The organism is Nocardiopsis sediminis (assembly GCF_042650565.1).
Classification (GTDB): domain Bacteria; phylum Actinomycetota; class Actinomycetes; order Streptosporangiales; family Streptosporangiaceae; genus Nocardiopsis_B; species Nocardiopsis_B sediminis.
The window spans coordinates 1-114,974 of record NZ_JBHSBH010000020.1; the positions used below are offsets into that span (position 1 = coordinate 1).

Consider the following 114,974-nt stretch of genomic DNA (forward strand, 5'->3'; position numbering starts at 1 on the left):
TCTGGCGCACCCCCCACAACCGCACCCACACCACCACCCGCGACCCCTACCCCGGCCCATGACCACCGCCAGCCGGGAAGGGGGGACCGGGGGAAGAGGACCGGGAAGGGACCGGGGAGGCCGGGGGAAGAGGGAGGAACCCCCGAGGGGCCCGAACCCCCCGAGAACCCGCAGGACCCGAAAGGCCAGAGGGACCCGGGAGGCCCCCGAATCCCGGGGGACCCGGGCACCGTAGGAAATAGGAAGTCGGGGGCACCGGGACCGGGACGACGACGGACCCGCCGCCCGATGGGAGAGATCCGGGGCGCTCCGGGGGGCGGGAGAGGCCGCCCAGAGCCCGGCGCCCCGCGGGACAGGCAGGACTCCCCCGAGCCCCGGACCCCGGCACCAGGCCCCACCACCGCAAACCCGGCACCCGACCACGAACCCCTCCCCCCACCACCGGCCGTCGTTGCCGGCCTGAACCTCACCCCCGCACGACGGAGGATCTGCACCCGACCCCAACCCTCACCGCCGTCGCTGCCCGCCGTAACCCCAGCCCCCGGCCCACCCGGATCGTCCGCGCCCCGCCCGGGCCTCACCCGCCGTCGCCGCCTGTCTGAACCTGACCGCCCGAGGAATCCACGCCCGACCCGGCCCTCACCCACCGTCGCCGCCTGCTCGAACCCCAGCCACCGCACCAGCCGGACCGTCACCGCCGTCCCGGGCCCCACCCGCCATCGCCGCCCGCCTGAACCGCAACCCTGCGACCACCCGAGGCATTCGCGCCTCGCCCAAGTCCCCGCTGCCATCGCTGCCCGTCTGAAGAGCAACCCACCGCCACCGCCCCAACGACTGCCCGACCTTCCCCACCACTGACCCTCGCTGCCCGCCGGAAGCTCAGCCCAGCACTCACCTAGACCGTTTGCGCCACCCCCGGCCCCACCCGCCATCGCCGCCTGCTTGAACCCCTGACCTCACGACCGCCCGAGGGAATCCTGCCCAGCCCGTCAGCAGAGCCCCTCATCGGACGGCGAGCTGTACGGAAAGTCGGCGGATTCCCATGACGTCCCGACGGCGGGGCGATTCTTCGTTGATCACGTGGCGGGACCCGCCGTGTCGTGCGCTGCTCCGGGGCTTCGGTCAGCCGTCGAGGGTGACCGGAGTCGCCGGGGTGTCGAGCCACGGGGTCTGGCCCTCCGGGGTGACCGTGAGGCCGAAGCGGTCGCGGCCGGGGCGGCCTGCCGTGGTCCACCATCGGTAGGCCTCCTCCACCTCGGTCCACAGGGCGCGGGGGCCGTGCTGGGAGACCCGGAAGGACCTGGCGCCGGGGGTGTGGTCGGCGGCGGCCCAGGAGCCGTTGGCGTCGAAGAGCCAGAGGGTGTACTCGCCCGATCCGTCGTCGGCGTGCTGTTCCACCTGGTACAGCTCGGGGACCAGGATGCCGATCGCGTAGCGTGCGTTGCCGTCGAGGCCGACCAGGTCCCCCAGATCCACCGTGGTGGTGGAGTCCTCGGTCTCGGCGGAGGCGGAGGTGTCCACGTAGCGGCGCCACCCGCCCAGCGGGGCGCGCTGGCAGCGCAGCAGCATGAACCCCGCGCGGCCCGACACCTGTCCCGCGGCGGTGCCGTCGTCGCCCACGGACAGCCGCAGCAGGCCCGCGCTCGAATACGGGGTGCCCCACGGCGTCACCACCAGCCCGCCCGGAACGGTCTGCTCCACCCAGGCGTAGGGGATCGTGTTCGCCGCGACCGTCGCCAGGACCCGGTCGTAGGGCGCGTTCGCCGGGACGCCGCGGGCGCCGTCGCCCGTCACCACGCGGGGGGCCCACCCGGCGGCGAGCAGGCGCGCGCGGGCATGCCCGGCCACCTGGGGATCGATCTCGACCGAGGTGACATTGTGCGAGCCCAGCCGCGCCGACAGCAGCGCCGCGTTGTACCCCGATCCCGTCCCGATCTCCAGCACGCGGGCGCCGTCGGCGAGGTCCGCTGCGTTGAGCATCGCCATGACCAGCGACGGCTGGCTCACCGAGCTGGTCACCGTCCGGCCGCGGCCGTGCCGGCCCGAAGGGCGGCCGTCGTCGACCTGGGTGGCCACGGCGACGTCGTCGTAGGCGCTGTCCATCCAGTACGGGTCGTCACGGCCGACGGGCACCATCCGCCCGGGGGCGCCCGCCTCCGGGGCCCAGATCTCATCGGGGAGGAAGGCGTGGCGGGGCACCCCCGCGAACGCCTGTTCCCAGGCGCCGGTGAGGATGCCCCGCTTGCGCAGCCGCCGCGCGAGCGTGGCCGAGCGCTCTTCAGGTGAGGTCACTTGCCGTCGTCCCTGCCGACCTTCTCACCGCCGCCCCCGTGGTCGGCGCCGGACTGGCCGTCCCATTCCGCCGGTGTCCCGGCACCCTGGTCTTCGCCCTTGTCCTGGTCGCCGTGTCGCCCCACGTCGCTGACCTCCTTCTCAAGAGGGGATGCTGCTGTCGTGATCATGGTCATTCCCCCGTCACGATCCGCAATCATCGATGGCCCGAACCGGTCAGCGGAGGCGGGGCGGGAGCGGGGGTTTGGGCAGGTCAGGCGCGGGAGCGGGTCCACCACGCGGTCGCGGCCGCCGTGGCCGAGGCGAGGACGACCGCGGCGGCCAGGGCGGTGAGCACGGCGCCGCTCGCCTCGGGGCTCGGCGCCTCCGCGACGCCGGTCACCGCCGCCTGCGCCGGCGAGCCGGAGGCCACCAGCGCGATGACGGCGACGATGCCGGTCGCCGGGATCGCGACGCCGGGGCGGCCCTCCAGCGGGGTGGTGCAGGCGGCGCCGATGGCCACGCCCACCAGGACGCACACCAGGCCGGTGACCGCGCCCGCAGCCAGCAGCCCGGTCCACTCCGCGGCCGATGCCAGCGACGGGTCGGCGAAGCGGATGGTGACCGCGGCCGAGCCGATGCCCAGGAGCGCCAGCCCAGCTCCGACGGCCACGGCCGCGACCAGCGCCCCCAGGTGGACCCGGACCGGTCCGCGCGCGGCGACCAGGATCGCCCGGGCCGCATCGGGCTCGGCGAGCAGCAGGACGCGGGCGATCCAGGCGCAGGAGGGCACCAGCGCCATGCAGTTGTAGGCGATCACCTCGGCGAGCGGCTGTCCCGGGACACTGCCGATCGCCACGATCGCCGCCCACAGCAGGAACGGCGGCAGCCAGCGTGCCGAGCGGAACAGCAGCCCCAGGCGGTAGGCGACGAGCGCGGTCATCGGGGGTCCCTGAGGTCGTGGGTGTTCATGGGGCGGGTGTGTACTGGCGGGTGCCGTGGGTCGAGGTGGTGGCGCGGGAGGGCGGCGGCCCGGGGGTGGTGGGCCGCGGGTGTGGTCATGCGGGCCGGTCCCCTTCGTTCGCGGAGCGGGTGTGCACCGGCGGGTGCCGTGGGTCGAGGTGGTGGCGCGGGAGGGCGGCGGCCCGGGGGTGGTGGGCCGCGGGTGTGGTCATGCGGGCCGGTCCCCTTCGTTCAGGGAGCGGATGTGCACGGGCGGATGCCGCAGGCCGAGCAGATGGCGCAGGAGGGCGTCGGAGTGGCGCTCGGCGACGGTGAGGCGCGTCCGGCCCGGGGCGACGGGCTCAGCCGAGGGCGCACCGGGCAGGCCGGACGGCAGCGCCGCCCCGTGGGGCGTGTCGACCTCGATGTGCACGCGCGGCCCGGGGTCCTCCGCGGCCGGGGGTTCCGCCGGCGCCAGGCTCCCGTCGACGATCCGGTGGACCGCCGTCACCCGGCCGGCCAGCCGCGCCGGGTCGTGGTCCACGAAGACCACCCGGCCCCCGCTGCGGGCCAGCTCCAGCACGGCGTCGTCCAGGCTCCCCCGGGCCGCCTGGTCCAAGCCGGTCCACGCCTCGTCCAGGACGAGTAGCCCCGGCTCCGCCATGAGCGCCTGGGCCACGGCCACCTTCTGCGAAGTGCCCTTGGACAGCCGCTTCAGCGGCACGCGGGCGTGCCCCGACAGCCCGAGGCGGTCGATCCACAGGGCGGAGCGGCGAGCGGACTCCCTGCGCGTCAGCCCGTGGATCCGGCCGACTCGGTGCAGGTAGCCGACCGTGTGGAACGGCAGGTCGGGCGGGAACCGCTCGGGCACGTAGGCGGTGGGCGGGCGGCCGGTGACCCGGCCCGCGGTGGGCCGGCTGATCCCGGCGAGCACCTTCAGCAGCGTCGATTTCCCGCGGCCGTTGGTCCCCTCGATCCGGACGACGGCGGCCTCGGGGACCGCGAGGGTGACATCGCTGATGATCCACGGGCCGTGCCGGTCGTAGCGCTTGCCGACCTTCTCCAGGAACATGGGCCCGATTGTCGCCGAAAAGCAGCCCGCTGTCTTGCCTCCCGACCAGAACCGAATATCGTTCGGTTCACAAGTTCGTTCGTTCCCGGCCCCTGGAGGACACCGTGGCTGAGGCATTCATCGTCGGTGCGGTACGCACCCCGGTCGGAACCAGGAAGGGCGCGCTGGCCGCCGTGCACCCCGCGGACCTCGGCGCCCACGTCATGAAGGAGGTCGTCGAACGGACGGGGGTGGACCCCGCCGCCGTCGAGGACGTCATCATGGGCTGCGTGAGCCAGGTCGGCCCGCAGGCCCTCGACCTCGCGCGCACCGCGTGGCTGTCGGCCGGGCTGCCCGAGACCACCCCCGGCGTCACCATCGACCGCCAGTGCGGCTCCTCCCAGCAGGCCGTGCACTTCGCCGCGCAGGGCGTCATGTCCGGCACCCAGGACCTCGTCCTGGCCTCCGGCGTGGAGAACATGGGCATGGTCCCGATGGGCGCCAATGCCCAGTTCGCCATCGACAACGGGCTCGCGCTGTTCGGCGACGGCTGGACGGAGCGCTACGGGACCCAGGAGATCTCCCAGTTCCGCGGCGCCCAGCTCATGGCCGAGAAGTGGGGCTACAGCCGCGAGGACCTGGAGCACTACGCCCTCACCAGCCACCAGCGGGCCGCCGCCGCACGCGACGCCGGGTACTTCGACAAGGAGATCGCCCCGATCGCGGGGGTCTCCCGGGACGAGGGCGTGCGCGCCGACACCACGCTCGAGAAGATGGCCGGGCTGGCGCCCCTGCGCGAGGGCTGGGCGCTCACCGCCGCGGTGGCGAGCCAGATCTCCATCGGCGCCGGAGCGGTCCTCATCGCCTCCGAGCGCGCGGTCCGCGAGCACGGGCTGACCCCGCTGGCCCGCATCGTCCAGCTGTCCCTCGTGGGCGACGACCCCGTCTACATGCTCACCGCGCCCATCCCGGCGACCCGCCTGGCGCTGAAGAAGGCCGGGCTCGGCATCGGCGACATCGACGTCACCGAGATCAACGAGGCGTTCGCGCCGGTCCCGCTCGCCTGGATCGAAGAACTGGGCGCGGATCCCGCCGCGACCAACCCCAACGGCGGCGCGATCGCGCTGGGCCACCCCCTGGGCGCCACCGGCGCCATCCTGATGACCAAGCTGGTCCACGAGCTGCACCGCAGCGGCGGCCGGTACGGGCTCCAGACGATGTGCGAGGGCGGCGGACAGGCCAACGTCACCATCATCGAGCGGGTCTGAGGGCCGGCCCCGTCCCGCCCCGCCACGGGCCGACAGGGCCGACAAGCCCGGCAGGGCTGATCGGGCCGACAGGGAAAGAGCGCTCCGGCACCCCCCACGGTGCCGGAACGCCCCCATCCAGTTCCGGGTGACCATCGCCCGTCGGCCGCACCGTCGACGGGCCCGTCCGGACGGCCACCCGGGGGCCGATCCGGAACGAATCTGCGGGGGGAGGTTCGCCGGCGGCCGAGGGCCACCGGTCCGCGGGGCCCTCGGCGGCGCCGCTCCCGCGCCGGCCGAGGACACCGCTGGACCCGCGCTCCGGACTCCCCTCGTCCGGTTCCGGCGTACGCCGGGTTTGCGCTGGTCCTGCGCTGGTTCCGGGGAAGAACGTACTTCGGGGCCGTCAACCCCCGCAACGACTTTCGGCTGTGGCCGAAAAACGCCGGACAGAGGGCGTGCCGGGGCCGCGGCGGTACCGGAGGGCAGGGCGCGGCCCGGCGCGGCGCCCGGATCTCACGGGAACGCGGTCAGAGCAGCACACCGGCGCCGGGGTGGGGGAGCCGTCGCTCGAGCCGTGTCGCCGTGCGGCGGGCGGTTGTGCCGGTCAGAGCAGCACCCCGCTGCGGTGCAGCAGGTGCCGCCCGAGCTGGGTCGCCGTGTGGTGCACGGTGTTGCGCGTCCGGTTGCTGTAGGTGAGCCCCGCGCTGCGCAGGACCGAGGCGTGCTCGCTGGCCGAGGCGTTGGAGATCCCCAGCCGCTCCGACAGCTCGCTGGTGGTGCAGCCCTCGGCGATGACCTCCAGCGCGGCGGCGCGCGTGCTGCCAAGGAGCTTCGCCAGGGCCTTGCGCGAACCGGGCTCGCGTTCCTTCAGATGGGGCGGCGTGTGCGGCGGGGTGATCGGGTACACGACGATCGGCGGGAGCCGTGGGTCTCGCAGAGCGATGGGGTGCCTCCTACAGAAGTACGAGGGGATCAGCCGCAGCTCGCGCCCGGAAAGGCGGATCTCGCGGTCGTAGGGGTAGGCGATCTCCAGGATCGACGTCCCGCGCCAGCGCGCCAGGTGGCGCAGGGCCGCGGGCAGGTCGGGCCGCGCCCCCGGCATGCTGCCCGGTGCGGGGCCGGAGAGCACCAGGCCGGCCTCGACGGCGGCGGTGGCGGTCTCCCACTCGGGGCGCAGCGCCACCTCGGCGTAGGAGCGCACGGCATCGGCCAGCGGGACCAGCCCGTCCTTGCCGCCCAGGGCGAGGTCGCGGATCGCGGGGGAGACCGCCTGCTGCCGCTGGACGATCGCCAGCTCGCCGCGCGCCCGCGCCGGCGGGGTCGACAGCACCGCGTCGAGCCCTTCGTCGAGGGAACCGGCGTTGGGCAGCGGCGTGAGGAAGTCGGGGGAGTAGCCCCAGGGCGGGGCGATCTCGGCCAGGAGGCGCATCTGCGGTGTCAGCAGGTCGCCGACCCGCCGGCGCCAGCCGTCGAGCCGGTCGGGGTGGGGGTCCTGGAGGAGGTGCAGGCTCAGCAGGACCTCCCACATCGCGTCGGGTTCGCGGGCGATATGGATCTTTTCCGGTGTCTGCCGAGTGAAATGAATTCTCAGCACGCTGATTCCCGTCGGTGACGGCGATGGGTCACAGGCATCGCGGAGTCGGCAGCGGGGGGATGGGAGCGGCGCTGCCTGGGACTGGGGGCGCGATCAAGCCTACTGGCGGGGTGCTTACAATCCGCTTCCACGCGGGAAGCGGTCCGTGCCGAGTCGTCGCTCTTCAGGACGTTCCGTGCGCGGGTCCGGTTTACCGGATGGACCGCCATGGACCGCTGGGAGAGGGGGCGCGTCCCTACGCGCGCTGCGTGTGGACCCCCGCCGGCAGCCCGAGCCATGCCGCCATGGCCCGCAGCTCCTCGCCGAGGGCCTCGAGGGTGTCGGGCGGCGCGGTGTCCTCCAGCGTGGTCCGCTGGACGAGCAGGCGCCCGGTGGAGCGGTCGGACTTCAGGTCCACCCGGGCGACGAGGCGGTCGCCGAGCAGGAACGGCAACACGTAGTACCCGTGCACGCGCTTCGGAGCGGGGACGTAGATCTCCAGCCGGTAACGGAACCCGAACAGCGCCTCGGTGCGGTCGCGTTCCCAGATCAGCGAATCGAACGGGCTCAGCAGGGCGCGCGCCTCGACGCGCCGCGGGACGCGGGCATCGTGGTGCAGGTAGGCGGGGCGCTCCCAGCCCTCGACGGTCACGGGCACCAGCTCGCCGCTGTCGACCAGCTCGCCGATGGCCTGCCGGGCGGGGGCGGCCCCGAGCCGGAAGTAGTCGCGCAGGCACTGCTCGGTGCCGACGCCGTGCGCGCGGGCCGAGATCGCGATGAGGTCGCGGTGGGCGTCGTCGGGGGTGGGGTCGGGTGCGTTGTGCACGTGCGGGGGCAGGACCCGTTCCACGAGGTCGTAGCGGCGCTCGAACTGCCGGTTGCGGCCGTCGGTCGTGACATCGCCGGCCCAGAACAGGAACTCCAGCGCCTGCTTGACCAGCGACCAGTTCCAGCCCCAGTGCTCCTTGGTGCGGGGGGCGTCGTGTTCGAGCGCGGCCTCGATCTCGCGCGCGGTGGCCGGGCCGCCCCGCTCGACCTCGGCGAGGACCGCGGCGACGAGGTCCGGGCGCTCCTCGGCGATCCGCCGCCGGTGCCCGCCGGTCTCGCTGCGGGCGCTCGCCATGCGCCAGCGCAGCAGCCGGTGGGTGCCGGGCGGGATCAGGCTGGCCTCGTGCGCCCAGTACTCCACCAGCCGCCCGCCGCGCCGGGTGGCGGCGCGGTCGAGCAGCGCGGTGTCGTAGGTGCCGAGGCGCGCGAAGACCGGCAGGTACTGGCTGCGGGAGAGGACGTTCACGCTGTCGATCTGGATGACCCCGACACGGTCGACGACCCGTTGCAGGTGGCGTGCCGTGGCCGGCCCCGAGGGGGCGCGGTCGGCGAACCCCTGCGCGGCCAGCGCGATCCGGCGCGCCTGCGCCGTGGAGAGCGTGGCGTCGCGCCGGGGATGGGGAGGCGGCGGCGCTGTTTCGTACATGAGTATGAATTTATCGCCGCCGGGCCGCATGCGCCAATCCTGCTGCGGGAGAGCGGGGGCGTCAGCCGCCCCCGTTCTCCCGCAGCCACTCCTCCCACGCCTCGCGGATCTGTTCCTCGGTGAACTCCTCGAAGGAGTCACCGGACCCGGGGGCGCCGTCCTCCGGGGCCTCGGGCTCGGCGGCGGGCGGTTCCGGGGACGGCGAGGCGACCGGCGGTGCGACCGTGTCGGGCGGCAGCTGCGCGGGCGCCTGCGGTTCGGGGGTCCGCTCGGGCTCGGGCTCCGGTTCCTCCGGGGTGCCGGCGTCCTCGGGTGTGGGCGAGGGGTCGGAGACCGTGGACGACCGCAGGCCCTCGGTCTCGGAGCCGGATTCGGTCTCGGCATTGGGCGCACCGGCGCCGCCACCGCCGGCGGTGACCGCGACCAGCCCGAAGCCCAGGAAGGCGACCACGGCGGCGCCCGCGACGGTCAGCACCGCCCGGCGTCTCCCGCGATGGGGGGCCGGTCCGGGACCGGGGACGATCTCGGCGCCGCGCGGGATGTCGTAGTCGCTCAGCGGCTCGGAGGGGGCGGGGCCGGGGTGGGAAGTGGCGGGCGGGACCGCGTCAGTGCCCTCAGGGCCGTGGTCGGCCGAGGCGTGGGGATGCACGAGGGGGTCTCCTCGGAAGGGAGGGATCGGCCGCGGCCACCGGGGCCCGCGGATGCGGTGCACGAGGGAGCGGAAGAGCATGGCGCGGCGTGATTCCAGGCATGGTAGTGGTGCCCTGCGGCGGGGAACAACCCCTGAATCCTTTCCGATGCCGCGCCCGGACGGGCGGAGGCGCGCCGGGCGGTGCTCGTCGTCGGCCGGTGGGCGCGGGCCGTTCCGGGCCGTGTCCTCTGGTCGGACCGGTGCCGGTCACTGGCCGGTGAGCGCGGGATCCGCGGGGCCCTGGGGAAGCCGTACCGTCACCGTGGTGCCCGCTCCCGGGGCGGACTCGATGCCCACTGCTCCGCCGTGGGCGGTCGCGATCGCGTGGACGATGGCCAGGCCCAGCCCGCTGCCGCCGCCGGGGGCGCGGTTGCCGCGGTGGAAGCGGTCGAAGGCGCGCCGCAGGTCCTCAGCCCCCATGCCCGGGCCGTCGTCGGCCACCTCCAGTACTGCGGAGCCGTCCTCGGCGCGCAGCCGCACCGTCGCCGACGTGCCCTCGGGGGTGTGCTCGCCGACGTTGGCGAGCAGGTTGGCCAGGATCTGCCGGAACCGCGCCTCATCGGCGCGGCACGGCAGCCGCTCGGGCGCCTCGAGCGCGATGGGGCGGCCCGGCTCGACGGCGCGTGCGTCGGCCACCATCTCGCGCACCACCAGCGCCAGGTCGGCGTCGGCGAGCTGCAAGGACCCGTTGCGGTCCAAGCGCGCGAGTTCGAGCAGCTCGGCGACGAGCCGGCTCATCCGCTCGGCCTCGTTCTCGATGCGGCGCATCGCCTCGGGCAGCTCGCCGTCGGGGATGGCCCCCTGCCGGTAGAGCTCCGCGTAGCCGCGGATGGTGGTCAGCGGGGTCCGCAGCTCGTGGGAGGCGTCGGCGGCGAACGAGCGGACCCGCTCCTCGGACTCCCGCTGTGCGGCGAAGGCGAGCTCGATCCGGCGCAGCATCGTGTTGATGGCCGACGCCAGCCGGCCCACCTCGCTGTGCGACTCCGACCCCGGCATCCGCACCGACATGTCGGAGCCGACGCTGATCCGGTTGGCCGCGGTCGCCATCCGCCCCAGGGGCTCCAGCCCGCGCACGATCAGCCACCGCCCGGCCAGCGTCAGCCCGCCCAGCAGCAGCCCGGCCGTGATGAGCTGGGTGAGGACGAGCTGCCAGGAGTACTGCTCCCGGTCGCTGGCCGGCACACCGGTGACCATGACGGCCTCGGGGCGCAGCCGCACCGTCGTCCGGTGCGGGGAGACGCCGTCCTCCGGACCGTCCAGCTCGAAGATCTCCCCGCTGCGCCCGTAGGCCTCCAGCTCGGTGAGCGGCAGGGCGGCCAGCCGTTCCAGGACGACGTCCTCGCGGTCGGTGTCGCCGTAGACCTGGGCGACCTCACCGGTGTCCGGGTCCAGCAGCACCACGAAGTACGGGGAGGGGCTGGGGGCGTCGATGCCCACCGGCGGGGTGTCGTTGTCGAGCCGGACCATGGCGCGCTCGGCGGCCAGGACCAGCTGGGCGTCGATGCGGTCGGTGATGAAGGTGCGCAGCGTCACGAACCCCACCACGCAGGTGACCAGCAGGCCCGCGCCGGTCACCGCGAGCAGGCCGACGAGCAGCCGTGAGCGCAGCCTGCCGTGGAGCATCTAGGCGCTGTCCCGGATCCGGAGGGCGTAGCCCACCCCCCGCTGCGTGTGGATCAGCGCGGGACCGAGGGGGTCGAGCTTGCGCCGCAGGTAGCTGACGTAGGTCTCGACGATCTGCGACTGGCCGGCGTAGTCCCAGCCCCACACGTTCTCCAGTAACTGGGCGCGGGTCAGCACCTGCCCGGCGTTGCTCATCAGGTAGGCCAGCAGCCGGAACTCGGTCGGCGACAGCTCGATGGGGACGCCGCCGCGGCGCACCGTCCACGTGCGCTCGTTGAGCTCCAGGTCGGCCACGCGCAGCACCCCGTGCTCGTCGCGGGCGGAGTCGGCCGCGTGCTCGTCGCGGCGGGCGCGGCGCAGCAGCGCGTGGATGCGGGCGATCAGCGCCTCGACGGAGAACGGCTTGGTGACATAGTCGTCGCCGCCCAGCGACAGACCCGTGACGGTGTCGGAGGGGGTGTCGCGGGCGGTGAGGTAGATCACCGGGACGTCGTTGCCGGAATCGCGCAGCCGCCGGCAGACGTCGAAGCCCGTGACGTCGGGGAGCAGCACGTCGAGCAGGATGAGGTCGGGGCGGCGCTCGCGGGCCAGCCCGAGGCCTTCACCGCCGGTCTCGGCGGTGGTCACGCTGAAACCGTGGAAGCGCAGTGCGGCCTGCACCAGATCCCGGATATTGGGTTCGTCGTCGATCACGAGCACATGGGGGCGTGTCGCGGTCTCGGTCATCTCTCACCTCGGTCGGGATCCAGGGGCCGCCTGGCCGGGCCCTCCATGATGCCGCAGACCGCCGGAGGGGCCCGACCCCGTTCCGCCGGCCCCCGGCCCTCGCCGGCGGGGGAAAGACAAGGGACGGCGGAGCGCCCCATGCCCGCCGTCCCTTCGGCACCGCCGCGGCTCGGCGCAACCCAGCGCGGCGCGTGCGGTGCCGTGTGTCCGGATCCGCCCCCACCCGGCGCGGCCCGGACGGCGCACGTCCTGGTGTCGGCCCCCGGGGAGGGGCGTGACGGCCTGCGTGCGCGGTCCAGAGCCCACGATGCCGGTCCATGCTGGGACGACACCGAGCATCCGCTGAGAAATCGCTGAGTCCGGGGCTCTCCGGGCCCTCTGGGGAAATTTCCCGCCGATCACAGCGAACCGAAGCCGATCCGCGCTCATCTCACGGATGGCGGCACCAGTGGCCGACTGTACGGCCGCGGGTCGTGTGACGAGGCCTCGGTGTGGAGGACGGCCACACCGAGGCCTCGCTCACGAACATAGTTCTACCCCCCACGCGCTCCGGCTCACGCGCCGGTGCCGCGGAGTGGGGGTGTCCGGCACCGGCCCCGGCCCCCCGGCAGGGCGATAGCCTTGCAGTGTGCGAATCGCGACGTGGAATGTGAACAGTGTCCGGGCGCGCGCCGAGCGCGTGGCGGGGTGGGTCGAGCGCAGCGACGTCGACGTCGTCGCCATCCAGGAGACCAAGGCGCGCGACGACCAGTTCCCCACCGAGCTGTTCACCGGCCTCGGCTACGAGGTCGCCCACCACGGGCTGTCGCAGTGGAACGGTGTGGCACTGCTCTCCCGGGTCGGCCTGGAGGACGTCCGCGTGGGCTTCCCCGACCAGCCCGGCTGGGGCGACCCCGAGGCGCCCGAGGCCCGCGCCATCGGCGCCGTCTGCGGCGGGGTGGAGGTCTGGAGCCTCTACGTGCCCAACGGCCGCGAGATCGACGACCCGCACTACGCCTACAAGCTCCGCTGGCTCGACCGGCTGCGCGCCTTCGGTGCCGGCCGCCTCGCCGACGACCCCGCCGCGCAGGTCGCGCTCTGCGGCGACTTCAACGTCGCCCCGCAGGACGACGACGTCTGGGACATGGCGGTGTTCGAGGGCAAGACCCACGTGACCAAGGCCGAGCGCGAGGCGTTCGGCGCCGTCGTCGACGCCGGGTTCGCCGACGTCGTCCGGCCGCACACCCCCGGCCCCGGGGTCTACACCTTCTGGGACTACCAGCAGCTCTCCTTCCCGAAGAAGAAGGGGATGCGGATCGACTTCGTCCTCGCTTCGCCCGCGCTGGCCTCGCGGGTCTCGGGCGCGATGATCGACCGCCAGGAGCGCAAGGGCAAGGGCGCGTCCGACCACGCACCGGTGATCGTGGAGCTCGACGGGGCGCGGGGCGCCTGAGGGCCCCGGGCTGGGCTGCATCGGTACTCTCGGCACGTGACTTCGACAACGTCGCCGCGCATCGCGGTATTCGGCAGTATCAACATGGACCTCGTCGCCTACGTCGACACCGCCCCCGCCAGCGGCGAGACCGTTTCGGGCAGCCGGTTCGCGCAGGTCCCCGGCGGCAAGGGGGCCAACCAGGCGGTGGCCGCGGCGCGGGCCGGGGGTGACGTCGCCTTCTTCGGCGCCGTCGGCGACGACGCCTTCGGCACGCAGCTGCGCACCAACCTCGTCGAGACCGGGATCGAGGTGTCGGAGATGCGCACCGTGCCTGGCGCCTCCGGCGTGGCGCACATCGTGGTCGAGAGCACCGGGGCGAACTCCATCATCGTCATCGCCGGCGCCAACGCCGCGATGACCGACGTGAGCGAGCGCGACCGCCGGCTGCTGGAGGGCAGCGCGGCGCTGCTGCTCCAGCTCGAACTGCCGATGGAGGGGGTCATCGCCGCGGCGCGGGCCGGCCGTGAGGCGGGCGTGCCGACCGTGCTGACCCCGGCACCCGCCCGCGAGCTGCCCGCCGAGCTGATCGGCCTCGTCGACCTGCTGGTCCCCAATCAGCACGAGGCCGCCGCGATCACCGGCGAGCGCGAGCCCCGCGCCGCTCTGGCGGAGCTGCTGAAGCTGGTGCCCGAGGCGATCATCACCCTCGGCGCGGACGGCTCCCTCTACGGCCGCCGCGGTGCGGACCCCGTCCACGTGCCCGCTCCGCGGGTCGAGGCGGTCGACACCACGGCGGCGGGCGACACGTTCTGCGGCGCCTTCGCCGTCGCGCGCGCCGAGGGCCGCGCGCCCGAGGACGCCCTGCGCTTCGCCGCCGCGGCGTCGGCGCTGTCGGTGCAGCGTCTCGGCGCGAGCTCCTCGATGCCGGGGCGTGCGGAGATCGAAGAGGCAATCGCAAAGGCCTGATCTCGGGTTTTGTGACGATTGGCAGTGTTTCGCGTTTGACACGGCGGCTCGTCCGGTATGGGGTGTCAGGGTTCACTGCCCATGAGAGTCGGGACGCCCCTGGTGAACGCCCTACCCCCGTGGCGTCCTGCCTGCTGAAGGACATCCCCGATGAAGGACGAGTCACCGGAAGAGATCCACGAGGATCAGCTCCGCGATGAGACCGCCGAGCACGACTTCCCCCCTGTGGACGACCGATACGACGACAAGTACGACGATAGGGACGACAAGTACGACGACGACTACGACGACGACCCGAACGACGACGGCCAGTCCCGGATGGCCCGGCGGCGCGAGGAGCGGGCCAAGAAGCGCGGCCGGATGGCGGTGATCTTGTTCGCGGGCCTGGGCGCGCTCGTCGCCCTGACGGTCGTCATCACCTCCTTCGCCCAGGGCACGGGCCCGTTCGAGGCGGCGGAGCGCCCGGAGCCCCCCGAGACGATGGACCGCCCGGACATCCCCGAGACCTCCCCCTCGGCGTCCCCCTCGCCGTCGCTCAGCCCGTCGCCGTCGGCGGAGCCCTCCCCCTCTGAGCTGCCCTCGATCGAGCCGGTCGAGTCGGCCGCCGTCCCCGAGGACACCCCCGAAGCCGAGTCCCCGCCGGCCGAGGAGGAGACAACGCAGCCGCCGCGGCCGGAGGAGCCCGAGAGCCCCGGAGGCGGCGAGACGCCCGAGGACCCGGGCACGCCGAGCGCCCCGGAGTCGCCCGAGGACCCCGGCGAGGAGGTGCCGGATCCCCCGGAGGACGACTGCTGGTGGATCTTCTGCCCCGCCTGATCCCGGACAGCCTCTCCCGCCACCGCTTCCAGCGCGGCGGCGGCCCGCCGTACCGCACCCTCCCTTTCACCGTCCCGCCCCCTGCTCCGGGCTTGGACCATCAGTCGAACCCACCGCCGGTGGGGGAGTCGATCGCGGCCCCTTGACCCACGTGCCCGATCCGTCGCAGGAAGCCGATGGGATCGGTGTCCTGCAACCGCACCTCCAGGACGACGTCGACGGTGTCGCCCACCAGCCGTCCGCCCCACGGCAGGGGGCCGCCGTCGCCCACTCCGAACGCCGCGAGGCTGATCTGCGTGGTCGCGGCGAAGAAGTGCCCGTGCGTGTCGCCGGGGCTGGCGTAGTCGGGGGCTTCGCCGGCCCACTGGCAGTCCAGGGTGACCGGAAGCGTGGTGCCGTGGACGGTGAGGTCACCGTGGAGCCGGAAGGCGGTGCGCGCCCGCCCGGGCTCCAGGCCCGTTCCGGTGAAGTGGATCTCCGGGAAGCGCTCGGCGTCGAGGAAGTCCGGCGAGCGCAGGTGGTCGTCGCGCGCCCGGACGCCGGTGTTGAGCGCCGCCGTGCGGATCGTGACGTCGACCTTGGAATCGGCGGGGTGCTCGGCGACCCGCACCAGGCCCTGGGCGTCCCCGAACGTGCCCTGGACGCGGCCGAACCGCAGGTAGTGCGCCACGAAGATGATGCACGAGTGGACCGGGTCGAGGTGCCAGGTCCCCGGCGCCGGCCCGATGGCGTCGCCGCGCCGCGGGGGCACAGAAGTCATGGCTGATCGCTCCTTGTACACGAGAGTGAGCGACAACACCTATCGCGGGCCGATGAAAAGGGGCTTTCGGGCGCCTTACAGTGTTGAGTGCGTCACATCCGCGTGTCCGGAAGCCCTGCTCTCCGGGGGTTGACGGCGATGCGCCGCGGCGGCCGGGGTGTCATGGAACGCACCGTCATCTACCGTTCAGCTGAGATACGTCCGCCGTGCCGCCCCCACACCGGACGTCTGACCGACGACCCGGCCGCCCCCACCGGCCCCGCACGGAGCCGCGCGGACCGGGTCGACCCCACGAGTAGTCAGCGACCCGAATGAGTGGAGACCAACGACGGCCGGACGGCTTATCACGGAGCGACCGGCGAAAACAGCAGCGGCAGCGCAAGCGCCGGCGGACCATGGTCGTAGGCGGCCTGGTGGCCGGGCTCGCCGTGGTCGGCGGAGTCACCCTGGTCGGTATGGACCTGGCCGGGGGCACCGAAGAAGTACGCGCAGGTGACCCGCCCCCCGCCGATTGGCAGGGGGCCACGCCCACCACCGACGGCGGGGGCGCGTCGCCGGTCCCGCCCGAACCCGGCGCCAGTGGCGCCGCCCAGGTGCGGCCTGGGGCTCCCCCGGCCGCCCCGGAGGAGCAGCCGCCCGCGGACGACGGAGGGGCCGACGACCCCGCCCCGGAGCCCGAGCCCGAACCGACCGGCGACCAGGGCGACGACGACCGCGAGGACCCCCGGCCCACGGGGCGGCCGACCGCCGAGCCGCCCGACCCCGAACCCACGGGGCCCGAGCCGAGCGATCCCGGCCCGGAGCCGGATCCCGATCCCACGGACGACGACCCTGACGACTGGCCCCGCGGGCCGCGCAGCGCGAGCGCGACCCCCTGAGGGGCGCTCCACTAGGGAGCGCGCCGTGCCACCGTCCGGCAGGAAATGCGCGATATGGAGAAGGGGCGCCCCGTGGAGCGCCCCTTCCTCGCGTGAACACCCTCCCCGATGTCACATCTGGTCGGGGGAGCGCACCCCCAGCAGGTCCAGGCCCTGGACCAGGGTGCGCAGCGTCGCCGCGGTCAGCGCCAGGCGGGAGTCGCGCACCGCGGGGTCGCCGGCGGCGAGCACCGGGCAGTGCTCGTAGAACGCCGTGAACGCCTGCGCCAGGTCGAACAGGTACCCGCACAGCCGGTGCGGCTCCAGGACCTCGCCCACCTGCGCGACCGTGGGGCCGAACCCCAGCAGCGCCAGAGCGAGCGCCCGCTCTGCGGGCTCGGTGACCGCGATCGGGCCGGCCGCGTCCTGGGGGTCGATCCCGCCGGTGCGGAAGATCGACTTGATCCGCGCCGTGGCGTACTGGAGGTAGGGCCCGGTGTTGCCGGTGAGCGCCAGCATGCGGTCGAAGTCGAAGACGTACTCGGTGTCGTGCGACACCGACAGGTCGGCGTACTTCACCGCGCCGATGCCGACGTCGTGCGCGATCGCGGCGCGCGTGGCGTCGTCGAGGTCGGGGCGGTTGGTGTCGACCACCTTCTGCGCCCGCTCGACCGCCTCGTCGAGCAGCGCCATCAGCCGGATCGGCTGCCCGCTGCGCGTGCGCAGGATCTTGCCGTCGGACCCGAGGACGTTGCCGATCTGGACGTGGACGGTCTCGACCCGCGGCGGCAGCCACCCGGCGGCGCGCGCCGTGGCCCACATCATCTGGAAGTGGGTGGCCTGCGGCGCGCCCACCACGTAGATGATGCGGTCGGCGCCGAGGTCGTCGACCCGGTGGCGGACGGTGGCGAGGTCGGTGGTGGCGTAGTTGTAGCCGCCGTCGCTCTTGCGGACGATGAGCGGCACCGGCTTGCCCTCGCGGCCGGTGAAGCCGTCGAGGAACACGCACAGCGCGCCCTCGCTCAGCACGGCGATGCCGGAGTCCTCCAGCGCGTCGCAGACCTCGGCGAGGGCGTCGTTGTAGGTGCTCTCCCCGGCGAGGTCGGCGTCGGTGAGGGTGACGTCGAGCTTGGTGTAGATCTTGTTGAAGTAGATCTTGGAGAGGTCGATCAGCTCCTGCCACAGGCGCAGGGTGTCGGTATCGCCGCCCTGGAGCGCCACCACGCGCTTGCGGGACCGGGCCGCGAAGTCCTCCGATGCGTCGAACTTCGCCTTGGCCGCCTGGTAGAAGGCGTTGGGGTCGGTCTTCAGCAGCCCGGCGTCGGCGGAGTCCTCGCCCACCTCCAGCAGGTGCTCGATGAGCATCCCGAAGGGGGTCCCCCAGTCGCCGATGTGGTTCTGGCGGATGACGTCGTGCCCGAGGAACTCCAGGGTGCGCGCCAGGGCGTCGCCCACGACCGTGGTGCGCAGGTGGCCGACGTGCATCTCCTTGGCGACGTTCGGCGCGGAGTAGTCGATCGGGACGGTCTGCGACGGCGGCCGGGGGACCCCGAGCCGGGGGTCGGCCAGGACCGCCTGGGCCTGCGCGGCGACCCAGTCGTCGCGCAGGGTCATGTTGATGAAGCCGGGGCCGCTGATCTCGACCTCTCGGCACACGTCCGCCAGATCCAGGCGCGCGACGACCTCGGCGGCGACGTCGCGCGGCTTTCGGCCGAGCCGCTTGGCCAGCGGCAGCGCCACGTTGGCCTGGTAGTCGGCGAATTGGGAGGGGCGGATGACGGGGTCGGTCTCGGCGTGGTCGGCACCGAACGCGGCGCCGAGCGCGGACTGGACCCGTTGCGAGAGAATTTCCTGCGGGTCGGCCATGGCCTCAGCCTACCGACATCGCCCTACCGGCAGTGCCTGAGCTGCGATGACGCCACCCCCGGTGGAGCGCGCGGACCGCGGGCCACCACAGCAGTGCCATCGCGGTGCCGGTCAGCAGCAGCCACGGCACCCGCCACGCGGGTGAGGGGCCCTCTCCGCCGGGCGCCGTGGCGTCCCGGGCGGCGGCCGCCTCGCCTCCGGCGGTCAGCGACCACACCAGGAACGCGTCGCCCACCGGCAGCACCCCGCCCAGGTAGCGGCGCTGACCGCCGGCCTCGACCGGAACGCCGCTCGCCTCGGCCAGCCCCGTCAGCGCCCGGGCCGAGGCGGCGTCGCCGAACAGGACGGCGTCGCCCAGCGCCACGGTGCTCGCCGATGCCGAGAGCCCGAGGATGAGCGGCCCGGAGTCGACGTCCCCCGGGGAGCCGTCGCCTTGAGGGAATTCGCGTGTCCCGGGCGCCATGGCGACGGTGGACGCGAACGTCGTGCGGAACACCCGGTGGTCGGCGGCGGCCCATTCCCGGTCGACCTCGGCGAGGAAGCGCAGCAGCAGCGACTGCGAGCTGCCGCGCGCGCCTTCGAGCGGGGCGCCGGTGGCGGGGTCGGCGCTGTGGGGGATCAGCCCGGTGGCGGGGTCGAGCCGGTCGCGCACGGCGGCGCTCCAACGGTCGATGGTGCCGGCGTGGGCGTCGTCGCCGCGCAGCCGGTCGTCGAGGCGGAGTGCGGCGATGCCCACGACGCTGTCGACCGGCCAGGCCGCGCCGGGGTAGGCCATGAGGTAGGGCGTGCCGTCGTCCAGGGCGGCGTCGAAGGCGGCGCGCAGCTCCTCGGCGGCGGCGGACAGCTCCCGCGCCTCGTCGGGGGCGGCATCGGGGCCGCCCGCCAGTTCCACGATCCGCCCGCGCAGCCACGCCGTCCACCCGGCGTGGAAGACGCCGTAGGCGGGGGCGGCGTCGGCCGGGAAGGGGGCCCGGCCGACGGCGGACTCGGCCTGCTCCAGCGCCCAGCGGGCTTCGGCGAGGGCGTCGCCGCGCAGGCCGGGGTCGAGCATGCCGGTGTTCACCCGGCTCAGGCCGTAGAGGACGTGGGTGAACAGGTACCCCTCCGGGAACAGCCGCTGCATCCGCTCCCCGGCGCCGTCGTCCAGCCGCGCCCGTACGAACGCCAGCCGGGGGAGCGCATCGGCGGCCACCTCGGGGCCGTCGCGGTCGAGGGGCGAGGGGGTGAACGACCGGGCGGTGGCCGTGCCCGCCAGCACGGTCGCCGCCAGGGCGGTGAAGGTGAGCAGGAGGGCGAGGACCCGGTGCGGCCGGGACACCGCGGCGGGGCTGCGGGGAGGGCGGCGCATCGGGCCAGTATCCCTGAGGGCGGGCCCCGGGGTGTCCGGTGTCTCGGGGCCCGTCGCCCGCTCTCCGGCTATTCGTCGCTCTGGCTGAGGCGGTGCAGCCAGCCGGCCGGGCGGGTGGTGGCGCCGAGGCGGCGGCGGACCTGTTCGACGATGCGGCCGCCGGCGAGTTCGTGGGCGAGCAGGCAGGCGCGGGCGATCCCGTTGGCGCTGCTGGAGCCGTGGGCGATCACCACCGTGCCGTTGAGCCCGAGCAGCACCGCGCCGCCGTAGGTCTCGCTGTCGAGGCGGGTCCGCAGCTCGCGCAGGGATCTGCGCTGGAGCAGCGCGCCCGCCTTGGCGATCCGGCTGGAGGTGAGCGCATCGGTGACCGCCTCGAACGCGAACCGCACCGCGCCCTCGACGGATTTCAGCGCGACGTTGCCGGTGAAGCCGTCGGTGACCACCACGTCCACCTCGCCCGCGAGCAGGTCGTGGCCCTCGATGTTGCCGCGGAAGTCCAGCGGGGGCGTGCCCGCTTCGGCCGAGGTCGCCGTGAGCAGCTCGGACGCCTTGCGCGCCAGGCGGTTGCCCTTGCCCGGCTCCGCGCCGATGGTGAGGATGCCCACGCGCGGCGCGGCCACGCCGTGGGCCGTCTGCGCATAGGCGGCGCCGAGGTGGGCGAACTGCACGAGCATCTCGGGCTTGGCGTCGGCGTTGGCGCCGGCGTCGAGCAGGATCGTGGGGCGCGGGTGGGTGGGCAGGACCACGGCGAGGGCGGCCCGGAGCACACCGGGCTGGGTGCGCAGCCGCACGGTCGAGGTGGCCACGACGCCGCCGGTGGAGCCGGCCGACACGAGCGCGGACGCGTCGCCCTGCCGGATCAGCTTGCACGCCATCGCGACGCTGGAGCGGGGGCGCCGCCAGCTGGTCAGCGCGCCCTCGTGCATGGCGAGGGCGTCCTCGGCGTGCACGACGGGGATCAGGCCGGTGGCGTCCTCCTGGGCGAGCAGGGCGTTGACCTCGGGTGAGCGGCCGATGAGAACGGGGCGCAGGCCGTGCTCGCGGACGGCGAGCACGGCGCCCTTGACGACCTCCCCGGGGGCGTTGTCGCCGCCCATGGCGTCGAGCGCGATCACCGGCGGGGCCGCCGCCGCGGACCGCTTCTTCGCCTGGGGTTGGCCGCTCACGTGGTGTCCTCGCTCTCGCCGGGGTGGTCGGGGGCGGGGCGCCGGGTGTCGCGGGTGCTCCGGCCCCCTGTCCGGACCCCTGTCCTCCGGCCAGGCTATGCCTCCCGGGGCCGGTGTCCTGCCAGCGCCCGGACGGTGGGGCGATCAGGCCCCCGAAGGTGACGTACCAGGTCACAACATGCGGTGATGTGGATAGAAACGCCGCAAATGGGGTACGTCCGTGTGCTGGCCGGGGCAGGGATCACCCTCCGCTCCGGCGGCATAACCGCATTGTTCACGTCAGAGGCGGACGTTCGGCGTGTGAACACGCCGGATCCGCCGGGTCAGGGCTGCCCGCACCACCCCCGCCGGGCGGCCCGTCGACTTCATGAAGGGAGACGCGTGAGCTTGACGCACGACGCGGCACCGACCCCGTCCACAGGGCGCCGGTTTCGTGCCTACACGACCAAGCACCTGGACGAGTTGACCGCTCGGGCCGGTCTCGGCGCCGATGAGCGCCTTGCGGTCCGTGCGGTGGCATCGGTGCTTCCGTTCCGGGTCAACAGCTACGTCATCGACGAGCTGATCGACTGGGACGCCGCCCCCGACGATCCGATCTACCGGCTCGTCTTCCCACAGGCCGACATGCTGCCGAAAAGCGACGTGGCGAGGATCGCCGACCTGCTGCGCCAAGACGCGCCGCGGAAGGAACTGAACGACGCCGCCAACCGTGTCCGGGCGAAGCTCAACCCGCACCCGGCGGGCCAGATGGACCTGAACGTCCCCAAGATCGGCGCATCCGACCCGCTCGAGGGCATGCAGCACAAGTACGCCGAGACCGTTCTGTTCTTCCCCAAGCAGGGCCAGACCTGCCACGCCTACTGCACCTACTGCTTCCGATGGGCGCAGTTCGTCGGCGAACCCGACCTCAAGTTCGCCTCCAGTGAGATCGACCACCTCGTCCGCTACCTCCACGCCCACCCCGAGGTCACCAGCGTCCTGTTCACGGGCGGCGACCCGATGATCATGGGCGGGGGCGTCCTGGCGCGCTACATCGAGCCGCTTCTGGCGGTGGACACGCTGGAGTCCATCCGGATCGGCACCAAGTCGCTGGCGTACTGGCCGCAGCGCTTCACCACCGACCCCGATGCCGACGACACCCTGCGGCTGTTCGAACGGGTCGTGGAATCCGGCAAGAACCTCGCGTTCATGGCGCACTTCTCGCACCCCAACGAGATGGCGCCCACCCTCGTCCACGACGCGGTGCGCCGCATCCGCGCCACCGGGGCGGTCATCCGCACGCAGGCCCCGCTCATCCGCACCATCAACGACGACTCGGCCACCTGGGAGAGCATGTGGCGCACCCACGTGCGCCACGGCATGGTGCCGTACTACATGTTCGTCGAGCGCGACACCGGCCCGCAGGACTACTTCGCGGTCCCGCTGGCCCGGGCCTATGAGGTCTTCCGCGGCGCCTACACCAAGGTGTCGGGCCTGGCCCGCACCGTGCGCGGCCCGTCGATGTCGGCCACCCCGGGCAAGGTCTGCGTCGACGGCACCGCCGAGATCGCGGGGGAGAAGGTCTTCGTCCTCCGCTTCATCCAGGCCCGCGACCCCGAACTGGTCGGCAAGCCCTTCTTCGCCAAGTACGACGAGAAGGCGTCGTGGCTCTTCGACCTCGAACCCGCCTTGGGAGCCACCCGCTTCCCCTATGAGCAGCCCCTGCCGGACCCGGCGCCCGACCTGGTGATCCCCGCGGCCCCTGTGTCGTCCCCGTAGCGGTCGGACGATCCGACCCATTTCCCGGGCCCCCGGCCGCCGAACGGCGCCGGGGGCGTTCAGGTGCTTCAGGTGCATTGGGGGCCCGTCAGGAATTTCCGCCGTCCGAACCGCGTCTTTAGTGCGCACGGTGCATAATCGTGCTCTTGCTCACGGCTCGGTCGGTTCGGGAGATTCCTATGGACGGGTGGCACGACTGGTTCGGCTTGTACGTCGTCGACGCCGACCGCCTGCCGCTGTTCAGCTTCTTCGTCGCGTTCGTCGTGGGGTTCCTCTTCATCCGGGTCAGCGTCCGGCTGATCCGCGCCCGCGTCCGCTGGTGGCCGGGGAACGTGCGGCCCGGCGGCCTGCACATCCACCACGTCGTCTTCGGCGTGGCGCTCATGCTGCTCGGCGGGGTCTCCGCGCTGCTGATCACCGACCGCGACGGCGCCCCGATCGTCGTGGCCGCCGCGCTGTTCGGGCTGGGCGCGGCGCTCGTCCTCGATGAGTTCGCGCTCATCCTGCACCTGCGCGACGTCTACTGGACCGAGCAGGGCCGCACCTCCGTCGACGCCGTGTTCGTGGCGATCGCGCTCACCGGCCTGCTGCTCACCGGGTTCCGCCCGTTCGGCTGGGACGAGGTGCGCGCCGCCGGCCCCGGCGGCGGCCCCGCTGCACTCGGCCTGGTCGCCCTGGCCCTCGTCAACCTGGCCGGGTCGGTCCTGAGCCTGCTCAAGGGCAAGATCTGGACCGGGATCACGGGGGTGTTCGTCCCCGCCATCTCGGTGATCGCGGCGCTGCGGCTCGCGGTGCCCGGATCGCCGTGGGCGCGCTGGTACTACCCCGAGGGGTCGACCAAGCTGCTCCAGGCGCAACGGCGCGACGAGCGGGTGCGCCGCCCGCTGATCCGGGCCAAGATCCGGTTCCAGGAGGCCATCGCCGGCCGGCACGACCTCGACGCCGGCCCCGCGGAAAGGGCCGCGGCCGACCCGGGCCCGCCGGCGGCCGTCAGGTCGCCGGCCGCTCCGTGATGCCCTGAGAGCCCGCCGTGATGCCCTGAGAGCGCTCGATTAGAGTGGGCAGGCTATGGCAGCGCACACGACGGGGACCACAGTGACCGCACGGCAGCCGCGAGGGCTCGCCATCGGCATCGACATCGGCGGCACCAAGGTGGCGGCCGGGGTGGTCACCCCGACCGGCCGGGTGCTCGCGCGCCGCCGCACCGAGACCCCCGACAAGAGCAAGAGCCCCAAGGTGGTCGAGGACACCATCGCCGGGCTCGTCGAGGAGCTGCGCGCCGAGTACGCGGTCAGCGCGGTCGGCGTCGCCGCGGCCGGGTTCGTCGACGAGCGCCGCGCCAACGTGCTCTTCGCCCCCCACCTGGCCTGGCGGCGCGAACCGCTGCGCGACGCGCTGCGGACCCGCCTGGGCCTGCCGGTCGTGGTGGAGAACGACGCCAACGCCTCGGCCTGGGCCGAGGTCTGCGTCGGCGCGGGCCGCAACACCTGCGACGCCGTCGTGGTCAACCTCGGCACCGGCATCGGCGGGGCCGTCGTGATCGACGGCCGGCTCTACCGGGGCCGCCACGGGATCGCGGGGGAGTTCGGGCACATGACGGTCGTGCCCAACGGCCACCGCTGCGAGTGCGGCAACCGCGGCTGCTGGGAGCAGTACGCGAGCGGGCACTCGGTCACCCGCGAGGCGCGCGAGCTGGTCGCCGCCGACTCCCCGGTGGCGCGCCCCCTGATCCAGGCGGTGGGCGGCGACGCGTCGCTCATCACCGGGACGCTCGTCAGCGAGCTCGCCGCAAAGGGCGACCGTGCCTGCATCGAGCTGCTGGAGGACGCGGGGACCTGGCTGGGCGTGGGGCTGGCCAACCTGGCCGCGGCGTTCGACCCCGAGCTGTTCATCATCGGCGGCGGGGTCTCCGAGTGCGGCGACCTGCTCCTGGAGCCCGCGCGCCGTTCCTTCCGCCGCGCCCTCACCGGCCGCGGCTACCGCCCCGAGGCGCGGGTTGCCGCCGCCGAGCTGGGCAACGAAGCCGGGGTGATCGGCGTCGCCGACCTGGCCCGCGACGCGCTCCCGCGCCGCCGCCAGGGGCGCAGGCAGCGGGGGCTGCGGCACTGTGCGCCTAGGGAGCGCCGCGGGAGGTGATCTGACCCTCCTGACTGTCCGCTCCCTCTGCTACATTTCCGGCCTGATCGGGGCGATCGCCCCGGACGTGCCGTGGAAGGTGGCGCCGAATGGGACAGGCCGGACCCGATGCCCCCGCTGAGAAGCGGGCGAGCTGCTACCTGCTGGAGTTCTCGGTTTCGCCGGGCGGTGCGCGGCAGGGGGACATCCACGCGTACACGGATCTGAAGGCCCTGCGCGAGGGGTTCGACGAGCGCAACGGCGCCGACCCCTACCTCATCATGTGGTACGGGGCGCTGCTGCACCTGTGGGTGGTGCAGAACGGCGAGATCGTCCAGGGCATCGACCTCCACCCCTTCCTGCGCACCGGCGACGAACGCCTCGACCGGACGCTCGCGCGGGTGCTCGACGGCGGCCGCAAGGAGGGCGACGACGATGCGTGGGACGAGCTGTTCTCGACGGTCACGGAGGACTTCGACTGGAACCCGGCCGCGGCGCTGCCGACCCTGGCGCACCTCTACGACCTTCGCGACCGGGCGGGGGCGGGGGACGAGGCCGCGAAGGCGGAGATCCACCGGCTGAACGAGGCGGTGGAGGACGGGGACGACCTGGAGGAGTTCGCCGAGGCGGGGCCCGAGGGCCTGGAACTCGACTGGGACGCGATCGCCGCGGCCGTCCCCGCGCTCCGGGAGCCGCTGATGGGGCCGGGGTGGCTGCCCGTGGCCTGGGCCAAGGGCGTGCGCAAGCCCAGGGACAGCTACCTCGACATCGCCGATGAGCTCCGCCTGGGGTTCAACGACCTGGAGAACGGCGACAGCGAGTACCTCTATGACGAGGACGAGGACGAAGGCTGACCCCTTCGGGTCCGCTCAGCTGGTCAGCGTCAGTTCAAAGGTGTACAGCGACGCACGGTAGACGTGGGAGCCCGCCTCCACGACACGGCCGGTGTCGTCGTAGACCGTGCGGTCCATGGTGAGCAGCGGGGCGCCGTCGGCCTCGCCCAGGATGCGGGCCTCGCCGGCGGTGGCGCCGCGGGCGCCGATGACCTGGGAGGCGATCTTCAGGGTCGCGCCGGCCGCCCGGAGCAGGTTGTAGAGGCCGTTCTCGGTGAGCGCGTCCTCCGACAGCCGCACCAGGCCCAGCGGAACGTGGTTGTGCATGATCGCGAGAGGCTCTTCGCCCGCGTAGCGCAGCCGTTCGAGGGTGTAGACCTCGGTGCCCGGCGCGACCTCCAGCGCCGCCGCGACGGCGTCGGACGCGGGCTCCACTCTGAGGTCCAGGACGTCGGTACGCGGGCGCTGCCCGGCGTGGGCGAGGTCGTCGTAGAGGCTCGACAGCTCGACGGGGCGGCGCACGCGCGGGGTCACGACCTGCGTTCCCACCCCCCGCTTGCGCACCAGCATCCCGCGGTCGACGAGGTACTCGATCGCGCGGCGCAGCGTGGGCCGCGACAGGCCGAGGCGGTCGGCGAGGAGGATCTCGTTCTCCAGGCGGGTCCCGGCGGGCAGGGCCCCCGTGCGGATGCGCTGCTCCATCTCCTGGGCGACCTGGAAGTACAGCGGGACCGGGCTGTTCCGGTCGAGGGTCATCGACAGCGGTGACTCGGTCACGTGTCTCCGTTCTGCGGAATGGGGCGGCGGGATCCCCGCTGTGGGCCGGGACGGCTGTTTTCAGGCGCTTCCCATTCTATGGACCTCCTCCTGTTGACGGCATATTACTACGTACATATGTCTAGACAAAGTCTTGACAGCTTCGCCGCCGGAAGCGTACAAACGTCTCCAGGAATGTGACCCACGGAACACGTGGGTGAGACGCAGGTCAAAGCGGAGGAGGTCCGCCATGCGGATCGGTCTCGTCGGCACCGGCAGGATCGGGGCGTCCCACGCCGCCGCCATCGCGGCCCGCCCCGAGGTCACCCGGCTGGTGGTCGCCGACACCGACTCCGCCCGCGCCCGCGAGGTCGCCCGCCGCATCGGCGCGCACGTCGCCGACGACATCGGCCTCCTGCTCGCCCCCGGGGCGGTCGACGGCCTGGTCATCGCCGCCGCCACCGCCGCCCACCCCGATCTGATCCTGGCCGGCGTCCGGGCAGGGACCCCCGTGTTCTGCGAGAAACCGGTCGCCCCCGACCTCGCCGGGACCGTCGCGGTGCTGCGCGAGGTCGAAAAGCGCGGCGTCCCCGTGCACATCGGCTTCATGCGCCGCTTCGACCCCGGCCACCGGCGCGCCCGGCAGGCGCTGCGCGACGGCGAGATCGGCGACCTCCACCGGGTCCACGCCGTCACCGCCGACGCCGCGCCCCCGCCGGCCGGCTACCTGCCCACGTCGGGCGGCATCTTCCGCGACTGCCACGTGCACGACTTCGACGCCCTGCGCTGGATCACCGGCCGCGAGGCCGTCGAGGTCCACGCCTACGGGGCCAACCGCGGCGCCGGCTACTTCGCCGAGGCCGGCGACGTCGACACCACCGTTGCGGTGCTGCGCCTGGACGACGGCACCCTCGCCACCCTCCAGGGCTCCCGCTACAACGGCGGCGGCTACGACGTCCGCATGGAGCTCGCCGGGACCGCCGGCACGATCGTCGTCGGCCTCGACGACCGCGCCCCCCTGACCTCCGCCGAACGCGCCACCGACTTCCCCCGTGAGCGCCCCTGGCCGGAGTTCTGGTCCCGGTTCACCCCCGCCTACGAGGCCGAGATCGACGCGTTCCTGCGCATGGTCGCCGACGGCGACGACCGCAGCCCCTGCACCGTCGCCGACGCCCTCGAAGCCGTGCTGGTCGCCGAGGCCGCCGACCGCTCGATGCGCGAGGGGCGGCCGGTGCGCGTCGCTGACGTCCGCCCGCCTTAGGCGGCGCATCCGACCCGAGCGGTGAGCCGACCGACCCGAAAGAGGAGCCGATGGCAGCCACCACCCCGTTCCCGCGCAGCCCCGATACGCCGCCCGACGACGTCATGACGATGGGCCGGGTCGGCGTCGACATCTACCCCGACCAGACCGGGGTCGGGCTGGACCGGGTGTCGTCCTTCGGCAAGTACCTCGGGGGCACCGCCACCAACGTGGCGGTGGCCGCCGCCCGCTACGGCCGCCGGGCGGCGCTGATCACCCGCACCGGCGACGACACCTTCGGCCGGTTCGTCCACCAGGCGCTCCAGGGCTTCGGCGTCGACGACCGGTTCGTCACCCCCGTCCCCGGCCGGCTGACCCCGGTGACCTTCTGCGAGATCTTCCCGCCCGACGACTTCCCCCTCTACTTCTACGGCCGCGACCCCAAGGCCCCCGACCTCGAGATCCACGGCTCCGAACTCGACCTCGCCGCCATCCGCGCCGCCCGCATCTTCTGGGTCACCGGAACGGGCCTGTGCCAGGAGCCCAGCCGCTCGGCCACCCTCGGCGCCCTCAAGGCGCGCGACCCCGGCACCCTCACCGTCCTGGACCTCGACTACCGGCCGATGTTCTGGGACTCCCGCGAGGACGCCCGCCGCTGGGTCCGCGAGGCCCTGCCGCACGCCTCCGTCGTCGCGGGCAACCTCGACGAGTGGAGCACGGCCGTGGGCACCACCGACCCCCACGAGGCCGCCGCGGCAGCCCGTGACCTGGGCGTCGGCCTCGCCGTGGTCAAGCAGGGCCCCAAGGGCGTGCTCGCGGTCGACGACGGCGGCGCCGTCGAGGTCCCGCCGGTACCGGTCGACGTCGTCAACGGGCTCGGCGCCGGCGACGCCTTCGGCGGCGCGCTCTGCCACGGTCTGCTCAGCGGGTGGGACACCGAGCGCATCATGCGGTTCGCCAACGCCGCCGGCGCGATCGTGGCCTCCCGCATCCCCTGCTCGGCCGCCATGCCAACGGCGGACGAGGTCGAGGCCGCCATGGGCGGGGTGCACCGTGCTGGCTGACCGGCTGCGCGACATCGTCGAGACCCGGGTGCACAACCCGGGCGCGATCGCCGAGGCCGCCGCGCGCCGGGTGCCCGCGCCCTCGCCCGTCGGCCCCAACGGCATGGCGATGATCGTCGCCGCCGACCACACCGCGCGCGGCGCCCTGCGCTCCGGTGACCGCCCCATGGCCATGGCCGACCGCGCCGACCTGCTCGACCGGGTCTGCACCGCGCTGGAGCGGCCCGGGGTCACCGGGGTCCTGGGCAGCGCCGACATCCTCGACGACCTGCTGCTCCTGGGCGTCCTCGACGGCAAGAGCGTCTTCGGGTCGATGAACCGCGGCGGGCTCGCCGGCGCCGCGTGGGAGATCGACGACCGGTTCACCGGCTACGACGCCGCCTCGATCGCCGCCATGGGCTTCGACGGCGGCAAGATGCTGCTGCGCGTCGACTACGCCGACCCCCGCACGGCCCGCACCCTCGAAAGCTGCGCCCGCGCCGTCAACGAGCTCAACGACGCCCGGGTCATGGCCATGGTCGAGCCGTTCATCGCGCGCCAGGCCGACGGCGCGGTGCGCAACGACCTGTCCACCGAAGCGGTCATCACCTCGGTCGCCATCGGCGCGGGGCTGGGCCGGGCCTCCGCCCGCACCTGGCTGAAGGTGCCGGTGGTCGACGGCATGGAGCGCGTCATGGCCGCCACCACCCTGCCCACTCTGCTGCTCGGCGGCGAGCTCGCCGCCGACCCCGAAGCCACCTACGCCCGCTGGGGCGCCGCACTGAAACTCCCGGGCGTGAAGGGTCTGGCCGTGGGCCGGTCCCTGCTCTACCCGGCCGACGACGACGTCGTCGGCGCCGTCGACACCGCTGTGGGGCTGCTGTGACCGCCACATCCACCACCCACCACCTCCCCGCCGGCAGCACCGCCTCCGGCGCCTACCGCACCGTCGTCACCCCTGAATCCGCGGGCTGGGGGTACTCCGGCCTGCGGGTCCTCGATCTCGCCCCGGGCGGCGCCGCCGAGATCGCCACCGGCGACGCCGAGACCCTGGTGCTGCCGCTGTCGGGCGGCTGCACGGTCACCTGCGAGGGCGCGGAGTTCGACGTCGTCGGCCGCGCCGACGTGTTCTCCCGGGTCACCGACTTCGTCTACCTGCCCCGCGACGCCCGCGCCACCGTGCGCAGCGAGGCGGGCGGCCGGTTCGCGCTGCCGTCGGCCCGCTGCGAGCGGCGGCTGCCCGCCCGCTACGGGCCGGCCGGTGACGTCCCGGTGGAGCTGCGGGGCGCCGGGCAGTGCAGCCGCCAGGTGAACAACTTCTGCACCCCCGAGACCTTCGACGCCGACCGGCTGATCGCCTGCGAGGTGCTCACCCCCGGCGCCAACTGGTCGTCCTACCCGCCGCACAAGCACGACCAGGCCACCGCGACCGAATGCGAGCTGGAGGAGATCTACTACTTCGAGGTCGCACCAGGGCCCGCGGGCCCAGGGCTCGGCTACCAGCGGGTCTACGGCAGCCCCGGCCGCCCGATCGACGTCTTCGCCGAAGTCCGCAGCGAGGACGTCGTCCTCATCCCGCACGGCTGGCACGGCCCCTCCATCGCCGCCCCGGGCCACGACCTCTACTACCTCAACGTCATGGCCGGCCCCGGCGCGGAGCGCGCCTGGCTCATCTGCGACGACCCCGCCCACGGCTGGATCCGCGAGACGTGGGCCGGGCAGGACACAGACCCCCGGTTGCCGCTGTACACGGCTGATGGCAGGACCGGGCACACGACCGGCGAGCACGCCGCAGCCCATGCACACGACAGGTACGGCAACAAGGACAGGTGAGCGCAGTGACCGATACCGTCCGGCTGACCACCGCGCAGGCGCTGGTCCGGTTCCTGGCGGCGCAGTACTCCGAGCGCGACGGCACCGAGCAGCGGCTGATCCCCGCGGTGTGGGGCATCTTCGGCCACGGCAACGTCGCCGGGATCGGGCAGGCGCTGCTCCAGGCCGCCACCGCCGGCGACGCCGACCTGCCCTACCACCTGGCCCGCAACGAACAGGGGATGGTGCACACCGCGGCGGCCTTCGCCAAGGCGCGCGACCGGTTGCAGACGTTCGCCTGCACCGCCTCCACCGGCCCCGGCTCCACCAACATGGTCACCGGCGCCGCCCTGGCCACGGCCAACCGCGTCCCCGTTCTGCTGCTGCCCAGCGACATGTTCGCCACCCGCGCCCCCGACCCCGTCCTCCAGCAGCTGGAGGACGCCCGCGGCGGCGACGTCACCGTCAACGACGCGTTCCGCCCGGTGTCGAAGTACTTCGACCGGGTCACCCGCCCCGAGCAGCTGATCCCCGCCGCGCTGGCCGCCATGCGGGTGCTCACCGACCCCGCCGAGACCGGAGCCGTCACCCTCTGCCTGCCCCAGGACGTCCAGGCCGAGGCACACGACTGGCCGGCCGCGTTCTTCCGCCGCCGGGTCTGGCACATCGACCGCCCCCAGCCCGACCCGGCCGCCGTGGCGCGCGCGGTCGATGCGCTGCGCGGCGCCGCGCGCCCGCTGATCGTGGCCGGCGGCGGGGTCGTGTACTCCGAGGCGATGGCGGAGCTGCGCGCGCTCGCCGACGCCACCGGGATCCCCGTGGCCGACACCCACGCCGGCAAGGGGGCGCTGGCCTGGGACCACCCCTGCGCGGTCGGCGGGCTCGGCTCCACCGGCACCTCGGCCGCCAACGCCCTCGCCCGCGAAGCCGACGTCGTGCTCGGCGTCGGCACCCGCTACAGCGACTTCACCACCGCCAGCCACACGGTCTTCGCCGACCCCGGCGTCCGGTTCGTCAACCTCAACGTCGCCCGGCTCGACGCCGCCAAGCACTCCGCCGTACAGGTGGTCGCCGATGCCCGCGCCGGGCTGGCGGCGCTGGCCGCGGGGCTCGGCGGCTGGACGGTCGATCCCGCGCACCGGCGGCGCACCCGGCGGCTCATCGCGGACTGGACCGCGGCGGCCGACACCTGCCGCACCGTCGACCACGGGCCGCTGCCCGCCCAGACCGCGGTCCTCGGCGCCCTCAACGACGCCCTCGGCGACCGCGACGTCGTGATCAACGCCGCCGGCAGCATGCCCGGCGACCTCCAGATGCTCTGGCGGGCCCGCGACCCCAAGGCCTACCACGTGGAGTACGCCTACTCCTGCATGGGCTACGAGGTCGCGGCCGGGACCGGCGTGAAGCTGGCCGCCCCCGACCGCGAGGTGGTCGTCCTGGTCGGCGACGGCTCCTACCTGATGATGTCCCAGGAGATCGCGACCATGGTCTCCGAGGGCATCAAGGTCGTCATCGTCGTGGTGCAGAACCACGGCTTCGCCTCGATCGGGTCGCTTTCCGAGTCCCTGGGCTCGCAGCGGTTCGGCACCGGCTACCGCTACCGCGACCCCGCCAGCGGGCTGCTCGACGGCGACGTGCTCCCCGTCGACCTCGCCGCCAACGCCGCCAGCCTCGGCGCCCGGGTGATCCGCGCCGACGGCATCAAGGGGTTCCGCGACGCCGTCGAGCGCGCCAAGGCCGCCGACACCACCACGGTCGTGCACATCGACACCGACCCCTACGGCCCCAACCCGCCCTCGACCGCCTGGTGGGACGTTCCCGTGAGCGAGGTCTCCGACCTCGGCAGCACGCGGGACGCCGCCGCCACCTACGCCGAAGCCAAGCGGGACCAGCGCCACTACCTCTGACGACACCCCCACCCTCCCAGCGAAGGACAAGGACGTGGTCATGACCGACAAACTGGTCCTCGGATCGGCCCCCGACTCCTGGGGCGTGTGGTTCCCCGAGGACGAGCACCAGACCCCCTGGGACCGGTTCCTGGACGAGCTGACCGAGGCCGGCTACGACTGGCTCGAACTCGGCCCCTACGGCTACCTGCCCACCGACCCCCGCCGGCTCGCCGACGAGGTCGGGCGCCGCGGCCTGAAGGTGTCCGGCGGCACCGTGTTCGGCAACCTGCACCGGCCCGATGCCTGGGACGGCATGCTCGCCACCGTCCGCAAGGTCGCCGGGCTGACGGCCGCCGTGGGCGCCCACCACCTGGTCTTCATCCCGCCGATGTACCGCGACGAGAAGACCGGGGCGTTCACCGAGTCCCCGGACCTCGACGCCGATGCGTGGGCCGCGCTGCACAAGGGCGCCGACGAGCTGGGCCGCATCCTGCGCGACGACTACGGCATCCGGCTGTGCCTGCACTCCCACGCCGACTCCCACATCCAGACCCAGCCCGAGATCGAGCGGTTCCTCGACGGCACCGACCCCGATCTGGTGTCGCTGTGCCTGGACACCGGGCACGTCGCCTACGGGGGCGGCGACGCCGTCGACCTCATCCGCCGTTACGCCGAGCGCATCGGCTACGTGCACATCAAGCAGATGGACCCCGATGTGCTGGCCCAGGTCGCCGCGGAGGAGCTGTCCTTCGGCGAGGCCGTCAAGCGCGGGGTGTGCGTGGAGCCGCCCGCGGGCGAGCCCGCGCCGGCCGCCGTCATCGACGCCCTGGAGGAGGTCGACGCCCGCGTCTTCGTGATCGTCGAGCAGGACCTCTACCCCTGCGCCCCCGAGGTCCCGCTGCCCATCGCGCGGCGCACCCGCACCTACCTCAACGGCTGCGGCCTGGGCGCCCGTCACCAGCAGGCGTGATGCGCCCGCGCAAGGACCGCACCCGCACCCGCACCGGTCGCCGCCCCCACCCACCCTCTCCACCCTCCGGTAACACCCTGCGAGGTCCCCATGAACCGATTCCGCCGATCCCGCGTCCTCCTTGCCGGCGCGGCCGCGGGCACCGTCGTGCTCGCGGCGTCCGCCTGTAGCTCCCAGGGCGGTGCCCAGGAGGAGGCCGGCTCCGGGGCCGAGACCCCGGACCTGACCATCGCGATGATCACCCACCAGGCCCCGGGCGACACGTTCTGGGACATCGTCCGCCAGGGCGCCGAGGACGCCGCCGACAAGAGCGGCGTCACCCTGGAGTACTCCTCCGACCCCGAGGGCTCCCGGCAGGCCACCCTCATCCAGACCGCTGTGGACAGCGGCGTCGACGGCATCGCGATCACCCTGGCCAAGCCCGACGCGCTCCAAGGGGCGATCGACGCCGCCACCGAGGCCGGGATCCCGGTCGTGGGGTTCAACTCCGGCATCGACCAGTGGCAGGACGCCGGGCTCACCGAGTACTTCGGCACCGACGAGACGCTCGCGGGCGAGGCGTTCGGCGAACGCCTCAACGAGGCCGGGGCGGAGAAGGCCCTCTGCGTCATCCACGAGCAGGGCCACGTCGGCCTGGAGACCCGGTGCGCGTCGCTGGCCGAGACCTTCGACGGCGAATCGGAGGTGCTCAATGTCGACGGCGCCAACATGCCCGACGTCAAGTCCGGGATCGGCGCCAAGCTCCAGGAGGACTCCGGCATCGACTACGTCGTCACGCTCGGCGCGCCGTTCGCGCTGACCGCGGTCGAGGCGGTCGATGAGGCCGGCAGCGAGGCGAGCGTGGCCACCTTCGACTCCAGCCGCGACCTCGTGGGCGCGATCGAGGACGGATCGGTGGAATGGGCCGTCGACCAGCAGCCCTACCTCCAGGGCTACCTGGCCGTCGACGGCCTGTGGCTCTACAACACCAACGGCAACGTCTCCGGCGGCGGCACCGAGCCGGTCCTGACCGGCCCCAGCTTCATCGACCGCGACAACATCGACGACATCGCCGCGTTCGCCGAGAACGGGACCCGGTGATGCGCCCATGAGCCCCACACTCACCCGCGACCCCGGGGTCCCCGAGTCCGCCGCCCCCTCGGAGAAGGCGCTCCGCGTGGGCCGGCGCTCCCTGCTGACCCGCTTCCTCGCCCGGCCCGAGGTCGGCTCGCTGATCGGCGCCGTCCTCGTGTTCGCGGTGTTCTTCACCGTGGCGGCGCCGTTCCGGCAGGCCACGTCGTTCTCCACGGTGCTCTACGCCAGCTCCACGATCGGCATCATGGCCGTCGCGGTCGCGCTGCTGATGATCGGCGGCGAGTTCGACCTGTCGGCGGGCGTCGCCGTGGTCACCGCCGCGCTGTCCGCCGCGACGTTCAGCTACCAGTTCTCGCTGAACATCTGGGCCGGGGCCGTGCTCTCGCTGCTGCTCGCCCTGGCCGTCGGCTTCCTCAACGGGTGGCTGCTGATCCGCACCGGGCTGCCGAGCTTCCTGGTGACCCTGTCGGTGTTCCTGATGCTCCAAGGGCTCAACATCGCGGTCACCAAGCTCGTCACCGGCGGCGTCGCCACCCACAACGTCGCCGACATGGACGGGTTCGCCTCGGCGTACGCGGTGTTCGCCTCCAGCATCCCCATCGGCGGGGTCCAGGTGCGCATCACCGTGCTGTGGTGGCTGCTGTTCGCCGCCGCGGCCACCTGGGTGCTGATGCGCACCAGGGTCGGCAACTGGATCTACGCAGTTGGCGGCGACGCCGCCAGCGCCCGCGCGGTCGGGGTGCCGGTGGACAAGGTGAAGATCGGCCTGTTCGTGACCGTCGGGTTCTTCGCCTGGTTCAGCGGCATGCACCTGATGACGGCCGCCAACGGCGTCCAGCAGTCGGGCGAGGGGGTCGGCAACGAACTCCTCTACATCATGGCCGCGGTGGTCGGCGGCTGCCTGCTCACCGGTGGCTACGGCACGGTGGTGGGCGCCGTGATCGGCGCGTTCATCTACGGGATGACCAGGCAGGGGATCGTCTACGCCGGCTGGGACAACAACTGGATCATGTTCTTCGTCGGCGCGATGCTGCTGCTCGCGGTCGTGGTCAACATGTGGGTCCGCAAGCAGACGAGCACGAGGTGAGAGCGGTGGACACCACTACGACCACGTCCACGACACGCGAGCGCGCGGCGGGCACCCCGGGCGAGGGGGCCGGACCGGTGCTGGAGCTCAAGGGCATCGGCAAGTCGTTCGGCAACATCCGGGCGCTCTCGGGCATCGACCTGGCGGTGGGGGCCGGGAAGGTCACCTGCATCCTCGGCGACAACGGCGCGGGGAAGTCGACCCTGATCAAGATCATCGCCGGCCTGCACGCCCCCACCGACGGCGAGTACCGCGTCGACGGCGAGCCCGTGCACTTCGCCTCGCCGCGCGAGGCGCTGGACCGCGGGATCGCCACCGTCTACCAGGACCTCGCACTGGTGCGGCTGATGCCGGTGTGGCGCAACTTCTTCCTCGGATCCGAGCTGCACCGCAGGGTCGGCCCGTTCACGATGCTCGACGTCGCGCGGATGCGCCGCATCGCCGACGAGGAGCTGAAGCGGATGGGCATCGACCTGCCCGACATCGACGCGCCCGCGGGCAACCTGTCCGGCGGCCAGCAGCAGGTCGTCGCCATCGCCCGCGCCGTGTACTTCGGGGCGCGCGTGCTGATCCTCGACGAGCCGACCGCCGCGCTGGGCGTCAAGCAGTCGGGGGTGGTGCTGAAGTACATCGCCGCGGCGCGCGAGGCCGGGCTCGGCGTCATCTTCATCACCCACAACCCGCACCACGCCTACCTGGTCGGCGACCACTTCGTGGTGATCAAGCTCGGGCGGATGGAGCTCGACGCCGCCCGCTCCGAGCTGACCCTCCCGGACCTGACCCACCACATGGCGGGCGGTGCCGAGCTGGACGCGCTCGAACACGAACTGAACAACGGGTCGGCCGAGGGGCCGCAGGAGAGGGGTGAGCAGCGATGACCGTCAACGTCGGCGTGATCGGCGCCGGGATGATCGGCGCCGACCACATCCGCCGCCTGACCACGGTGGTGAGCGGGGCGCGGGTACGGGCCGTCACCGACATCGACGCCGGCCGCGCCGCCGCGGTCGCCGGCTCCGTGGGCGCGCGGGCGCTGCCCGGCGACGCGGAGGTGATCGGGGCGGGCGACGTCGACGCGGTGCTGGTCGCCTCCTGGGGCGCGGCGCACGCGGAGTCGGTGCTCGCGGCCATCGAGGCGGGCAAGCCCGTGTTCTGCGAGAAGCCGCTCGCCACAACGGCGGAGGACTGCCTGCGCATCGCGGACGCCGAGCAGCGGCACGGCGCGCGCCTGGTGCAGGTGGGGTTCATGCGCCGCTACGACCCCGGCTACCGGGAGATGAAGCGGATCATCGACGCCGGCGACATCGGCACCCCGCTGATGGTGCACTGCGCGCACCGCAACGCCACGGTGCCCGAGTCCTACCACTCCGCGATGGCCGCGCACGACACCGCGATCCACGAGATCGACGTCGTCCGCTGGCTGCTGTCCGACGAGATCGTCTCCGCGCAGGTCCTCACGCCGCGCCGGACCGCCCACCGGTTCGAGCACCTCCAGGACCCGCAGATCATGCTCTTCGAGACCGCCGACGGCGCGCGCGTGGACGTCGAGGTGTTCGTGAACTGCCGGTACGGCTACGACATCCAGTGCGAGGCGGTGGGCGAGACCGGCACGGTGCGGCTGCCCGACCCGGCGGCGCCCGCGGTGCGCACCGCGGGACGATCGGCCACCTCCGTCCTCCAGGACTGGAAGGACCGGTTCGCCGAGGCCTACGACGTCGAGATCCAGGAATGGGTCGACTCCGTGGCGGCCGGGGCCCCCGCCGGGCCGAGTGCCTGGGACGGCTACGCCGCCGCGATGATCAGCGACGCCACCGTCGAGGCGCTCCACTCGGGGCGGATCGTCGGCACCGGCATCAAGGCCCGGCCGGACTTCTACGCATGAGCCGTGCGCGAGAGCACCCCGGAGAGAGGAGAGGCCCGTGAAGATCGCCCTCGACCCCTACATGCTCCGCGGCCTGCCCATGGGCGAGATGGTGCGGACGGCGGCCGACATCGGCTACCGGTGGATCGAGCTGTCGCCGCGCGCCGAGTTCATGCCGTTCTTCCTGCACCCGCGGGCCGATGACGCCCGGGTCGCCGAGCTGAAGGAGGCGCTGCGCGCGACCGGGACCGGGCTGTCGAGCATCCTCCCGCTGTACAGGTGGTCCAGCCCGATCGAGGAGGAGCGGCGGGCCGCCGTCCGCTACTGGCGGCGGATGATCGAGGTCGCCGTGGAGCTGGACTGCCGGCTGATGAACTCCGAGTTCAACGGTCGCCCGGAGCTGGCGGCCGAGAGCGAGGCCGCGTTCTGGCGGTCGCTGGAGGAGCTGCTGCCCGTCTTCGAGCGCGAGGGCATCGCCCTCAACCTCGAAGCCCACCCCGACGACTTCATCGAGGTCAACGGGCCCGCGGTCGACCTCGTCCGGGCGATCAACAAGCCGTGGGTCAACTACCTGTACTGCGCACCGCACACCTTCCACCTCTCGGGCGAGGCCCCCGGCGCCGACATCCGGGCGATGCTCGATTACGCCGGGGACCGGCTCGCGCACCTGCACATCGCGGACTCCTTCGACCACAAGGGTTCGTCGGGGCTGCGCTACATCCTCAACCCGCCCGGGACGCCCGCGCGGATCCACCAGCACCTCGACATCGGACAGGGGGAGGTGGACTGGGACGTGTTCTTCTCGACCCTGCGCGACATCGGGTTCGACGGGGTGGCCACGGCGTGCGTGTTCGCGTGGGAGGAGCGCGCCGTCGAGTCGAGCGCGTTCATGCTGGAGCGGATCACCAAGGAACTCGGGGGGTGAGCGGGGCGCCGGGGTGCTGGGTTGGTAGCGTCCCGGGCCATGACGACGGTCGATGGTGGTGCGGAACGCCTGGTGCGGGCGATGGGGCTGCTGGAGGAGTGCGAACGGCGGCTCTGGGACCACGCGGACACCGGTGACGGGATCGCCGGCCTGATCGCCGAGGCCCGGCGCCGCTACGACGAGGTCGAGCGCGCGATCATGCCCGGCGACACCGGGACCGCCGCCACGATCGCCATCGGGCGCTCCATGGCGGCGGCACTGGACCTGCGGTTCTGCATCGACCGAGCCGCCGACCTGAATTCCGGGTGGGACTGGGAGTGGGACGGCCCGCCCCTCGGGGGGATGCGCGAGGAGGACCACGAGGGCGTCAGCGAGCCGTTCGCCCGGCAGGCGGCCGAGGCGGCGCGGGCGGCACTGGACGCCGACCCCGACGAGGAGCGCCTCGGCGATTTCGAGTGGTCGGACGGCAGTCGCGTCTACGGGACCGTCGGGAACGTGTGCGCCGATGCCGACGCCATGATCGCCGAGGGGATCGGCGACCTGGCGCGGAACGAGCTTCGCGGAATGCTGAAGCTGGTGCTGGAGATCCACCGCCCCGGGCGGCCCATCGCCGAGCACGACCTCATCGCCCGGATCCCGGGCGAGAAGGACGGGCCGCTCGCCATCGACTGGTCGGACATCCCGGTCGAGGAAGCGCTGGAGTTGCCGCTGCCTCCCGGGCGCCCGTTGCGGATGGACGCGAAGACCTGCTTTTACGGTTCCGGACAGGGATGGGCGGCGGAGGAGCCGGCGAAATACCGAACCCCGTTCTAGTCGCGGGGGCGGCGAGTGGGTAAAGTGCCGCGCATGGAGCTGAATGGAGTTTCCGCCCTTGTCTCCGGCGGCGCCAGTGGGCTCGGTGCCGCCACCGTGAAGGAGCTGGCGTCGGCCGGCGCGAGCGTCGTCGTCGCCGACCTTGACGCCGAGCGCGGCACGGCGCTGGCGAAGGAGGCCGGGGGCGTGTTCGTCGCCACCGACGTCTCCGACGAGGCCCAGGTCCAGGCCGCCGTGCAGGCGGCGGTCGACACCGGCAAGCCGCTGCGCGTCGCCGTCTCCTGCGCCGGGATCGGCTGGGCCACCCGGACCGTGAACCGTGAGGGCGCCCCGCACGACCTCGCGAGCTACAAGAAGGTCATCGACGTCAACCTCATCGGCACGTTCAACGTGCTGCGCCTGGCCGCCGCCGTCATGGCCGGGACCGAGCCGGTCAACGCCGACGGCGAGCGCGGCGCGATCGTCAACACCGCCTCCCTCGCGGGGATCGAGGGTCAGATCGGCCAGATCGCCTACTCCTCGTCCAAGGGCGGCATCATCGGCATGACCGTCCCGGCGGCGCGCGACCTCGCGGCCATCGGGGTGCGGGTCAACACCGTCGCGCCGGGCATCCTCGACACCCCCATCTACGGGCAGGGCCCCGAGGCCGAGGCGTTCAAGGAGCGGCTGGCCGCGCCCGTTCCCTTCCCCAAGCGGCTGGGTACGCCCGCCGAATTCGCCAAGCTGGTGCGGGCGCTCCTGGAGAACGGCTACATCAACGCCGAGGTCGTCCGGATCGACGGCGGCCTGCGCATGCAGCCCAAGTAAAGGAGCGCGGCATGTCGGACGAGGTGCAGTACACGGCAGAGGACGGCGTCGCCGTCATCACCATCGACCGGCCCCGGGCCCGCAACGCGGTCAACGCCGCTGTGGCCCAGGGCATCGCCGACGCGCTCGACGACCTGGACGCCCGCTCCGACCTGGCCGTCGGGATCCTCACCGGTGCGGGCGGCACGTTCAGCTCCGGGATGGACCTGAAGGCGTTCATGGCGGGCGAGGTGCCCGTGGTGGACGGGCGCGGGTTCGCCGGGTTCGCGCAGCGGCCGCCGCGCAAGCCGCTGATCGCCGCGGTCGAGGGGTACGCGCTCGCGGGCGGCTTCGAGGCGGTACTCGCCTGCGACCTGGTTGTGGCCGCCGAGGACGCGAAGTTCGGCATCCCTGAGGTCAAGCGGGGGCTGGTCGCGGGCGGCGGCGGGCTGCTGCGGCTGCCCGCCCGCATCCCGCGCAACATCGCCATGGAGTTCGCCCTCACCGGCGACCTCGTGGACGCGCCGCGGCTGGCCGCGCTCGGCCTGGTCAACACGGTGACCCCCAGCGGGGGCGCGCTGGCCGGGGCCCGCGAACTCGCGGCCCGCATCGCCGTCAACGCCCCATTGGCGCTCGCGGTCTCCAAGCGCGTGGTCACGGAGTCGGCCGACTGGCCGGCCGGTGAGACCTGGCAGCGGCAGGACGATCTCATCCTCCCGGTGTTCGCCAGCCACGACGCGATGGAGGGCGCCGCGGCCTTCGCCGAAAAGCGCCCGCCGGTGTGGCGGGGGGAGTGACAGCCGTGGTGTGGCGGCGGAGTGGCTGAGGCGGGCGCTCAGCGGGCGTTGAGGTCTTGGAGTTCCTGGAGCCCGGCGAGGGTGCGTTCCGCGAGGGTGGGCTCGACGGAGTCCTGGCCGTGGTGGCGACGGTCCTCGTTGGCGGCCGCGAGCTGGTGGGGCGTCCCGATGATGTAGGGCCGCACCAGGTGGGCGGCCTCCTCCCGGCAGTCGCGCGGGGTGCCGGGCGTCGCGGCCTGGAACCGCTCCCAGAGGAGGTAGGGGCGGGTGATCTCGGTGGCGGTCATGTCGGCCTCCACCGGGACCCGGACCGTGGCCCTGCGCCGGGGTGGGATGACCGGGACGTCGGCCCCGGGGCCGGCCGCGCGGGGTATGGCGCGCATGAGGCGGCGGGCCTGCGTGCTGCGCGGGCGCAGCGGCACGGTGCGGGCGTGGATGGTCAGGGCCACGAGCAAGGCGGAGGCGATCCAGAGACCGCACGCGCTGAAAATGATAAAGTTCGTCACAGCTCTTCTGCTCCTGGTTCTGGCAGGACGGGGGGCGAGGCCCCGGTTAGGTGTTCCAGCACCTATCGGGGCCGTTCTTTTGGGTGCGCTGGACACTCTACACGCTTGGAAATGCATTTCAACGAGAGTTCATATGGCGAATTTGAGTGACGTTTGTCCATTGATTTCAGTAGATGAATGAACTTGAATCGATGGATAATGTTTTATTTTCCGGGCAAATGTCCTCTTTGGGAGGCCCGCGTGCCGATGCCTTCCTCTCCCCGGCAGAGGCACCGGCACGCGGGGGTTTTCAGGCGATTCGCGGCGTAATGGCCGTGGACCTGGCGTGACTGGTGCTCCATGTGAGCGTGAAGGTGACGCCGGTACGCGGGTGGGCGAGGGGTGCCCAGGAGTCGGCGAAGTGGTCGATCAGCGCAAGACCGCGCCCGTGCTGCGCCATCGGGGTGAGGGGGCGGATGAAGGGAAGTGTCCCGCCGGCGGGACACCCTTCGTCGTCTACCTCCATGGTCACGCGGCGCTGGTCGAGCTTGATGGTGACCTGGAAGACGCCGCCCCGGCCGCTGGCCGTGTACCGGAGGCTGTTGGTCACGGCTTCGGAGAGGCAGAGGACGGCAGCGGCGGCGGTGTCGTCGGGGATGGCGTATCCGGAGTGGACGGCCATGACCTGGTCGGCCCAGATGCGGGCTTCGCGGACCTGCTCGGCCCATCCGGGGAATTCGCGCGTATAGGACATCCCCATCACCGCCCCATGACGATGTGCGAGCGCCGGTATTCGGTCTCCCCGACATAGGGGCGCACCCGCCGAGCGCGCCGCCTCGGGTCTTTTCCGCGGCGGGATTGCATGCCGCTGGTGTTCATGGTGTGGCCCTCCTTGGATTGGTCAGGTCCCTTTCCTTGCTCAGGAACACCATGAACGATCCGGAATCCAGTGCGCTAGAAACATCACTGCCGCGTCAAGAAGGATCATGTTCTATGATGCATGATCGTATTATCATCACGCATTGCTGATGGAACGGCAGATCTATGGAAGGGATACACCATGGGTCGGAGTGCGAAGCAACACCAAAAGCGGATAGGTAGGGAAATTCGGGCGGCCCGCGACAGAATGGGCCTCACGCAATCCCAGGTGGCCGACGCGTTGTCGGTCGTGCAGTCCGCGGTTTCGGCGTGGGAATCCGGTGTCAATGGAGTGTCGGCAGAGCAGGCGGCTCAGCTCGACAAGCTGCTCGGAACCTCTGGCGTGATCCAGCGGGCTTGGAACAAGGCCAACACCACTGATGCGCTGCCCGAGTGGTACGAACGCGTCGAAGAGCTAGAGCGCAACATCTCCGAGCTGCGCGAATATCAGTCGTCGGTCATACCAGGGCTCATCCAGACCGAGGGCTACATCAGGGGCCTGCTTCGCGACTCTGCCCCATGGGCTTCCAAGCAGGAGGTCGAGCGGATGGTGAAGTCTCGCTTGAACCGGCAACGAATCTTGGACAGGGACGAGCCTCCGTCGATATCGATGGTGATCGAGGAATCGGTGTTGAAGCGGCACGTCGGCGCTTCCGATGATCCCGGGACCTTGTCCGTTCAGCTCGCCAGGGTGCTCGATCTCATTGATCGTGGGGTTCTTCGTATGCAGGTCATGCCTGCGGATGCCGAGTGCCATCCTGGCGCCAGTGGTCCGTTCCGGATCTACACCTTCCCGGATGAGCCCGTGGTCGCGTCGGCGGAACACATGTGGGGGGAACAGGTATCGGATAAGCGGACGCACGTGCAGCAGTGCACCGCCGTGTTCGGGATACTTCAGTCCGAAGCACGCTCCCCCAGAGCGAGCAGGGATCTGATCAGGAAGGTCAAGGACGAGCTCGATGAGAAGCCGTACTCCTGAGTGGCACAAGAGTTCCTACAGCGGGGCGCAGGGAAGTTGCGTGGAGGTGGCCGAGGGTGAGGTGGTCCGCATCCGGGACACACAGCACCGGGAGCTCGGCGCACTGGCCTTCCCCGTCCGCGAATGGGGGGCCCTCCTGGCCGACATCGACGCGCTTTGACCACCGGCCTCCCGGATCACCCCTCCGGGAGGGGGACCCGCAGGGTGCGGAGGAGGGTCGAGAGGAGGTCGTAGTAGCCGACCAGGGTGATCAGCTCGATCACCCCCGCCTCCCCGAAGTACTTCTCGGCGGCCGCGTGGCAGGCGTCCGAGGCGTCGCGGTCGCGGAGGAGGGCCCTGGCGAAGTCGAGTGCGGCCTTCTCGTCGTCGGCGAAGGTGCCCGGCGTCCCGTACCCGCCCAGCGCGCTGATCTCCTCCTCGGTCAGCCCGGCCACCGCCGCCAGCCGCCGGTGGGCCGACCACTCGAACGAGCTGGCCCGCGCCGTGGCCACCGCCAGGATCACGATCTCGCGCACTCTCACGGATAAAGACGTCCGCGAGCCCACCGCCTCGCTCAGCCCCTGGAGCGCGGTCCCCACGCTCGGCGCCGCCAGCATGGCATTGAAGGGCCCGTGCAGACGGCCCTCTGGGTCCCGCAGCTCGAACCCCGGCTCGGGGCCGTACTTGCGCAGGACGCCGTCGTAGATCGCCTGTTGCTCGGCCGTTAGCTCGCCGGGCGCGTACCAGTGGATTCTGCCGTGTCGCACAGGTCGATTATGGCGTTCGCGGCCCCTCCCCGTGGGCGGGGCCGCGAATCCGCCGGGTGCGCCCGGCTGCAACTGACCACAACCCCCGTTCCGGCCCGTCCGCACCAGCGCGGCCGGGACCGGCCAGCGCGCGCACTCAGGGCGATCGAATCGCTACCGTCGGCATGACGTCCGTGGACGGCGCGAGGACCCGCACGGTGCTCCCCACGGACGCGAGGGCCCATGGACGAAACCACGGATTGGACCGAGCGGCAAGCGCGGCTGGCCGCCTCACTGGGGACGTCCGAGCAGGTCGCACGGGCGTTCGCCACTGTGCCCCGCCATCGGTTCATCCCTTCCCGGGTATGGACGGGGCTCGTCGGTCCGCCGCTCGACCGCGACGCCGACCCGGACGCGTGGGCGGACCTCGTCTTCGCCGACGATGCCGTGACCACCCAGGTCAACGACGGCGAGGACGGCCGGGCCAACTTCCCGACCTCCTCGTCGTCGCAGCCGTCCGTCATGGCCGCCATGATCGAGGCGGCCGGTGTGGAGGCCGGGATGCGCGTGCTGGAGATCGGGGCCGGGACCGGCTACAACGCGGCGATCCTGAAGGAGCTCGCCGGAGTCGGCGGCCGGGTCGCCACGGTCGAGGTGGATCCGGCCGTCGCCGCCGGGGCCCGCCTGTCCCTCAAGAACGCGGGATACGACGTGGCCGTGGTCGACGGAGACGGAGCAGACGGGCACGCGGCGGCGGCCCCGTTCGACATCACCCTCGCCACCTGCGCGGTCGTCCGCTTCCCGGCCTCCTGGATCGCGCAGACACGGCCGGGCGGGCGGGTGGTGGCGCCGTGGAAGGCGTCCGCGGCTCTGCCCGGAGGGCTCCTGGCCAGGCTCGTCGTCGACGATGACGGGTCCGCCGGCGGGAGGTTCGCGGGCGGAGCGTCGTTCATGATGATGCGCTCGCAACGGTGGAGCGGGCCGATGCACGGTCGCGATGACGAACCCGAGGAGACCCGGACCGCGGCAGGCGACCCCTCCGCGATCGTCGCCGACGAAGCGTCGGGGCCGGTTCTCGCCATGACCGTGCCCGCGTGGCGCTTCGCGCCCCGCCGCTGGCCCGACGGGTCCGAGGGCGTGTGGGTGTCCGCGACCGACCGCCCGGCATGGGCCCGGCTCTATGCCGATGGCCGTGTCGAGCAGGGCGGGCAGCGGCGCCTTTGGGACGAGCTGGAATCCGCCCACCGGGCGTGGGTGGGCCACGGCCGCCCCGCCTTCACCGACTACGGCCTGACCGTCGCCCCGGATGGGACGCACCGGGTCTGGCTGCACGACCCGGCCGGCCCCACCTGGGTTCAGCCGAGAGGAGACGCTTAGGACAGCGGGGCGCTGTACCAGCGCCAGGTGGTGGGGCGGGGGCGGCCGGGGAGGTCGGTGCGGCCGGTGGACCAGAGGAGGGCGGGCCAGGGGGTCGCGTCGGCCGGGGCTTCGGGGAAGAGGCGGGCGAGGACCCGTTCGCAGAGGTCGGCGGGTGGGGTCCAGGTGAGCCCCAGGCCCTCGGCGACGTCGTGGGTGTGGACCAGGGTCTCCACGATCCCCATCGCCGCGAAGCCCTCAGGGTCGGATACGCCTTGCGTGTGGAAGGCGCGGACGTGCGGCGGTGTCGTGCGCACCATGGCGACCAGCAGCGCCCCGTTGGCCTCCAGCACCTGCATGAGCCCGGCCGGGCCGGCGTCGCGTTCGGCGTGGATGGTGTTCCCCGGCCCGCCCGGTCGGCGGCTCTCGCTGACGATGGGCACGTAGCGGTCCAGGGGCGGGGTCCGCGGGCCGAGCTGGGCGGCGTAGGCGAACAGGTCGTCGGCCAGGTGCTCGACCGTCTCCCAGCAGTTCCACTCCAGCGCCCCCGCCTTCCGTCCCCACGCCGATCCGGGCGCCCCGCCCAGGGCGTCCACGGCGAGCCGCACGGCGAGATCCACGTCGTCGGCCGTGACGGGGGCCCGGGAAGGGGCAGATGAAAGGCCGTTCTCCGGCGATCGCGACATGGCCGACACCGTACCGCGACGGTAGGGCACCGGTCGTTCCCGTCAGCCGAAGGTGTCGATCAGCCCGAAGGTGTCGATCAGGTAGAGGGCGGCGTACAGCGCGAGGAAGGCGGACCCGATGACGGTCAGGGCCACGCCGCCCCAGCGCGCTTCCCGGATCTTCCTGCGCATCGTGGTGGGCTGCACCCTGCCGCGGAGGGAGATGAACAGCAACGGGTCGTCCCCGGGGGTCCGGCGGGCGCGGATCACCGGTTCGCCCGTGGCTTCGTCGACGCCGAGCCAGCCGGTGACGGTGGTGTCCGTCCCCTCCGGGACGCGCCACTCCACGAACTGCACCCGGCGGACGACCATGTTCGACAGGCTGGCCCGGATATCGGGGAAGCCCTCCTTGATGCGGTCGGAGACCGCGGTGCGCTTGGGGAACGACTTCGTGTGCCACTCCTCGTGGGCGGTGACCGCGGTGTTCCCGTTGGCCATGTCCGGGTCGGGTTCGACGCGGATCCGGCGGCCTTCCCCGGCCAGCTGGAAGGCGCGCGGGGACGACTCGACCGCGGACAGGTCCTCACGGCTCCCCCAGAACCGCCGGTATGCGCGGAGCCGCAGACGCCACCAGACGGTTCCGCCGCGGCGGCTCAGGGGCGCCGACTCGGTCGGGTTCCCGGGAAGCGGCTCGGCCCGGCCGCGGACCGCGCACCGGTAGGGCGGGGTACCGGCGCCGGCATGGGCGAGGGCTTCGGCCACCCCGTACTGGGGCGTCTTCTCTTTCTTGGGGGCGCCATCATGGCCGTCGCGGTTCGTGCTCGGACGATGAGCAGCACGCCGACGACCACCATTGCCACGAAGGTGATCACGATCGACACGCCCCTTCCATTCGATTCCGGCCCTGCCGGGCCCGGTCCCCCTTGGGACGCACTCCCCGTCGGCCCGGTTTCGTCCGGGTCCGGCCAGCGCCTTCGCGCTGTCGCATTCGTGGCGGTCCGTCCTACCGCGGCGGGCCATCGCCGCCCGTCCCGGCGTTGCCGTCCGACCGGGGCCCATATACCGTGCATTCAGATGGCCACACCATGTGGTCATTTCATGTGAATCGTTTTGGAGGCCCCTGTTGACCGGCAGCCGAGGCGGCGGGAGCGGTGCCGAACCCCTGACGTGTACGTTCTGCGGAAAGACCCAGCAAGAGGTCAGAAAGCTGATCGCCGGACCGGGCCTCCTGTGCATCTGCGACGAGTGCGTCGGCCTCTGCAATGAGCTGATCGAAGAGGAACTCGCCGAATCCCGGCCCGCTGACGACGGTCCGCGGCCGCAGGCGCCGAAGCCGCGGGAGATCCACGCGTTCCTGGAGCGCTACGTCATCGGGCAGGACGACGCCAAGAAGGCGCTGGCGGTGGCGGTCTACAACCACTACAAGCGGGTGTGGGCGGACGCCGGCGGGTCGCGGCGGTCGCAGGAGCCGGACGTCGAGATCACCAAGTCCAACATCCTGCTCGTCGGCCCCACCGGCTGCGGCAAGACCCACCTCGTCCAGACCCTCGCCCGGATGCTCGACGTCCCCTTCGCCATCGCCGACGCCACCGAGCTGACCGAGGCGGGCTACGTGGGCCAGGACGTCGAGAACGTCCTGCTCAAGCTCGTCCAGGCGGCCGACCACGACATCGCGCGGGCCGAGACCGGGATCGTCTACATCGACGAGATCGACAAGGTCGCCCGCAAGGACGCCGGCCCCTCGATCACCCGCGACGTCTCCGGCGAGGGCGTCCAGCAGGCGCTGCTGAAGATCCTCGAAGGGACGATCGCGAGCGTCCCTCCGCAGGGCGGGCGCAAGCACCCCCAGCAGGAGCTGCTCCAGATCGACACCACCAACGTGCTGTTCATCGTCGGCGGCGCGTTCGCCGGCCTGGAGGACGTCATCGAGCGGCGCAGCGGCAGCGGCGGCCTCGGGTTCGGCGCGGCCGTCCGCTCCCGGACCGAGCGCGAGAAGGCCGACCCCTTCGCCGATGTCATGCCCGAGGACCTGGTGGCCTACGGTCTGATCCCGGAGTTCACCGGCCGGCTCCCCGTGGTGGCGACCGTGCAGCCCCTCGACCGCGCGGCGCTGATGCGGATCCTCACCGAGCCGCGCAACGCGCTGGTCAAGCAGTACCAGCGGCTCTTCGAGCTCGACGGCGTCGAGCTGGAGTTCACCGACGACGCCATCGGCGCGATCGCCGACCAGGCGCTGCTGCGCCGCACCGGCGCCCGGGCGCTGCGCGCGATCGTCGAAGAGGTGCTGCTCAACGTGATGTACGAGGTGCCCAGCCGCGACGACGTGGGGCGCGTCGTGGTCGACCGCGACACCGTCCTCGACAACGTCAACCCGACCCTGGTGCCGCGCGACCGCCCCGGGCGCGACCACGACCGCCGCGACAAGTCCGCCTGACCCCCGCTGTCAGCGCGGTCACCGCTGTCTCTATCTCTACGCGCGCGGAACGGCGGATGACATCTGTCATCCCCGCTACGCGGCGAAGCTCATGCCGAGCCGGTGACAGCCGTGCCTACCCCGCCCCGGCCCCCGCCGCCGAGAATCGACGGCATGAGCACGGGACACCAGGACCTCCCCCCGGACACCGCCGCCGCGATCAGCGTGCGGGACCTGCACCAGCGCTACGGTGACTTCGAGGCCGTCAGGGGGATCTCCTTCGACGTCGCACGCGGCGAGCTGTTCGCCCTGCTGGGGACCAACGGCGCCGGGAAGACGACCACCGTCGAGACCCTGGAGGGCTTCCGCCGCCCCGCCTCCGGCACCGTCCGCGTCTTCGGCATCGACCCCTACGGCCAGCCGGCCGCCCTGCGCGAGCGCGTCGACGCCGTGCTCCAGCACAGCGGGGTCTTCGCCGAGCTGACGGTCGCCGAGACCGTCGACCTCTCCCGCGACCTCGCCGCCGACCCCCTCGACCGCGACCACGTGCTGGAGCTGACCGGCCTCGCCGACAAGGCGGGCGCCGCCGTCCGGCAGCTCTCCGGCGGCCAGAAGCGTCGCCTCGACCTCGGGCTGGCCGTGCTCTCGCGCCCCGAGGCGCTGTTCCTGGACGAGCCCACCACCGGCATGGACCCCGAGGCCCGCCGGGCGACCTGGACCCTCATCGCCGGCCTGGTCGACGACGGCACCGCCGTCCTGCTCACCACGCACTACCTGGAGGAGGCCGAGCGCCTCGCCGACCGGCTCGCCATCATGCACCGGGGCGAGATCCGGGTATCGGGCACGCTGCGCGAGGTCGTGGCGGGCCGGGGCGACCGGATCGGCTTCCGGCTGCCGCACGACGTCCGCGCCGGGGACCTGCCCGATCTGCCCGGTGCGACCGTGGCCGTGGAGACCCGCGACGGCGCGGCGTGGGCCGGGTACACGGTCCTGGGCGACGACGCCGAGGGCCGGGCCCACCGGGCGCTGGCCCCGCTCATGGCGTGGGCCGGGGAGCGCGGGCTCACCCTGGACCGGCTGGAGCTGCGCTCGGCCTCGCTGGAGGACGTGTTCCTCGGCGTCGCCGACGGCGACGTGGCCGACCTCGTCGCGGATGGCCCCCGATGACCCCGGCGCCGCCGTACCCGACCACCGGCGGATCCCCCGCCGACCCGCCGCCGCCCCGCAAAGGACTCCGATCATGACCGCCACCGTGCGCGCCGCCGCGTCGCCGCGGCCGGGCGCGGGCCGCACGCCCGTGAACCGCCGCCGCCAGGCCCTCCGCCTGCTCCGCACCGAGCTCGTCCTGTTCTACCGCTACCGGGTGGCGCTGTTCTTCGCCGCCTTCCCGCTGGTGTTCGTCGCGTTCTACCTGCCGTTGGAGGGTCAGGAGGCGCTGCCCGGGATCGACGCCGCCGCCCTGAGCATGAGCGGCATCCCGATCCTGGCGGCCCTCGCGCTCGGCCTCATGCACGTGCCCAACGTCTACGCGGCGCGCCGCGAGCAGCTGGTGCTCAAGCGGTTCCGCGCGAGCGGGGTCGCGCCCGCGGCGCTGTTCGGGGCGACGACGCTGTCGGTGCTGCTGGTCGCGGCCGCGCTCACCGCGGCGGTGACGGCGATCGTGGCCGCGCGCTACGGCGCCCTGCCCGCCGACCCGGTGCTGATGCTGGCCGGCGCCGCCCTGATCACCGTGGTCATGTCGCTGCTGGGGATCGCCTTCACCAGCCTCACGCGCAACGCCGAGAGCGCGCAGATGATGTCCATCGTCCCGTTCATGCTCCTGTACGGGGCGAGCGGCCTGGTGGTGCCGCTCGAGATACTGCCCGACCAGGTCGCGGCCGTGTGCCGGCTCCTGCCCGCCGCCCCGGCGGCCGACCTGGTGCGCTCCGGGTACTGGGGGCACGACCTCTTCGGCGGCGGCAACGGGGCCGCGCCCGCCGGGTTCGCGGAGCTGTGGACCGCGGCGCTGCCCTCGCTGGGGGTGCTGCTCGCCTGGACGGCCGTGGCCGTGTTCCTGCTGCGCTACGTCCGCTGGGACCCGCGCCAGGCGGGGTGACCGAGACCGCCGCGGGGAGAGGCACGGGCGCGCTCTCGCCTCGCGGAAGGGGTGGGGCGGCCTGAGGACGGCGGGCCGCCCTCACCCCGGTTAAGCTGGCCCGACGACTGGGACGAGAGGGGACGGACGATGCCGGACACCGGGTCCGACACCGCCGCCGGGACCGGCGCCGAGATCGGCGACCGCGCCGCCGACGCGGTCGCGGCCGACGGCGCCGCCGCCCCCTCCACCGGCTCCGGCCCTGCTGCGGGCACCGGGCTGGGCGGCGGGTCCAGCCGCGCCGAACTGCGCCGGCTGCGCTATGCGCGATGGTTCGTCATCTCCGCGTTCGTCTTCCTCGCCCTGCTGATCCCGTTCTTCGCCGCGCTCGGCGTGGGAAACTCCCTGGCCACCGGTGAGATCCCGCTGTGGCGCAACATCCCCGCGTTCGTGCTCAGCCTGCCCCTGGGCGGGCTGTGCATCTGGATGGTCACCGTCCGCCTGGCCGATCCCGCGGTCGTCCCGGAACGGGTATTCTGGGCCTCGTTCGCCCTGGTCGTGCTCGTCGCCGTGCTGCTGGACGTCTACACCTGGACCCTGATGCTGGTGGGTGCGTGGTGGTCGACGGCGGCGCTGGTCGCGCCGCGCGCACGGATGGCCGCCATCGCCGCCGTCCTGCTCCTGCTGCCGTGGATCCGGATCGGGCTGCTGCCGGAGCCCGATTTCGTGCTGCTGCTCCAGGTGTGGGTGAGCGCGATCCTCTGGGCGGCGCTGATGCTCGGGGCCAACAGGGGGACCCTGTTCCTGTGGGACATCGCCTCCGAGGCCCTGGCCGCGCGCGATGCCCGCGCCCGGCTCGCCGTCAGCGAGGAGCGGCTGCGCTTCGCCCGCGACATGCACGACCTGCTCGGGCACAGCCTCTCGGGCATCGCCGTCAAGAGCGAGCTGGGCGCGCGGCTGGCCGAGCGCGACCCCGAGCGGGCCGCCCGCGAGATGGCCGATGTCCAGCGGCTGGCCCGCGAGGCGCTGCGCGAGGTGCGCGCGGCCGTCTCCGGCTACCGCGAGGTCGACCTCGCCGCCGAGGTCGCCGGCGTGCGCGCGGTGCTCGGCGCGGCCGGTATCCGCTCCACGGTCGACGTCCCCGAGGACGACACGCTCCCGGCGGACTCCGCCGCGCTCGCCGCGTGGGTCGTCCGTGAGGGCGCCACCAACGCCCTGCGGCACAGCAACGCCCGGTCGTGCGACCTCTCCGTGCGCCGCGGCGAGCGCGCGGTGGTCATCGAGGTGTACAACGACGGCGTGCGCGCCGACGCCGTCGACCCGTCCGGCCCGCGCTACGGCAACGGGCTCAGCGGCCTCGCCGAGCGCGTTGCCGCGGCCGGGGGATCATTGTCGGCCAGCCCCACCGGCGACGGCGGGTTCCTGCTGCGGGCGGTGCTGCCCGCCCTGGACGAAAGGACGTGACCGTGTGATCCGCATCGTGCTGGCGGACGACGAGCACCTGGTGCGGGGGGCGATCGCCGCCCTGCTCGGCCTGGAAGACGACCTGGAGGTCGTCGCCGAGGTGGGGCGCGGGGACGCGGTGGTGGGCGCGGTGACCGCGCAGCGCGCCGACATCGCGGTGCTCGACATCGAGATGCCCGGCGGATCGGGGCTGGAGGTGGCGGCCGACCTGAAGGCCGCCGCCCCCGGGTGCGGGGTGCTCATCCTCACCAGCTTCGGCCGGCCCGGCTACCTGCGCCGCGCACTGGCCGCGGGCGCGCGCGGGTTCCTGGCCAAGGACGCCCCGGTCGACCAGCTGGCCGGCGCGATCCGCAAGGTGCACGGGGGCGGCCGCTACATCGACACCGAACTGGCGGCCGCGGCCATGACCGCCGGCGAGAACCCGCTGACCGCCCGAGAGGCCGAGGTTCTACGCGGCGCCGCAGAGGGCAAGCCGGTGAGCGCGATCGCCTCCACCCTCCACCTCACCGAGGGCACCGTGCGCAACTACCTCTCCAGCGCCATCACCAAGACCGGCGCCGACAACCGCATGACCGCCATCCGCACGGCCCAGGACATGGGCTGGCTGTGAATGGTGACGTTGTCCACAGGCTGTGGACGAGCGCTAGGTGTACTGATCACAGGAAGCGCAGCACCAGCATCGCCGTGTCGTCGGTGTGGCCGCCCGGGGCGAATTCCTCCAGGTCTCTGTCGAGGCGGACGGTGATCGCGTGGGCGGTGAGGCCGGAGCAGGCGGAGAAGATCCGGGTCAGGCCTTCGTCGCCGAGCATGTCGGAGCCGTTGCGGCGCTCGGTCACGCCGTCGGTGACCGCGAGCAGGACGTCGCCCGATGCGACCTCAAGGGTCTCGGTGTGGAACTCGACGTCCTCGAACGCGCCCAGCAGCGGCTGGGAGCTGCCCATCGGCTCGACCGCGCCCTTCTGGTTGAGCCGCAGCGGGAGCGGGTGGCCGGCCGAAACCAGGCGGATCCGCATGCCCTCGCCCGGCCGGCCCAGCGGGGTCATCTCCCCGTAGAGCATGGTGAGGAACCTGGTGCTGGTGTTCTCGTCCAGGATCGCCAGGTTCAGCCGCTGCATGATGTGCGACGGGGAGAACCCCTCGCGGGCCAGCGCCCGCAGCGTGTGCCGGGCCAGGCCGGTGACCGCGGCGGCCTCCGGCCCCGTTCCGCAGACGTCGCCGATCGCGAAGCACCAGCGGCCGTCGATGGCGAAGAGGTCGTAGAAGTCGCCGCCCACCACCGTGCGCTCGTCGGCCGACCGGTAGAACACCGCGTGGTCGACACCGGGGATGACCGGCACCTTCTCCTTCGCCGGCAGCAGGCTGCGCTGAAGCGCCTCGCTCATCGACGTCTGCGCCGCGTACAGCCGCGCGTTCTCCATGGCCGAGGCGACCCGGCGGGCCAGGTCGTCGACGATGTCGACGTCCTCCAGGGTGAAGTCCTCGCCCGCCTGCTTGCCCAGCGTCATCCGGCCCAGCTTCTGCCCGTGGGCGACCAGCGGCACGCTGATCGCCGGGCACTCCGCCAGCTCCATGGTGAGTTCGTCGCCCAGCCCGGCCGCGATGAGCGCGTCACGTGACCACAGCGGCCGGGGCTCGCGCTGCTCGGGCGGCGGCAGCTCGGTGAGCAGGGTCCGCAGGACGTCGTTGTAGTTCTCGTTGCCGTGCATGGTGTGCACCAGCCGGGACACGCCCAGGTCGGTGGTGGTGTGCACCGCACACCACGCGTGCAGCCGCGACGTGATGAGCTGCGCGGCCAGCGCCGCGGTCATCTGCTCGTCGAGGGTCCCGGTGAGCAGGTCGCTGGCCTCGGCCAGGAAGCTCAGCGACGCACGGCGGGCGAGTTCGACCTCGGCAAGGCGGGCGCGCTCCATGGGCAGCGCGATCCGGTCGGCGCCCTCCTGGAGCCGGCGCGCCGCTGTGTCGCCGAAGTGCCGGATGCGCCGCGACGCCACCCCGATCAGCCCGGTGATCCGGCCCTCGACGATCAGCGGGGCGGTCACCAGCGACCGCATGCCCGCCTCCGCGAGCCGGCCGCGGTGGGCGCGGGCGATCATCAGGTCGTCGTTGATGACGGCGCCCGGCGCCGGTGCGACCGAGGGGAATGTCTCCTCGGTGCGGCTGCGGAACCTGCGCCAGGGGCCGGTGGTGACGCCGACGGCCGCGCGGACCTCCCACTCGGTCTCATCGGTGGTGGCCAGCGCGATGTAGGCGGCGTCGCCGCCCAGCGCCGAGCGGGCGTATTCGACCGTGCGGTCCAGCAGGTCGGGCAGCGACAGCCGCGCCGACAGCGCGGCGTCCAGCGACGCCCACGGGCTGGGCCGCGTGGGACGGCGCCGCAGCGGGCGCACCGGCAGCGGGGGAGTCAGCTCCGAGTGGGACATGCCGTTCTCGTCCTGGATCCGGAACCAGACGGCCTTGTCCTCCTTGCTGTAGCTCACACCCCAGCTGGTGGCGATCGCCGCGGCGAGGGCCAGGCCCAGCCCGCCGCTGCGGGAGTTCTCGTGTGAGGGGGAGGTGTCGACGGCCAGGGGGCCGGCCTGGGGCACGGCCCGGCCGGGCACCCGGTCGGCGACCACGACCTCGACGGCGCCGTGCAGCCGGCGCACGGTCAGTTCGAGCACGCTCTCGGCGTGCACAACGGCATTGGTGACCAGCTCGCTGACCAGCAGGATGATGTCGTCCGCGCCGGATTCCACGCCCCAGTCGCTCAGGGTGTCGCGGACGAACAGCCGGGCGTCGCCCGCGGTCTCGGGAGCGGGGGAGAACTGCTGGCGGGCGACCTTCATCTCGTCATGTGGCATGGTGAAGCCGTACGGTTTCCTTCGGCGTCGAGCGGGACGGGCTGCGGCTCGATAGCGGCTCGACCACCCCACTACCCCTGTCTACCCCTGTCACGTACCGCCGCCCGGTGCGGTGGGTCCGGCGAGTCCAGGGCCGGGCCGTGGCCGCGGTGCGGACGGCGACGAAGTCATGATGTCAGAACGCCCATGTGAAGAGCAGCTCGGCCGCATAACGTGGTGCGATACGGCGCTCACGCGCGGACGCCGTTCCGGGCTGGTCGCCACGCGCATCAGTACGTAGCGTTGGGGGTCACGGCGACGCCTCCGCCGAGCGGGACGCCCCGCCCCAGGTGGGGCCCGGCCCCTCGCCGGGGTCGCCGGCGACGAGCAGCAGAGGAGGGGGATCCATGCCCGAGGCAGCCACCCGAGCACCGGACACCGACGCGCAGCTGGACGAGTTGCTGAGCGCGCTGTACGAGATGCGCGACGGCGATTTCAGCGTTCGGCTGAACGCCCGCCGCGACGGCAAGGCCGGAGAACTCGCGTCGGTGTTCAACCAGGTGCTCGACCACTGCGAGCAGCTCAGCAGCGAGCTGCAACGCGTGGGCGGCGTCGTCAGCCGCGAGGGGCGCCTGACCGAGCGCATCTCGGTCAGCCCGGCGCGCGGCGCCTGGGGCACGACCGTGCGCTCGCTCAACCAGCTGCTCGACGAGGTCAGCGAGCCCGTGACCGAGGTCGCCCAGATCCTCGACGCCGTCGCCGGCGGCGACCTCTCCCAGCGCGCCGACCTCACCAGCAGGCACGGGGCGCTGCACGGCGACCTGCTGGGCCTGGCCACGTCGGTCAACCGCATGGCCGACCAGATGCACGGGTTCACCAACGAGGTGACCCGGCTGGCGCGCGAGGTCGGCACCGAGGGCAAGCTCGGCGGCAGCGCCCGGGTCGAGGGGGTCTCGGGCGCCTGGCGCGACGTCACCGAGTCGGTCAACCAGATGGCGTCGCGGCTCACCGCGCAGGTGCGCGACATCTCCACCGTGACCTCGGCGGTGGCGCAGGGCCACCTGAGCCGCAAGGTCACCGTGGACGTCCAGGGCGAGATGCTCCAGCTCAAGGACACCGTGAACACCATGGTGGACCAGCTGTCGACGTTCGCCGACGAAGTGACCCGGGTGGCCCGCGAAGTGGGCACCGAGGGCAAGCTGGGCGGCCGCGCCAAGGTCAAGGACGTGTCGGGCATCTGGAAGGACCTGACCGACAACGTCAACTCCATGGCCGACAACCTCACCAACCAGGTGCGTGACATCTCCCAGGTGACCACCGCCGTGTCCCGCGGCGACCTGGGCCGCAAGGTGACCGTGGACGTCCAGGGCGAGATGCTCCAGCTCAAGGACACGGTCAACACCATGGTCGACCAGCTCGACCTGTTCGCCGACGAGGTCACCAGAGTGGCACGTGAGGTGGGCACGGAGGGCAAGCTCGGCGGCCGGGCCAATGTGAAGGGCGTGTCGGGGATCTGGAAGGACCTGACCGACAACGTCAACTCCATGGCCAACAGCCTCACCTATCAGGTCCGCAACATCTCCCAGGTCACGACCGCGGTTGCCAAGGGCGACCTCACCAAGAAGATCACCGTCGACGCCCAAGGCGAGATGCTCCAGCTGAAGGACACCGTCAACACGATGGTCGACCAGCTGGAGTCCTTCGCCGATGAGGTGACCCGCATGGCGCGCGAGGTGGGCACCGAGGGGACCCTGGGCGGCCAGGCGCACGTGCGCGGGGTCTCCGGGGTGTGGAAGGACCTGACGGACAACGTCAACTCCATGGCCAACAACCTGACCCACCAGGTGCGGCAGCTCGCCACCGTGACCTCCGCGGTGGCCCGGGGCGACCTCACCAAGAAGGTCACGGTCAACGCCAAGGGCGAGATCCTCGAACTCAAGGACACCATCAACGTGATGGTGGACCAGCTGTCCGCCTTCGCCGACGAGGTCACCCGGATGGCCCGCGAAGTGGGTACCGAGGGCCAGCTGGGCGGGCGCGCCAACGTCAAGGGCGTCGAGGGCATCTGGAAGGACCTCACCGAGAACGTCAACTCGATGTCGCACAACCTCACCACGCAGGTGCGCAACATCTCGCAGGTCACCTCGGCCGTCGCCAACGGCGACCTGAGCAAGAAGATCACGGTCGACGCCCAGGGGGAGATGCTGGAGCTGAAGGACACCGTGAACAACATGGTCGTGCAGCTGTCGACGTTCTCCGAGGAGGTCACGCGCGTCGCCCACGAGGTCGGCAGTGAGGGGCAGCTGGGCGGCCAGGCCAAGGTGAAGGGCGTGTCCGGCACCTGGAAGCACCTCACCGACAGCGTGAACGAGCTGGCCGGCAACCTGACCACGCAGGTGCGCGCGATCGGTGAGGTCGCCAGCGCGGTCACCCGGGGCGACCTCACCCAGAACATCCAGGTCGACGCCCGCGGCGAGATGCAGCAGCTCAAGGACAACATCAACCTGATGGTCAGCAACCTGCGCGAGACCACCGCCGCCCAGCGCGACGAGGACTGGCTGAAGAGCAACCTCGCGCGGATATCGGGCCGGATACAGGGCCACCGCGACCTCAACGAGCTGGCCCGGCTGATCATGACCGAGGTCACCCCGCTGGTCGAGGCCCAGCACGGCGCCTGCTACCTGCCCGAGGAGAAGGACGAAGAGCAGAACTTCCGCCTCTACGCCGGCTTCGGCTACCAGCCGACGGAGTCCCGCCGCCACGTGCACGCGGGCCAGGGGCTGGCCGGCGAGGTCATCGCGCAGAAGAAGGAGATGCTGATCCACAACGTCCCGGGCGACTACGTCCGGATCGAGTCGGGGCTGGGCGAGGCGCCGCCGCTGGCCCTGGCGATCCTGCCGATCATCTCGGAGGGGCGCGTCCTCGGCGTCATCGAGCTGGGCGCCTACCAGCAGTTCCGCGAAGTCCACCTGGACTTCCTGCGCCAGCTCATGTCGCTCATCGGCACCACGGTCAACACCATCCTCGCCAACTCCAAGACCGAATACCTGCTCCTGCAATCGCGCCAGCTCACCAACGCGCTCCAGGAGCGCTCCAACGAGCTCCAGCGCCAGCAGGAGGAGCTGCGCCGCAAGAACGCCGAGCTGCACAGCAAGGCCGGGCAGCTCGCCAGCCAGAACCGCGCCATCGAACTCCAGAACCGGCAGATCGAACGCGCGCGGCGGTCGCTGGAGGACCGGGCGCACCAGCTCCAGGTGTCGTCGAAGTACAAGTCCGAGTTCCTGGCGAACATGTCGCACGAGCTGCGGACACCGCTCAACAGCCTGCTCATCCTGGCCCGGCTGCTCGCCGACAACAGCGAGCAGAACCTCACCTCCAAGCAGGTGGAGTTCGCCCAGACCATCCACAAGGCCGGAAACGACCTGCTCCAGCTGATCGACGAGATCCTCGACCTCGCCAAGGTCGAGGCCGGGCGCGCCGAGGTGCAGCCCTCGGACGTGTCGATCAGCCAGCTCGTCGACTACGTCGAGGCGTCCTTCCGGCCGATGACCGCCGAGCGCGGGCTCGCGTTCGCGGTCGACGTCTCGCCCGACATCCCCAACTACCTGTGGACCGACGAGCAGCGGCTCCAGCAGATCCTGCGCAACCTGCTGTCCAATGCCGTGAAGTTCACCGGATCCGGCGAGGTCCGGCTCCTCATCGAGCCCGCCTGGGCGCTGGAGGGCGCCGACCTCGACATGTTCGGCGAGAACGAGGAGGTCATCGCGTTCTCGGTGGCCGACACCGGTATCGGCATCCCCGACGACAAGCTCCAAGTGATCTTCGAGGCGTTCCACCAGGGCGACGGCGGCACCAGCCGCCGCTTCGGCGGGACCGGCCTGGGGCTGTCCATCAGCCGCAACTTCGCCCGCCTGATGGGCGGCGAGATCCGGGTGCACAGCATGGTCGGCGAGGGCAGCACCTTCACCCTCCTGCTCCCCGTGCGGCTGCCCGAGGGCACCGCCGAGCGGCTGGAGGAGCCCGCCGACACCCCGTCGGAGCTCACCGCCGCGGTCTCGCGGGTCGAGATCGAGCCGTTCACCGACGTCGACGTCGAGATCCCCGACAGCCCGGCCGACCTGATGGACGACGACGAGCCCGGGCACACCGAGATCCTGGAGGCCGCGCCGGTGCCGGTACTGCGCACGGCCGAAGAGGCGCCCGAGGGGGCCGACACCGCCGAGGAGGTACGCGACGACCCCGCGCGCGACGCGGTGCTATCGGGCCGCCGGGTGCTCATCGTCGACGACGACATCCGCAACGTCTTCGCGCTCACGAGCGCGCTGGAGGCGCACGGGCTGCGGGTGCTCTACGCCGACAACGGCAAGTCCGGCATCGAGAAGCTGGAGGCCAACGAGGACGTCGAGCTCGTGCTGATGGACATCATGATGCCCGAGCTCGACGGCAACGCCACCACCCGCGCGATCCGCGAGATGCCGCAGTTCGCGGGGCTGCCCATCATCTCGCTGACCGCCCAGGCCATGCAGGGCGACCGCGAGCGCAGCCTCGAGGCGGGGGCCTCGGACTATGTGACCAAGCCGGTCGACCTCGACTACCTGTTGGATGTGATCCGCACATGGTTGGATCGGGACACCTCCGACGACGGGGGCGACGGGCCCGACAGTACGGACAATGAGCAGGAGCAGTAGCGTGCCGCAGAAGGCCAACATCCTCCTCGTGGACGATCGCGATGAGAACCTCACGGCGCTGGAGGCGATCCTCACCTCACTCGATCAGAACCTCGTGCGCGCCGACTCCGGAGAGGCCGCCCTCAAAGCCCTGCTGGAGGACGAGTTCGCGGTCATCCTGCTCGACGTCGTGATGCCCGGGATGGACGGGTTCGAGACCGCCGCGCACATCAAGCAGCGGGAGAAGACCAAGGACGTCCCGATCATCTTCCTGACCGGCGCCGGGATCGACCGCCACCAGGTGTTCCGCGGGTACGCCTCACGGGCGATCGACTACCTCACCAAGCCCTTCGACCCCTGGGTGCTGCGCTCCAAGGTCGAGGTGTTCGTGGAGCTGTACCACACCAAGCAGCGGCTGCACGAGCAGTCGCGCATGTTGCAGCGGGCGCTGACCGATGAGACCGGCGACCCCGCGGGCCCGGTGGCCGCCCGGCTGGCGCGGCAGGTCACCGACGTCAACGCCAACCTGACGCTCGTGCGCGACCTGGTGGTGCACGACAGCGACACCGACGCCCGCACCGTCGAGGCGGTCCGCGAACTCGACAGCTCGGTGGCGAAGCTGACCGCGCTGGTCGACGCGATCCACGGGCCCGCGTGAGCCGGGCGGGCGCGGCCCGGGGGCGTGCTCCCGGTCGTGCCCCTGGCCGGATCCGGCCGCCGTGGAGATGGGGGGTTGGGGCGCGTGTGACCTGTGGTTCTGCGTATATGCAGCTGTGCCGTAGCAGAGACCGTCCCGTTTCGGAAAGATCGGTAGACTCGACCCGGCCGTTCCCCGGCTGAAGGCCATGAAGTTGGAAGCCGTGTGCCGCCCTGCCACGGCGGCGCCCCCACTCTCGCCCCGACCTCGGTCAGGACCGCCGGTCCTGCTGTGTCCGGATCCGAGGCGATGATGCAGGACGGGAGCCTCCCCTCCCGCCCTATAACCGGATCCCTTGGAGATGCCACCGTGCCCCGTACGTTGTCCCGCGCAGCCGTCGGCGCATCCGCCGTCATCCTGAGCCTCGCCTACCCCGGGGCGGCTTCGGCGGACGCGGGCTCCGGCACGGATTCCTTCGCCTACACCTGCACCGACCAGGACGACTCCAGCTACACCGAGTCCGACGACATCGAGTTCTCGATCGAGGCCCCCGCCGATGCCGAGGTCGGCCAGCCCGTCGAGGTGTCGGCCGAGCCCGCCAACTACAGCTTCTTCAGCTTCACCGACGGCGGTGAGATCACCGAGGGCACCCTCACGGTCCAGGTCCTGCTGGGCGGCGAGGCGGCGCCGCAGGCCAGCATCACCGCGTCGGTCCAGGCCGAGGACTCCTTCGGCGAGGACGACGAAGAGACCTTCGACGAGGGCTCGCTGACCGGCTCCTTCACGCCCACCGCCCCGGGCGAGGTCGTCCTGTCGCCGGGCGACGTCACCATCGAGGTCGACCAGGACGCCGGCCCCTCCACCACGGTGTGCACGCCCGACTCCACCCCCGACGGCCTGGCCACGGTGACCGTCGCCGGCGACGCCGCCCAGGAGAGCCCCGCGGCGTCGGACACCCCGCAGAACACCGGCTCCGGTGACAGCGGCACGAGCGCACCCCAGGCCGACTCCGCCGACTCCGGGCGGACCCTGATGATCGTGGCGGCCGTGGTCGGCGGCCTCATGCTCGTCGGGGCCGCGGTGGTCCTCGGCGTGCTGATCACCGTCCTGCGCCGCCGCTAGCTCGGCCGCGACACCTGCCCAAGGCGGGCGCCCCCTCGGGGGTGCCCGCCTTTCGCTGTGGAGGGCCGCGGCGCGTAGTAGAAAGGGAGCGATGGCCAGTCCAGCGGATCTCTCGTGGCGCCGACGGCTCCTCAGCCCCTCGGGCCTGGCATTCGTGCTGCTCTGCCTCTTCCTCCCGTTCATCGGCGTCTCCTGCGAAGGCGGCCTGGGCACGCTCGAGGTCCGCGTCAGCGGCTGGGACATGGCGGCGAACGGCCGCCCCTCCATCACCGGCACCGGGCTCCTGGGCTCCGACGGCACCGGGCAGCCCGGCCTGGTCCGCGAATTCTCCGAGGCCGGGGCCGAGGAGCGCGTGGGCGTCCAGCCGTTCATGCTCGCCGGGGTCTTGGGCGTCGTGGTCGCGCTCGTCCTCGGCGTGGTGCTGCCCACGGCGTTCTCCCGGGCGCTGGGCGGCCTCATCGCGACCGGGCTGGCCACGGTGGCGGTGGCGGTCAACCAGGCCGTGGTCCTGGCCCAGCTGGAGGAGCGGCTGCGCACCGACGCGGCGTGGCTGGCCGCCGACGCCGTGGTGGGCACCCGCGCCGGGTTCTGGATCACCCTCGCGGTGCTGGTCGCGGTCGCCGCCCACGACATCGCGGGCCTCGTGCCCGCCCGGCGCGGACCGCCCGCCGCCCCCGTTCCGCCCGGCGCCTACGCGGGCCCGCCGCCACCCGGGCCACCACCACCGGGACAACCTCCACCGGGGCCACCGCCAGCACCGCCCGCCGGGTACCCGCCGCCGGGGTACCCGCCCGTCGGATATCCGGCGCCGCAGGAGCCCCAGGGCCCGCCGCTGGGACGGCCCGCCGATCCTTACGGCCCCCCGTTCGGCGATCCCGGCACACCCGGAACCCCCGGGGACCCGCCCTTCGGGCGCGGCGGTGGCGGCGACCCCTACGGCCCGCCGTACGGGTAGCGCGCGGCACCGCAGGGTCAGGCGGCACGGCGAGCTCGATGTGCCCGCCGATTTCCACGGGCGGCGTGGCGTCCCCGGGCTCAGGCCGTGGGGCGGGGCGGCAGGGCCAGCCCGATGTGCTCGCCGATCTCCTCGATCAGCCCGAGGTCGGCCAGCCGGAACGAGCCCCGGTTGCTGCGCCGGATCAGGGTCAGCGCGCCGCGCACGCCCCGGCTGCCGCGCAGCGGCACGCACATCAGCGACCCCGCGCCCAGCACGCTGAGCACCGGGACGCCGCTGTCGGCGCTGCCCAGCACCCCTTCGTCCTCGATCTGCTGGTGCAGCACCGACTTCCCCGTGGCCAGCACATCGCGCGGCAGCGACGACCCCAGCGGGTCGGCCGCCGCGACCAGGCCGTGCTGGGCGTCGCCCGGCGGGCCGGCCACCACCGCCCGGCGCGGGGCGTCGGGGTCGTCGGGGGAATCGCAGACGTCGATGACGACCCAGTCGGCGTAGGAGTCGGCCAGCAGCGCCCCGGCATCGTCCAGCGCCAGCGGGCGGCCGGCGCCGCCCGGGCCCGCGCTGCTCAGCAGCAGCCGGGTCATGCGCGTGAGTACGTCGAGCCGACGCGCCGCCAGCACCACGACCTGGTCCTCGACCTCGGCCTCCAGCGGTGCGGGCCCGGGGTCCTCGCCGTCCAGCGGCGGCGACACCACCACCAGCACCAGCGGCGCCGCCTCGGTGGGGACGTCGAGCCGGGTCAGCGTGAGGTGGACGTCCTCGGCCCAGCCGCGCTGGGCCAGGCGCGATTCGAACGACGCGGCCTCCCCGCCGCGGGCCACCGCCGCCAGCCACGACCGCATGGCGGCGCGGCGGCGCAGGTCGACGAAGTTCGCGAAGGGCTTGCCGGTCAGGTAGCCGCTGGCGCTGCCCAGCCGGTCGGCCCCGATGGCGTTGATGCGGCGGATGTAGCCCTCGTGGTCGAGCAGCACGACGGGGACGCTGAGCTGGGTGAACACCGCGCGCAGGATCGAGCGCTCGTCGTCGCCGGACGACCCCGCGGAGCGGCGGTGGGCGTCGGCGTCGTTGTCGGCGGCCAGTCGGCGCCCGCAGTCGCCCAGCAGCTCCTCGGCGTACCCGAGCTCGGCCAGCGCGGCTTCGGCGGTGCCCGCGGCGTCGTCGGGGTACATGGCGTGTGTGGAGCGCAATGCCGCCACGCGCTCGCTCAGCTCCGCGATCTGGCGGCGCAGAGCTGCGAGGTTCTCCGGCACGCTCGGACCTCCAGACGGTGCGGATGTCGGGGTCGGCGGCCGTGCACTGCGGCGGACGTGCCCCTCAACGACGCTAACGCATGTCCGATGTGATCGGTTCGTTGATTACCGTGGAGTCAGGTCGGCCCTTTTCCGCCGGACATCGGGGACGCGGCACCGGCCGGGGGGCGACACCGTTCGCAGGCCAAAGGGGGGTGCCGATGTGGATCGAACGGCTGGCGCGCGACATCGGGGCGGTCGGGCAGGCCCAAGGGGGATCGCCCGAGCGCGCACTGGACCAGATGAGCGTGGCGGCGGCGCGCGCCGTGCCCGGGTGCTCGGCGGCGCTGGTGGTCGTCTGGCACGACGTCGGGCCGGGCGACGAGCGGTCCGAGGAGGTCGCCGGCCGCCACGTGGTGGCCGACTACGGGGCCTCGCACTCCGACCTGGCCACCGCATTCGAGCACCAGTACACCACCGACCAGGGCCCCACGGTCGAGGCGGTCCGCGAGATGCGGCCGGTGAGCGTCGGCGACGTCCTGCGCGAGGACCGCTGGCCGGGGTACACGAGCATGGCCGTGCAGTGCGGCGACCGCTCCTCGGTGACCTACCCCTGCGCGCTGGAGGGCGAGGTCGTCACGTTCGGCGTGCACTCCGGGCGGGGCGACGCCTTCGACGCCGAGACCGTCACCCCGCTGGTGGCCCTGCTCGCCGAGCACGCCGCCATGGCCCTGCACAGCGCCGGGCGCTACACCGACGTGGCGCGCGAGGCGGCGCACATGCGCCGCGCGATGTCGGTGCGCGCGGTCATCGACCAGGCCAAGGGCATCATCATGCACGCCCGCGGCTGCGACGCCGCCGAGGCGTTCGACGAGCTGCGCCGCGTGGCGCAGCGCAACCGGATGAAGGTGGCCGACGTCGCACGCAGCCTGGTGGCCGAGAACGACGCGACCAAGGGCCGCGTCGCACCGCGCGCAGGCTCCGGGCGCTGAGGGGCCGCGGCGGGCGCCGCCTATGGCGCGGCGACGCGCAGTATCGTTGTGGTGACGTCCGCCGCCGGAACCTGTCTCGCCTTTGGCGATGGCGCTAGTGTGGGCTGCGTGGAGTTCGCAACAGAGCAGTGCGCGCCCACCCCTGGCCGCCGAGGAGTGTGAGAGTGGCGTCCGATATCTCGATCCGTGCCGAAGGCGACGTCGTCGTGGTCACGCCGGCGGGGGAGCTGGACGCCATCACCTCCCCGGACCTCGCCACCGCCCTCGACGGCGTGCTGGGCGCCGACACCCCCTGCCGCGGCGTGGTGATCGACTTCTCCCGCGTCACCTTCTGCGACTCCCGCTGCATCGGCGTGCTCGTCGCCGCCTACCGCCAGGCCCGCGACCGCGGCATCAAGCTCGCGGTGTCCTCACCGCAGCGCACGGTCCACCGGCTCTTCGTGATCGCCGGCATCGACCAGGTCCTCACCATCGAGAACGACACCCGCGTGGCGGTCGACACGGTCCTGGCGTAGGTGCTCCCGGGCCCTAGGGTGGCCTGATGCCACTCGTCGAGATCACCTATGCGCCGGAGGTCTCCGAATCGACGCTCCGCGAGCTGGGGTCGGTGCTGCCGCACCTCGTGTCCGTCGCCGTTGAGTGCCCCGAGGAACCCTACGACGGGGATCTGCGGCCGGGCGACGTCGAGATCCGCTTCCGGCGCCTGGGCCCGCTGGACCGCTCGGGCCTGGACGTGGTGATCGAGGTCAAGTCCAAGTGGTTCGAGAGCAGGGCCGCCGACCGCCAGGACCGCGTGGACCGGCTGCACGAGGACATCAGGGCCGCAACGGGCCTCCGTGACTTCGGGGTCTACCTGTCGCTGCCATCGGCCGCATGGTCCCAGGGCGACTGAAGCGGCCCGGCACGGCCCGCTGTGACCCGCCGCGTCCCGCCGCGGAATCGGTCGGTCGCCGGACGCGGACTTCAGTCGGCGACCCGGAAGTGGAGGCGGACCAGGGAGCCGTGGTCGCCGCCGCTGATCTCCATGAAGTCGCAGACCTGGCGGGTGATCCACAGGCCGTAGCCGCGGGGCCCGGCCGGGGTGGCGCCGAGGTAGCCGCTGAGCGGGTCCGTGAGGCCGCCGTTCTCGTCGAAGACGTCGCACACCACCCAGCCGGGGCGGCGCCACACCGACACCGTCCCCTTGCCCGCGCCGTGCTCCAGGGCGTTGGCGGCGAGTTCGTTGGCGGCGACCACCAGGTCGCCCGCGCGGTCGCCGGACAGCCCGGCGGCGGCGGTGAGGCCGCGGATCTCCTCGCGCAGCGCCGGAAGGTCGGGGTGGATGTCGACGGAGTCGAGGTCGCCCACCGGCGCGGGCAGCCGCCGCCCGGTGTCGCGTGCGCTGAAGGCCGCCGGGCTCATGTGGTCGGGGCTCGGGCGGGGGCCGTCGCGGTCGAGCAGGACGGGGTGCGTGCGGCGCACCCCGGCGCGGACCGCGGGCGGCGCGGCGCCGGCGTCGTGCAGGCAGATGAGCCGCAGCTCCGACCCGGCCAGGCAGGTGGCCATGACGGACTCCAGGCGCTGCCACTCGCGCAGCCGCAGAGGGTCGCGCAGCGGCATCGGCGGCTCGCCCACCACCGTCAGGGGGCCGGGCGCGGCGGGCTGCGCCAGGCGCTGCAAGGCCACCAGGGTGCGGCCGGGGGCGTCGTAGAGCTCGCCGCGGTCGATGAAGCGCACATCGGGGGAGGGGACGTCGCCGAGAGCGTGCCGGAGGGCGGCGCGTGCCGCCGGGGCGACCGCCACCAGCACCCGCCCGCCGCCGTCGGCCGCCGCGCGGATGCGGGGGGCGACGACATCGCGCAGGTCTCCCGGCGTGCCCACGAGTACGGCCTGGTGGTCGAAACCCCCGGTCCCGGTGTCCGCGGATCCGGCGCGTGACGTCATGGCATCATCCCGGGCGTCCCTCCCGGCCTGGGCTGACTCGACTCGGTACTTCCCGGCGCGGTTCACCGTCGTCCGGGACTAGTGTGCATCATCCCCCGCCGCCAGCGGCAGCCCGCCCTGGGCGGCGAGGGTCCGGTCATAGATCTGCTCCGTCTCCTGGGCGACGCGCTGCCAGGTGAAGCGGGACACCGCCCGGTCGGCGCCCGCGATGCCATAGGCGGAGCGCATGGTGTTCTCGCCGATCAGCCCGCGCAGCGCGCGGGCCAGGGTGTCGGGGCGCGCGTGCCGAAGCAGCAGCCCGGTGGTGCCGTGCAGGACGGCCCCGGTGACGCTGCCGACCGCCTTGGCCACGACCGGCAGCCCGCAGGCCATCGCCTCCAGGACGGCGCCCCCATAGGGGTCGTAGGGTGCGGCGGAGACGTAGATGTCCGCGGAGCGGAGCAGCCGCGGCAGCTCCTTGCGCTCGATGGGGCCGGTGAGGGTGACGCGGTCGTTCACCCCCGCCTCCTTCGCCAGCAGCTCCAGGCGGCAGGCGTCCTCGTCCAGGGCCAGTTCGACCGGCGCGGGGCCGGCGATGACGGTCAGCTCGGCATCGGGCAGCCGGGTCATGGTCTCGATCAGCGCCTCGGCGCCGCCCGCCGACATCGGGGCCACCGAGATGATGCGCGTGCGGTCCTGGCGCCGGCCGTGCCAGGGCTCGGCGGTGGTGCCGCCCTCGGGGCTGAACTGGTCGGTGTCGACGCCGAAGGGGACCACGTTCACCCGCCACCGGGGCACGCCCATGCGCGCCAGTTCGAAGCGCTGGTCGGCGGAGTTCACCACGACGGTGTCGGCGCGCCCGGCGATGGCGGCCTCCAGCCGCACCCGGTCGGCGCGCCGAGCGAGGCCGGCGCGCTGCTCGGCGACGTTGAGGGAGTGGAAGGTCTGCACGACCGGCACCCCGCCGGCGCCGCCGGCGCCGCCGCGGGCGGCCGACAAGGCCGCCAGCCCGCTGGTCCATCCGAACGCGTGCAGGACGTCGGGTGTGTCCTCGGCGACGCTCGCGGAGAGCGCGGCGGCGAAGGCGCCCGTGTGGTCGGCGTGCTCGCTCTCGGACAGCGGCCGCTCGGGGCCGGCCGCCAGGTACTCGACGTTCACCCCGCGCCCCATCCGTGAGCGGTCGGGCAGGCCCGCCCCGCTGCGGCGGGCGTACACGGTGACCCGGTGGCCGAGTCTGGCCAGCTGCCGGGAGACCGCTGCGATGTGCACACTCTCCCCGCACGTGGGCTCTCCCTTGTGCGCGGGGAGCGGGGTGGCGTGCTCTGCGACCAAGGCGATCTTCACGTGCGACTCCTCACGGCATGACGGCGGCCCCGGACGCGCGGCGGCACCGGCGCACAGGGGCGCTGGGCCGCGGCCGGCGGCGGGGATGGGTGGCTGGCGAGGCCACCGGCCCGGCGGCACGCCGGGAGCCCGGTGGCGGGAAAGGAGGAAGAAGCGGGAAGACGCATGAGGGATCACACCAAACCGTTCGCGGAACTGAGAAAAGCGCTCGCAAGAGGGCACCGGCGGGGCCGCCAGCGCGCGAGCGCGCGAAGGATGTTGGTGTGTCTGCGTCTTAGACACCCGACGGGGACATTGTGCCAGACCGTTCCTGATTCCGACAATGGCCCGGTCCACCGGACACCGCGCACGCCCCACGGATGACCAGGGGACACGTCGGGTGATCGCGGTATCCGTTCCTTCTCTTCGGTCCGTTGGAGACCGTCTCCCCCGGGAACCCCTTTGCGCGTGTGGGAGACCGTGTCCGCCCAGGGCGGGAAGGCCGTGGCCGTGGGCGCTCCGGGTGGGGGTGGGGTGGCATCGGCGGGGAGTGGCGGACGGCGGGCGTGTGCCCTTTGTGTTTGCAGGGGGGTCTCACGGGCACATTGGGGCGCGACGGTGAACGGGCGGTGCACGGACGGAGGCGGCGATGACGGGGAACCCGGCCCGGCGGCCGCCGTGGCCCGCGTGGACGGTGGCGGGCGGCCAGGACGACACCGGGCGCGCCCACCCGCAACGGGGCGGGCCGCTGTCCGTCCCCGGAGCACGGCCGCTGCCCGTTCCGGGACCGGGCGCCGACGACCACCCGGGCACCGCGGGCCGGGCGGTACCCGGCGCGCGTTCCGCGGGGACCCCGGTGGCCGGGCGGCCGGTCGCGGGAAGAGCGGGGCGACCCCTCGCCGGGCGGCGTGCCCTGGTGGCCGGGGGCATGCGGGCCGAAGGCCGGGCGATCGCCCTGGCCCTGGCCGAAGCGGGCGCCGCCGTCGCCGTGGCCGACGATGCAGGGCGCACCGGCCTGCCGCCCGGGGCGCGCCCGTTGCCCGGAGGGTACGGCGGCCCGCTGTCGGGGACCGCCCGGCGCCTCTCCCAGCTCGGCGCGGTCGCCCTCGCCATCCACTGCGACCTCGCCAGCGAGGCCGACTGCCAGGGCGCCCCGGCCTATGCGGCGCTGGAGTTCGGCGCCCTCGACATCCTCGTGGTGTGCGCGGGCGCGCTGCGCCGCGAGCCGTCGAGCGCCCTCTGGCTGGTCCGGGCCGCGCGGGCGTTCCTCGCCGACGGCGCCGCGGTGGTCCTGCCGGGCCCCGGCGACCGGAGCCCGGAGTCCGGCGGCACGTCGGACGGGCCCCCGGAGCTTCCCGGGCCGCTCGACGCCGCCCTGAGCAGGCGGGGGACCCGTGTGCACCGTGTGGCCGCCGGGGCGGGCGACACACTCGGCGACATCGCGTCGGCCTACGTCGATGCCGCAGGTGGCGGCGGTCGCCGCGGGGGCGGCGGCGCGCGTCCCGCACCCGGGGTCCCGGGCGCCCGGATCTGACCTCTCCGGGGGCCGGTCGCGAGGCGGCGGCGCGGCCCGTACCTTTGGTGGTGTGGCCGGGGTGCGAACCCCATCGGGAACTGCGTATCGGGGCGATTTCCGCCATGATGTACGCGGATTTTGACCACGATCAGCGGTGCCCCGATACGGTTGCATGATCAACGCGCCTCACCCCCGTCCGGATGAGGTGCCGCTTGGGGCCGTTCGGCAGCGACTGCCGATGAAACAGGAGGTTTGGGCGTATGGGACTCGCTGGTGGGGAAGTCACGGTCACAGCCCTCACGCACCGGGGAGCGGTCCGCCCGGCCAATGAGGACGCCGTGGTCATGGGTGCGCTGACCGTCGCCAGCGCGAACATGACCCTGCCCGTCCGCTGCGTGCTGCCCGTGAGCGACCCCGTCATCCTCGCCGTGGCCGACGGCCTTGGCGGCCACGCGGCCGGCGAGATCGCCTCTGAGCACGCCGTCCACCGCATGGCCGAGATGAGCCCCCGCCTGGTCTCCCCCGACGACGTCGACGTGCTGCTGAAGAACATCGACGAAGAGATCAAGGACCACGCCACCCAGCACGCCGAGTTCTCCGGCATGGGGACCACGGTGGCCGGGGTGCTGCTCAACGCCGACGGCAACTTCTGGTTCAACGTCGGCGACTCCCGGACCTACCGGCTCGAGGGCACCCGGCTGCGCCAGCTGTCCCAGGACGACTCCCCGCCGCTGCCGCCCTCCGAGGACGGCAAGCCCGTCACCACGAACTTCATCACGCAGTCGCTGGGCGGCAGCGGTTCGACCGCGATGGTCCCGCACGTCGGCCGCGACCACGAGCCCGACCCCGGCGCCTGGCTGATGTGCAGCGACGGACTTTCCGACCTGGTGGCGCTGGAGGACATGGAGCGCATCATCGCCGAGGCCGGCAGCGACGAAGCCGCCGTGCACGCCCTGTGGCAGGCCGCCATGGAGGCGTCGGGCCGCGACAACATCAGCATCCTGCTGGCCCGCCGCCACTGACCACGCCGCCCGCAGGCACAACGAGTACGGCCCGGAGCACATGCTCCGGGCCGCATGTTTTCGCGGGTGGCGGCGGGTGGCCGCCGTCAGGCTCCGCTGTTCCCGTCGCCGCCGTTGCCACCGCCGCCGGGGCGGTTGCGCATGCGCACGACCAGGATGGCCACGACCGCGATCGCGGCGATCGCGGCCACGACCCCGCCCACCGGGCCCAGCGCCGACATCGGGTCGTCGGCGACCTCGTTCCGGGCGACCGGGGAGGCGTCCGCGCCGTCCCCGCTGTCGGTGGCGGCGCCGTCCGATGAGGGCGACGGCTCCTCGGCCGCGGCCGACTCCTCGGGGACGGCCTCCTCGGACAGGGTGTAGGTGATCTGGTCCTCCAGCGGGTGACCGTCGGCGGAGATGATCCGGTAGGCGACCGTGTACTCGCCGGCCTCCTCCGGAGCGGTCAGCGCGATCGAGGCGTCGGGGCCGTCGATCGTGACGTCGCCGTCCTCGTAGGTGGTCCCGTCGGGGCCGGTGACGACGATGGCGTTGCCGCCCTCGCCCACCGACGTGTTGAAGGTCAGGGTGACCTCGTCAGGGGCGGTGTCCAGTTCGGCGCCGTCCTCCGGCGAGGACGCGATGAGGGTGTTGTGCGCGAAGGCCGAGGGGGCCAGGGCGCCGGCCAGCAGCAGGGCCGAGGCGAGCGACCCGAGCAGGGTGGCGCCGCGCCGCGCGGTGAACGCGTGAGTCATGGGAGTGCCCTTTCAGGCGGTCGGTGTCCGTCCGTACAAGGCGCGCCGGGGGGCGCGCGGTGGGGGTGGGGACGGGCACCGGCGGTGCGCGGGAGCGGTCGCGGCGTGGGGCGCCGCCGCCCGGGCGCAGCGGGGGAGGCTCGGGGATGCACGGGGGCGTGCCGGCGGGCGCGGGCACGGTGGCCGGGGCGGCAAGGGACGGCAGGGCGGCGCCGAGGAGCGCCAGCAGCGACCAGAGGGCGGCCTCGCCGCGCGCCAGCAGCGCGGCCGCCAGCAGGGCCGCCCACAGGTGCGCGGCCAGCATGCCGGGGAAGTACCCGGCGAGGCCGTGCCCGGCGTGCCCTTCGGCGAGCGCGGGCGATTCCGGGGCCGAGGCGAGGAAGACCAGGTGCAGGGCGACCTGGGAGGCGGCCAGGACCGCGAAGATCTCGCCGAAGCCCCGTTGCCGGCGGGTGAGGGCGGCGAGCAGCGGGGTGAGCAGGACCGCGGCCACCGGCGCCGCGGCGGGGGAGGCCGGGGTATCGGCCCACAGCGCATGCCCGGACCAGGAGAGCCCGGCGCACGCCCCGGCGAGGAACGCCGTGCGTATCGCCCGCAATGGGCCGTATCCGGGTGACTGCACGACTCTAGAACCTAGCCGAGGGGCCGCGGACGGGAAAAGGCCGCCGGCCCGGAAGGGACCGGCGGCGGGATCGGGTGCCCCCAGAGGGGGTGTCCCCCGCTCAGCTCGCGGCGGGGAGGGGGAGGTCGCGGCGCATGTAGCGGCGGTCCTCGGGGGTGGTCCCGCCCCAGACGCCGTGGGGTTCGCCTGCTCGCAGCGCCCATTGCAGGCACTCGCGGCGGACGGCGCAGCCGCGGCAGATGGCTTTGGCGAGCTCGGCGTCGTGCAGGCCGGGCCCGGTGGTGCTGACCGGGAAGAACAGTTCCGGGTCGTATTGGCGGCAGGATCCCTGCGCGACCCAGTCTTCGCTTTCGTGGTAAAGGCGGTTCACCAGGCGCCTCCGTTCGCTGGCCGGTGACCTCGTGCGGCCGGCGGTGACACCGGGCCACGAGAGAACGTCGAGGACACTGCGTGCTCTGCCGAAGCCGGGGTGGACCGCGCGGAGGCTTCGTCCAGGTACGCCAGGTCGACTCGACCCATCGTAGTACTACATTCGGTCGTACTACACGCAGTCTGCTAAAGATTCGGGCGCCGCGCAAGCCCTGATCTGCGCCCTTTGCTGCGGTGTGGCGGATGCGGGGGGCGGTGGCCGTGTCGCGGGCGGGAACCGGTGTGCCGCAGGGGCGGCCGTGCGGCAGCGGGCCGCGAGGGGGCCGACGGGGGCGAGTGGTGTGTGCCCCGGCGCGTCTGTACTGACCTTTCACCCGAATCAAGGTGACTTAAGTCACCCTTAAAATTCGCTGCGTAGCTGCCATGTTTGGCTGTTGCGCGGCAGAATCTCCCTGGAGACCTCTCCCATCAGGTGTACTCAGGCCACCCCCGGCCTACCACCGAACCTCCTGGTGAGCCCCCCGGGAACACCGGGGCTCCGTGTGCCGACGCCCCCCTCGCCCATGGCGACGGATAGTGACCAGGGCGGCCGATTTCGGCCAAATAAACGAGCCCTACCCCGCGATACAGCGTTGAAACACGCCCCGGAAAAGCGAGAAAAACGCTGCTCAGCAAGGTTCGCTATGTTCCTGCGACGTGCCTCATGAACAGACCCGTGGCCAAAGCCGCGCCTCCGGACCCCCGGGGGATGACCCCGCTGTAACCGCCGCCGCTCCCGACGGCATGGTCTTCGGACCCCCGTCGGAGCACGACGGCCCTCAGCTGTGGCGGCTGGCACGCGACGCCGGGCTCGACCTCAACTCGCCCTACGCCTACGCGCTCTGGTGCCGCGACTTCGCGGCCACCAGCGTCGCGGCGCGCGACCCCGGGGGTGAGCTCCGCGGTTTCGTCACCGGCTATGTGCGGCCCGATGCCCCCGACACCTACTTCCTGTGGCAGGTCGGGGTCGACCCCGCCTTCCATGGCCGGCGGCTGGGGCGACGCATGCTCGACCACATCGGCGACCGGATCGCGGCCCGCGGCCTCACCCACCTGGAGGCCACGGTCACCCCCGGCAACACCGCCTCCCGGCGGCTCTTCGCGTCCTTCGCACGCGACCGCGGCGCCGAGGCCCGGTGGAGCCCCCTGTTCGGGCGCGAGCACTTCCCGCACGAACTCCCCGGCGAACACGAGCCCGAGGAGCTGGTGCGGATCGGCCCTCTGGACCGGGCTGCCCGGCCCGGCCCATCCGAACGATCCTCCTGAACCCACCCCGTCGTCACCGCCGCGAGCCCACGAGCCCGGGGAAAGGAACCAAGGAATCCACGATGGATATCTTCGACCGCCTCGAATCCGACGTCCGCAGCTACTGCCGCAGCTGGCCCGTCGTGTTCGACAAGGCGCGGGGCAGCCATGTCTACGACGAGTCGGGGCGCCCCTACCTCGACTTCTTCGCCGGCGCCGGATCGCTCAACTACGGGCACAACCATCCGGAGCTGAAATCCCACCTCATCGACTACTTGACGCGTGACTCCATCGTCCACAGCCTCGACGCCTACAGCGCGGCCAAACGCGACTTCCTGGCGACCTTCGGCGAGGTCCTCCTCGGCCCGCGCGGGCTCGACTACAAGGTCCAGTTCCCCGGTCCGGCCGGCAACAACGCGGTCGAGGCGGCGCTGAAGCTCGCCCGCAAGTACACCGGGCGCGAGACCGTCATCAGCTTCACCAACGGCTTCCACGGCATGACCCTGGGCGCGCTGGCGGTCACCGGAAACTCGATGAAGCGCGGCGGCGCAGGCGTGCCGCTCAGCCACGCCGCGACCATGCCGTTCGACAACTACATGGACGGGCGCACCCCCGACTTCCTGTGGCTGCGCAGCCTCCTGGAGGACAGCGGCAGCGGGCTCGACAAGCCCGCCGCGGTGATCGTCGAGACGGTGCAGGGCGAGGGCGGCATCAACGTCGCCAGCGCCGAGTGGCTGCGCGGCCTCGCGGCGCTGTGCAAGGAGTACGACATGCTCCTGATCGTCGACGACATCCAGATGGGCTGCGGGCGTACCGGGCCGTTCTTCAGCTTCGAGGACGCAGGGATCGTGCCCGACATCGTCACCGTCTCGAAGTCCATCAGCGGCTACGGCCTGCCGCTCGCCCTGACCCTGTTCAAGCGCGACCTGGACGTCTGGGAGCCCGGTGAGCACAACGGCACCTTCCGCGGCTTCAACCCGGCCTTCGTCACCGGCAGGGCGGCGCTCGACCTGTTCTGGCGCGACGACGAGCTCCAGCGCGCCACCCTGGCCAAGGGTGCGCTGATCGAGGAGCGGCTGACCGCCATCGCGGCCGAGTTCGCCGACGCGGGCGCCCACGTGCGCGGCCGCGGCATGGCGCGCGGGCTCGCCTTCGACCAGCCGGGAACGGCCAAGGCGCTGGCGAAGGAGGCGTTCCGGCGCGGCCTGCTGCTGGAGACCTCCGGCCCCGAGGACGAGGTCGCCAAGCTCCTCCCGGCCCTCACCACCTCCGAGGAGGAGCTGGGAGAGGGCCTCGAAATCATCGCCGACGCGGCGCGCGCGGCGGTGAAGATCGCCCTTCCGGCCTGATAGACCGGACCCGTAAGCCGCCGGGGAACGGCCTGGGACACACGTCGTCCGGGCCGGTCCGCGGCACGTGAGCAGATGCGCCAAGAGGAGCACACCGTGATCGTTCGCAGCCTGGATGAGGTCACCGACACCGAAAGGGACATCCAGACCGAGACCTGGCGGAGTAAGCGTCTCATCCTTGCGAAGGAGGGCGTCGGCTTCTCCTTCCACGAGACCGTGCTCTACGCGGGCACCGAGACCCGGATGTGGTACGCGAACCACGTCGAACTGGTGCACTGCATCGAAGGCGAAGCAGAGCTGGTCAACGAGGAGACCGGCGAGACCCACACCATCACGCCCGGCACCCTCTACCTGCTCGACGGGCACGAGCACCACATCGTCCGGCCCAAGACCGACTTCCGGGTGCTGTGCGTGTTCAACCCGCCCGTCACCGGGCGCGAGGTCCACGACGAGAACGGCGTGTACCCGCTGATCGTCGAGGACTCCGACCAGGAGGTCTCGGCCAACGGATCCGAGCCCGTCGTCGGCTGACCGGCCGGCCGCGGGCGGGGCGCCCGCGGGGCTCCGAGCCCCCGCCGGGCACCCCCGGGCACCCCGCCCGCCCACCGACCCCCCGCCATTCCCCGCGAGCAGTACCACCCGCAGCGAACCCGGTAAGGACACCGCAGGACCCAACTGAAGAGTGACAGCTCCGACGAGGACGAGGAGAGAACCCCCTGAGGGGTGTGGCCATGACTCTGTTGACGACCCATTTCGAGCAGCCGACCATGGACGACTACCCGACTCGCAAGGACCCCGAACCGGCCCTGCTCTACCGCAGGGACCCGGCCGTGTGGGGCGAGCCCGGTTCGGGCCCGCTGAGCCATACGGATCTCACCGACTACGACTCCAAGGGCTATTTGCAGGTCGAGGCCCTGATCACCGCGGAAGAGCTCGACCTCTACAGCGACGAGCTGAACCGGCTCCGCGAGGACCCCGACCTGCGCTCCGACGAACGCGTGATCGTCGAGCGGAAGTCCGAGGAGGTCCGCTCCGTATTCGAGGTTCACAAGTTCAGCCCGCTCTTCGCCGAGCTGGTGCGCGACCCCCGCGTCGTCGGCCCGGCGCGGCAGATCCTCGGCTCTGACGTGTACGTGCACCAGAGCCGGGTCAACTACAAGCCCGGTTTCTCGGGCACCGACTTCTTCTGGCACTCCGACTTCGAGACCTGGCATGCCGAGGACGGCATGCCGCGGATGCGGGCGGTCAGCGTCTCGATCGCCCTCACCGACAACTACGAGCACAACGGCGCACTGATGATCATGCCCGGCTCCCACCGGACGTTCGTGTCCTGCGTGGGGGAGACCCCCCGGGACCACTACCGGGCGTCGCTGACGCGCCAGGAGATCGGTACCCCCGACCAGGGGAGCCTGACCATCCTGGCCGAGAAGCACGGGATCGACGTGCTGAGCGGGCCGGCGGGCGGCGCCACCGTCTTCGACTCCAACTGCATGCACGGCTCCAGTGGGAACATCACGCCCTTCCCCCGCTCGAACGTGTTCATCGTGTTCAACAGTGTGGACAACGCGTGCGTGGAACCGTTCGCCGCGGACGGGCGCCGGCCGGCGTTCCTGGCGGCGCGCGATTTCACGCCTGTGAAATGAGAACGGAATCGGCTATTAGCGGGAACACGCACGACGCGTGTCCCGATCGTTACGGGGCCGGATCCGGCCAGGTGCCGAGATAACCAGTGCATAACGTGCCATTCCACCGCAGTTATACGCGGACGATCATGGGCACTGACGTTGCAGGCGCCCGGTCGACGACCGCGTGGCCCTGGTGGTCCGGCAGTGAACATCCCCCTTGACCTGGGGATTCTCCGATGGCCCGTTGGGTCCCGCACGTTGCACGGCGCCCCCTCCCGCACGCGGAGGGGGCGCCCTGTCGTTTCCCCGTCGTTCACCGGTGCCGGCCCCCAATAAGGAGAGAGCAATGGTCAACATCGTCCACCCCAAGGCGCTCGGCCGATTGGGCCGACGCGACCTCTTCCGCGCGGGCGGGTTCGGATTGGCTGCGGCGGCGCTCGGGCCCGCCCTGGTCTCCTGTTCTCGTACCGACGGCGCCACCACCTTGGACTCGCTTAGACAGCAGGGCTTCATCCGGGCCGCGATCAACAACGAGCCGCCGTTCGGCTACATGGACGACAGCGGGCAGCCCACCGGCGAGGCGCCCGAACTGCTCCGCGCGATCTTCGCCGAGCTCGGGGTCGACGAGATCCAGGCCGAGGTCGTGGCCTGGGACGGCCTGATCGAAGGGCTCAAGGCGCGCCGCTTCGACGTCGTCGCCGCGGGCATGTACATCACCCCCGAGCGCTGCGCCGAGGTCGCGTTCTCCGAGCCCGACTACAAGGTGCTCCAGGCGTTCATGGTGCCCTCGGGCAACCCCAACGAGCTGTCGACCTTCGACGATGTCGTCGACAACCCCGACGTCACCATCGCCCTGCTCAACGCGTCGGTGGAGCAGGACTACGCCGAGGGCGCCGGCGTCCCGGCCGACCAGATGGAGCTGGTCGGCGACGCCGCGGGCGCCATCGACCTGCTGGAGAACGGCCGGGTCGACGCCGTCGCGCTGAGCACGTTCTCCCTCAACTACCAGCTGGAGCAGCGCGGCACCGGCGAGGACTTCGAGGTCACCGAGGGCTTCACCCCCGTTGTGGACGGCGAGGAGGTCACCCCCGCGGGCGGCTTCGCGTTCCGCCAGGGCGACTCCGAGCTGCTGGACGCCTTCAACCAGGTGCTGGCCGACTTCAAGCAGAACGGCCGCCTGACCGAGATCGGGGAGCCGTTCGGCTTCGACGAGGAGGCCCACCCGGGCGACCTCACCACCGAGCAGCTCTGCTCTGAATAGGCGGCGGCCGCGCAGTGGACTTCCTCATCGACCGGCTGCCGCTCTACCTCGACGGCGCCGTTGTCACTTTCAACATCACCGTGCTGGGAACCGCACTCGCCTTTGTGCTCGCCATGGCCATCGGCATCCTGGGCACCCTCCGCAACAAGGTGGCGCGCGCAGTCGCCACCTTCTACACCGAGGCCTTCCGCGGCATCGCCGCCCTGGTGCTGATGTTCTGGATGGCGTTCTCCATCCCGCAGATCACCCCGTACCAGCTCGACGTGACCTTCGCGGCCGTCCTGGCCCTCGGCCTCAACATCGGCGCCTACGGCGCTGAGGTGGTGCGCTCCTCGATCAACGCCGTTCCCCGGGCGCAGACCGAGGCCACCATCGCCCTCAACATGACCTGGGCTCGCCGGATGCGGCTCGTGCTCCTGCCCCAGGCGTGGGCGCAGATGCTGCCCACCTTCGGCAACCTGGTCATCGAGCTGATGAAGGCCAGCGCGATCGTGTCGCTGATCGGCGTCACCGACCTCACCCAGGTCGCCCGCGTCCAGGGCCAGTCCAGCGGGCAGACCATCTGGGCGTTCGGCAGCGCCCTCATCATGTACTTCATCATCGCCCAGGTGCTCATCCTGGGGATGCGCCTGCTGGAGCGCCGGGCCAACCGGCGGCTGGGCCGCGCGCCCGCGGGCGGCGGGCTGCTCGCCCTGCTGCGTCCGCCCTCGGTGGGCACGACCACGGGGGGTGTCCGCTGATGCTCTGGGACTGGGATTTCACCGCGATCGTCGTCCCGCGGCTGCTCGAGGGCCTGCTCATCACGGTGCTGGCCACCGTGGTCGGCTACCTGGTGGCGCTCGCCCTGGGGCTGCTCGTCGCGATCGTCCGCCGGGTCCGCTACGTCGGCCCGGTCGTCCACGCCGTCATGGAGTTCATCCGCACCACCCCGCTGCTGGTGCAGCTGCTCTTCGTGTTCTTCCTGGCGCCGTCGAGCGTCTCGGCGCTGACGATCGGCATCGCCGTGCTCGGCGTTCACTACGCCGCCTACACCGCCGAGGTGTACCGGTCCGGGATCGAAGGGGTGGCCAAGGGCCAATGGGAGGCGTGCCGTGCGCTCAGCCTGCCCCCGCTGCGGGTGTGGGGCGCCGTGGTGCTGCCCCAGGCGATCCGCAAGGTCATCCCCGCTCTGGGCAACTACCTGATCGCCATGTTCAAGGACACGCCCCTCCTCTACGCCATCACCGTCCAGGAGATGATGTTCCACGCGAGCGGCCTTGGCGGTCAGTACTTCCGCAACTTCGAGGCGATCACGCTGGTCGGCCTGCTCTTCCTGCTGGTGAGCGTGCCCTCCGCTGTCCTCATCCGACGACTGGAGCGACGCTATGCCGCTGTCTGACAACGCACCGGCCACCGAGCCCGGCCCCGCACCCGGGACGGCCCCGGACCCCGGCGGCCCGCTGATCCGCTTCGAACAGGTCGTCAAGAAGTACGGCGACAACGTGGTGCTGCGCGAGCTGGACTTCAACGTCGCCGCAGGCGAGCGCGTCACCCTCATCGGGCCCAGCGGGTCGGGCAAGACCACGATCCTGCGGCTGCTCATGACGCTGGAGACCATCAACGGCGGCGTCATCTGGGTGGACGGCCAGCCGCTCACCCACATGCACAAGAACGGCAAGCTGGTCAAGGCGAGCGAGGCCCACCTGCGCCAGGCCCGCAAGAAGATCGGCATGGTCTTCCAGCAGTTCAACCTGTTCCCCAACATGACCGTGCGCCGCAACATCACCGAGGGCCCCGTCCACACCCTGGGGGTCGACAAGGAGGAGGCGAACCGGCGCGCCGCCGAGCTCCTCGACATGGTGGGGCTCGCGAACAAGATCGACGCGCACCCCACGCAGCTCTCGGGTGGCCAGCAGCAGCGGGTCGCGATCGCCCGCGCCCTGGCGATGCGCCCGGAGATCCTGCTCCTGGACGAGGTGACCTCGGCCCTCGACCCGGAGCTGGTGGCCGGGGTGCTCGACGTCCTGCGCGACATCGCGCAGAGCACCGACATCACGATGCTCTGCGTCACCCACGAGATGGGCTTCGCCCGCGACGTCTCCAACCGGGTGCTGATGTTCGACGCGGGCCGGATCGCCGAGGAGGGCCCGCCCGAGCAGATCTTCGGCGACCCGCAGGAGGAGCGCACCAAGACGTTCCTCAAGGCCGTCCTCGACGGCTGACAGGTCTGACCTGACCGGCCTGACCGGCTGAACTCGGCCCGCCTGCCGGCCGGTCCGTTCCCGGCCGCCGGCCGCGCCGCCCGCTCCTCAGGGCTCCCCCGGGGAGCGGGCGGCGCCGTGTCCGCCCGGTCGACGTGCGGACCGGGGCCGCGGGCCCGCCCCCGGAAGCGGGCGGCGGCGCGTCAGCCGTCGGCCATCCCCGCCCGGTAGGCGATGATCGCCGCCTGGACGCGGTTCTCGGCACCGAGCCGCACCAGGATGGCGCTGACGTGCCCCTTGACCGTCCCCTCGGAGAGGAAGAGGCGGTCGGCGATCCGCTGGTTGGACATCCCCTGCGCGAGGAGCGCCAGCACGTCGCGCTCGCGCCCGGTGAGCGCCGCCACTTGCGCGCGGGCCTGCTCGTAGCGGGCGAACCGACCGTCACCGCGCAGCGCGGAGATCACCCGGTGGGCGATGCGCGGCGACAGGCAGGCGGCGCCGTCGGCGGCCGCGTGCACCCCGGCCACCAGCTCCCGCGGGTCGGAGGCCTTGAGCAGGAAGCCGCTCGCCCCCTCCTCCAGCGCGCGGGCGACGAAGGCGTCCTCGTCGAAGGTGGTCAGCATGACGACCGCCACCGAGGGCTGGCCGCGGCGCAGCTCGGCCGCGGCGTCCAGGCCGTCCATGCGCGGCATGCGGATGTCCAGCAGCGCGACATCGGGCCGGTGCGCCCGCGCGAGCTCCACCGCCTCGCGCCCGTCGGCGGCCTCGGCGACGACCTCGATGCCCGGGTCGGTGTGCAGGATCGCCTTCACGCCCGCGCGGAGCATGGCCTCGTCGTCGGCCACCAGGACCCGGATCATGCGCCGTCCCCCCGCTCCGCTCGGTCCCCGTGCTGTGCTGTGCCCGCTGTGTGCGGCTCGACCGGGATCCGGGCGGCCACCGTGAAGCCCTCGGCTGAGGGCCCGGCCCGCAGGTCGCCGCCGAGCAGCCCGACGCGTTCCCGCAGGCCCGCCAGGCCGCTGCCGGATCCGGAGCCGGAGCCGGCCGGGCCGGGGCCGGCCACCGGGTTGGCCACCGTGACCACGACCGCGTCCGGCCCCCGTTCGACGGTCACGGACACCCGCGCACCCGGCGCGTGGCGGGCGGCGTTGGTCAGCGCCTCCTGGACCACGCGGTGCACGGCCCGGTCCACGAGCGGCGGCAGCGGTCCGGTCCCACCGCGCAGCGCGAGGCCGACGGCCATCCCGGCGTCGCGCGACCGGGCGACCAGCGCCTCCACCGGCTCGCCCGGGGGCTCGGTGGCGGCGTCGCGGTCCTCGTTCAGCATCCCGATGGTCCGGCGCAGGAGGTCGGTGGCGGCGACCGCCGAGGCGCGCAGCCCGGCCGCCGCCTCGCGGGTGCCCGCGTCGGCCTCGGCCGCCAGCTCCAGCGCGCCCGCGCGCACCGTGATCAGCGCCAGCTCGTGGCCGAGTGAATCGTGCATGTCCGCGGAGATGCGGGCGCGCTCCCGCAGCCGGGCCCTCTCGGCGATGAACCCCTGCTCCCGTTCCAGCGTGGCGATCCGCTCCCGGCCGGCCTCGATGAGGGCGCTCTGCTGGCGCCGGAACCGGCCCGCCAGCCACGGCAGCGCGACGGCGAGGGCCAGCGAGAAAAGCATGGTGACGCCCTGGCCGCGGTCGACCGCCATGGCGGCCGCGCCCACGGCGCCGGCTCCGGCGAGCACCCACCGGTCCCACGCCGATGGCAGGTGGCGCCCGTGCAGGTAGGACGCCACGCCCAACGGGAGGTACAGGAACTGGCGCCAGGCGGGCAGCCCCACGGTGTCGACGCCGTTGAGCTCCGCGGCGAGGGCGAGGACCGCCAGCACGACGCCGTTGATCATGTCCGTGACCCTACCCGCGCCATCCGGACGAGTCGGGAGCCGGCGGTGGCCAGCCCCGCTGCGGCCGCCGCCCCGAGGGTCAGCGTCAGCGGAAGCGGGAAGTAGGTCATCTGCTCCCAGGTCACCTCGCGGCCATTGCTGAGGACCTCGATGGCCGTGGGGTAGAGCGCGAACAGTGCGACCGGCAGGAGCACGGGGACCATGCGCAGCGCGGTGCGCCACGCCGGCCGCCCGGCGCGCTTGAGCGCCCACCGCCCGGAACGGGCCACGCCGGTCGCCCCGAGGCCGACCGCCACCACCGCGCCCGCGGCGAGGGCGGCGTCGGTCATGGCGCGCCCGCTGCCCGGCGCCTCCGGCTGCCGGCCCTCGCTCAGCGCCGCCAGCCCCAGCAGGACGGGGTAGGTCGCGTCGGCCAGCGCCGCGCCGTTGGTCAGCACCGCGAACCCGTACCCCGTCTCGGGGGAGAACCCCTGGATCGCGCTGTAGGTGAACAGGTTGCCGCTGTGCATCATCAGCTCGCCGCCTCCGGGCAGGGGCTCGGGGGACCAGCCCATCGCGTAGTCGTCCACCTCTGAGGGGGCGTACATGATGTCGAGGAGGTCCCGGTCCACCGGTGCCCGGTCGCCCGTGTGCGCGAGGAGCCAGCGCCCCATGTCCGCGGCGTCGGTGATGATCCCGCCCGCCCCGTTGAAGTTGAGGAACCCCGTCAGTTCCGGGCGGGACACCCAGACACCGTAGACGGAGTTCAGGCCGTTCGCGGGCGTGATCTCGGCCTCGTCCAGCGTGCTGTGGTCCATCCCCAGCGGGTCGAACACCGCTTCGCGCATGTAGGCGGCGAACGGCCGTCCGCTCGCCACCTCGACCAGCCGCGCGGCGACCTCGAAGTTGACGTTGCAGTAGCGGTAGTCCGTGCCGGGGTCCGCGGCGAGCGACCCGGCCTCCAGCAGGGACATGTACCCGGACAGCGACGACGCGTCGCGCAGGCCCTCGACGTCGATCGTCGTGTCGGAGAACCCGGAGGTCTGGTTGAGCAGGTGGCGCACGGTGATCTCGCCGGCGCGCGGGTCGTCCATGGCGAAGCCGGGGAGCTGGCCGGCGACGGTGCCGTCCAGGTCGATCGCGCCGTCCTGGACCAGCGTCATCACCGCCATGGCGGTGAACGACTTGGTGACCGACGCGATCCGCATGGGTGTCTCCGCCGTCACCGGGGCGCCCGTGGAGTCGTGCCCGTAGCCGGCGGTGTGCACGATGTCGTCCCCGCGGGTGACGGCGACCGCCATCCCGGGCTGCCCGGTGGCGTCCATGACGTCGCCGAGGTAGGCGTCGATGGTCTCGGGCGTCAGTTGCTCGCCGGGCCCGGGGACGTCGTAGGCGGTGCCGGCGAGCGCCGGAGCGGCGCCGAGCACCGTCGCGGCGGCGATCCCGGCCGCCGCGGCAAGGGCTGTGAGCTTGGTCTTCACATCATCTCCACTCATCGGGGGCGAGGGAGAATCTAGGAACCGGGACCGGTGCGGCGGATCCGCCGATGCGCCGGGACCACCCCCGACGAAAGTCAGGGGCGGCGGTCCCGGGCGGCCGTTCACACGGAGTAACGACATACCGTTGTCATTGCGTCACTTTTGGTTTCTCTCGGGGCAGACTGAGGCTCTGACCTGGGAGGGAAGCAGGTGGCGCACGCGTACGGATGGAGGCTGCGGGCAGGTGCGGCGGCGGCCGCCGTGGTGCTCGTGGCCGTGCTGTACAGCTCCCCCGGGCTGGCCGCGGCGGGCAAGGGCGTCATATCCGTCACCATCTGGCTGCCCGCGGCCGCCGGCATCCTCCTGAGCTACGCGGCGACCCCGTTCGAGCGGCGGCACGAACTCGACGTCCGGATCTTCTCGGTGCTCGACGGGCACCCGGTCCGCCGTGAGCTGTGCTGGCTCATCGTCTGCCTGCTGGCCTTCATCGGCGGCACCATCGGGCTCGCGGCGCTGTTCCACGCGATCAGCACGGACATCCCGTTCGTGATCTCGGTTCCGGCGGTGCGGGTGATCTTCCTGTTCGTGCTGCCGATCCTGTTCGTGGACCAGGCCGGGTGGACCGTGAGCGGCCAGGCCACGGCGATGCCGTCTCTGGCCATGTCGGTCGGCGACCGCTGGCGGTGGGTGGGGCTGCTTCCGATCGTGGCGGTCCTCGCGCTCATCGCGGTGACCGTCCACCCGGTCGCCCTCCACGAGGCCCGCCTCGTCTTCCTGACCGCGGTGGTCGCCTTCTTCGCGGTGGCGATCCCCGAGGAGATCTTCTTCCGCGGCATGGTGCAGACCCGGCTGGAGTGGCTGATGGGCCGGTGGGGCGGCATCGCCGTCGCCGCGGTCATCTTCGGGCTGACCTACGCGGCGGTGAAGAACTACTTCGAACTGTCGCCCCTGAGCATGCAGTCGACGGCCGTCCCCTGGTACTTCGCGGTGCTGATCTACAGCGTGCTCGGGCTGCTCTACGGCTGCGTCTGGTCGTTCTACCGCAACATCTGGCTGAGCATCCTGCTGCGCGGCGGGGTCCTGACCCTCGCCGTCGCGCCGACCCTGCAACTGATCGGGTGAGCCGGATGAGACGGGTCAACGAGAACCCGGCGGCGCGCCGGGCCATCGTCGCGGCGGGCGCCGCGGTGCTCCTCGCCTCGGCCGCGGTGCTCTACGCAACCGGCCACACCGTGGTGCCCGGGTCCGAGGACTACCGGCCGGGGCCGGTGTGGCGCGTGTGGGTGCCCGTGGTGGCGGCGATGGTGGCCATCCGCCTGGTGCCGTGGCACACGCCGAGCGGCCCGGTCGACGAGCGGCTGCGCGGCAAGATGCGCGGCCGGTGGCCGCGGCTCGACCTGTTCGTGCTGGTGGTGTGCCTGCTCGGGTTCGCCGCCGCCGACCCGGTGCTGTCGTCGGTGCTGCACATGGTCAGCCCGGTCCTCACCCCGCTGTCCTACTTCCTCGCCAAGGTGTTCTTCCTGTTCCTGGTGCCGGTCATGCTGGTCGGGGCCGCCGGCGTGCTGCGCTACGACACCGGCCCCGACCTGCCGCGCCTGTCGCTGTGGGTCTCCGAGGCGTGGCGGTGGGGCGGGCTGGCCGCGATCGCGGTCTACGCGCTGGTCGCGGTGTCGCCGTGGGCCGCGCAGCCGCCTATGGCCGGCACCGAGGTGCCCGACCGCTTCACCGCGGTCCTGGTGATCACGATCAGCCTGCTGTCGTCGCCGGTCCTGGAGGAGATCTTCTTCCGCGGCATGCTCCAGACGCGGCTGGAGTTCGTCCTCGGGCGCTGGCCGGGGATCGTGACCGCCTCGCTGGCCTACGCAGTCTTCAGCCTGGTCGGCGGCGGCCTGCCCAACGGGCTGACCGTGGCCCTGGCCATGACGGTCTGCGTGCAGGGGGTCGCCGGGGTGATGTACGGCTACCTGTGGTCGCGCTACCGGAACATGTGGCTGAACGTGCTCCTGCACTCGTTCATCACCCTGCTGGCGCCGGTGCCCCTGTCCTTCTGGGGGTAGCTCCCGGGCTGCGCAGGGGTAGCTCCCGGGCTCCGTGGGGATGCGGTGCCCTGCGCTTCGGGTGTGACCCTTTCCTCCGGTGAAACGGGAGGTCGGAAGGGAGATTCACCCGCAGAACGGGTATGGATGATCCATATTGATCATGTTTCGGACGTCATCTCGTTCTCGCTTGTTCATGGGAATGGGGGAATCTGCGAGCCGTGAGTGTGGAACCGGTACGCATGGATCACAGCAACGACGACCTCCCTCTCGACCGCTTCCTCGACCGGGAGGAGGGATGGCTGCGCTTCAACCAGCGTGTCCTCGAACTCGCCGAGGACACCTCCATACCCCTGCTCGAGAGGGTGCGGTTCCTGGCGATCTTCTCCAGCAACCTGGACGAGTTCTTCATGGTCCGCGTCGCCGGTCTCAAGCGCCGGCTGGCGACGGGAGTGGCCGTCGCCTCGCCCAGCGGCCACCACCCCCGCGACCTGCTCAGCCGCATCTCCGAGGTCACCCGTGAGCTGATGCTCCGCCACGCCCACTGCTTCGAGGACTCGGTCGCCCCGGCCCTTGCGGAAACCGGGATCCGCATCGTCCGCTGGGCGGAGCTGGAGGACACCGACCGCCGACGCATGCGCCGCTTCTTCACGCGGTCCGTCTACCCGGTGCTCACCCCCTTCACCGTCGACCCCGCCCACCCGTTCCCCTACATCTCCGGGCGCTCCCTCAACCTCGCCGTCACCGTCCGCGACCCCCGCACCGCGCGGCGGACGTTCGCCCGGGTCAAGGTCCCCTCCGTGCTGCCGCGCTTCATCGAGCTCCACGACCACCGCTTCGTGCCGGTGGAGGACGTCATCGCCGAGCATCTGCCCGAGCTGTTCGAGGGCATGGAGGTCCAGGAGCACCACGCGTTCCGGGTCACCCGCAACGCCGACCTGGAGGTCGACGAGGACGAGACCGACGACCTCGTGCAGTCGCTGGAGAACGAGCTGCTGCGGCGCCGCTTCGGCCCGCTGGTCCGCCTGGAGGTGGAGCAGACGATCTCCCCCGAGGTGCTGGACATCCTCACCGGCGAGCTGGGCGCCGACCCCGAGGAGATCTACCGGGTGCCGGGGCCGCTCAACCTCGCCGGCCTGTCCCAGATCGCCGACATCGACCGCCCCGAGCTCACCTTCCCCCCGATGGTGCCCATCGAGCCGCGCCCCCTCACCGGCGACGACCTCTACGCCGCGTTCCGCGCCGGCGAGGTCCTGGTCCACCACCCCTACGAGTCCTTCGCCGCCACCACCGAGCGGTTCCTGGAGCTGGCCGCCACCGACCCCGACGTCGTCGCCATCAAGCAGACCCTCTACCGCACCAGCGGCGACTCCCCGATCGTCGAATCCCTGATCGAGGCGGCCCGCTCCGGCAAGGAGGTCGTGGCGCTCGTCGAGATCAAGGCCCGCTTCGACGAGCAGAACAACATCCAGTGGGCGCGCAAGCTGGAGGAGGCCGGCTGCCACGTCGTCTACGGCGTGGTCGGCCTCAAGACCCACTGCAAACTCGCGCTCGTGGTGCGCCAGGAGGACGACGGCTCGCTGCGCCGCTACTGCCACGTCGGAACCGGCAACTACAACCCGCGCACCGCCCGCGCCTATGAGGACCTCGGCCTGTTCAGCGCCGACCCCGAGGTAGGGGCCGACCTCAGCGACCTGTTCAACCACCTCACCGGGTTCTCCCGCAAGCGCGGCTACCGCCGGCTGCTCGTCGCCCCCACCGGCCTGCGCGAGGACCTGATGCGGCTGATCCGCAACGAGGTCGAGCAGCACGCCCAGGGCGCGCCCGCGCGCATCCGCATCAAGGTCAACTCCCTGGTCGACGAGGAGATCATCGACGCGCTGTACGCGGCGTCGCGGGCCGGCGTGCCCATCGACCTGTGGGTGCGTGGCAGCTGCGTGCTCCGGCCCGGCGTCCCCGGGCTGTCGGAGACCATCCGGGTGCGCAGCATCCTCGGCCGCTACCTGGAGCACTCCCGCGTGTTCGTGTTCGAGAACGGAGGGTCGCCCGACGTGCTGATCGGTAGCGCCGACCTCATGCCGCGCAACCTGGACCGCCGCGTGGAGGCGCTGATCCGGGTGGCCGAGCCCGAGCACGCCGCCCGCCTGGTCGGGCTCATGGACCTTGCCATGTCCGACGGCACCTCGTCGTGGCGCATGGCGGCCGACGGCGCCTGGACGCGCGTCACCCGCGACGACGCGGGCGAGCCGCTGCTCGACCTCCAGAACACCCTGCGGGGCGACCGCCACCTGCGGGTCGTCGATGTCTGAGCCCCGCGCCCCCCTCGGCGAGCCCGTCGTCACCAGCGCCTTCCCACCGCGCGACACCGCCCCAGGCGGCTACCTGGAGCCCATCCGCGCCGCCGGCGCCGTCCTGTGGCGGCCGCGCCAGGGCGGCCCCGCCGGGGACGGCGACACGGCCGCCTCCGACCGCGAGGTCCTGCTCGTGCACCGCCCCGACCGCGGTGACTGGACCCTGCCGAAGGGCAAGCTGAAGAACGGGGAGCACACGCTCACGGCCGCCGTCCGGGAGGTCACCGAGGAGACCGGCTGCGTGCCCGTCATGGGCCGGCGGCTGCCCCCGCAGCGCTACCTCAAGAACGGCTGGCCCAAGCAGGTCGAATGGTGGGCCGCCACCCCAGCGGGGGCGGGGATGTCGGCCTTCGCCCCCAACGACGAGATCGACGCCGCGGAGTGGGTCGGCCTCGGCGCGGCCCGCGACCGGCTGACCTACGGCCACGACGTGCAGGTGCTCGACAACTTCGCGCTGGGCCCGGCGCGCACCGTGCCGGTGGTCGTGCTGCGCCACGCAACGGCCGGGGAGAAGGGCGGCGCCGGCGACGACCTGCTCCGCCCGCTCGACACCGCCGGGCGCGCGGACGCGGTGGAACTGGCCGACGTCCTGGGCGCCTTCGGGGCGATGGCGGTCGTCAGCTCGGCCGCGGCCCGCTGCACCGAGACGGTGCTGCCCTACGCGATGGCGCATTCGGCCGCCGTGGCCACCGGCTACCCCTACACGGTTGGCGCGGGCGCCGACGGCGGGTTCGACGTCGAGGGCGCCCGCGAGGCCTTCGCCGGGCTGCTGGACCGGCGCCGCCCGACGCTGCTGTGCACCCACGGGGAGCTGGTCGGGGGGCTGCTGCGCGACGCGCTGGGCCGCCTGGGCGCGGCGATCCCGCAGCAGCCGGGGCTGCGCAAGGGGTCGTTCTGGGTGATCCACCTCGACGCCGCGGACGGCGGCCTGGCCGGCGCCGAACGGCACTCCGCCCGGGGGTAGGAGAGCGGGCGGGGGCTGAGATGATGCCGCCATGGCCGAACACAGGATTTCGCGCAGCGTCGTGATCGACGCGCCTGCGGACAAGATCTTCGACATCATCGCCGACCCGCGCCGCCACGCCGAGATCGACGGATCGGGCACCGTCCAGGAGCTCGTCGACGGCCCGGACCGCCTCGGCCCCGGCGACCGCTTCGGCATGGCCATGCGGATCCGGGTGGGCTACAAGATGGCCAACCGCGTGGTCGAGTTCGAGGAGAACCGCCTGCTGGCCTGGCGCCACATCGGCCCCCACCGCTGGCGCTGGGAGCTGGAGCCCCTGGCGGACGGCAGCACCCGGGTCACCGAGACCTTCGACTACTCGGGCCCAACGGCCGCGTTGTACATGCTCGGCGGCGCCCCGCAACGCAACGCCCGCAGCATCGAGCGCACGCTGCCCCGGCTGAAGGCCATCGCGGAGAATCCGGCGGACTGATGCGCGCCGGGCCGCGGTCGGGAGCACCAAGCGGCCCGGCCGATGACCGTTTTCGGGGATACGGTCCCGGGGATGGCCTTTTCTGTGCGGAGTGAAAATCAACCCGCGAGAAATTCCAGGGACATTCCCGGACATTGCGCCATTGCCCTGCGCGGCGAGTTGCGAATCGCCCTACGTTCCTGGCATGCCATCTTTGGAACACGAAGTTCCCTTGGATATGATCCGGAAAACCCCGGGTGTGGCGGTCGAGATGCTCGGCCGCGTTTCCACTGGGAAATTGCCCGATTATGCCCGCGTCCGATGTGACTCGGGCGACGCCACGAACATCAACCCCGCCGAGCTGCGGGTCGACTCCCTCATCGTGTGTGAGGACGCCGACGGCAACCCGCAGCTGGCGATCATCGTCGAGGTCCAGCTCAGAACGGCCCAGGAGAAACGCCGGAGCTGGCCCCAGTACGCGACCAACATCCATGCGCGCCTGGGCTGTCCGGTGGAGCTGCTGGTCGTGGCCCCCTCGGAAAGTGTCGCCGAGTGGTGCGCCACGACGATCGACTTCGGCTGCGGCGAGGTGAGGCCCGTGGCCCTGCCCCTGACCCGCCTGGAGCCGTACACCGACCCTGACGATGCGGCGCGCCACCCGGACTTCGCGATCCTCGCCGCCGCAGCCAGCCGCACCGAGGACGAGACGGTGCTGAAAGCGCTGGCCCCAACCCTGAACGCCTATATCAAATCGGCGGGTCCCCGATATGCTGAGTATGTATATGCGGCCCTGTCGCCCAGAGCCAAGAAGTACCTGGAGGGTGCTGTGAAACTGGACAACATGGACTACCAGATGCCGATCTTCCAGCAGCCTTTCCGCGAGGGCAAGGCAGAGGGCAGGGCCGAAGGCAAGACCGAGGCCAAGGTGGAGAGCATCCTTCAGGCCCTCGACATCCGCGCGATCAGCCTCTCCGACGCCGACCGGGAGCGGATCAGCTCCTGCACCGAGCTCGGCACCCTCGACATGTGGTTCGTTCGTGCGCTCACTGTCGGCAGTGCCGAAGAGCTCTTCCGGTAGCAACGACCCCGCGGTGAACGGTGAAGGGCGTCATGGACCTCGACGACTACGAGTACAAAATGCCGCTCCTCCAGCGCCCTTTCCTTGAAGGTCGGGAGCTGGGCCTGAGGAAGGGCGAAGTGAAAGGAAGAGCAGCGGGTAGGGCAGAGGCCAAGGCGGAGGCGATCCTCCAGGTTCTCGCTGGGCGGGGGATCGCACTCTCCGACTCCCAGCGGGAGCGGGTCATCTCCTGCGACGACCTCGGCATCCTCAACATATGGATCAGCCGGGTGGGGGTAGTGGAGAGCGCGAAAGGTCTCCTCGGCTGACCGTCCCGCGACGACCGAACTCCCGACGGGCGTTCGCGTCCGTCGGGAACATCTGGCTCCGCTCACGGGCGCGCCCCTATTCACTCGGGCGTCCTACAGTGATCGTGTAGGAGTGGCTGGTGCTGTGGTGCTCATAGCGGTCGGTGATGAACCCTGTTGAACTTCGTCGCCGGGTGCGGGTCAAGTGGCCCGCGCCCGGTTTTGTTGTGCTTTGGGCGGGGCTCACGGCGCTGCTGGCGGTGGAAACGCTCGCGGGGCCGGTGGGGGAGTGGCGGGTGGGGGTGTTCGTCGCCGGGGCCTTGCTGCTCGCTCTGAGCTTCGCGCTGGCGCGACCCCGGTCGCTGCTTGCTCTGGTTCCGGCCCTGGCGGCGGTGGTGTTCGCGCCCCTGTTCGCGGATTCGGCGGGGCCGTCCGCGGGGGCGCTGCCGTTGTTCGTCACCCCTTTCGCGGCGCTTGTGCCGCTCGGCTATCTGGCCGGGCGGCGGGGGACGGCACCGCGTCCGTTCCTCGTCCTGGCGGCCGCGGCGGCCGTCGCCGGTCTGGCAGTCGGGGTGGTGGCCGGTGCAGTTGAGACCGGCGCCTTCGGTGCCGTCTCCGCGGTCCTCGACTGGCCCGTGCTGCTGCTCGCCGGGACCGCTGCATTGGCCGCACCATGGCTGTTCGGACGCTATCGGTGGCAGGCGGCGGACCTGGTCCGGGCGGGCTGGGAGCGCGCCGAGCTGCTGGAGGCGCTGCGGCGCGACGGCGACGAGCGTGCCCGGCTGCGCGAGCGGGCCCGGATCGCCCAGGACATGCACGACTCGCTGGGCCACGACCTCAGCCTCATCGCCTTGCGCGCCGCTGCCCTTGAGGTCGCGTCCGGCATCGGAGCCGAGCATCGGGAGGCCGCCGCCGTCCTGCGGGCCGACGTCGCCGCCGCGGCCGAGCGGCTGCGCGACGTCATCGGCGTCCTGCGCCCCGAAGGGGCCTCCGGGCCCACCGGTGCCGCCGACCGTGACGGTGCCGCCGACTGCGACGGCGGTACGGATCCCGGTGGCACCGCGGACCCTGATGGCATCGCCCGCCCGGACGGTGCGACCCGCCCCGATATCCCCGGGCTCGTCGGCCGGGCCGTCGCGGCGGGGATGCGGGTGGAGCTGACGTCCGAGGGCGACCCCGGCGGCGTCCCGGACATGGTCCGGCGGGCCGCGCACCGGATCGTGCAGGAGGCCCTGACCAACGCCGCCAAGCACGCGCCCGGCGCCGCCGTCACCGTTCTCCTGCGCCATACGGCGACGGAGACCGAGGTACGCGTCGTCAACGGTGCCCCGGCGGCCCCGACGACCACCGCGCAGGCCTCGGCGGCTTCCGGAGCCGACGCCGACGTGCGTCCCGTGGCCGGGGCTGGAACGGGACTGGCCGCCATGGCGGAACGCGCCCGGCTGCTCGGCGGTACGGTGCACGCCGCCCCGCAGGGCGAGGGTTTCGCGGTCGTCGCCGCGCTTCCGCACCGCGCCGATGCGGCCGGGCCGGAGCGCACCGACGCCGTCGGTCCGGACCACAACGATGCGGCCGGTCCGGAGCGCACCGGCCCTGTACCCACGACGGAGTCCGCCCGCCAGTACGAGGAACGCCGGCGCGGGGTGCGGCGCGGGCTGTCCGTTCTCCTCGTCGTGCCGGTGGCGGTGGCGGCCCTTCTCGGGGTGGTGCGGCTCGCCGCCGATGGCGCGGTGTCCACGGTCAACGGGCTCGACCCCGCCGTCTACGCCGACCTGCGCATCGGCCAGGACCAAGGGGATGCCGAGCGGCGGCTGCCGTTCTTCCGGATGTTCACGGAACCGGTCGGCGAGATGCCGCCCGCCCCGGCGGGCGCCGAGTGCGCGTACTACTGGTCGGCGCAGCAGACCGACGAGCGGAAGTTCTTCCGGCTATGTTTCGCGGAGGGCCGGCTGGTGGCCAAGGACGCGCTGCCGCTGAGCGCCCTGTCGCCGAGCCCGTGAACCGATGGACCGAGAACCGGAGACGCCCGCTGTGATCCGCGTGCTGCTGGCCGATGACGAGCCGCTCATCCGCGCCGGTGTGCGCGCCGTCCTGAGCGCCGACCAGGGGATCGAGGTGGTCGCCGAGGCCGCCGACGGCCGCGAGGCCGTTGAGCTGGCCCGCTCGCACCGCCCCGATGTGGCGCTGCTCGACATCATGATGCCGCGGCTCGACGGCCTCGCCGCCGCGGCCGAGATCTCCGCAGGGGTCCCGGGCACCGGCGTGATCATGCTGACGACCTTCGCCGAGGACGAGCACATCGCCCGTGCGCTCAGCGGGGGAGCGAGCGGGTACCTGCTCAAGCTGGGCGCGCCCGGCGAACTGCTCAGCGGGGTGCACGCGGTCGCCCAGGGAGCGGCCTATCTCTCGCCGCAGATCGCGCAGCGGGTCATCACGGCGCTGACCTCCGGCACCGCGGGCGGCCGGATGACGCGCGCCGCCCGTGCGCGCGAGCAGGTCGCCCGGCTGACCGACCGCGAGCGCGAGGTCCTTTCCCTCGTCGGCGCAGGCTGTTCCAACGCCGAGATCGCCCGCCGGCTGCACGTGGTGGAGGGGACGGTGAAGGTCTTCGTCAGCGCCATCCTCCGCTCCCTGGAGGTCCGCAACCGCGTCCAGGCCGCCATCGTCGCCTACGAGGCCGGCCTGGTGGACGAACGTCATCTCTGACCGGGCCATCTCCGGCCGCCGACCGTCGCGGCCGCCCGTCCGTTCCGGGGGTACGCGTCAGGCCACCGAGCCGTCGCATGCAGATCCGCCCGCTGCCGGGCCCTCTATCACTTTCGGCAAGCCAACGGGTTGCGAAGGTCGGATGGAACGCCGCGGCCGCGTCGGCACGCTGGAGCCATGACAGCATCCCGGTTTCCCTTCTCCCGGCGGCGGACGCTCGGCGTGTCCGCCGCCGCCGTGCTGGCCGCGGCCACCGTCGCCACGCTGCCCGCCCTCGCCGACAACTCGGCGGAGGGCGGCTCCGGCGGCCCCATTGAGATCATGCTGCCCGAGCCGACCGGCCGCCACGACATCGGCAGGGTCGACCTGCACCTGGTCGACGAGGACCGCGCCGACCCCTGGGACGACGAGGGCCGCCCCCGCGAGATCATGGCGAGCGTCTGGTACCCGGCCGGGCACGCCCCCGGCGCGCCACGCGCCCCCTACCTCTCGGCGGGGGTGGCCGACTACCTCGACCACGACCGCGCCACAGCGGCGGTGGGGATCGACCCCGGCGAGGTGGACTTCGCCGGAGCGCTCAGCAACGCCCGGACGGGCGCCCCCGTCGCCCGCGGGCTCGACGGCGCCCCGGTTGTGCTCTACTCGCCCGGCGGCGGCATGTCCCGGGCCATGGGGACCACCCTGGTGGAGGAGCTGGCGAGCAACGGCTACGTCGTCGTCACCGTCGACCACACCTACCAGGCGCCGGTGCAGCTACCCGACCGCTTCGAACCGCCCGCCCGGAACCCCGACTTCACGCAGGTCGTCCAAGAGCGCGTCGGCGATATCCGGTTCGTGCTCGACCGGCTGGAGGACGCCGCCGAGGACCGTGTCAGCGACGCCGCGGGACGGAGCCTCCCGCGCGGGCTCGGCGCCGCCATGGACCTGTCGCGGACCGGCATGTTCGGCCACTCCGCCGGCGGTTTCGCCACCGCCGAGGCCATGCTCGCCGACCCCCGCATCGGGGCCGGGATCAACATGGACGGCGACATGAGCCCGGACTATGCCCTGGAGACCGATGAACGGGGCACGGACCGCCCCTTCATGCTGATGAGTGCGGGCCACAACGGCGACGGCGACCCGCACGACATCGACCACGGTCTCGGCTGGCGTGGGTTCATGGACCGCTCCATCGGCTGGAAGCGGGCACCCCACCTGACCGAGGGCGAGCACATCGGCTACACCGACTTCCAGTCCGTGCTGCCCGCTATCGGCCGCTCCCTCGACCTCGACGAGCAGGCCGTGGCCGGCGCGATCGGCACCGTGGACCCTGAGCACAGCCTTGCCGCACAACGGGCCTACACCAGCGCCTTCTTCGACCTTCATCTGCGCGGACGGCAGACCGACCTCTTCGACGGCCCCTCGCCCGGCCACCCGGGCTGGGAGTTCCCCTCCTGAGCCCCTCGCGGCCGGGGCGCGTGCGCGCCCCGGCCGCGGTGCACGTCCGGCGCGTCTGTGCAGGCGGGCGTGCCAGACTTGGGTTATGCACGTGCACCATGCCGAAGCCCGGGTCGATCTCGGCGCCATCAGTGAGAACGCCCGGCTGCTGCGGCGCGGGGCGGGCGGGGCCGCGGTCATGGGGGTGGTCAAGGCCGACGGCTACGGCCACGGGATGGTGCCCGCTGCCCGCGCGCTGCTCGCCGGCGGGGCGACCTGGCTCGGCACCGCCTACATCGACGAGGCGCTCCAGCTGCGCGCCGCCGGGCTGGACGTGCCCGTGGTGGCGTGGATCCTGCCGCCCGGCGCCCCGCTGGCCGCGGCGGTCGCGGCCGGCATCGACCTCGGCGTCAGCGCCCCCGAGCTGATCGACGAGATCGGCGCCGCCGCCCACGAGGCCGGCCGCCCCGCCCGCGTCCACCTCAAGGCCGACACCGGCCTCAGCCGCGGCGGGGTCACCGCCGCCCAGTGGCCCGCCACCGTCGCCGCCGCCGCGCGCGCCGAGGCCGACGGCCTGCTGCGGGTCACCGGCCTGTTCTCCCACTTCGCCTGCTCCGACGAGCCCGGCCACCCCTCCATCGGTGCGCAGCTCTCGGCCTTCCACGAAGCGCTGGAGATCGCCGACAAGGCCGGGCTGCGGCCCGAGGTGCGCCACATCGCCAACTCCGCGGCCGCGCTCACCCTCCCCGAGGCCCGCTTCGACCTGATCCGCCCCGGCATCGCGGGCTACGGGATCACCCCCATCCCCTCGCTCACGGACACGGGGCTGCGGCCCGCCATGACGCTCAGCGCCCGGATCGCGCTGGTCAAGCAGGTGCCCGCGGGCAGCGGGGTCTCCTACGGCCACCGCTACACCACCGACCGCGCCACCCGCCTGGCGCTCATCCCCCTCGGCTACGGCGACGGCGTCCCGCGGGCGGCCACCAACACCGCCGAGGTGCTGGCCGCCGGGCAGCGGCGCCGCATCGCGGGCACGGTGTGCATGGACCAGTTCATGCTCGACATCGGCGAGGGCCCGGCGGTCGCCGGCGACGACGCCGTCCTGTTCGGCCCGGGCGACCGCGGCGAACCCACCGCGCAGGACTGGGCCGACGCCCTCGGCACCATCCCCTACGAGATCGTCACGCGGGTCGGCCCCCGGGTCCCCCGCACCTACACCGGAGCCTGACCCGGGCGGCCCGGGAAGACGTCGCAGCGGCGCGGCGTTGTGCCTACCCTGGTGAGGGGCGCCCACCGCCCCGGTTTCCGAGACGACCCTGCGAGCCGATGACCGACACCATGCGCACTTCCGACACCGCCACCGCCGCCGCCACCGTCGAGGCCGCGACCGACACCGCCATGCGCGCCCTGGGCCGCCATTTGGGCCGGCTGCTGCGCGCGGGCGACGTCGTCATCCTGTCCGGCCCGCTGGGGGCGGGCAAGACCACCCTCACCCAGGGGATCGGCGAGGGGCTGGGGGTGCGCGGCCCCGTGACCTCGCCGACCTTCGTGATCTCGCGCATCCACCCCTCCCTCTCGGGCGGCCCGGCGCTGGTGCACGTCGACGCCTACCGGCTCGGCGACTCCGGCGAGGTCGACGACCTGGACCTCGACAGCGAGCAGCCCCACTCCGTGACCATCGTCGAATGGGGCGAGGGCGTGGCCGAGGACCTGTCCGACGACCGGCTGGAGATCGTCATCGAACGCCGCTCCGACGACACCCGCGTCCTCCGGCTGACCGGTATCGGTGCCCGGTGGGCCGACGTGGCGCTCGGCGCGCAATAGGCTGGGCCACCGTGCTGCTCCTCGCTTTCGACACCGCGACCCCGGCGGTCACCGCCGCGGTCTGCGAATCCCGTGACGGCGACGTCCGCGTGCGGGCCGGGCTCTCTTCCGTCGACGCCCGGCGCCACGGCGAACTCCTCGCCCCCGGCATCGACGACGTCATGCGCCGTGCGGGCGCCGGGCTGTCCGAACTCACCCACATCGCGGTGGGGATCGGCCCGGGCCCCTACACCGGCCTGCGCGTCGGGCTGGCCACCGCTGGCGCGCTCGCCGATGCCCTGGGCATCCCCTGTCATGGCGTGGCCACGCTCGACGCCGTGGCCTTCGCCTCCGGCCGCCGCACGCCGTTCATCGCGGCCACCGACGCCCGGCGCAAGGAGGTGTTCTGGGCCCGCTACGAGGACGCCACCACCCGCACCGCCGACATCGCGGTCGACCGGCCCGCTGAGATCGACACCGGGGGGCTGCCGGTGATCGGCCACGGGGCGCAGATCTACGCCGATGTCTTCGGGCAGGACGTCGACATCGCCGCCCCGCTCTACCCCTCCGCCGAGGCCCTGGGCGAACTCGCGCTGCACCGGCTGTCGTCCGGCGCCGGGCTGCCCGAGCCCCGCCCCCTCTACCTGCGCCGACCCGACGCCACCGTGCCCGGAGCCCCGAAGAAGGTGCGCCAGTGGCAGGGGTGAGCGGCGGCGCCGAGCTGCGCCCGATGACCGAGGACGACCTCGCCGACGTCATGGAGCTGGAGCGCGCCCTGTTCCCCCAGGACGCGTGGACCGAGCAGATGATGCGCTCCGAACTCGCCGAGGACACCCGCCACTACTTCGTGGCCTGCATCGACGGCGAGATCGTCGGCTACGCCGGGCTGCGCTCGGTGCCGCCCCAGGGCGACGTGCAGACCATCGCCGTCGCAGCGCCCAGCCAGGGCCGGGGGGTCGGCCGGGCGCTGCTCACCGAGCTGCTGAACCGGGCGCGGCTGCTCGGCGTGGTCGACGTGTTCCTGGAGGTCCGCTCCGACAACCCCAGGGCACGCGAACTGTACCGCCGGTTCGGGTTCACCCCGATCGGCATCCGGCGCGGGTACTACACCGGCGCCGACGCGATCGTGATGCGCCGTTCCGACGGCGCCGCCGGCGAGGAGGCCACCACCCCGTGAGCGCGCGCGACCTGCCCCTGATCCTGGGGATCGAGACCTCCTGCGACGAGACCGGTGTCGGCCTGGTGCGCGGCTGCGAGCTGCTCGGCGACGAAGTCGCCTCCAGCGTCGACCAGCACGCCCGCTTCGGCGGCGTCGTGCCCGAGGTGGCCAGCCGCGCCCACCTGGAGGCGATGACCCCCACGGTGCGCCGGGCGCTCGACGCGGCCGGGGTGAAGCCGGCCGACATCGACGCGATCGCCGTGACGGCGGGCCCCGGCCTCGCCGGCGCGCTGCTGGTCGGGGTCTCCGCCGCGAAGGCCTACGCCATGGCGCTGGGCAAGCCGCTCTACGGGGTCAACCACCTCGTGGGGCACGTGGCCGTCGACCAGCTGGAGCACGGCCCGCTGCCCAAGCCCGCCGTGGCCCTCCTGGTCTCGGGCGGGCACACCTCGCTGCTCCTCGTGCGCGACCTCGCCACCGACGTCCGCTCGCTGGGCGACACCGTGGACGACGCCGCGGGCGAGGCCTACGACAAGGTCGCCCGGCTGCTGGGCCTGCCCTACCCGGGCGGGCCGCACGTCGACCGCGCCGCCCGCGAGGGCGACCCGGCGGCCATCCGCTTCCCGCGTGGCAAGTGGGGCGACGGCACCTACGACTTCTCCTTCTCCGGGCTCAAGACCGCCGTCGCCCGGTGGGTGGAGGACGCCGGGCGCAACGGGCGCGAGCTGCCCGTCCCCGACATCGCCGCGGCGTTCCAGGAGTCCGTGGTCGACGTGCTCACCCGCAAAGCGGTCGACGCCTGCACCGCGCACGGGGTGGGCCACCTGGTCATCAGCGGGGGAGTGGCGGCGAACTCGCGGCTGCGCGCGCTGGCCGCGGAGCGCTGCGCGGCGGCCGGGATCGAGCTGCGCGTGCCGCGCCCGCGGCTGTGCACCGACAACGGCGCGATGATCGCCGCGCTGGGCGCCGAGGTCGTGGCGGCCGGGCTGCCGCCGTCGGCCCTGGACCTGGCCACCGACACCTCTCTGCCGGTCGAGCAGCCCCTCGCCGGCTGAGGACCGGGCGGGCCGTTCTCCGGCCCGCGGACGGGCCGCGGGACACCCCGCGGCCCGCCGCTGTGCCGGGCGCCGGTCAGATGAACTCGTTCTTGTAGAAGAGGTTCGCCCGCCGGTCGCCGGAGACGCCCGAGGCGAACCCGAGGAACAGCCGCACCTGCCCGGCGTCGGTGCGGTAGACCCCCATCCCTTCGGGCTCGCGGAACTCCAGGCTCTCGCCGGCCCGGGTGAACCGGCGCTCCACCTCGGCGCCGGTGTTGAGGTTCACCGACGTGACGTGGGCGTTGCCGGGCGGCGGGTTGGAGGCGCTGTACGCGGTCCCGTCGTAGAGGTAGAGGAACTGGCCGTAGACGGCGTAGCCCTGGAAGGTGGGCGCGCCCGAACCGGAGAACCGGGCCGGCTGGGCGATGTCGGCGAGCTTGTTGCCGTAGTTTCCGTTGCGGACATCGGAGATCCGGTACACCGCGTACCGGACCCCGCTGCTGTTGCGGTAGCGCATGACAAGGGTGTTGTTGACCGGATCGGTCGCGCAGGTGATGAGATCGGCCCCGGCGATCGGCGTGTGCTTGGCCAGCGCCGACGACGTGTTGGTGAGCGTGGTCCCGTTGCTGAAGCGGAACCGGGCCAGCCGGGTGCCGCGCGTGTCGACGGAGTCGGTCTCGGTCCACAGGTAGGACGACGACCCCGACGGCTCCACGCCGATGGAGACCCCGTGGCCGAAGCCCATCAGGTACATGTGGCCCTGGCGGTTGCCGGCGAAGTCCAGCTGGGTGATGCACAGGTCGCCGTTGGCGTTGGACGAGGAGCCGTTCTTCAGCTGCGCCACGAAGAGCCGCTTGTTGACGTTGTCGAAGGTGAACGACTGCATCACGGTGTCGTCCTGGAGCGCCTTGTGGCGCCACAGGTCGTGCGACGGTGCGCTCAGGTCGAAACGGGGGGATGACGGCACGTCCGCGCTGGCGGGCGTGGCGGTGAAACCGAGTGCGGCCGCGACGCCGAGCCCGCCGCCGGCGGCGAGCAGGGAGCGTCGGGTCGGTCCATGGCGGAATTCGGGGGGCATGACGGTTTCCTCCGAGTTGCCGATCAACGGTCGGAGGATTCTTACAAATCCCCGCGGCTGGGGAAAGCATCCCTGTTCACGGCGGCGCGGACGTGGCGGCGAAGCGAATTCCGGGCAACGGGCACGACGCCGGGCCGGGGCCGCGCGGCCGTTGCCATGGGGCACCGCGGGGAACCGCGAAACCCGGACCCCCGGAAACGCGGCAGGGCCGGCCCCTCGGAAGGGACCGGCCCCGAAGCGCCGCGTGGCCGCGGATCGCCGGTTCTACTCGTCGTCGTCCTCGTCGAGGTCCCGGCGGCGCTTCTTCTTGCCCTCGCGAACGGGGGTCAGCAGCGCCTCGGCCAGGGCGAGCATGGTCTCCTCCAGGGCCGCCAGGCGCTTGGTGACGTCGTCGTGCGAAGTCTCGACGGCTTCGGTCAGCGCCTCCTCGAACTCGTGGCGGTCGGGGCGGGCCTGCACCTCGCGCAGCAGCGGTTCGAGCGAGTCGAGCAGGCGGGTGTCGAGCGCGTCGAGCCGCTGCGACGGGTCGATGACCGGGCGCTCCACCAGCTCGGTGAGGCGCCGGTGCACCTCGCTGACCTCCATGGCGATGGGCAGCTGGGCGAGCCGCTGGTTGAGCGCCTCCAGCCGGTCGTCGACCGCCTCCAGGCGGCCGTCGACGCCGTCGATCTGGCCGTTGACGCCCTCGAACTGGCCCTCGACGCCGTTGACCCGGCCCTCGATGCCGTCGAGCCGCCCGTTGACGCCGTCGAGCCGGCCGTCGACCCCCTCGACCTTGCCTTCGAGGCCTTCGAAGCTCCCCTCGAAGTGGCCTTCGAAGGTGTCGAAGCGGTCGCTCAGTCGGCCGAGGCCGTGCTCGAACTTCCCGGTGATGGCGGTGAGGTGCTGGTCGACGCGGTCGGACAGCTCGCGCTGCCGCTGCTCCAGCCGGGAGTCGACCGCGTCGCGGTGCTCCTCGACCAGCCCGGTCAGCGCGGTGTGCCGCTCCTCGCCCTGCTCGTGCAGGCTGCGCACGCTCGCGGTGACGGAGTCGCGCAGCTCGGCCAGCGCCGCGGTGGACGCCGCGAGGTCGGCGTCGGCCTTGTCGCGCAGCCCCTTCGCGGTCTCGTCGAGCCGGGCGGTGACGGCCTCGTTGTGCGCGTCGTCGCGCTCGCGCAGCTCGGCGCGATGGACCTCGAGCTGCTCGTGGAGTTCGCCGAGGCGCTGGCGCAGGTGGGCGCGGAGGTCGCCGAGCTTGTCGTCGGTGGACTCGGCGAGCTTGACGACGGCGCTGTTGGCGTCGGCGATCGCGGCGGTCGCCTCGGCGTGGTTCTCCTCGGCCTGCGTGGTGAGCAGCCCCAGCCGCTCGGCGAGCCGGGCGGCCGCCTCCTCGTGGCGCCGCTCGGCTTGGGCGGAGAGGTCGCGCAGGCCGTCGGTGAGCTCGGTGGAGAGGGCCGCGTGCCGCTCGTCGGCGTTCGCGCGCAGTTCCGCGGCGGTGGCGCGGAGGTCGTCGGCGCCGCTGTCGAGCCGCTCGGTGAGCGCGGTGTGGTGTTCTTCCGCCGTGGTGCGGAGGTCGGCCGCGGTGGCGTTGAAGTTCCCGGAGAGGGCGGTATGCCCCTCCTCGACCGTGGTGCGCAGGTCGTCGGCCGTGGTGTCGAGCCGTTCGACGAGGGCGGCGTGGCGCTCCTCGGCGGCGGTGCGCAGCTCGCCGGTGGCGGCGTCGAGCCGGGCGTCGAGCGCCGCGTGGTGGTCGGCGGCCTCGGCGCGGATCTCCTGGACGGCGGTGCCGAGCCGCTCGGTGAGCTCGGTGTGGCGCTCTTCGGCGGCGGTGCGCTGCTCCTCGGCGCCCGCGCGAACTTCCTCGGCCGCGGCGTCGAACCGCTCGGTGACGGCCTGGTGCTGCTCGCGCAGAGTGGCGTCGACGGCGTCGTAGCGCTCGGCGACCGTGGCGCTCAGCGCCTCGCGCCCGTCGGCCACCACCTGCTCCAGCGCCTCGCGCCCCTCGGCGACGGCGGCCGCGAGGGAGTCGTGGCGCTCGCCCGCGGCGGTCATGGCCGACTCGTGGCGGCGCTCGGCGAGCTCGGCGGCGCCGGCCAGCGCGTCGTCGATGGCCTTGGCCTGTGCGGAGGCGGACTCGATGGCCTCGTCGATCTGGGTGAAGCGTGCCTCGACCCCGGTGGCCAGCCCCTCCAGCCGCTCGGTGAGGAGCCCGACCTTGTTCGAGGTGGCCTCTTCGGCGTCGGCGAGGCTCTTGAGCCGGGACATGACGGTTTCGAGGTGGCCGTTGATCCCGCGGATGTCCGCGCGCAGCGCGGGGAGTTCGGAGAGCGGCTTGACCCGTTCGCCGACCAGGGCGATGTGCTCGGCCAGTGTCTCGGCCCATTCGGGCGGGCGCGAGCTGAGCTCGTCGACCCGGGACTGGACGGCGGCGACCGATTCGGCGAGGGTGGCGAATTCGCGCTCGCGGAACTCCCGCAGCAGCCACTCCATGCCCTCAAGCCGCTGGCGCATCTCCTCGCTGACCGCGCCCTGCGATTTCTGCTCGGACATCTGGTCCTGCGCCGCCCGCGAGAGCAGGTCGCGCATGCGGTCGGAGATCCCGGTCTGCCCTCCCCCGTTGAGGAAGTTGTGGTTGCTCTGTTCCACCGAGGTGCTCCTTTTGATCTGGCGCCCCCACCCGCGTTCGCACGCGGATGGGCGGTGTTCTCAACGGATGCAGCGGGCGCGGGCGGGGAATAGGGCCCGACGTGTGGTCATCACACACGGACATGGCATGCGCACTGGCCGTGAGTGGCCCGTGCATGGCGAAAGGGTGGAAACCGGCGCACACCACCGGTCGCCCCTGGGTACGCCGACCCCGGGAATCCGTGAGAAGGGGAAAGGATTCAGCGGGGGTCAGTTTACCGACATGAGCCACGCTCGCCGGGTTGAAGTGGTGAAAATGTGGATTGTGCTGATTGCCGTGGAATGACCGCAGTCGTCACGGTAGTACGGATGGGCGGGCCCGTCATCCCTCGGCGGCCCCGCAGCGGCGGCGGTTCCGGGGCCGCGGACTCACGGCGAGGCTGTGACCTCGGAACACAGGAGGCAAATAGGGCGGTCGCCGATCCGGGTGAGGACCACGACAACGGATCCCGGTCCCGACGGGCGGAGGTCGCGGCGGAGTTTCTCCACGTCCACGGCCGATCCGCGTTTCTTAATCGTTACCGTTCCGGCGCCCCGTTCGCGTAGCACCGACCGCAGCCGCTTCAGGGAGAAGGGCAGGACGTCGTCCACCGCATAGGCGCGGGCGAACGGGGTGGCGACGAGCCGGTCGGACGTGATGTAGGCGATGTGGGGGTCGAGCAGCGCCCCGCCGACCGCGGCGGCCGCCTCGGCGACGAGGTGGGCGCGGATCACGGCGCCGTCGGGCTCGTAGAGGTAGCGCCTCGGCGCGGCGACCGGCGGGGCGCCCAGGCCCGGGTCGGCGGTCAGGGTCGCCGGGCTCCGCCCGTCGCCCCGCAGCAGCGTGGCGCGGCGCGGGACGTCGTACAGCGCGCCGAACCACAGCGCCGCCTCCTTGACGTCGCCGTCGACCGAGATCCACTCCGCGGAGGCGCCGTCGGGCACCAGCTCGTGGGGGATGCCCGGGGCGGCCTTCACACACGCCGCCGAAGCGCCCTGCGCGAGGTCCATGGCGGTGCCCCACGGCGGGGAGTAGGCGTGCGGGTCGAAGATCCGGCCCCGCTTTCCGCGCCGCGCCGGGTCGCAGAACACGGCGTCGTAGTCGCCCGGGGCGGTCAGCGCGGCGTCGCCGCGGCGGACCCGGACACGCCCGGACAGGCCCAGCGCCGCCGCGTTGGCCTCGGCCACGGCGGCGGTGAACGGGTCGGAATCGACCCCGTCGACCCGCAGGCCCTCGGCCGCGAGGGCGAGCATGTCCGCGCCGATGCCGCAGCACAGGTCGCCCACCAGCGTGTCCGGGGCGACCCCGGCGGCGAAGCGGCGGGCGCGGTACTCCGCGACCGGGCGGCGCGTGGCCTGTTCGAGGCCGTCGGGGGTGAAGTACATGCGCTCCGCGAGGTCGCCGAACTTCGCGCGGGCCCGGCCGCGCAGCCGCGCCTGGGTGAGAGCGGCGGTCACGAGGTCGGCGTGGGGGACGCCGGCCTCCCCGTCGGGGCCGCCGCCCGGCTCCGCGTCCGGTGCGCCGGCCGGAGCCGCCCGGCGCAGGCGCGTGGCCGCGCCCAAGGGGTCGGCGTCGACCTCGGCGGGGTCGATCGAGTCGAGCAGCCGCCGCCCCGCCGGGGTGCGGAGCGCGCGGAAGGCCGCCGACTGCGCACTGGTCGCCAACTCGCCCCCAATGACCTGTTGTGTTCGGTTCCGGGTCCCGCGTGCGCGGGGACGCGGCCGGTTTCCATCTTGGCACTCTCCACGATAGAGTGCTAATCGCGACGAGGCCGGTCTGGCACCCGCGACGACAGGCCGCCGTGGTCGCCCCATGTGCAGCATGTTTGTTTACGGATCACGACGAACCTGAAGGGGGAGGTCACAACCGTGTCGACCGCCACCAAGACCGTGCTGAAGCCGCTTGAGGACCGCGTCGTCGTCAGGACGCTGGAGGCCGAGCAGACCACCGCGTCCGGACTGGTCATCCCCGACACCGCCAAGGAGAAGCCCCAGGAGGGCGAGGTCCTCGCGGTGGGCCCGGGCCGCTGGGACGACGAGGGTGAGAACCGCATCCCGCTGGACGTCAAGGTCGGCGACGTCGTCCTGTACAGCAAGTACGGCGGCACCGAGGTCAAGTACAACAACGAGGAGTACCTCGTCCTCTCCGCCCGCGACCTGCTCGCGGTCGTCGAGAAGTAGGAGACCCGGATCGGCTGACGCCCTTCCGCGTGACATCCCGCCCCGGCCGGCTCGATGCCGGGCGGGGCGGTTTTTTCGCTGAGCGCGCCACCGGGGCACCGGTGTCCGGTGTACCCGGGGGCGGGCGGATACCACTCCCGACGAACGCGCACGGATTGAGGAAAGCTCACCATGCCCAAGATCCTGGAATTCGAGGACGACGCCCGGCGCGCCCTTGAGCGGGGTGTCGACCACCTCGCCAACGCCGTCAAGGTGACGCTGGGCCCGCGTGGCCGCAACGTCGTCATCGACAAGAAGTTCGGCGCCCCGACCATCACCAACGACGGCGTCACCGTCGCGCGTGAGGTCGAGCTGGACGACCCCTACGAGAACCTGGGGGCCCAGCTCGTCAAGGAGGTCGCCACCAAGACCAACGACGCGGCGGGCGACGGCACCACCACCGCCACCGTGCTCGCCCAGGCGCTCGTGCGCGAGGGCCTGCGCAGCGTCGCCGCCGGTGCCTCCCCGATGTCGCTCAAGAAGGGCATCGACGCCGCCGCCGAGCGGGTCTCGGAGATCCTGCTCGAGGGCGCCCGCGAGGTCGGCGAGCGCGCCGACATCGCCTACGTCGCCACCAACTCCGCCCAGGACGCCCAGATCGGCGACCTGATCGCCGAGGCGTTCGACAAGGTCGGCAAGGACGGCGTCATCACCGTCGAAGAGGCCCCGACCTTCGGCCTGGACCTCGCCTTCACCGAGGGCATGCAGTTCGACAAGGGCTACGTCTCGCCCTACTTCGTCACCGACGGCGACCGCCAGGAGGCGGTGCTGGAGGACGCCCTCATCCTCATCAACCAGGGCAAGGTCTCCTCCCTCAACGAGCTCCTGCCGCTGCTGGAGAAGGTCGTCCAGACCAAGAAGCCGCTGCTGATCATCGCCGAGGACGTCGACGGCGACGCCCTGGGCGCGCTGGTCCTCAACAAGATGCGCGGCGCCCTCAACGTCGCCGCGGTCAAGGCGCCCGGCTTCGGCGAGCGCCGCAAGGCCATGCTCCAGGACATCGCCACCCTCACCGGCGGCCAGGTCATCGCCGAGGAGGTCGGCCTGACCCTGGAGAACGCCGAGCTCGACACGCTGGGCAGCGCCCGCCGCATCACCATCACCAAGGACGACACCACCATCGTCGACGGTGCCGGCGAGCAGTCCGAGGTCGAGGACCGCGTCAACCAGATCCGCAAGGAGATCGAGGCCAGCGACTCCGACTGGGACCGCGAGAAGCTCCAGGAGCGCCTGGCCAAGCTGTCCGGCGGCGTCTCGGTGCTGAGCGTCGGCGCGGCCACCGAGGTGGAGCTCAAGGAGAAGAAGCACCGCCTCGAGGACGCGATCTCGGCCACCCGCGCCGCGATCGAGGAGGGCATCATCGCCGGCGGCGGCGCCTCCCTGGTGCACGCCGCGGCTGCCCTCGACGACCTCGGCCGCACCGGCGACGAGGCCACGGGCGTGGCCATCGTGCGCAAGGCGCTGGTCGAGCCGGCCCGCTGGATCGCCGTCAACGCCGGCGCCGAGGGCTACGTCGTCACCTACAAGATCGCCGAGCTCAAGCAGGGTGAGGGCTACAACGCCGCCACCGGCGAGTACGGCGACCTGATGGCGCAGGGCATCATCGACCCCGTCAAGGTCACCCGGTCGGCGGTGCAGAACGCCGCCTCCATCGCCGGCATGCTGCTGACGACCGAGGTGCTCGTCGTCGACAAGCCGGAGGAAGAGGAAGCCGAGGCCGGCCACGGCCACGGGCACGGCCACTGAGCCCTTCCCGGTCGTCCAGAGTGAACGGTTCAGTGCTCTCTGGTCACGCTCGCCTCCTCGCTCGGCTCCAACGGCCCCGCGAGGGGGCCTGCGGCCGGGGCGGCGCCGCCTCCGCTCGCTCGTCGGCTCGCCGTTCCATACCACGCGCGCCCCGATGATTCTCTCGGGGCGCGCGTGCCTTTATCCGGTTTACACCAAATGTGATCATTCTGTAGCCGGGGTTCGTGACGTGTAAGTCCCGGTGTCGGGGCATCATTCGTACGTGACGGATCTACGCGTCGCGGGGGGCCCGCAGGTGCCATCACCAGCAGTCCCGCGCAGGGCGAACGACACGGAACTGAACAACCTGACCTCGCTGGCCGTCCAGGGTGACCACGGTGCGGTGGACTCGCTGATCCGCGAGGTCCGCCCCATGGTCGTCCGCTACTGCCGTGCCCGCCTGGCCCGTGTCTCCGGCTACGTGCACTACTCCGACGACGTCGCGCAGGAGGTCTGCATCGCCCTCCTCGCGGCGCTGCCGCGCTATGAGGACATGGGGCGGCCCTTCGCCTCCTTCGTCTTCGGCATCGCGGCGCACAAGGTGGCCGACGCCCTCCGCGGATCCACGCGCGCCGACGTGCCCACCGAGACCGTCCCGGACCGGCCCGACGACGGCCCCGGGCCGGAGGAGGCCGCGGTCCGCACCGTCGAGGCGGAGCGGGCGCGGGCGCTGCTGAACGAACTGCCCGAGCAGCAGCGGCGGCTGCTGGTGATGCGCGTGATCGCCGGGCTATCGGCTGATGAGACGGGACATGTCCTTGGGATGTCGGCGGGTGCGGTACGGGTTGCCCAGCACCGAGCTCTTGCTCGGCTTCGGGAGGTGGCCGTGGCGAACCGCCTCTTCTAGCGGCGCGTCCTGCCACGCACCCCTGAGCCCGCGGCCCCGGGGTACCCACTGCCCGCCGCGGATTCCCGCCCCCGGCCACTGCCGCCTGGGGCGCCCCGCGCGCTGAGAGCGCGCCGCCCGCCGTGCGCCGGGCCGCACCCGCCCCCCGCGGGTACTGTGACCCTCCCCACCGCCCCGACCGTCCACCTGTGATGTTCCCCGCCGGTAAACCCGCCGGTCAGGGCCATAGGATGAAACGGTCACGGCGAATGGTTGGATGGGGTAATGACGCAGCTGTACACGGGGGCCGACGGCAAGGTGCTGGCGCCTGGCCTCACCTATGACGACGTCCTGCTGGTCCCGGCCTACTCGGACCTCCAGCCCGGCGATGCCGACACCGGCACCCGGCTCTCGCGCGGCATCGAGCTGCGCATCCCGCTGCTCTCCGCGGCCATGGACACCGTCACCGAAGCCCGCATGGCCGTGGCCATGGCCCGCCAGGGCGGCGCCGGCGTGCTGCACCGCAACCTCTCCATCGAGGACCAGGCCGGCCAGGTCGACCTGGTGAAACGGTCCGAGGCCGGCATGGTCACCGACCCCGTCACCTGCGCCCCCGACGACACCCTCGCCGATGTCGAGCAGCTGAGCGCCCACTACCGCATCTCCGGCGCCCCGGTCACCGATCCCGACGGCCGCCTCGTGGGCATCGTCACCAACCGCGACATGCGCTTCGAGGACGACCGCAACCGCCCCGTCCGCGACGTCATGACCCCCATGCCGCTGGTCACCGCGCCCGTGGGCGTCTCCCGCGAAGAGGCCTTCCGCCTGCTGCGCCGGCACAAGGTCGAGAAGCTGCCGCTGGTCGACGACCAGGGCCGGCTGCGCGGGCTGATCACCGTCAAGGACTTCATCAAGAGCGAGCAGTTCCCCGACGCCACCAAGGACGCCGACGGCCGGCTGGTGGTCGGCGCCGCAGTGGGCGTGGGCCCCGACGCCGAGACCCGCGCGCGGGCGCTGGTCGAGGCCGGCGCGGACTTCATCGTCGTCGACACCGCGCACGGCCACTCCTCCGGCGTCGTTGAAATGGTCGCCAAGCTCAAGGCCAACTCGCGCGCCGACATCGTGGCGGGCAACATCGCCACCCGCGCGGGCGCCCAGGCGCTGGTCGACGCCGGTGCCGACGCCGTGAAGGTCGGTGTCGGGCCGGGCTCCATCTGCACCACGCGCGTCGTCGCGGGGGTCGGTGCGCCGCAGCTCACCGCCATCATGGAGGCCGCCAAGGCCGCGGGGCCCGCGGGCGTCCCGGTCATCGCCGACGGCGGGCTCCAGCACTCCGGCGACATCGCCAAGGCGATCGTCGCCGGCGCCAGCACGGTCATGGTCGGCAGCCTGCTCGCGGGCGTCGAGGAAAGCCCGGGCGAGCTGAACTTCATCAACGGCAAGCAGTACAAGACCTACCGCGGCATGGGCTCGCTGGGCGCCATGCGCGGGCGGTCCTTCTCCAAGGACCGGTACTCCCAGGCCGACGTCGCCACCGAGGAGAAGCTGATCCCCGAGGGGATCGAGGGCCAGGTGCCCTACCGCGGCCCGCTCCAGGCGGTCGCCCACCAGCTCGTCGGGGGCCTCCGGCAGTCGATGTGGTACGCGGGCGCGCGCACCGTCGCGGCCCTGCGCGAGAATGGCCGGCTGATGCAGATCACCTCGGCCGGCCTCAAGGAGAGCCACCCCCACGACATCCAGATGACCGTCGAGGCGCCCAACTACCACGCCCGCCGCTGACCGCGTCCCGGACGGCGGCCCGGTAGGGCCCGGCCCGCCCGGCCGAACCGCCCGGAGACCGCATAAGGGGTGCTCCGGGCGGGCATACGGGGTGGTCGGCGGTACACTCGCGGCGGCAGCAGGCGCCGGCCGACCGGCAGGCGCGGTGGCACGCGAGAGGGGACCGAAGCGGTGGCTCAGGTGGAGATCGGGCTGGGCAAGAGCGGGCGGCGCGCCTATGAACTCGACGAGATCGGGATCGTGCCCGCCCGGCGCACCCGTGACCCCGAGGAAGTGTCCATCGCCTGGCAGATCGACGCCTACCGGTTCGAGACACCGCTCGTCGGCAGCCCCATGGACAGCGTCGCGTCGCCGGCGACCATCGTCGCGATCGGCGAGCAGGGCGGGCTGGGCGTACTCGACCTCGAAGGCCTGTGGACCCGCTACGAGGACCCCGAGCCGCTGCTCGCCGAGATCCACGAGCTCGACGACGCCGCCGCCACGCGGCGGCTCCAGGACATCTACGCCGCGCCGATCCAGGAGGAGCTGATCGGGCGGCGCATCGAGGAGATCCGCCAGGCCGGCGTGGTCACAGCGGCCCGGCTGTCGCCGCAGAACACCGCCCAGTACCACAAGGCCGTCATCGACGCCGGCGTGGACATCTTCGTGATCCGCGGCACCACCGTCTCCGCCGAGCACGTCTCGGGGCGCGCCGAGCCGCTCAACCTCAAGCAGTTCATCTACGACCTGGACGTTCCGGTCGTGGTGGGCGGCTGCGCCACCTACACCGCCGCCCTGCACCTGATGCGCACCGGCGCGGCCGGGGTGCTGGTGGGCTTCGGCGGCGGATCGGGCCACACCACCCGCTCCGTGCTCGGTGTCGCCGTGCCCATGGCCAGCGCGATCGGCGACGTCGCAGCGGCCCGCCGCGACTACCTCGACGAGTCGGGGGGCCGCTACGTGCACGTCATCGCCGACGGCGGCATGAGCCACAGCGGCGACATCGCCAAGGCCCTGGCCTGCGGCGCCGACGCCGTCATGGTCGGCTCGCCCCTGGCCCGCGCCGCCGAGGCACCCGGCCGCGGCTACCACTGGGGCAGCGAGGCCCACCACAACGAGCTGCCGCGCGGCGAGCGGGTCGACGTCGGCACGATCGGCGACCTCAAGTCGATCCTGCACGGCCCCGCCTCCTCCAGCGACGGGTCGATGAACCTCATGGGCGCCCTGCGGCGCACCATGGCCACCTCCGGCTACACCGACCTCAAGGAGTTCCAGCGGGTCGAGGTCGTCGTCAACCCGCACAACTAGGACCCGTAGGGGCCGCGCGACGGGATCGTGCCCGGCCGGCGCCCGTGCAGGGCGCCGGCCGGGTTTTTATGGCAACCGGGCGCCACCACGGCGTGCGCGGGCGCGCCCCGCCTTTTTCGGTCGTGTCGCTGCCTTTCGGCCGTCCGCCGGGTAGGTTGTTTTCCCGGCGCAGCGTAATGACATGGTCACGATCGTCCTCCCTTCGCGTTGATGAGGTGCCTGTGAGCCGTCCCCCCGCACACCCCGCACCCGACGATCCGGCGACCCCGCCCCCCGCCGTCGCCCCCGAGGCCGGATGGCGGCCCGCGGCCGCCGCGGCGGTGGCCGTCTTCTGCACCGTCGCCCTGGCCGGAGGCGTGGCGGCCGTCGTCCGCGTGGCCGGCGAGGCAGTCTCCCCGCCGCCGCTTCCCCCGGGTGCGGACGACTCCGCGGGGCGCATCGACACCGTCCCCGCACCGGCCGAGCGGACTTCCGACGTCGCCGCCGACGACCGCGCCTCGCCCGCTGATGACTCCGCGACCGCCGAGGCCGGCGCCGAATGGCTCGACTCCACCGCCGCGTCCACCGGAATCCCGCGCCGCGCGCTGGAGGCCTACGCGGCGGCACAGCTGCGCGCCATGGAGGAGCTGCCGCAGTGCCGGATCTCCTGGCCCACGCTCGCGGCGATCGGCGAGGTGGAGTCGCGCCACGGCACCTTCGCCGGGGGCGAGATCGGGCCCGGCGGCCGCACCACGGTCGACATCATCGGGATCCCGCTCGACGGCACGAACGGGACCGCCGCCATCCGCGACACCGACGGCGGCCGGCTCGACGGCGACACCGAGTGGGACCGCGCGGTCGGCCCGATGCAGTTCATCCCGAGAACCTGGGACCGCTGGGGCGCCGACGCCGACGGCGACGGCACCGCCGACCCGCACGACATCGACGACGCCGCCCTCGCCGCCGCCCGCTACCTGTGCGCCGACGGCCGCGACCTCACCTCCGACGACGGCTGGTGGACCGCGATCCTCACCTACAACGAGTCCGCGTCCTACGCCGACGACGTCCTCGACATCGCCAACCGCGTCGTCTCCGACGCCCGCTGAAGGGGCGCGGGCACCCGCGGGAGCCGGCGGCGCCGAATGGCCGAGCTCCGGGCCACGCTCCGGGTGTCGGCCGGGCACCGCTCCTGCCCCGGGTTAGCCTGGGGAGCCAGGACGAACCGGGCGCAACCACCAGGCTCCGCCCGGGAGCCGCCGGGAGAAAGGCGTCACATGATCACAGCGAGGATGGGGCCCGACGAGCGGGCCTCGGCGCTCACGTCCATGGCCACCGGCGAACTCGACGTCCTGGTGGTGGGCGGGGGGATCGTCGGCGCCGGGGTGGCGCTCGACGCGGTCTCCCGCGGCCTGTCGGTCGGCCTCATCGAGGCGCGGGACTTCGCCGCCGGCACCTCCAGCCGCTCCAGCAAGCTCATCCACGGCGGCCTGCGCTACCTGGAGCAGCTCGACTTCGAACTGGTGCGCGAGGCGCTGACCGAGCGTGGCCTGCTGCTCAACCGCATCGCCCCGCACCTCGTCCGGCCGGTGCCGTTCGTCTTCCCCTTCACCCACCACTGGGAGCGGCCCTACATCGGCGCCGGGGTGGCGCTCTACGACACCCTGTCGATGTCCATGGGGACCTCGCGCGGCCTGCCGCGCCACCGGCACCTGACCCGCAGCGGGGCCATGCGCATCTTCCCCGCTCTGCGGCGCGACGCACTGGTGGGCGCCGTGCAGTACTGGGACGCCCAGGTCGACGACGCCCGCTACGTCGTCACCCTGCTGCGCACCGCCGCCACCTACGGCGCCCAGATCGCGAGCCGGGTCCAGGCGGTCGGCTTCCTGCGCGAGGGCGAGCACGTCACCGGGGCGCTGGCGCGCGACCTGGAGGCCGGCGAGGACCTGGAGATCCGCGCCAAGCAGGTCGTCAACGCCGCCGGGGTGTGGACCGACGACATCCAGGAGATGGTCGGCGGCCGCGGGCAGATCCACGTGAGCGCGTCCAAGGGCATCCACCTGGTGGTGCCGCGCGACCGGATCCAGGCGTCGTCGGGGCTGATCCTGCGCACGGAGAAGAGCGTGCTGTTCGTCATCCCGTGGGGGCGGCACTGGATCGTCGGCACCACCGACACCGCATGGGACCTGGACAAGGCCCATCCGGCGGCCAGCCGGAGCGACATCGACTACATCCTCGACCACGTCAACCGGGTACTGCGGGTCCCGCTGACCCGGGACGACGTCGAGGGCGTGTACGCGGGGCTGCGCCCGCTGCTGTCGGGGGAGTCCGACGAGACCTCCAAGCTGTCGCGCGAGCACACGGTCGCCCACCCCGTTCCGGGGCTGGTGCTGATCGCGGGCGGCAAGTACACCACCTACCGGGTCATGGCCAAGGACGCGGTCGACGCCGTCGCGCACGGCCTCGACGGGCGCATCCCCGAATCGGTCACCGACCGGGTCCCGCTCGTCGGCGCCGACGGGTTCGCCGCGCTGTGGAACCAGCGCCGCCGGGTGGCCCGCGAGGCGGGGCTGCACCCGTCGCGGGTCTCGCACCTGCTCCGCCGGTACGGGTCCATGATCGGGGAGGTGCTGGCGCTGATGGGGGAGAGCCCCGATCTGAAGGAGCCGCTGACCGGCGCCGACGACTACCTGCGTGCGGAGGTCGTCTACGCGGTGCGCCATGAGGGCGCCCGCCACCTCGACGACGTGCTGTCGCGCCGGACCCGGGTGTCCTTCGAGACCTGGGACCGGGGGATCGCGGTGGCCGAGGAGGCCGCGGAGCTGATGGCCGGCCCGCTGGGCTGGGGCGCGGATCAGATCGAACGCGAGGTCGAGTACTACCGCAAGCGCATCGAGGCCGAGCGCGCGGCCCAAGAGCAGGACAACGACAACGAGGCCGACGCCGTCCAGCACGGAGCCCCCGACATCGTCCCCGTCCCCGACACCCGCGTCCCCGCCGGCCGCCGCTAAGGTGCGTATCGAAAGGGCCGCCGGGAGCCGGAGCCGCATACGCGGGCAATGAGCGCGACCCGGCGGCCTTCGGCCTGGGGATCCGGAAGGTTCACGCGCATGGTCTCGGTGGTGCAGAACGTGGCGATCGACTGCGCGGACGCCTACGGGCTCGCGTGTTTCTGGAGCAGGGTGACGGGCCGTCCGCTGCATCCGGACGACGCGCCGGGCGACCCGGAGACCCAGGTGCTGCTGGCGGAGGGCCCGGTGCTGCACTTCAACCAGGTGCCCGAGGCCAAGACGGCCAAGAACCGGATCCACCTGTGCCTGCGCCCGGAGACCTTGCGCGATCAGGAGGTGGACCGGCTACTGGGCCTCGGCGCCACCTTCGTCGCCGACCACCGGAACCCCGACGGTTCGGGCTGGGCGATCCTCGCCGACCCCGAGGGCAACGAATTCTGCGTCCTGCGCAGCGAGTCCGACCGGGCCGCCATGGGTTAGCGCGCGGCCGTGTGCCGGACCGGCGCCGTCTGCGCTGGCTCGTCGGCTCGCCGTTTGGTGTTGTCCGGTCACGCTCGCCTTCTCGCTCGGCTCCAGCGGCCCCGCGAGGGGGCCTTCGGCGATCGGCGGCGCCGCCTCCGCTCGCTCGTCGGCTCGCCGTTTGGTGTTGTCCGGTCACGCTCGCCTTCTCGCTGTTCTCCATCCACAGGGCTGGAAAATTCGTTCGAATCCGGCGGGGGTGTCCAGCACACTTGAAACGTGCTCCTCACGATCACCACCACCCACCGGCCCGCCACCGACCTCGGCTTCCTGCTGCACAAGCACCCCGATCGCGTGCAGCGGTTCGACCAGTCCTATGGCACCGCGCACGTGTTCTACCCCGAAGCGGGCGAGGACCGGTGCACGGCGGCGCTGCTGCTGGAGGCCGATCCGCGGGCGCTCCTGCGCGGGCGGGCCGAGCGTTGGGCGCCCGACTTCGCGCTGGCGCAGTACGTCAACGACCGCCCCTATGCGGCGTCGTCGCTGTTCGCCGTGGCGCTGGGCGATGTCTTCCGCAGCGCGATCCGGGCGCGCTGCGACGCCCGGCCCGGCCTCGCCGACACCGCCATCCCGCTGCGCCTGCACGTGCCGGCCGTGCCGTGCCGGGGCGGGGCCGACCAGGTGCGGGCGCTCTTCGAGCCGCTGGGCTGGCAGGTCGAGGCCGATCCCGTCCCCCTCGACCCCGGGCTGCCGGGCTGGGGCGACTCCCGCTACGTGCGGCTCACCCTCACGGGCACCCTCCTACTGGCCGATGCGCTCAGCCACCTCTACGTGCTGCTGCCCGCCATGGACGGCACCAAGCACTACTGGGTCAGTGAGGACGAGGTCGACAAGCTGCTGCGCGCGGGCGCCGCCTGGCTGCCCGGGCACCCGCAGCGTGCGTGGATCACCCGCCGCTACCTGGCGCGGCGCGAGCGGTACGTGCGCACGGCGATCGCGCGCCTGCGCGAACTCGACGACCTCGCCGAGCCCGCCGACATCGCGGATGCCGACCCCGACTCCGCCGCCGACCTTGCAGCGGCCGGCCCCGTCGCCGAGCCCGCCGGCTCCGTCGCGCCCGATGCATCGGCCGCCCCCGCCGATCCCGCCGAGCGGGCGCCGTCGCTGGCCGAGCTCCGTGCGGGCGCGGTGGTGTCGGTCCTGGCGGCCGAGAACGCCCGCCGGGTCATCGACCTCGGGTGCGGCACCGGCAAACTGGTCGCCCGGCTGCTCGACCAGCACGGCATCGACCACGTCACCGGCGTCGACGTCGCGGCCGCCGCCATCGAGCACGCCCACCGGCGGCTGCACGTCGACCGCATGCCCGAACGCCGACGCAGCCGCCTGGACCTGTTCACCGGCTCGGTCCTCTACCGCGATCCCCGCTTCGCGGGATACGACGCCGCCGTGCTCATGGAGGTCATCGAGCACATCGACCCGTCCCGGCTGCCCGCCCTCGAACAGGTCGTCTTCGGCCACGCCGCCCCGGGCACCGTCGTCGTCACCACGCCCAACGCCGAGTACAACCGCCTCTACGAGGGCCTGGCCGACGGCGCGTTCCGCCACCCCGACCACCGCTTCGAATGGACCCGCGCGCAGTTCCGCGCCTGGGCCGAGGCCGTCGCCTCGGCCCACGGCTACCGGCTGCGCATCCTGCCCGTGGGGACCGAGGACCCGTCGGCCGGGGCCCCGACCCAGATGGGAGTCTTCACCAAATGAGCGGCACCACACCCGTCGCCCGCGTGCTGGGCGTCCCCGAGATGGGCCTCGTCGTCCTCATCGGGGTATCCGGGTCCGGGAAGTCGACCTTCGCCGCCCGGCACTTCCGGCCCACCCAGGTGGTCTCCTCGGACTTCTGCCGCGGCGCGGTCAGCGACGACGAGAACGACCAGTCCGCCAGCGCCGACGCCTTCGCCCTGCTGCACCACATCGTCGCCACCCGGCTGCGGCGCGGCCTGCTGACCGTCGTCGACGCCACCAACGTGCAGCCGCAGTCGCGCGCGCAAC

At 72.7% G+C, this 114,974-nt stretch carries 105 protein-coding genes (1 of these 105 running past the window's edge); 73 read left to right on the forward strand and 32 right to left on the reverse strand.

Annotated elements, in window-relative coordinates; genetic code table 11:
- Positions 1-1,122: 1,122 nt before the first annotated feature.
- From ACFOVU_RS27725 to ACFOVU_RS27740, 4 genes are all read right to left on the reverse strand, one after another.
- Positions 1,123-2,292 carry a methyltransferase domain-containing protein gene (locus ACFOVU_RS27725; protein ID WP_378538331.1) on the reverse strand — a complete coding sequence of 390 codons (1,170 nt, stop codon included), beginning with the start codon at positions 2,290-2,292 and terminating at the stop codon, positions 1,123-1,125.
- Positions 2,289-2,462 carry a hypothetical protein gene (locus tag ACFOVU_RS27730; RefSeq protein WP_378538332.1) on the reverse strand — a complete coding sequence of 58 codons (174 nt, stop codon included), beginning with the start codon at positions 2,460-2,462 and terminating at the stop codon, positions 2,289-2,291. The genes ACFOVU_RS27725 and ACFOVU_RS27730 overlap by 4 nt, the downstream gene beginning before the upstream one ends.
- Positions 2,463-2,545: 83 nt before the next feature.
- Positions 2,546-3,214 carry a hypothetical protein gene (locus ACFOVU_RS27735; RefSeq protein WP_378538334.1) on the reverse strand — a complete coding sequence of 223 codons (669 nt, stop codon included), beginning with the start codon at positions 3,212-3,214 and terminating at the stop codon, positions 2,546-2,548.
- Between the two features lie 228 nt (positions 3,215-3,442).
- Positions 3,443-4,285 (reverse strand): ATP-binding cassette domain-containing protein, encoded by an 843-nt coding sequence (locus ACFOVU_RS27740; protein ID WP_378538336.1) that lies wholly within the window; start codon positions 4,283-4,285, stop codon positions 3,443-3,445.
- Between the two features lie 104 nt (positions 4,286-4,389).
- Here ACFOVU_RS27740 and ACFOVU_RS27745 point away from each other — a divergent pair, with 104 nt between their 5' ends.
- A complete protein-coding gene (locus ACFOVU_RS27745) occupies positions 4,390-5,532 on the forward strand; it encodes an acetyl-CoA C-acetyltransferase (protein WP_378538337.1) in 1,143 nt (380 codons plus the stop codon).
- A gap of 586 nt (positions 5,533-6,118) precedes the next feature.
- Here ACFOVU_RS27745 and ACFOVU_RS27750 read toward each other — a convergent pair.
- From ACFOVU_RS27750 to ACFOVU_RS27770, 5 genes are all read right to left on the reverse strand, one after another.
- Positions 6,119-7,042 (reverse strand): ArsR/SmtB family transcription factor, encoded by a 924-nt coding sequence (locus ACFOVU_RS27750; protein ID WP_378538339.1) that lies wholly within the window; start codon positions 7,040-7,042, stop codon positions 6,119-6,121.
- Between the two features lie 301 nt (positions 7,043-7,343).
- Positions 7,344-8,561 (reverse strand): winged helix-turn-helix domain-containing protein, encoded by a 1,218-nt coding sequence (locus tag ACFOVU_RS27755; protein ID WP_378538340.1) that lies wholly within the window; start codon positions 8,559-8,561, stop codon positions 7,344-7,346.
- Positions 8,562-8,622: 61 nt separating this feature from the next.
- Positions 8,623-9,210, reverse strand: a complete 588-nt coding sequence (locus ACFOVU_RS27760; RefSeq protein ID WP_378538341.1) for a hypothetical protein — start codon at positions 9,208-9,210, stop codon at positions 8,623-8,625.
- Positions 9,211-9,459: 249 nt separating this feature from the next.
- Positions 9,460-10,875: a sensor histidine kinase gene (locus ACFOVU_RS27765; RefSeq protein WP_378538343.1), complete on the reverse strand. Its 1,416-nt coding sequence runs from the start codon at positions 10,873-10,875 to the stop codon at positions 9,460-9,462.
- The gene (locus ACFOVU_RS27770) at positions 10,876-11,601 is read right to left on the reverse strand and encodes a response regulator transcription factor (protein WP_378538344.1); all 726 of its coding nucleotides are present in this window, start codon (positions 11,599-11,601) and stop codon (positions 10,876-10,878) included.
- Between the two features lie 628 nt (positions 11,602-12,229).
- Between ACFOVU_RS27770 and ACFOVU_RS27775 the strand changes: the two genes are divergently transcribed.
- The 3 genes from ACFOVU_RS27775 to ACFOVU_RS27785 all read left to right on the forward strand — a co-directional run bounded on the left by ACFOVU_RS27775 (position 12,230) and on the right by ACFOVU_RS27785 (position 14,797).
- On the forward strand, positions 12,230-13,033 hold the full coding sequence (locus tag ACFOVU_RS27775; RefSeq protein ID WP_378538346.1) for an exodeoxyribonuclease III: 804 nt from the start codon (positions 12,230-12,232) through the stop codon (positions 13,031-13,033).
- A 36-nt stretch (positions 13,034-13,069) separates the two neighbouring features.
- Positions 13,070-13,981 (forward strand): ribokinase, encoded by a 912-nt coding sequence (gene rbsK, locus ACFOVU_RS27780; protein ID WP_378538347.1) that lies wholly within the window; start codon positions 13,070-13,072, stop codon positions 13,979-13,981.
- A 150-nt stretch (positions 13,982-14,131) separates the two neighbouring features.
- On the forward strand, positions 14,132-14,797 hold the full coding sequence (locus ACFOVU_RS27785; protein ID WP_378538349.1) for a hypothetical protein: 666 nt from the start codon (positions 14,132-14,134) through the stop codon (positions 14,795-14,797).
- A gap of 100 nt (positions 14,798-14,897) precedes the next feature.
- On the opposite strand, the gene ACFOVU_RS27790 is transcribed toward ACFOVU_RS27785, so the two are convergent.
- The gene (locus tag ACFOVU_RS27790) at positions 14,898-15,557 is read right to left on the reverse strand and encodes a YceI family protein (RefSeq protein ID WP_378538350.1); all 660 of its coding nucleotides are present in this window, start codon (positions 15,555-15,557) and stop codon (positions 14,898-14,900) included.
- 395 nt (positions 15,558-15,952) lie between these two features.
- Between ACFOVU_RS27790 and ACFOVU_RS27795 the strand changes: the two genes are divergently transcribed.
- Positions 15,953-16,435, forward strand: a complete 483-nt coding sequence (locus ACFOVU_RS27795) for a hypothetical protein (RefSeq protein ID WP_378538352.1) — start codon at positions 15,953-15,955, stop codon at positions 16,433-16,435.
- Positions 16,436-16,546: 111 nt separating this feature from the next.
- Here ACFOVU_RS27795 and argS read toward each other — a convergent pair whose 3' ends face one another.
- The 3 genes from argS to plsX all read right to left on the reverse strand — a co-directional run bounded on the left by argS (position 16,547) and on the right by plsX (position 20,794).
- Positions 16,547-18,280 carry an arginine--tRNA ligase gene (argS, locus tag ACFOVU_RS27800; protein ID WP_378538354.1) on the reverse strand — a complete coding sequence of 578 codons (1,734 nt, stop codon included), beginning with the start codon at positions 18,278-18,280 and terminating at the stop codon, positions 16,547-16,549.
- A 4-nt stretch (positions 18,281-18,284) separates the two neighbouring features.
- Positions 18,285-19,628: a hypothetical protein gene (locus ACFOVU_RS27805; protein WP_378538355.1), complete on the reverse strand. Its 1,344-nt coding sequence runs from the start codon at positions 19,626-19,628 to the stop codon at positions 18,285-18,287.
- Positions 19,629-19,696: 68 nt separating this feature from the next.
- The gene (gene plsX / locus ACFOVU_RS27810) at positions 19,697-20,794 is read right to left on the reverse strand and encodes a phosphate acyltransferase PlsX (protein WP_378538356.1); all 1,098 of its coding nucleotides are present in this window, start codon (positions 20,792-20,794) and stop codon (positions 19,697-19,699) included.
- A 381-nt stretch (positions 20,795-21,175) separates the two neighbouring features.
- Between plsX and ACFOVU_RS27815 the strand changes: the two genes are divergently transcribed.
- From ACFOVU_RS27815 to ACFOVU_RS27830, 4 genes are all read left to right on the forward strand, one after another.
- Complete coding sequence (locus ACFOVU_RS27815) at positions 21,176-22,552, forward strand: KamA family radical SAM protein (RefSeq protein ID WP_378538357.1); 1,377 nt, start codon at positions 21,176-21,178, stop codon at positions 22,550-22,552.
- Positions 22,553-22,731: 179 nt separating this feature from the next.
- Positions 22,732-23,565, forward strand: coding sequence for a hypothetical protein (locus ACFOVU_RS27820; protein WP_378538358.1), 834 nt, complete (start codon positions 22,732-22,734; stop codon positions 23,563-23,565).
- A gap of 55 nt (positions 23,566-23,620) precedes the next feature.
- Entirely contained in the window at positions 23,621-24,688 is a 1,068-nt protein-coding gene (locus tag ACFOVU_RS27825) for an ROK family glucokinase (RefSeq protein ID WP_378538360.1), read from the forward strand.
- A gap of 89 nt (positions 24,689-24,777) precedes the next feature.
- Positions 24,778-25,521, forward strand: a complete 744-nt coding sequence (locus ACFOVU_RS27830) for a hypothetical protein (RefSeq protein ID WP_378538361.1) — start codon at positions 24,778-24,780, stop codon at positions 25,519-25,521.
- Positions 25,522-25,536: 15 nt separating this feature from the next.
- Here the strand turns inward: ACFOVU_RS27830 and ACFOVU_RS27835 are convergent, their stop codons facing one another.
- Entirely contained in the window at positions 25,537-26,277 is a 741-nt protein-coding gene (locus ACFOVU_RS27835; protein ID WP_378538363.1) for a GntR family transcriptional regulator, read from the reverse strand.
- A 229-nt stretch (positions 26,278-26,506) separates the two neighbouring features.
- Here ACFOVU_RS27835 and ACFOVU_RS27840 point away from each other — a divergent pair, with 229 nt between their 5' ends.
- From ACFOVU_RS27840 to ACFOVU_RS27905, 14 genes are all read left to right on the forward strand, one after another.
- Positions 26,507-27,517, forward strand: a complete 1,011-nt coding sequence (locus ACFOVU_RS27840) for a Gfo/Idh/MocA family protein (RefSeq protein ID WP_378538365.1) — start codon at positions 26,507-26,509, stop codon at positions 27,515-27,517.
- A gap of 50 nt (positions 27,518-27,567) precedes the next feature.
- A complete protein-coding gene (iolC, locus tag ACFOVU_RS27845; protein WP_378538366.1) occupies positions 27,568-28,560 on the forward strand; it encodes a 5-dehydro-2-deoxygluconokinase in 993 nt (330 codons plus the stop codon).
- On the forward strand, positions 28,550-29,425 hold the full coding sequence (locus tag ACFOVU_RS27850; RefSeq protein WP_378538368.1) for a Cgl0159 family (beta/alpha)8-fold protein: 876 nt from the start codon (positions 28,550-28,552) through the stop codon (positions 29,423-29,425). The genes iolC and ACFOVU_RS27850 overlap by 11 nt, the downstream gene beginning before the upstream one ends.
- A complete protein-coding gene (gene iolB, locus ACFOVU_RS27855; RefSeq protein ID WP_378538369.1) occupies positions 29,422-30,372 on the forward strand; it encodes a 5-deoxy-glucuronate isomerase in 951 nt (316 codons plus the stop codon). Before ACFOVU_RS27850 ends, iolB begins: the two co-directional genes overlap by 4 nt.
- A 5-nt stretch (positions 30,373-30,377) precedes the next feature.
- On the forward strand, positions 30,378-32,258 hold the full coding sequence (iolD, locus tag ACFOVU_RS27860) for a 3D-(3,5/4)-trihydroxycyclohexane-1,2-dione acylhydrolase (decyclizing) (RefSeq protein ID WP_378538371.1): 1,881 nt from the start codon (positions 30,378-30,380) through the stop codon (positions 32,256-32,258).
- A 40-nt stretch (positions 32,259-32,298) separates the two neighbouring features.
- Complete coding sequence (locus ACFOVU_RS27865; RefSeq protein ID WP_378538372.1) at positions 32,299-33,210, forward strand: TIM barrel protein; 912 nt, start codon at positions 32,299-32,301, stop codon at positions 33,208-33,210.
- Positions 33,211-33,300: 90 nt separating this feature from the next.
- The gene (locus ACFOVU_RS27870; protein ID WP_378538374.1) at positions 33,301-34,290 is read left to right on the forward strand and encodes a substrate-binding domain-containing protein; all 990 of its coding nucleotides are present in this window, start codon (positions 33,301-33,303) and stop codon (positions 34,288-34,290) included.
- A 7-nt stretch (positions 34,291-34,297) separates the two neighbouring features.
- Positions 34,298-35,371, forward strand: coding sequence for an ABC transporter permease (locus tag ACFOVU_RS27875; protein WP_378538376.1), 1,074 nt, complete (start codon positions 34,298-34,300; stop codon positions 35,369-35,371).
- A 77-nt stretch (positions 35,372-35,448) separates the two neighbouring features.
- Positions 35,449-36,249, forward strand: a complete 801-nt coding sequence (locus ACFOVU_RS27880; RefSeq protein ID WP_378538528.1) for an ATP-binding cassette domain-containing protein — start codon at positions 35,449-35,451, stop codon at positions 36,247-36,249.
- Positions 36,246-37,250, forward strand: coding sequence for a Gfo/Idh/MocA family oxidoreductase (locus tag ACFOVU_RS27885; RefSeq protein WP_378538377.1), 1,005 nt, complete (start codon positions 36,246-36,248; stop codon positions 37,248-37,250). Before ACFOVU_RS27880 ends, ACFOVU_RS27885 begins: the two co-directional genes overlap by 4 nt.
- 37 nt (positions 37,251-37,287) lie before the next feature.
- On the forward strand, positions 37,288-38,154 hold the full coding sequence (locus tag ACFOVU_RS27890; RefSeq protein ID WP_378538379.1) for a sugar phosphate isomerase/epimerase family protein: 867 nt from the start codon (positions 37,288-37,290) through the stop codon (positions 38,152-38,154).
- Between the two features lie 39 nt (positions 38,155-38,193).
- Entirely contained in the window at positions 38,194-38,967 is a 774-nt protein-coding gene (locus tag ACFOVU_RS27895) for a hypothetical protein (protein WP_378538380.1), read from the forward strand.
- Positions 38,968-39,000: 33 nt separating this feature from the next.
- Positions 39,001-39,774: an SDR family NAD(P)-dependent oxidoreductase gene (locus ACFOVU_RS27900; protein WP_378538382.1), complete on the forward strand. Its 774-nt coding sequence runs from the start codon at positions 39,001-39,003 to the stop codon at positions 39,772-39,774.
- An 11-nt stretch (positions 39,775-39,785) separates the two neighbouring features.
- Positions 39,786-40,550: a crotonase/enoyl-CoA hydratase family protein gene (locus ACFOVU_RS27905; protein ID WP_378538383.1), complete on the forward strand. Its 765-nt coding sequence runs from the start codon at positions 39,786-39,788 to the stop codon at positions 40,548-40,550.
- 38 nt (positions 40,551-40,588) lie between these two features.
- On the opposite strand, the gene ACFOVU_RS27910 is transcribed toward ACFOVU_RS27905, so the two are convergent.
- Both ACFOVU_RS27910 and ACFOVU_RS27915 read right to left on the reverse strand, forming a co-directional pair.
- Positions 40,589-41,056, reverse strand: coding sequence for a hypothetical protein (locus ACFOVU_RS27910; protein WP_378538384.1), 468 nt, complete (start codon positions 41,054-41,056; stop codon positions 40,589-40,591).
- A gap of 289 nt (positions 41,057-41,345) precedes the next feature.
- Positions 41,346-41,795: an ATP-binding protein gene (locus ACFOVU_RS27915; RefSeq protein ID WP_378538386.1), complete on the reverse strand. Its 450-nt coding sequence runs from the start codon at positions 41,793-41,795 to the stop codon at positions 41,346-41,348.
- A gap of 300 nt (positions 41,796-42,095) precedes the next feature.
- Here ACFOVU_RS27915 and ACFOVU_RS27920 point away from each other — a divergent pair, with 300 nt between their 5' ends.
- On the forward strand, positions 42,096-42,932 hold the full coding sequence (locus tag ACFOVU_RS27920; RefSeq protein ID WP_378538388.1) for a helix-turn-helix domain-containing protein: 837 nt from the start codon (positions 42,096-42,098) through the stop codon (positions 42,930-42,932).
- On the forward strand, positions 42,913-43,092 hold the full coding sequence (locus ACFOVU_RS27925; RefSeq protein ID WP_378538389.1) for a DUF397 domain-containing protein: 180 nt from the start codon (positions 42,913-42,915) through the stop codon (positions 43,090-43,092). Before ACFOVU_RS27920 ends, ACFOVU_RS27925 begins: the two co-directional genes overlap by 20 nt.
- A gap of 16 nt (positions 43,093-43,108) precedes the next feature.
- Here the strand turns inward: ACFOVU_RS27925 and ACFOVU_RS27930 are convergent, their stop codons facing one another.
- Complete coding sequence (locus ACFOVU_RS27930) at positions 43,109-43,678, reverse strand: carboxymuconolactone decarboxylase family protein (protein ID WP_378538391.1); 570 nt, start codon at positions 43,676-43,678, stop codon at positions 43,109-43,111.
- Between the two features lie 222 nt (positions 43,679-43,900).
- Between ACFOVU_RS27930 and ACFOVU_RS27935 the strand changes: the two genes are divergently transcribed.
- Positions 43,901-45,034 (forward strand): methyltransferase domain-containing protein, encoded by a 1,134-nt coding sequence (locus tag ACFOVU_RS27935; RefSeq protein WP_378538393.1) that lies wholly within the window; start codon positions 43,901-43,903, stop codon positions 45,032-45,034.
- Here ACFOVU_RS27935 and ACFOVU_RS27940 read toward each other — a convergent pair.
- Complete coding sequence (locus ACFOVU_RS27940; protein WP_378538394.1) at positions 45,031-45,699, reverse strand: hypothetical protein; 669 nt, start codon at positions 45,697-45,699, stop codon at positions 45,031-45,033. The two genes, ACFOVU_RS27935 and ACFOVU_RS27940, sit on opposite strands and share 4 nt — an antisense overlap.
- Before the next feature lie 42 nt (positions 45,700-45,741).
- Positions 45,742-46,440 carry a hypothetical protein gene (locus ACFOVU_RS27945; protein ID WP_378538396.1) on the reverse strand — a complete coding sequence of 233 codons (699 nt, stop codon included), beginning with the start codon at positions 46,438-46,440 and terminating at the stop codon, positions 45,742-45,744.
- Positions 46,441-46,801: 361 nt separating this feature from the next.
- Here ACFOVU_RS27945 and clpX point away from each other — a divergent pair, with 361 nt between their 5' ends.
- The 5 genes from clpX to ACFOVU_RS27970 all read left to right on the forward strand — a co-directional run bounded on the left by clpX (position 46,802) and on the right by ACFOVU_RS27970 (position 52,239).
- Entirely contained in the window at positions 46,802-48,112 is a 1,311-nt protein-coding gene (clpX, locus tag ACFOVU_RS27950; protein WP_378538397.1) for an ATP-dependent Clp protease ATP-binding subunit ClpX, read from the forward strand.
- 153 nt (positions 48,113-48,265) lie between these two features.
- Entirely contained in the window at positions 48,266-49,258 is a 993-nt protein-coding gene (locus tag ACFOVU_RS27955) for an ABC transporter ATP-binding protein (protein WP_378538399.1), read from the forward strand.
- A gap of 73 nt (positions 49,259-49,331) precedes the next feature.
- On the forward strand, positions 49,332-50,186 hold the full coding sequence (locus ACFOVU_RS27960; RefSeq protein ID WP_378538401.1) for an ABC transporter permease: 855 nt from the start codon (positions 49,332-49,334) through the stop codon (positions 50,184-50,186).
- A 129-nt stretch (positions 50,187-50,315) separates the two neighbouring features.
- The gene (locus ACFOVU_RS27965; protein ID WP_378538402.1) at positions 50,316-51,629 is read left to right on the forward strand and encodes a sensor histidine kinase; all 1,314 of its coding nucleotides are present in this window, start codon (positions 50,316-50,318) and stop codon (positions 51,627-51,629) included.
- Positions 51,630-51,633: 4 nt separating this feature from the next.
- Positions 51,634-52,239, forward strand: a complete 606-nt coding sequence (locus ACFOVU_RS27970; RefSeq protein WP_378538403.1) for a response regulator transcription factor — start codon at positions 51,634-51,636, stop codon at positions 52,237-52,239.
- 46 nt (positions 52,240-52,285) lie between these two features.
- On the opposite strand, the gene ACFOVU_RS27975 is transcribed toward ACFOVU_RS27970, so the two are convergent.
- The gene (locus ACFOVU_RS27975; protein WP_378538529.1) at positions 52,286-54,454 is read right to left on the reverse strand and encodes a SpoIIE family protein phosphatase; all 2,169 of its coding nucleotides are present in this window, start codon (positions 54,452-54,454) and stop codon (positions 52,286-52,288) included.
- A gap of 401 nt (positions 54,455-54,855) precedes the next feature.
- Between ACFOVU_RS27975 and ACFOVU_RS27980 the strand changes: the two genes are divergently transcribed.
- From ACFOVU_RS27980 to ACFOVU_RS27995, 4 genes are all read left to right on the forward strand, one after another.
- Positions 54,856-59,136, forward strand: a complete 4,281-nt coding sequence (locus tag ACFOVU_RS27980) for a HAMP domain-containing protein (protein WP_378538405.1) — start codon at positions 54,856-54,858, stop codon at positions 59,134-59,136.
- Positions 59,120-59,773, forward strand: a complete 654-nt coding sequence (locus ACFOVU_RS27985) for a response regulator (protein ID WP_449289745.1) — start codon at positions 59,120-59,122, stop codon at positions 59,771-59,773. Before ACFOVU_RS27980 ends, ACFOVU_RS27985 begins: the two co-directional genes overlap by 17 nt.
- A gap of 348 nt (positions 59,774-60,121) precedes the next feature.
- Positions 60,122-60,874, forward strand: coding sequence for an EGFR-like transmembrane domain-containing protein (locus ACFOVU_RS27990; RefSeq protein WP_378538407.1), 753 nt, complete (start codon positions 60,122-60,124; stop codon positions 60,872-60,874).
- 91 nt (positions 60,875-60,965) lie between these two features.
- A complete protein-coding gene (locus ACFOVU_RS27995) occupies positions 60,966-61,829 on the forward strand; it encodes a hypothetical protein (RefSeq protein WP_378538408.1) in 864 nt (287 codons plus the stop codon).
- Positions 61,830-61,909: 80 nt separating this feature from the next.
- On the opposite strand, the gene ACFOVU_RS28000 is transcribed toward ACFOVU_RS27995, so the two are convergent.
- Entirely contained in the window at positions 61,910-63,079 is a 1,170-nt protein-coding gene (locus ACFOVU_RS28000; RefSeq protein ID WP_378538409.1) for a GAF domain-containing protein, read from the reverse strand.
- 200 nt (positions 63,080-63,279) lie between these two features.
- Between ACFOVU_RS28000 and ACFOVU_RS28005 the strand changes: the two genes are divergently transcribed.
- From ACFOVU_RS28005 to ACFOVU_RS28015, 3 genes are all read left to right on the forward strand, one after another.
- Positions 63,280-64,050: an ANTAR domain-containing protein gene (locus ACFOVU_RS28005; RefSeq protein WP_378538411.1), complete on the forward strand. Its 771-nt coding sequence runs from the start codon at positions 63,280-63,282 to the stop codon at positions 64,048-64,050.
- Between the two features lie 164 nt (positions 64,051-64,214).
- Entirely contained in the window at positions 64,215-64,565 is a 351-nt protein-coding gene (locus tag ACFOVU_RS28010) for an STAS domain-containing protein (RefSeq protein ID WP_378538412.1), read from the forward strand.
- A 26-nt stretch (positions 64,566-64,591) separates the two neighbouring features.
- A complete protein-coding gene (locus tag ACFOVU_RS28015; protein WP_378538413.1) occupies positions 64,592-64,942 on the forward strand; it encodes a hypothetical protein in 351 nt (116 codons plus the stop codon).
- A gap of 71 nt (positions 64,943-65,013) precedes the next feature.
- On the opposite strand, the gene ACFOVU_RS28020 is transcribed toward ACFOVU_RS28015, so the two are convergent.
- Both ACFOVU_RS28020 and ACFOVU_RS28025 read right to left on the reverse strand, forming a co-directional pair.
- A complete protein-coding gene (locus tag ACFOVU_RS28020) occupies positions 65,014-65,973 on the reverse strand; it encodes an anti-sigma factor RsbA family regulatory protein (protein WP_378538414.1) in 960 nt (319 codons plus the stop codon).
- Between the two features lie 78 nt (positions 65,974-66,051).
- Positions 66,052-67,296, reverse strand: a complete 1,245-nt coding sequence (locus tag ACFOVU_RS28025) for a glycosyltransferase (protein WP_378538415.1) — start codon at positions 67,294-67,296, stop codon at positions 66,052-66,054.
- Positions 67,297-67,924: 628 nt separating this feature from the next.
- Here ACFOVU_RS28025 and ACFOVU_RS28030 point away from each other — a divergent pair.
- Both ACFOVU_RS28030 and ACFOVU_RS28035 read left to right on the forward strand, forming a co-directional pair.
- Positions 67,925-68,809: a hypothetical protein gene (locus ACFOVU_RS28030; RefSeq protein ID WP_378538417.1), complete on the forward strand. Its 885-nt coding sequence runs from the start codon at positions 67,925-67,927 to the stop codon at positions 68,807-68,809.
- Between the two features lie 242 nt (positions 68,810-69,051).
- A complete protein-coding gene (locus tag ACFOVU_RS28035) occupies positions 69,052-69,813 on the forward strand; it encodes a PP2C family protein-serine/threonine phosphatase (RefSeq protein WP_378538418.1) in 762 nt (253 codons plus the stop codon).
- Between the two features lie 86 nt (positions 69,814-69,899).
- Here ACFOVU_RS28035 and ACFOVU_RS28040 read toward each other — a convergent pair whose 3' ends face one another.
- The 3 genes from ACFOVU_RS28040 to ACFOVU_RS28050 form a co-directional block, all read right to left on the reverse strand.
- Positions 69,900-70,487 carry a copper resistance CopC family protein gene (locus ACFOVU_RS28040; RefSeq protein WP_378538532.1) on the reverse strand — a complete coding sequence of 196 codons (588 nt, stop codon included), beginning with the start codon at positions 70,485-70,487 and terminating at the stop codon, positions 69,900-69,902.
- Complete coding sequence (locus tag ACFOVU_RS28045; protein WP_378538420.1) at positions 70,390-71,169, reverse strand: copper resistance protein; 780 nt, start codon at positions 71,167-71,169, stop codon at positions 70,390-70,392. The genes ACFOVU_RS28040 and ACFOVU_RS28045 overlap by 98 nt, the downstream gene beginning before the upstream one ends.
- A 100-nt stretch (positions 71,170-71,269) precedes the next feature.
- Entirely contained in the window at positions 71,270-71,539 is a 270-nt protein-coding gene (locus ACFOVU_RS28050) for a WhiB family transcriptional regulator (RefSeq protein WP_378538422.1), read from the reverse strand.
- Between the two features lie 782 nt (positions 71,540-72,321).
- Here ACFOVU_RS28050 and ectA point away from each other — a divergent pair.
- The 8 genes from ectA (at position 72,322) to ehuA (ending at position 79,258) form a co-directional block, all read left to right on the forward strand.
- Positions 72,322-72,843 (forward strand): diaminobutyrate acetyltransferase, encoded by a 522-nt coding sequence (ectA, locus tag ACFOVU_RS28055; protein WP_378538423.1) that lies wholly within the window; start codon positions 72,322-72,324, stop codon positions 72,841-72,843.
- A gap of 62 nt (positions 72,844-72,905) precedes the next feature.
- Entirely contained in the window at positions 72,906-74,171 is a 1,266-nt protein-coding gene (gene ectB / locus ACFOVU_RS28060; protein ID WP_378538425.1) for a diaminobutyrate--2-oxoglutarate transaminase, read from the forward strand.
- Positions 74,172-74,267: 96 nt separating this feature from the next.
- The gene (locus tag ACFOVU_RS28065) at positions 74,268-74,702 is read left to right on the forward strand and encodes an ectoine synthase (protein WP_378538427.1); all 435 of its coding nucleotides are present in this window, start codon (positions 74,268-74,270) and stop codon (positions 74,700-74,702) included.
- 200 nt (positions 74,703-74,902) lie between these two features.
- Entirely contained in the window at positions 74,903-75,814 is a 912-nt protein-coding gene (gene thpD, locus ACFOVU_RS28070; RefSeq protein ID WP_378538428.1) for an ectoine hydroxylase, read from the forward strand.
- Positions 75,815-76,142: 328 nt separating this feature from the next.
- The gene (ehuB, locus tag ACFOVU_RS28075; protein WP_378538430.1) at positions 76,143-77,057 is read left to right on the forward strand and encodes an ectoine/hydroxyectoine ABC transporter substrate-binding protein EhuB; all 915 of its coding nucleotides are present in this window, start codon (positions 76,143-76,145) and stop codon (positions 77,055-77,057) included.
- A gap of 14 nt (positions 77,058-77,071) precedes the next feature.
- Entirely contained in the window at positions 77,072-77,797 is a 726-nt protein-coding gene (ehuC, locus tag ACFOVU_RS28080; protein WP_378538432.1) for an ectoine/hydroxyectoine ABC transporter permease subunit EhuC, read from the forward strand.
- On the forward strand, positions 77,797-78,435 hold the full coding sequence (gene ehuD / locus ACFOVU_RS28085) for an ectoine/hydroxyectoine ABC transporter permease subunit EhuD (protein ID WP_378538434.1): 639 nt from the start codon (positions 77,797-77,799) through the stop codon (positions 78,433-78,435). Before ehuC ends, ehuD begins: the two co-directional genes overlap by 1 nt.
- Positions 78,422-79,258 (forward strand): ectoine/hydroxyectoine ABC transporter ATP-binding protein EhuA, encoded by an 837-nt coding sequence (gene ehuA / locus ACFOVU_RS28090; RefSeq protein WP_378538435.1) that lies wholly within the window; start codon positions 78,422-78,424, stop codon positions 79,256-79,258. The genes ehuD and ehuA overlap by 14 nt, the downstream gene beginning before the upstream one ends.
- A gap of 182 nt (positions 79,259-79,440) precedes the next feature.
- Here the strand turns inward: ehuA and ACFOVU_RS28095 are convergent, their stop codons facing one another.
- Genes ACFOVU_RS28095 through ACFOVU_RS28105 form a run of 3 tightly spaced genes read right to left on the reverse strand, consistent with a single transcriptional unit; the run spans position 79,441 to position 82,579 of the window.
- Positions 79,441-80,097, reverse strand: coding sequence for a response regulator (locus tag ACFOVU_RS28095; protein ID WP_378538437.1), 657 nt, complete (start codon positions 80,095-80,097; stop codon positions 79,441-79,443).
- Positions 80,094-81,119: a sensor histidine kinase gene (locus tag ACFOVU_RS28100; protein ID WP_378538439.1), complete on the reverse strand. Its 1,026-nt coding sequence runs from the start codon at positions 81,117-81,119 to the stop codon at positions 80,094-80,096. Before ACFOVU_RS28100 ends, ACFOVU_RS28095 begins: the two co-directional genes overlap by 4 nt.
- The gene (locus ACFOVU_RS28105; RefSeq protein ID WP_378538440.1) at positions 81,116-82,579 is read right to left on the reverse strand and encodes a serine hydrolase domain-containing protein; all 1,464 of its coding nucleotides are present in this window, start codon (positions 82,577-82,579) and stop codon (positions 81,116-81,118) included. The genes ACFOVU_RS28100 and ACFOVU_RS28105 overlap by 4 nt, the downstream gene beginning before the upstream one ends.
- Positions 82,580-82,786: 207 nt before the next feature.
- On the opposite strand from ACFOVU_RS28105, the gene ACFOVU_RS28110 reads away from it, so the two are divergent.
- From ACFOVU_RS28110 to tsaD, 15 genes are all read left to right on the forward strand, one after another.
- Positions 82,787-83,698, forward strand: coding sequence for a CPBP family intramembrane glutamic endopeptidase (locus ACFOVU_RS28110; protein ID WP_378538442.1), 912 nt, complete (start codon positions 82,787-82,789; stop codon positions 83,696-83,698).
- A 5-nt stretch (positions 83,699-83,703) separates the two neighbouring features.
- Complete coding sequence (locus ACFOVU_RS28115) at positions 83,704-84,633, forward strand: CPBP family intramembrane glutamic endopeptidase (protein WP_378538443.1); 930 nt, start codon at positions 83,704-83,706, stop codon at positions 84,631-84,633.
- A gap of 221 nt (positions 84,634-84,854) precedes the next feature.
- The gene (locus ACFOVU_RS28120) at positions 84,855-86,921 is read left to right on the forward strand and encodes an RNA degradosome polyphosphate kinase (RefSeq protein ID WP_378538445.1); all 2,067 of its coding nucleotides are present in this window, start codon (positions 84,855-84,857) and stop codon (positions 86,919-86,921) included.
- A complete protein-coding gene (locus ACFOVU_RS28125) occupies positions 86,914-87,927 on the forward strand; it encodes an NUDIX domain-containing protein (protein ID WP_378538447.1) in 1,014 nt (337 codons plus the stop codon). Before ACFOVU_RS28120 ends, ACFOVU_RS28125 begins: the two co-directional genes overlap by 8 nt.
- Positions 87,928-87,958: 31 nt before the next feature.
- A complete protein-coding gene (locus ACFOVU_RS28130) occupies positions 87,959-88,399 on the forward strand; it encodes an SRPBCC family protein (protein WP_378538448.1) in 441 nt (146 codons plus the stop codon).
- A gap of 184 nt (positions 88,400-88,583) precedes the next feature.
- Positions 88,584-89,456 (forward strand): hypothetical protein, encoded by an 873-nt coding sequence (locus tag ACFOVU_RS28135; RefSeq protein ID WP_378538450.1) that lies wholly within the window; start codon positions 88,584-88,586, stop codon positions 89,454-89,456.
- Between the two features lie 32 nt (positions 89,457-89,488).
- Complete coding sequence (locus ACFOVU_RS28140; protein ID WP_378538451.1) at positions 89,489-89,764, forward strand: hypothetical protein; 276 nt, start codon at positions 89,489-89,491, stop codon at positions 89,762-89,764.
- Positions 89,765-89,910: 146 nt separating this feature from the next.
- Positions 89,911-91,743 carry a sensor histidine kinase gene (locus ACFOVU_RS28145; protein ID WP_378538453.1) on the forward strand — a complete coding sequence of 611 codons (1,833 nt, stop codon included), beginning with the start codon at positions 89,911-89,913 and terminating at the stop codon, positions 91,741-91,743.
- A 31-nt stretch (positions 91,744-91,774) separates the two neighbouring features.
- Positions 91,775-92,449, forward strand: a complete 675-nt coding sequence (locus tag ACFOVU_RS28150) for a response regulator (protein WP_378538533.1) — start codon at positions 91,775-91,777, stop codon at positions 92,447-92,449.
- A gap of 177 nt (positions 92,450-92,626) precedes the next feature.
- Entirely contained in the window at positions 92,627-93,886 is a 1,260-nt protein-coding gene (locus ACFOVU_RS28155) for an alpha/beta hydrolase family protein (RefSeq protein ID WP_378538454.1), read from the forward strand.
- A gap of 85 nt (positions 93,887-93,971) precedes the next feature.
- On the forward strand, positions 93,972-95,093 hold the full coding sequence (gene alr, locus ACFOVU_RS28160) for an alanine racemase (RefSeq protein ID WP_378538456.1): 1,122 nt from the start codon (positions 93,972-93,974) through the stop codon (positions 95,091-95,093).
- 98 nt (positions 95,094-95,191) lie between these two features.
- Positions 95,192-95,689 (forward strand): tRNA (adenosine(37)-N6)-threonylcarbamoyltransferase complex ATPase subunit type 1 TsaE, encoded by a 498-nt coding sequence (gene tsaE / locus ACFOVU_RS28165; RefSeq protein WP_378538457.1) that lies wholly within the window; start codon positions 95,192-95,194, stop codon positions 95,687-95,689.
- 11 nt (positions 95,690-95,700) lie between these two features.
- Entirely contained in the window at positions 95,701-96,375 is a 675-nt protein-coding gene (gene tsaB / locus ACFOVU_RS28170) for a tRNA (adenosine(37)-N6)-threonylcarbamoyltransferase complex dimerization subunit type 1 TsaB (protein ID WP_378538459.1), read from the forward strand.
- Positions 96,363-96,845 carry a ribosomal protein S18-alanine N-acetyltransferase gene (gene rimI, locus ACFOVU_RS28175; protein ID WP_378538461.1) on the forward strand — a complete coding sequence of 161 codons (483 nt, stop codon included), beginning with the start codon at positions 96,363-96,365 and terminating at the stop codon, positions 96,843-96,845. Before tsaB ends, rimI begins: the two co-directional genes overlap by 13 nt.
- The gene (gene tsaD, locus ACFOVU_RS28180) at positions 96,842-97,882 is read left to right on the forward strand and encodes a tRNA (adenosine(37)-N6)-threonylcarbamoyltransferase complex transferase subunit TsaD (RefSeq protein ID WP_378538463.1); all 1,041 of its coding nucleotides are present in this window, start codon (positions 96,842-96,844) and stop codon (positions 97,880-97,882) included. Before rimI ends, tsaD begins: the two co-directional genes overlap by 4 nt.
- 76 nt (positions 97,883-97,958) lie before the next feature.
- Here the strand turns inward: tsaD and ACFOVU_RS28185 are convergent, their stop codons facing one another.
- The 3 genes from ACFOVU_RS28185 to ACFOVU_RS28195 form a co-directional block, all read right to left on the reverse strand.
- On the reverse strand, positions 97,959-98,942 hold the full coding sequence (locus ACFOVU_RS28185) for a phage baseplate protein (protein ID WP_378538464.1): 984 nt from the start codon (positions 98,940-98,942) through the stop codon (positions 97,959-97,961).
- Between the two features lie 264 nt (positions 98,943-99,206).
- The gene (locus ACFOVU_RS28190) at positions 99,207-101,567 is read right to left on the reverse strand and encodes an apolipoprotein A-IV repeat region-like domain-containing protein (RefSeq protein WP_378538466.1); all 2,361 of its coding nucleotides are present in this window, start codon (positions 101,565-101,567) and stop codon (positions 99,207-99,209) included.
- A 408-nt stretch (positions 101,568-101,975) separates the two neighbouring features.
- Complete coding sequence (locus ACFOVU_RS28195) at positions 101,976-103,250, reverse strand: class I SAM-dependent methyltransferase (protein WP_378538467.1); 1,275 nt, start codon at positions 103,248-103,250, stop codon at positions 101,976-101,978.
- 204 nt (positions 103,251-103,454) lie between these two features.
- Here ACFOVU_RS28195 and groES point away from each other — a divergent pair, with 204 nt between their 5' ends.
- The 10 genes from groES to ACFOVU_RS28245 form a co-directional block, all read left to right on the forward strand.
- Positions 103,455-103,766: a co-chaperone GroES gene (gene groES, locus ACFOVU_RS28200; protein ID WP_378538468.1), complete on the forward strand. Its 312-nt coding sequence runs from the start codon at positions 103,455-103,457 to the stop codon at positions 103,764-103,766.
- A 171-nt stretch (positions 103,767-103,937) separates the two neighbouring features.
- The gene (groL, locus tag ACFOVU_RS28205; RefSeq protein WP_378538470.1) at positions 103,938-105,551 is read left to right on the forward strand and encodes a chaperonin GroEL; all 1,614 of its coding nucleotides are present in this window, start codon (positions 103,938-103,940) and stop codon (positions 105,549-105,551) included.
- A 295-nt stretch (positions 105,552-105,846) separates the two neighbouring features.
- The gene (locus ACFOVU_RS28210; RefSeq protein ID WP_378538471.1) at positions 105,847-106,437 is read left to right on the forward strand and encodes a sigma-70 family RNA polymerase sigma factor; all 591 of its coding nucleotides are present in this window, start codon (positions 105,847-105,849) and stop codon (positions 106,435-106,437) included.
- A gap of 264 nt (positions 106,438-106,701) precedes the next feature.
- A complete protein-coding gene (guaB, locus tag ACFOVU_RS28215; protein WP_378538473.1) occupies positions 106,702-108,195 on the forward strand; it encodes an IMP dehydrogenase in 1,494 nt (497 codons plus the stop codon).
- Positions 108,196-108,375: 180 nt separating this feature from the next.
- Entirely contained in the window at positions 108,376-109,482 is a 1,107-nt protein-coding gene (locus ACFOVU_RS28220; RefSeq protein ID WP_378538535.1) for a GuaB3 family IMP dehydrogenase-related protein, read from the forward strand.
- A 221-nt stretch (positions 109,483-109,703) separates the two neighbouring features.
- The gene (locus ACFOVU_RS28225; protein ID WP_378538474.1) at positions 109,704-110,567 is read left to right on the forward strand and encodes a lytic transglycosylase domain-containing protein; all 864 of its coding nucleotides are present in this window, start codon (positions 109,704-109,706) and stop codon (positions 110,565-110,567) included.
- Between the two features lie 168 nt (positions 110,568-110,735).
- Entirely contained in the window at positions 110,736-112,469 is a 1,734-nt protein-coding gene (locus ACFOVU_RS28230) for a glycerol-3-phosphate dehydrogenase/oxidase (protein WP_378538476.1), read from the forward strand.
- Positions 112,470-112,568: 99 nt separating this feature from the next.
- A complete protein-coding gene (locus tag ACFOVU_RS28235; RefSeq protein ID WP_378538477.1) occupies positions 112,569-112,949 on the forward strand; it encodes a VOC family protein in 381 nt (126 codons plus the stop codon).
- A gap of 258 nt (positions 112,950-113,207) precedes the next feature.
- On the forward strand, positions 113,208-114,686 hold the full coding sequence (locus tag ACFOVU_RS28240) for a 3' terminal RNA ribose 2'-O-methyltransferase Hen1 (protein ID WP_378538479.1): 1,479 nt from the start codon (positions 113,208-113,210) through the stop codon (positions 114,684-114,686).
- A protein-coding gene (locus tag ACFOVU_RS28245) for a polynucleotide kinase-phosphatase (protein ID WP_378538481.1) crosses the window boundary here: on the forward strand, positions 114,683-114,974 show its start. 2,312 nt of this gene lie beyond the right edge of the window; only the first 292 of its 2,604 coding nucleotides appear in the window; its start codon is at positions 114,683-114,685; its stop codon lies beyond the right edge, outside the window. Before ACFOVU_RS28240 ends, ACFOVU_RS28245 begins: the two co-directional genes overlap by 4 nt.

Coding starts and splice junctions, on each gene's coding strand:
- tsaE (WP_378538457.1), top strand. CDS start 95,192: ATGACCGACACCATGCGCACTTCCGACACCGCCACCGCCGCCGCCACC.
- ACFOVU_RS27920 (WP_378538388.1), top strand. CDS start 42,096: ATGGGTCGGAGTGCGAAGCAACACCAAAAGCGGATAGGTAGGGAAATT.
- argS (WP_378538354.1), bottom strand. CDS start 18,280: ATGGCCGACCCGCAGGAAATTCTCTCGCAACGGGTCCAGTCCGCGCTC.
- ACFOVU_RS28030 (WP_378538417.1), top strand. CDS start 67,925: ATGACGGGGAACCCGGCCCGGCGGCCGCCGTGGCCCGCGTGGACGGTG.
- ACFOVU_RS27750 (WP_378538339.1), bottom strand. CDS start 7,042: ATGTGGGAGGTCCTGCTGAGCCTGCACCTCCTCCAGGACCCCCACCCC.
- ACFOVU_RS27875 (WP_378538376.1), top strand. CDS start 34,298: ATGAGCCCCACACTCACCCGCGACCCCGGGGTCCCCGAGTCCGCCGCC.
- ACFOVU_RS27935 (WP_378538393.1), top strand. CDS start 43,901: ATGGACGAAACCACGGATTGGACCGAGCGGCAAGCGCGGCTGGCCGCC.
- ACFOVU_RS27985 (WP_449289745.1), top strand. CDS start 59,120: ATGAGCAGGAGCAGTAGCGTGCCGCAGAAGGCCAACATCCTCCTCGTG.
- ACFOVU_RS27940 (WP_378538394.1), bottom strand. CDS start 45,699: ATGTCGCGATCGCCGGAGAACGGCCTTTCATCTGCCCCTTCCCGGGCC.
- ACFOVU_RS27730 (WP_378538332.1), bottom strand. CDS start 2,462: ATGATCACGACAGCAGCATCCCCTCTTGAGAAGGAGGTCAGCGACGTG.
- ACFOVU_RS27755 (WP_378538340.1), bottom strand. CDS start 8,561: ATGTACGAAACAGCGCCGCCGCCTCCCCATCCCCGGCGCGACGCCACG.
- ectA (WP_378538423.1), top strand. CDS start 72,322: ATGGTCTTCGGACCCCCGTCGGAGCACGACGGCCCTCAGCTGTGGCGG.
- ACFOVU_RS27785 (WP_378538349.1), top strand. CDS start 14,132: ATGAAGGACGAGTCACCGGAAGAGATCCACGAGGATCAGCTCCGCGAT.
- ACFOVU_RS28230 (WP_378538476.1), top strand. CDS start 110,736: ATGATCACAGCGAGGATGGGGCCCGACGAGCGGGCCTCGGCGCTCACG.
- ectB (WP_378538425.1), top strand. CDS start 72,906: ATGGATATCTTCGACCGCCTCGAATCCGACGTCCGCAGCTACTGCCGC.
- ehuA (WP_378538435.1), top strand. CDS start 78,422: ATGCCGCTGTCTGACAACGCACCGGCCACCGAGCCCGGCCCCGCACCC.
- alr (WP_378538456.1), top strand. CDS start 93,972: ATGCACGTGCACCATGCCGAAGCCCGGGTCGATCTCGGCGCCATCAGT.
- ACFOVU_RS27795 (WP_378538352.1), top strand. CDS start 15,953: ATGGTCGTAGGCGGCCTGGTGGCCGGGCTCGCCGTGGTCGGCGGAGTC.
- ACFOVU_RS27915 (WP_378538386.1), bottom strand. CDS start 41,795: ATGGGGATGTCCTATACGCGCGAATTCCCCGGATGGGCCGAGCAGGTC.
- ACFOVU_RS27925 (WP_378538389.1), top strand. CDS start 42,913: ATGAGAAGCCGTACTCCTGAGTGGCACAAGAGTTCCTACAGCGGGGCG.
- thpD (WP_378538428.1), top strand. CDS start 74,903: ATGACTCTGTTGACGACCCATTTCGAGCAGCCGACCATGGACGACTAC.
- ACFOVU_RS27870 (WP_378538374.1), top strand. CDS start 33,301: ATGAACCGATTCCGCCGATCCCGCGTCCTCCTTGCCGGCGCGGCCGCG.
- ACFOVU_RS28095 (WP_378538437.1), bottom strand. CDS start 80,097: ATGATCCGGGTCCTGGTGGCCGACGACGAGGCCATGCTCCGCGCGGGC.
- ACFOVU_RS27885 (WP_378538377.1), top strand. CDS start 36,246: ATGACCGTCAACGTCGGCGTGATCGGCGCCGGGATGATCGGCGCCGAC.
- ACFOVU_RS27840 (WP_378538365.1), top strand. CDS start 26,507: ATGCGGATCGGTCTCGTCGGCACCGGCAGGATCGGGGCGTCCCACGCC.
- ACFOVU_RS28015 (WP_378538413.1), top strand. CDS start 64,592: ATGCCACTCGTCGAGATCACCTATGCGCCGGAGGTCTCCGAATCGACG.
- ACFOVU_RS27900 (WP_378538382.1), top strand. CDS start 39,001: ATGGAGCTGAATGGAGTTTCCGCCCTTGTCTCCGGCGGCGCCAGTGGG.
- guaB (WP_378538473.1), top strand. CDS start 106,702: ATGACGCAGCTGTACACGGGGGCCGACGGCAAGGTGCTGGCGCCTGGC.
- ACFOVU_RS27955 (WP_378538399.1), top strand. CDS start 48,266: ATGAGCACGGGACACCAGGACCTCCCCCCGGACACCGCCGCCGCGATC.
- ACFOVU_RS28100 (WP_378538439.1), bottom strand. CDS start 81,119: ATGATCAACGGCGTCGTGCTGGCGGTCCTCGCCCTCGCCGCGGAGCTC.
- ACFOVU_RS27825 (WP_378538360.1), top strand. CDS start 23,621: ATGGCAGCGCACACGACGGGGACCACAGTGACCGCACGGCAGCCGCGA.
- iolC (WP_378538366.1), top strand. CDS start 27,568: ATGGCAGCCACCACCCCGTTCCCGCGCAGCCCCGATACGCCGCCCGAC.
- ACFOVU_RS27960 (WP_378538401.1), top strand. CDS start 49,332: ATGACCGCCACCGTGCGCGCCGCCGCGTCGCCGCGGCCGGGCGCGGGC.
- ACFOVU_RS27770 (WP_378538344.1), bottom strand. CDS start 11,601: ATGACCGAGACCGCGACACGCCCCCATGTGCTCGTGATCGACGACGAA.
- ehuB (WP_378538430.1), top strand. CDS start 76,143: ATGGTCAACATCGTCCACCCCAAGGCGCTCGGCCGATTGGGCCGACGC.
- ACFOVU_RS28035 (WP_378538418.1), top strand. CDS start 69,052: ATGGGACTCGCTGGTGGGGAAGTCACGGTCACAGCCCTCACGCACCGG.
- ACFOVU_RS27995 (WP_378538408.1), top strand. CDS start 60,966: ATGGCCAGTCCAGCGGATCTCTCGTGGCGCCGACGGCTCCTCAGCCCC.
- ACFOVU_RS27975 (WP_378538529.1), bottom strand. CDS start 54,454: ATGAAGGTCGCCCGCCAGCAGTTCTCCCCCGCTCCCGAGACCGCGGGC.
- ACFOVU_RS28140 (WP_378538451.1), top strand. CDS start 89,489: ATGGACCTCGACGACTACGAGTACAAAATGCCGCTCCTCCAGCGCCCT.
- ACFOVU_RS28235 (WP_378538477.1), top strand. CDS start 112,569: ATGGTCTCGGTGGTGCAGAACGTGGCGATCGACTGCGCGGACGCCTAC.
- ACFOVU_RS28115 (WP_378538443.1), top strand. CDS start 83,704: ATGAGACGGGTCAACGAGAACCCGGCGGCGCGCCGGGCCATCGTCGCG.
- ACFOVU_RS28135 (WP_378538450.1), top strand. CDS start 88,584: ATGCCATCTTTGGAACACGAAGTTCCCTTGGATATGATCCGGAAAACC.
- ACFOVU_RS28005 (WP_378538411.1), top strand. CDS start 63,280: ATGTGGATCGAACGGCTGGCGCGCGACATCGGGGCGGTCGGGCAGGCC.
- ACFOVU_RS27820 (WP_378538358.1), top strand. CDS start 22,732: ATGGACGGGTGGCACGACTGGTTCGGCTTGTACGTCGTCGACGCCGAC.
- ACFOVU_RS27765 (WP_378538343.1), bottom strand. CDS start 10,875: ATGCTCCACGGCAGGCTGCGCTCACGGCTGCTCGTCGGCCTGCTCGCG.
- ACFOVU_RS27980 (WP_378538405.1), top strand. CDS start 54,856: ATGCCCGAGGCAGCCACCCGAGCACCGGACACCGACGCGCAGCTGGAC.
- ACFOVU_RS28155 (WP_378538454.1), top strand. CDS start 92,627: ATGACAGCATCCCGGTTTCCCTTCTCCCGGCGGCGGACGCTCGGCGTG.
- ACFOVU_RS27740 (WP_378538336.1), bottom strand. CDS start 4,285: ATGTTCCTGGAGAAGGTCGGCAAGCGCTACGACCGGCACGGCCCGTGG.
- ACFOVU_RS28145 (WP_378538453.1), top strand. CDS start 89,911: ATGAACCCTGTTGAACTTCGTCGCCGGGTGCGGGTCAAGTGGCCCGCG.
- ACFOVU_RS27895 (WP_378538380.1), top strand. CDS start 38,194: ATGACGACGGTCGATGGTGGTGCGGAACGCCTGGTGCGGGCGATGGGG.
- groL (WP_378538470.1), top strand. CDS start 103,938: ATGCCCAAGATCCTGGAATTCGAGGACGACGCCCGGCGCGCCCTTGAG.
- ACFOVU_RS27735 (WP_378538334.1), bottom strand. CDS start 3,214: ATGACCGCGCTCGTCGCCTACCGCCTGGGGCTGCTGTTCCGCTCGGCA.
- ACFOVU_RS27805 (WP_378538355.1), bottom strand. CDS start 19,628: ATGCGCCGCCCTCCCCGCAGCCCCGCCGCGGTGTCCCGGCCGCACCGG.
- ACFOVU_RS28020 (WP_378538414.1), bottom strand. CDS start 65,973: ATGACGTCACGCGCCGGATCCGCGGACACCGGGACCGGGGGTTTCGAC.
- ACFOVU_RS27905 (WP_378538383.1), top strand. CDS start 39,786: ATGTCGGACGAGGTGCAGTACACGGCAGAGGACGGCGTCGCCGTCATC.
- ACFOVU_RS28120 (WP_378538445.1), top strand. CDS start 84,855: ATGGATCACAGCAACGACGACCTCCCTCTCGACCGCTTCCTCGACCGG.
- ACFOVU_RS27830 (WP_378538361.1), top strand. CDS start 24,778: ATGGGACAGGCCGGACCCGATGCCCCCGCTGAGAAGCGGGCGAGCTGC.
- ACFOVU_RS28125 (WP_378538447.1), top strand. CDS start 86,914: ATGTCTGAGCCCCGCGCCCCCCTCGGCGAGCCCGTCGTCACCAGCGCC.
- ACFOVU_RS27865 (WP_378538372.1), top strand. CDS start 32,299: ATGACCGACAAACTGGTCCTCGGATCGGCCCCCGACTCCTGGGGCGTG.
- ACFOVU_RS27790 (WP_378538350.1), bottom strand. CDS start 15,557: ATGACTTCTGTGCCCCCGCGGCGCGGCGACGCCATCGGGCCGGCGCCG.
- ACFOVU_RS28185 (WP_378538464.1), bottom strand. CDS start 98,942: ATGCCCCCCGAATTCCGCCATGGACCGACCCGACGCTCCCTGCTCGCC.
- ehuD (WP_378538434.1), top strand. CDS start 77,797: ATGCTCTGGGACTGGGATTTCACCGCGATCGTCGTCCCGCGGCTGCTC.
- ACFOVU_RS28130 (WP_378538448.1), top strand. CDS start 87,959: ATGGCCGAACACAGGATTTCGCGCAGCGTCGTGATCGACGCGCCTGCG.
- ACFOVU_RS27965 (WP_378538402.1), top strand. CDS start 50,316: ATGCCGGACACCGGGTCCGACACCGCCGCCGGGACCGGCGCCGAGATC.